At 40.6% G+C, this 115,343-nt stretch carries 112 protein-coding genes and 1 pseudogene (1 of these 113 only partly in view); 81 read left to right on the top strand and 32 right to left on the bottom strand.

The window, feature by feature from the left end; all coding sequences use genetic code 11:
• A protein-coding gene (locus ABE41_RS03500; RefSeq protein ID WP_066286547.1) for a hypothetical protein crosses the window boundary here: on the top strand, positions 1-52 show its end. Its footprint begins 197 nt before the window's first position; 52 of the gene's 249 nt are visible here — the last part of the coding sequence; the start codon falls outside the window, past its left edge; it ends in the stop codon at positions 50-52.
• Between the two features lie 34 nt (positions 53-86).
• On the opposite strand, the gene ABE41_RS03505 is transcribed toward ABE41_RS03500, so the two are convergent.
• From ABE41_RS03505 to ABE41_RS03530, 6 genes are all read right to left on the bottom strand, one after another.
• A complete protein-coding gene (locus ABE41_RS03505; protein WP_066286550.1) occupies positions 87-740 on the bottom strand; it encodes an amino acid ABC transporter permease in 654 nt (217 codons plus the stop codon).
• Entirely contained in the window at positions 733-1,515 is a 783-nt protein-coding gene (locus ABE41_RS03510; protein ID WP_066286552.1) for a transporter substrate-binding domain-containing protein, read from the bottom strand. The genes ABE41_RS03505 and ABE41_RS03510 overlap by 8 nt, the downstream gene beginning before the upstream one ends.
• A gap of 325 nt (positions 1,516-1,840) precedes the next feature.
• Positions 1,841-2,938 carry an ABC transporter ATP-binding protein gene (locus ABE41_RS03515; protein ID WP_066286554.1) on the bottom strand — a complete coding sequence of 366 codons (1,098 nt, stop codon included), beginning with the start codon at positions 2,936-2,938 and terminating at the stop codon, positions 1,841-1,843.
• Between the two features lie 134 nt (positions 2,939-3,072).
• Complete coding sequence (locus ABE41_RS03520; RefSeq protein ID WP_066286555.1) at positions 3,073-4,005, bottom strand: ABC transporter permease subunit; 933 nt, start codon at positions 4,003-4,005, stop codon at positions 3,073-3,075.
• A complete protein-coding gene (locus tag ABE41_RS03525; RefSeq protein WP_066286556.1) occupies positions 4,002-5,024 on the bottom strand; it encodes a hypothetical protein in 1,023 nt (340 codons plus the stop codon). The genes ABE41_RS03520 and ABE41_RS03525 overlap by 4 nt, the downstream gene beginning before the upstream one ends.
• Before the next feature lie 129 nt (positions 5,025-5,153).
• The gene (locus tag ABE41_RS03530; RefSeq protein WP_066286558.1) at positions 5,154-6,035 is read right to left on the bottom strand and encodes a PucR family transcriptional regulator; all 882 of its coding nucleotides are present in this window, start codon (positions 6,033-6,035) and stop codon (positions 5,154-5,156) included.
• Between the two features lie 129 nt (positions 6,036-6,164).
• Between ABE41_RS03530 and ABE41_RS03535 the strand changes: the two genes are divergently transcribed.
• The 6 genes from ABE41_RS03535 (at position 6,165) to ABE41_RS03565 (ending at position 11,904) form a co-directional block, all read left to right on the top strand.
• A complete protein-coding gene (locus ABE41_RS03535; protein WP_253805427.1) occupies positions 6,165-6,770 on the top strand; it encodes a polysaccharide deacetylase family protein in 606 nt (201 codons plus the stop codon).
• 24 nt (positions 6,771-6,794) lie between these two features.
• Positions 6,795-7,496 (top strand): Dph6-related ATP pyrophosphatase, encoded by a 702-nt coding sequence (locus tag ABE41_RS03540; protein ID WP_066286561.1) that lies wholly within the window; start codon positions 6,795-6,797, stop codon positions 7,494-7,496.
• Positions 7,497-7,577: 81 nt separating this feature from the next.
• Entirely contained in the window at positions 7,578-8,714 is a 1,137-nt protein-coding gene (locus ABE41_RS03545) for a DUF445 domain-containing protein (protein ID WP_066286565.1), read from the top strand.
• A gap of 50 nt (positions 8,715-8,764) precedes the next feature.
• Complete coding sequence (locus tag ABE41_RS03550; protein ID WP_066286567.1) at positions 8,765-9,133, top strand: YlbF/YmcA family competence regulator; 369 nt, start codon at positions 8,765-8,767, stop codon at positions 9,131-9,133.
• Between the two features lie 153 nt (positions 9,134-9,286).
• Positions 9,287-10,135: a Cof-type HAD-IIB family hydrolase gene (locus ABE41_RS03555; RefSeq protein ID WP_066286568.1), complete on the top strand. Its 849-nt coding sequence runs from the start codon at positions 9,287-9,289 to the stop codon at positions 10,133-10,135.
• A 284-nt stretch (positions 10,136-10,419) separates the two neighbouring features.
• Positions 10,420-11,904, top strand: coding sequence for an aldehyde dehydrogenase family protein (locus ABE41_RS03565; protein WP_066286574.1), 1,485 nt, complete (start codon positions 10,420-10,422; stop codon positions 11,902-11,904).
• Positions 11,905-12,210: 306 nt separating this feature from the next.
• Here ABE41_RS03565 and ABE41_RS03570 read toward each other — a convergent pair whose 3' ends face one another.
• Together ABE41_RS03570 and ABE41_RS03575 are read right to left on the bottom strand one after the other, a co-directional pair.
• Positions 12,211-12,645, bottom strand: coding sequence for a GNAT family N-acetyltransferase (locus ABE41_RS03570; RefSeq protein ID WP_253805428.1), 435 nt, complete (start codon positions 12,643-12,645; stop codon positions 12,211-12,213).
• Between the two features lie 29 nt (positions 12,646-12,674).
• A complete protein-coding gene (locus ABE41_RS03575; protein ID WP_066286575.1) occupies positions 12,675-12,860 on the bottom strand; it encodes a YhzD family protein in 186 nt (61 codons plus the stop codon).
• Positions 12,861-13,009: 149 nt separating this feature from the next.
• On the opposite strand from ABE41_RS03575, the gene ABE41_RS03580 reads away from it, so the two are divergent.
• From ABE41_RS03580 to ABE41_RS03620, 9 genes are all read left to right on the top strand, one after another.
• The gene (locus tag ABE41_RS03580; RefSeq protein ID WP_066286578.1) at positions 13,010-13,906 is read left to right on the top strand and encodes an ABC transporter ATP-binding protein; all 897 of its coding nucleotides are present in this window, start codon (positions 13,010-13,012) and stop codon (positions 13,904-13,906) included.
• Positions 13,899-15,173, top strand: a complete 1,275-nt coding sequence (locus ABE41_RS03585) for an ABC transporter permease (RefSeq protein WP_066286580.1) — start codon at positions 13,899-13,901, stop codon at positions 15,171-15,173. The genes ABE41_RS03580 and ABE41_RS03585 overlap by 8 nt, the downstream gene beginning before the upstream one ends.
• A gap of 295 nt (positions 15,174-15,468) precedes the next feature.
• Complete coding sequence (locus ABE41_RS03590; RefSeq protein WP_066286582.1) at positions 15,469-16,683, top strand: metallophosphoesterase family protein; 1,215 nt, start codon at positions 15,469-15,471, stop codon at positions 16,681-16,683.
• An 8-nt stretch (positions 16,684-16,691) separates the two neighbouring features.
• Positions 16,692-19,553 carry an ATP-binding protein gene (locus tag ABE41_RS03595; RefSeq protein WP_066286583.1) on the top strand — a complete coding sequence of 954 codons (2,862 nt, stop codon included), beginning with the start codon at positions 16,692-16,694 and terminating at the stop codon, positions 19,551-19,553.
• A 19-nt stretch (positions 19,554-19,572) separates the two neighbouring features.
• Positions 19,573-20,250, top strand: a complete 678-nt coding sequence (locus ABE41_RS03600) for a response regulator transcription factor (RefSeq protein WP_066286584.1) — start codon at positions 19,573-19,575, stop codon at positions 20,248-20,250.
• Positions 20,247-21,611, top strand: a complete 1,365-nt coding sequence (locus tag ABE41_RS03605; RefSeq protein WP_066286586.1) for a HAMP domain-containing sensor histidine kinase — start codon at positions 20,247-20,249, stop codon at positions 21,609-21,611. Before ABE41_RS03600 ends, ABE41_RS03605 begins: the two co-directional genes overlap by 4 nt.
• Positions 21,612-21,702: 91 nt before the next feature.
• The gene (gene yhaM / locus ABE41_RS03610) at positions 21,703-22,662 is read left to right on the top strand and encodes a 3'-5' exoribonuclease YhaM (RefSeq protein WP_066286587.1); all 960 of its coding nucleotides are present in this window, start codon (positions 21,703-21,705) and stop codon (positions 22,660-22,662) included.
• A 366-nt stretch (positions 22,663-23,028) separates the two neighbouring features.
• Positions 23,029-24,336, top strand: coding sequence for an MDR family MFS transporter (locus ABE41_RS03615; RefSeq protein WP_066286588.1), 1,308 nt, complete (start codon positions 23,029-23,031; stop codon positions 24,334-24,336).
• 66 nt (positions 24,337-24,402) lie between these two features.
• Positions 24,403-24,735 (top strand): sporulation YhaL family protein, encoded by a 333-nt coding sequence (locus ABE41_RS03620; RefSeq protein WP_066286589.1) that lies wholly within the window; start codon positions 24,403-24,405, stop codon positions 24,733-24,735.
• A gap of 466 nt (positions 24,736-25,201) precedes the next feature.
• Here ABE41_RS03620 and ABE41_RS03625 read toward each other — a convergent pair whose 3' ends face one another.
• Positions 25,202-26,098 (bottom strand): peptidylprolyl isomerase, encoded by an 897-nt coding sequence (locus ABE41_RS03625; protein ID WP_066286593.1) that lies wholly within the window; start codon positions 26,096-26,098, stop codon positions 25,202-25,204.
• A 205-nt stretch (positions 26,099-26,303) separates the two neighbouring features.
• Here ABE41_RS03625 and ABE41_RS20485 point away from each other — a divergent pair, with 205 nt between their 5' ends.
• Together ABE41_RS20485 and ABE41_RS20490 are read left to right on the top strand one after the other, a co-directional pair.
• Entirely contained in the window at positions 26,304-26,429 is a 126-nt protein-coding gene (locus ABE41_RS20485; RefSeq protein WP_083207638.1) for a YjcZ family sporulation protein, read from the top strand.
• Between the two features lie 98 nt (positions 26,430-26,527).
• A complete protein-coding gene (locus tag ABE41_RS20490; RefSeq protein WP_077363456.1) occupies positions 26,528-26,620 on the top strand; it encodes a YjcZ family sporulation protein in 93 nt (30 codons plus the stop codon).
• Between the two features lie 216 nt (positions 26,621-26,836).
• On the opposite strand, the gene ABE41_RS03630 is transcribed toward ABE41_RS20490, so the two are convergent.
• The gene (locus ABE41_RS03630; protein ID WP_066286594.1) at positions 26,837-27,016 is read right to left on the bottom strand and encodes a hypothetical protein; all 180 of its coding nucleotides are present in this window, start codon (positions 27,014-27,016) and stop codon (positions 26,837-26,839) included.
• Between the two features lie 90 nt (positions 27,017-27,106).
• On the opposite strand from ABE41_RS03630, the gene ABE41_RS03635 reads away from it, so the two are divergent.
• On the top strand, positions 27,107-27,685 hold the full coding sequence (locus ABE41_RS03635; protein ID WP_066286600.1) for a YpmS family protein: 579 nt from the start codon (positions 27,107-27,109) through the stop codon (positions 27,683-27,685).
• Between the two features lie 447 nt (positions 27,686-28,132).
• A complete protein-coding gene (locus ABE41_RS03640; protein WP_066286602.1) occupies positions 28,133-28,474 on the top strand; it encodes a DUF1878 family protein in 342 nt (113 codons plus the stop codon).
• Here the strand turns inward: ABE41_RS03640 and ABE41_RS03645 are convergent.
• Both ABE41_RS03645 and ABE41_RS03650 read right to left on the bottom strand, forming a co-directional pair.
• Positions 28,465-29,046, bottom strand: a complete 582-nt coding sequence (locus ABE41_RS03645) for an HTH-type transcriptional regulator Hpr (protein ID WP_066286603.1) — start codon at positions 29,044-29,046, stop codon at positions 28,465-28,467. The two genes, ABE41_RS03640 and ABE41_RS03645, sit on opposite strands and share 10 nt — an antisense overlap.
• Positions 29,047-29,257: 211 nt before the next feature.
• Positions 29,258-29,539 carry a YtxH domain-containing protein gene (locus tag ABE41_RS03650; protein WP_066286604.1) on the bottom strand — a complete coding sequence of 94 codons (282 nt, stop codon included), beginning with the start codon at positions 29,537-29,539 and terminating at the stop codon, positions 29,258-29,260.
• A 366-nt stretch (positions 29,540-29,905) separates the two neighbouring features.
• On the opposite strand from ABE41_RS03650, the gene ABE41_RS03655 reads away from it, so the two are divergent.
• Entirely contained in the window at positions 29,906-30,325 is a 420-nt protein-coding gene (locus tag ABE41_RS03655) for a YkvA family protein (protein WP_066286608.1), read from the top strand.
• A 28-nt stretch (positions 30,326-30,353) separates the two neighbouring features.
• Here ABE41_RS03655 and ABE41_RS03660 read toward each other — a convergent pair whose 3' ends face one another.
• The 3 genes from ABE41_RS03660 to ABE41_RS03670 all read right to left on the bottom strand — a co-directional run bounded on the left by ABE41_RS03660 (position 30,354) and on the right by ABE41_RS03670 (position 32,576).
• Positions 30,354-30,866 (bottom strand): tryptophan transporter, encoded by a 513-nt coding sequence (locus ABE41_RS03660; protein ID WP_066286610.1) that lies wholly within the window; start codon positions 30,864-30,866, stop codon positions 30,354-30,356.
• 119 nt (positions 30,867-30,985) lie between these two features.
• Entirely contained in the window at positions 30,986-32,065 is a 1,080-nt protein-coding gene (serC, locus tag ABE41_RS03665) for a phosphoserine transaminase (protein WP_066286612.1), read from the bottom strand.
• An 82-nt stretch (positions 32,066-32,147) separates the two neighbouring features.
• A complete protein-coding gene (locus tag ABE41_RS03670; RefSeq protein ID WP_253805429.1) occupies positions 32,148-32,576 on the bottom strand; it encodes an HIT family protein in 429 nt (142 codons plus the stop codon).
• Positions 32,577-33,200: 624 nt separating this feature from the next.
• Here ABE41_RS03670 and ABE41_RS03675 point away from each other — a divergent pair.
• From ABE41_RS03675 to ABE41_RS03695, 5 genes are all read left to right on the top strand, one after another.
• Entirely contained in the window at positions 33,201-33,731 is a 531-nt protein-coding gene (locus ABE41_RS03675) for a PCYCGC motif-containing (lipo)protein (RefSeq protein WP_066286614.1), read from the top strand.
• A gap of 69 nt (positions 33,732-33,800) precedes the next feature.
• A complete protein-coding gene (locus tag ABE41_RS03680; protein ID WP_066286616.1) occupies positions 33,801-34,544 on the top strand; it encodes an ABC transporter ATP-binding protein in 744 nt (247 codons plus the stop codon).
• Entirely contained in the window at positions 34,541-35,758 is a 1,218-nt protein-coding gene (locus tag ABE41_RS03685) for an ABC transporter permease (RefSeq protein WP_066286618.1), read from the top strand. Before ABE41_RS03680 ends, ABE41_RS03685 begins: the two co-directional genes overlap by 4 nt.
• Before the next feature lie 87 nt (positions 35,759-35,845).
• Positions 35,846-37,210, top strand: a complete 1,365-nt coding sequence (locus tag ABE41_RS03690; RefSeq protein ID WP_066286620.1) for an FAD-binding oxidoreductase — start codon at positions 35,846-35,848, stop codon at positions 37,208-37,210.
• Between the two features lie 69 nt (positions 37,211-37,279).
• Entirely contained in the window at positions 37,280-38,026 is a 747-nt protein-coding gene (locus tag ABE41_RS03695; RefSeq protein ID WP_066286621.1) for an EcsC family protein, read from the top strand.
• Between the two features lie 45 nt (positions 38,027-38,071).
• Here ABE41_RS03695 and ABE41_RS03700 read toward each other — a convergent pair whose 3' ends face one another.
• A complete protein-coding gene (locus ABE41_RS03700) occupies positions 38,072-38,503 on the bottom strand; it encodes a ferritin-like domain-containing protein (protein WP_066286622.1) in 432 nt (143 codons plus the stop codon).
• A 204-nt stretch (positions 38,504-38,707) separates the two neighbouring features.
• Here ABE41_RS03700 and ABE41_RS03705 point away from each other — a divergent pair, with 204 nt between their 5' ends.
• Both ABE41_RS03705 and ABE41_RS03710 read left to right on the top strand, forming a co-directional pair.
• Complete coding sequence (locus tag ABE41_RS03705; RefSeq protein ID WP_066286623.1) at positions 38,708-39,040, top strand: DUF3243 domain-containing protein; 333 nt, start codon at positions 38,708-38,710, stop codon at positions 39,038-39,040.
• A gap of 286 nt (positions 39,041-39,326) precedes the next feature.
• Complete coding sequence (locus tag ABE41_RS03710; RefSeq protein WP_066286625.1) at positions 39,327-40,034, top strand: phosphatase PAP2 family protein; 708 nt, start codon at positions 39,327-39,329, stop codon at positions 40,032-40,034.
• On the opposite strand, the gene ABE41_RS03715 is transcribed toward ABE41_RS03710, so the two are convergent.
• Together ABE41_RS03715 and ABE41_RS03720 are read right to left on the bottom strand one after the other, a co-directional pair.
• Positions 40,012-40,926: a diacylglycerol/lipid kinase family protein gene (locus ABE41_RS03715; protein ID WP_083207642.1), complete on the bottom strand. Its 915-nt coding sequence runs from the start codon at positions 40,924-40,926 to the stop codon at positions 40,012-40,014. The two genes, ABE41_RS03710 and ABE41_RS03715, sit on opposite strands and share 23 nt — an antisense overlap.
• A complete protein-coding gene (locus ABE41_RS03720; protein ID WP_066286629.1) occupies positions 40,923-41,414 on the bottom strand; it encodes an antibiotic biosynthesis monooxygenase family protein in 492 nt (163 codons plus the stop codon). Before ABE41_RS03720 ends, ABE41_RS03715 begins: the two co-directional genes overlap by 4 nt.
• A gap of 157 nt (positions 41,415-41,571) precedes the next feature.
• Between ABE41_RS03720 and ABE41_RS03725 the strand changes: the two genes are divergently transcribed.
• Positions 41,572-43,794, top strand: a complete 2,223-nt coding sequence (locus tag ABE41_RS03725; protein ID WP_066286630.1) for a transglycosylase domain-containing protein — start codon at positions 41,572-41,574, stop codon at positions 43,792-43,794.
• Between the two features lie 268 nt (positions 43,795-44,062).
• Here the strand turns inward: ABE41_RS03725 and ABE41_RS03730 are convergent, their stop codons facing one another.
• Positions 44,063-47,281 carry a M36 family metallopeptidase gene (locus ABE41_RS03730; protein WP_066286631.1) on the bottom strand — a complete coding sequence of 1,073 codons (3,219 nt, stop codon included), beginning with the start codon at positions 47,279-47,281 and terminating at the stop codon, positions 44,063-44,065.
• A gap of 747 nt (positions 47,282-48,028) precedes the next feature.
• Here ABE41_RS03730 and hemE point away from each other — a divergent pair.
• The 8 genes from hemE to ABE41_RS03770 all read left to right on the top strand — a co-directional run bounded on the left by hemE (position 48,029) and on the right by ABE41_RS03770 (position 59,009).
• Positions 48,029-49,057, top strand: coding sequence for a uroporphyrinogen decarboxylase (gene hemE / locus ABE41_RS03735; protein ID WP_066294575.1), 1,029 nt, complete (start codon positions 48,029-48,031; stop codon positions 49,055-49,057).
• 5 nt (positions 49,058-49,062) lie between these two features.
• Complete coding sequence (gene hemH, locus ABE41_RS03740; protein ID WP_066286632.1) at positions 49,063-50,004, top strand: ferrochelatase; 942 nt, start codon at positions 49,063-49,065, stop codon at positions 50,002-50,004.
• Positions 50,005-50,009: 5 nt separating this feature from the next.
• Positions 50,010-51,416: a protoporphyrinogen oxidase gene (gene hemY, locus ABE41_RS03745; RefSeq protein ID WP_066286634.1), complete on the top strand. Its 1,407-nt coding sequence runs from the start codon at positions 50,010-50,012 to the stop codon at positions 51,414-51,416.
• A 117-nt stretch (positions 51,417-51,533) separates the two neighbouring features.
• Positions 51,534-52,811 (top strand): ATP-binding protein, encoded by a 1,278-nt coding sequence (locus ABE41_RS03750; RefSeq protein WP_066286636.1) that lies wholly within the window; start codon positions 51,534-51,536, stop codon positions 52,809-52,811.
• Entirely contained in the window at positions 52,811-53,383 is a 573-nt protein-coding gene (locus tag ABE41_RS03755; RefSeq protein ID WP_066286639.1) for a TetR/AcrR family transcriptional regulator, read from the top strand. Before ABE41_RS03750 ends, ABE41_RS03755 begins: the two co-directional genes overlap by 1 nt.
• A gap of 158 nt (positions 53,384-53,541) precedes the next feature.
• On the top strand, positions 53,542-55,680 hold the full coding sequence (locus ABE41_RS03760; RefSeq protein ID WP_066286641.1) for a YhgE/Pip domain-containing protein: 2,139 nt from the start codon (positions 53,542-53,544) through the stop codon (positions 55,678-55,680).
• A 640-nt stretch (positions 55,681-56,320) separates the two neighbouring features.
• Positions 56,321-57,472: an ABC transporter ATP-binding protein gene (locus ABE41_RS03765; protein WP_066286643.1), complete on the top strand. Its 1,152-nt coding sequence runs from the start codon at positions 56,321-56,323 to the stop codon at positions 57,470-57,472.
• On the top strand, positions 57,465-59,009 hold the full coding sequence (locus ABE41_RS03770; protein ID WP_066286645.1) for a glycine betaine ABC transporter substrate-binding protein: 1,545 nt from the start codon (positions 57,465-57,467) through the stop codon (positions 59,007-59,009). The genes ABE41_RS03765 and ABE41_RS03770 overlap by 8 nt, the downstream gene beginning before the upstream one ends.
• 301 nt (positions 59,010-59,310) lie before the next feature.
• Here ABE41_RS03770 and ABE41_RS03775 read toward each other — a convergent pair whose 3' ends face one another.
• Positions 59,311-60,033 (bottom strand): amino acid ABC transporter ATP-binding protein, encoded by a 723-nt coding sequence (locus ABE41_RS03775; protein WP_066286646.1) that lies wholly within the window; start codon positions 60,031-60,033, stop codon positions 59,311-59,313.
• A gap of 206 nt (positions 60,034-60,239) precedes the next feature.
• Between ABE41_RS03775 and ABE41_RS03780 the strand changes: the two genes are divergently transcribed.
• The 20 genes from ABE41_RS03780 (at position 60,240) to paaX (ending at position 79,631) form a co-directional block, all read left to right on the top strand.
• Complete coding sequence (locus tag ABE41_RS03780) at positions 60,240-61,226, top strand: LacI family DNA-binding transcriptional regulator (protein WP_066286648.1); 987 nt, start codon at positions 60,240-60,242, stop codon at positions 61,224-61,226.
• 44 nt (positions 61,227-61,270) lie between these two features.
• Positions 61,271-62,572 carry an ABC transporter substrate-binding protein gene (locus ABE41_RS03785; protein ID WP_066286650.1) on the top strand — a complete coding sequence of 434 codons (1,302 nt, stop codon included), beginning with the start codon at positions 61,271-61,273 and terminating at the stop codon, positions 62,570-62,572.
• Positions 62,573-62,732: 160 nt separating this feature from the next.
• Complete coding sequence (locus ABE41_RS03790; RefSeq protein ID WP_066294578.1) at positions 62,733-64,061, top strand: carbohydrate ABC transporter permease; 1,329 nt, start codon at positions 62,733-62,735, stop codon at positions 64,059-64,061.
• A gap of 30 nt (positions 64,062-64,091) precedes the next feature.
• On the top strand, positions 64,092-64,919 hold the full coding sequence (locus tag ABE41_RS03795; RefSeq protein ID WP_066286654.1) for a carbohydrate ABC transporter permease: 828 nt from the start codon (positions 64,092-64,094) through the stop codon (positions 64,917-64,919).
• 240 nt (positions 64,920-65,159) lie between these two features.
• Positions 65,160-65,489, top strand: a complete 330-nt coding sequence (locus ABE41_RS03800) for a YmaF family protein (protein ID WP_066294580.1) — start codon at positions 65,160-65,162, stop codon at positions 65,487-65,489.
• A 402-nt stretch (positions 65,490-65,891) separates the two neighbouring features.
• Positions 65,892-66,626 (top strand): MBL fold metallo-hydrolase, encoded by a 735-nt coding sequence (locus ABE41_RS03805; protein WP_066286655.1) that lies wholly within the window; start codon positions 65,892-65,894, stop codon positions 66,624-66,626.
• Between the two features lie 27 nt (positions 66,627-66,653).
• Entirely contained in the window at positions 66,654-67,643 is a 990-nt protein-coding gene (locus ABE41_RS03810) for a lipoate--protein ligase (RefSeq protein WP_066286656.1), read from the top strand.
• Between the two features lie 366 nt (positions 67,644-68,009).
• Entirely contained in the window at positions 68,010-69,338 is a 1,329-nt protein-coding gene (locus tag ABE41_RS03815; protein WP_066286657.1) for a phenylacetate--CoA ligase family protein, read from the top strand.
• Positions 69,339-69,408: 70 nt separating this feature from the next.
• Positions 69,409-70,374, top strand: coding sequence for a 1,2-phenylacetyl-CoA epoxidase subunit PaaA (gene paaA / locus ABE41_RS03820; protein WP_066286659.1), 966 nt, complete (start codon positions 69,409-69,411; stop codon positions 70,372-70,374).
• 24 nt (positions 70,375-70,398) lie between these two features.
• Positions 70,399-70,743, top strand: coding sequence for a 1,2-phenylacetyl-CoA epoxidase subunit PaaB (paaB, locus tag ABE41_RS03825; RefSeq protein ID WP_066286662.1), 345 nt, complete (start codon positions 70,399-70,401; stop codon positions 70,741-70,743).
• Entirely contained in the window at positions 70,743-71,549 is an 807-nt protein-coding gene (gene paaC, locus ABE41_RS03830) for a 1,2-phenylacetyl-CoA epoxidase subunit PaaC (protein WP_066286665.1), read from the top strand. The genes paaB and paaC overlap by 1 nt, the downstream gene beginning before the upstream one ends.
• Before the next feature lie 17 nt (positions 71,550-71,566).
• Complete coding sequence (gene paaD, locus ABE41_RS03835; protein ID WP_437435460.1) at positions 71,567-72,076, top strand: 1,2-phenylacetyl-CoA epoxidase subunit PaaD; 510 nt, start codon at positions 71,567-71,569, stop codon at positions 72,074-72,076.
• Positions 72,077-72,117: 41 nt separating this feature from the next.
• A complete protein-coding gene (locus ABE41_RS03840; RefSeq protein WP_066286672.1) occupies positions 72,118-72,423 on the top strand; it encodes an EthD family reductase in 306 nt (101 codons plus the stop codon).
• Positions 72,416-73,192, top strand: a complete 777-nt coding sequence (locus ABE41_RS03845) for an enoyl-CoA hydratase/isomerase family protein (protein WP_066286674.1) — start codon at positions 72,416-72,418, stop codon at positions 73,190-73,192. Before ABE41_RS03840 ends, ABE41_RS03845 begins: the two co-directional genes overlap by 8 nt.
• Before the next feature lie 10 nt (positions 73,193-73,202).
• Positions 73,203-73,976 carry an enoyl-CoA hydratase-related protein gene (locus tag ABE41_RS03850; RefSeq protein ID WP_066286676.1) on the top strand — a complete coding sequence of 258 codons (774 nt, stop codon included), beginning with the start codon at positions 73,203-73,205 and terminating at the stop codon, positions 73,974-73,976.
• 26 nt (positions 73,977-74,002) lie between these two features.
• On the top strand, positions 74,003-75,511 hold the full coding sequence (locus tag ABE41_RS03855) for an aldehyde dehydrogenase family protein (RefSeq protein WP_066286678.1): 1,509 nt from the start codon (positions 74,003-74,005) through the stop codon (positions 75,509-75,511).
• Between the two features lie 290 nt (positions 75,512-75,801).
• Positions 75,802-76,674, top strand: a complete 873-nt coding sequence (locus ABE41_RS03860; RefSeq protein WP_066286680.1) for a 3-hydroxyacyl-CoA dehydrogenase — start codon at positions 75,802-75,804, stop codon at positions 76,672-76,674.
• On the top strand, positions 76,674-77,879 hold the full coding sequence (locus ABE41_RS03865; protein ID WP_066286685.1) for a thiolase family protein: 1,206 nt from the start codon (positions 76,674-76,676) through the stop codon (positions 77,877-77,879). The genes ABE41_RS03860 and ABE41_RS03865 overlap by 1 nt, the downstream gene beginning before the upstream one ends.
• Before the next feature lie 12 nt (positions 77,880-77,891).
• A complete protein-coding gene (locus ABE41_RS03870; RefSeq protein ID WP_066286687.1) occupies positions 77,892-78,668 on the top strand; it encodes an enoyl-CoA hydratase-related protein in 777 nt (258 codons plus the stop codon).
• Positions 78,669-78,737: 69 nt separating this feature from the next.
• Positions 78,738-79,631, top strand: coding sequence for a phenylacetic acid degradation operon negative regulatory protein PaaX (gene paaX, locus ABE41_RS03875; RefSeq protein ID WP_066286689.1), 894 nt, complete (start codon positions 78,738-78,740; stop codon positions 79,629-79,631).
• A gap of 258 nt (positions 79,632-79,889) precedes the next feature.
• Here the strand turns inward: paaX and ABE41_RS03880 are convergent, their stop codons facing one another.
• Positions 79,890-80,405: a gamma carbonic anhydrase family protein gene (locus ABE41_RS03880; RefSeq protein WP_066286691.1), complete on the bottom strand. Its 516-nt coding sequence runs from the start codon at positions 80,403-80,405 to the stop codon at positions 79,890-79,892.
• Positions 80,406-80,471: 66 nt separating this feature from the next.
• Here ABE41_RS03880 and ABE41_RS03885 point away from each other — a divergent pair, with 66 nt between their 5' ends.
• The 4 genes and pseudogenes from ABE41_RS03885 to ABE41_RS03900 all read left to right on the top strand — a co-directional run.
• Entirely contained in the window at positions 80,472-81,422 is a 951-nt protein-coding gene (locus ABE41_RS03885; RefSeq protein ID WP_066286693.1) for an NAD(P)H-dependent flavin oxidoreductase, read from the top strand.
• A gap of 37 nt (positions 81,423-81,459) precedes the next feature.
• The gene (locus ABE41_RS03890; RefSeq protein WP_066286695.1) at positions 81,460-82,809 is read left to right on the top strand and encodes a sodium-dependent transporter; all 1,350 of its coding nucleotides are present in this window, start codon (positions 81,460-81,462) and stop codon (positions 82,807-82,809) included.
• Between the two features lie 87 nt (positions 82,810-82,896).
• Positions 82,897-83,616, top strand: coding sequence for an SDR family oxidoreductase (locus tag ABE41_RS03895; protein ID WP_066286697.1), 720 nt, complete (start codon positions 82,897-82,899; stop codon positions 83,614-83,616).
• 139 nt (positions 83,617-83,755) lie between these two features.
• Positions 83,756-84,196 (top strand): annotated as a pseudogene (locus tag ABE41_RS03900) (AhpC/TSA family protein); the annotation flags it as partial.
• A gap of 233 nt (positions 84,197-84,429) precedes the next feature.
• Here ABE41_RS03900 and ABE41_RS03905 read toward each other — a convergent pair.
• Positions 84,430-84,852 (bottom strand): HIT family protein, encoded by a 423-nt coding sequence (locus ABE41_RS03905; protein ID WP_066286700.1) that lies wholly within the window; start codon positions 84,850-84,852, stop codon positions 84,430-84,432.
• A 153-nt stretch (positions 84,853-85,005) separates the two neighbouring features.
• On the opposite strand from ABE41_RS03905, the gene ABE41_RS03910 reads away from it, so the two are divergent.
• The 12 genes from ABE41_RS03910 to ABE41_RS03960 all read left to right on the top strand — a co-directional run bounded on the left by ABE41_RS03910 (position 85,006) and on the right by ABE41_RS03960 (position 96,565).
• The gene (locus ABE41_RS03910) at positions 85,006-85,401 is read left to right on the top strand and encodes a thioesterase family protein (protein WP_066286704.1); all 396 of its coding nucleotides are present in this window, start codon (positions 85,006-85,008) and stop codon (positions 85,399-85,401) included.
• A gap of 93 nt (positions 85,402-85,494) precedes the next feature.
• Positions 85,495-86,595, top strand: coding sequence for a Leu/Phe/Val dehydrogenase (locus tag ABE41_RS03915; protein WP_066286707.1), 1,101 nt, complete (start codon positions 85,495-85,497; stop codon positions 86,593-86,595).
• 14 nt (positions 86,596-86,609) lie between these two features.
• Positions 86,610-87,674 carry a pyruvate dehydrogenase (acetyl-transferring) E1 component subunit alpha gene (gene pdhA / locus ABE41_RS03920; protein WP_066286710.1) on the top strand — a complete coding sequence of 355 codons (1,065 nt, stop codon included), beginning with the start codon at positions 86,610-86,612 and terminating at the stop codon, positions 87,672-87,674.
• The gene (locus tag ABE41_RS03925; protein WP_066286712.1) at positions 87,674-88,669 is read left to right on the top strand and encodes an alpha-ketoacid dehydrogenase subunit beta; all 996 of its coding nucleotides are present in this window, start codon (positions 87,674-87,676) and stop codon (positions 88,667-88,669) included. Before pdhA ends, ABE41_RS03925 begins: the two co-directional genes overlap by 1 nt.
• Before the next feature lie 12 nt (positions 88,670-88,681).
• Positions 88,682-89,959, top strand: coding sequence for a dihydrolipoamide acetyltransferase family protein (locus tag ABE41_RS03930; RefSeq protein WP_066286715.1), 1,278 nt, complete (start codon positions 88,682-88,684; stop codon positions 89,957-89,959).
• Entirely contained in the window at positions 89,960-91,393 is a 1,434-nt protein-coding gene (gene lpdA / locus ABE41_RS03935) for a dihydrolipoyl dehydrogenase (RefSeq protein WP_066286718.1), read from the top strand.
• Between the two features lie 176 nt (positions 91,394-91,569).
• Complete coding sequence (locus tag ABE41_RS03940) at positions 91,570-92,634, top strand: undecaprenyldiphospho-muramoylpentapeptide beta-N-acetylglucosaminyltransferase (protein WP_066286720.1); 1,065 nt, start codon at positions 91,570-91,572, stop codon at positions 92,632-92,634.
• 98 nt (positions 92,635-92,732) lie between these two features.
• Positions 92,733-93,458: an AzlC family ABC transporter permease gene (locus ABE41_RS03945; protein WP_066286721.1), complete on the top strand. Its 726-nt coding sequence runs from the start codon at positions 92,733-92,735 to the stop codon at positions 93,456-93,458.
• Positions 93,451-93,756, top strand: coding sequence for an AzlD domain-containing protein (locus tag ABE41_RS03950; RefSeq protein WP_066286723.1), 306 nt, complete (start codon positions 93,451-93,453; stop codon positions 93,754-93,756). The genes ABE41_RS03945 and ABE41_RS03950 overlap by 8 nt, the downstream gene beginning before the upstream one ends.
• A 97-nt stretch (positions 93,757-93,853) precedes the next feature.
• Positions 93,854-93,985, top strand: a complete 132-nt coding sequence (locus ABE41_RS21425; RefSeq protein ID WP_276531385.1) for a hypothetical protein — start codon at positions 93,854-93,856, stop codon at positions 93,983-93,985.
• A gap of 412 nt (positions 93,986-94,397) precedes the next feature.
• The gene (locus tag ABE41_RS03955) at positions 94,398-95,258 is read left to right on the top strand and encodes a Cof-type HAD-IIB family hydrolase (protein ID WP_172827327.1); all 861 of its coding nucleotides are present in this window, start codon (positions 94,398-94,400) and stop codon (positions 95,256-95,258) included.
• 461 nt (positions 95,259-95,719) lie between these two features.
• Positions 95,720-96,565: a glycerophosphodiester phosphodiesterase gene (locus ABE41_RS03960; RefSeq protein ID WP_066286728.1), complete on the top strand. Its 846-nt coding sequence runs from the start codon at positions 95,720-95,722 to the stop codon at positions 96,563-96,565.
• Positions 96,566-96,645: 80 nt separating this feature from the next.
• On the opposite strand, the gene ABE41_RS03965 is transcribed toward ABE41_RS03960, so the two are convergent.
• Genes ABE41_RS03965 through ABE41_RS03975 form a run of 3 tightly spaced genes read right to left on the bottom strand, consistent with a single transcriptional unit; the run spans position 96,646 to position 98,975 of the window.
• Positions 96,646-97,713 (bottom strand): hypothetical protein, encoded by a 1,068-nt coding sequence (locus tag ABE41_RS03965; protein WP_066286731.1) that lies wholly within the window; start codon positions 97,711-97,713, stop codon positions 96,646-96,648.
• Positions 97,703-98,587, bottom strand: coding sequence for an ABC transporter ATP-binding protein (locus tag ABE41_RS03970; protein WP_066286733.1), 885 nt, complete (start codon positions 98,585-98,587; stop codon positions 97,703-97,705). Before ABE41_RS03970 ends, ABE41_RS03965 begins: the two co-directional genes overlap by 11 nt.
• Positions 98,571-98,975 carry a GntR family transcriptional regulator gene (locus ABE41_RS03975; RefSeq protein ID WP_066286735.1) on the bottom strand — a complete coding sequence of 135 codons (405 nt, stop codon included), beginning with the start codon at positions 98,973-98,975 and terminating at the stop codon, positions 98,571-98,573. The genes ABE41_RS03970 and ABE41_RS03975 overlap by 17 nt, the downstream gene beginning before the upstream one ends.
• A gap of 141 nt (positions 98,976-99,116) precedes the next feature.
• On the opposite strand from ABE41_RS03975, the gene ABE41_RS03980 reads away from it, so the two are divergent.
• Together ABE41_RS03980 and ABE41_RS03985 are read left to right on the top strand one after the other, a co-directional pair.
• Positions 99,117-99,944, top strand: coding sequence for an HAD family hydrolase (locus tag ABE41_RS03980; RefSeq protein WP_066286737.1), 828 nt, complete (start codon positions 99,117-99,119; stop codon positions 99,942-99,944).
• Positions 99,945-100,018: 74 nt separating this feature from the next.
• Positions 100,019-101,305, top strand: a complete 1,287-nt coding sequence (locus ABE41_RS03985; protein ID WP_437435468.1) for a M48 family metallopeptidase — start codon at positions 100,019-100,021, stop codon at positions 101,303-101,305.
• Between the two features lie 199 nt (positions 101,306-101,504).
• On the opposite strand, the gene motB is transcribed toward ABE41_RS03985, so the two are convergent.
• Both motB and motA read right to left on the bottom strand, forming a co-directional pair.
• Positions 101,505-102,278, bottom strand: coding sequence for a flagellar motor protein MotB (motB, locus tag ABE41_RS03990; protein ID WP_066286738.1), 774 nt, complete (start codon positions 102,276-102,278; stop codon positions 101,505-101,507).
• Positions 102,271-103,056: a flagellar motor stator protein MotA gene (gene motA, locus ABE41_RS03995; RefSeq protein ID WP_066286740.1), complete on the bottom strand. Its 786-nt coding sequence runs from the start codon at positions 103,054-103,056 to the stop codon at positions 102,271-102,273. The genes motB and motA overlap by 8 nt, the downstream gene beginning before the upstream one ends.
• A 227-nt stretch (positions 103,057-103,283) precedes the next feature.
• Here motA and ABE41_RS04000 point away from each other — a divergent pair, with 227 nt between their 5' ends.
• Both ABE41_RS04000 and ABE41_RS04005 read left to right on the top strand, forming a co-directional pair.
• Complete coding sequence (locus ABE41_RS04000) at positions 103,284-103,832, top strand: TlpA disulfide reductase family protein (RefSeq protein ID WP_066286744.1); 549 nt, start codon at positions 103,284-103,286, stop codon at positions 103,830-103,832.
• Between the two features lie 450 nt (positions 103,833-104,282).
• A complete protein-coding gene (locus tag ABE41_RS04005) occupies positions 104,283-105,695 on the top strand; it encodes a PAS domain-containing sensor histidine kinase (RefSeq protein WP_066286749.1) in 1,413 nt (470 codons plus the stop codon).
• Positions 105,696-105,737: 42 nt separating this feature from the next.
• Here the strand turns inward: ABE41_RS04005 and ABE41_RS04010 are convergent, their stop codons facing one another.
• Positions 105,738-106,379: a CAP domain-containing protein gene (locus ABE41_RS04010; protein WP_066286751.1), complete on the bottom strand. Its 642-nt coding sequence runs from the start codon at positions 106,377-106,379 to the stop codon at positions 105,738-105,740.
• Between the two features lie 89 nt (positions 106,380-106,468).
• Positions 106,469-107,008, bottom strand: a complete 540-nt coding sequence (locus ABE41_RS04015; protein WP_066286755.1) for a histidine phosphatase family protein — start codon at positions 107,006-107,008, stop codon at positions 106,469-106,471.
• A gap of 412 nt (positions 107,009-107,420) precedes the next feature.
• Between ABE41_RS04015 and ABE41_RS04020 the strand changes: the two genes are divergently transcribed.
• The gene (locus ABE41_RS04020; RefSeq protein ID WP_066286756.1) at positions 107,421-108,059 is read left to right on the top strand and encodes a hypothetical protein; all 639 of its coding nucleotides are present in this window, start codon (positions 107,421-107,423) and stop codon (positions 108,057-108,059) included.
• Between the two features lie 232 nt (positions 108,060-108,291).
• Here the strand turns inward: ABE41_RS04020 and ABE41_RS04025 are convergent, their stop codons facing one another.
• The 3 genes from ABE41_RS04025 to ABE41_RS04035 are packed head-to-tail and all read right to left on the bottom strand — an operon-like array spanning position 108,292 to position 111,136.
• Positions 108,292-109,281 carry an NAD-dependent epimerase/dehydratase family protein gene (locus tag ABE41_RS04025; RefSeq protein WP_083207643.1) on the bottom strand — a complete coding sequence of 330 codons (990 nt, stop codon included), beginning with the start codon at positions 109,279-109,281 and terminating at the stop codon, positions 108,292-108,294.
• Positions 109,282-109,293: 12 nt separating this feature from the next.
• A complete protein-coding gene (locus tag ABE41_RS04030) occupies positions 109,294-110,538 on the bottom strand; it encodes an MFS transporter (protein WP_083207644.1) in 1,245 nt (414 codons plus the stop codon).
• Between the two features lies 1 nt (position 110,539).
• Positions 110,540-111,136, bottom strand: coding sequence for an ArsR/SmtB family transcription factor (locus tag ABE41_RS04035; protein ID WP_066286759.1), 597 nt, complete (start codon positions 111,134-111,136; stop codon positions 110,540-110,542).
• A gap of 172 nt (positions 111,137-111,308) precedes the next feature.
• Here ABE41_RS04035 and ABE41_RS04040 point away from each other — a divergent pair, with 172 nt between their 5' ends.
• From ABE41_RS04040 to cls, 3 genes are all read left to right on the top strand, one after another.
• On the top strand, positions 111,309-111,776 hold the full coding sequence (locus tag ABE41_RS04040) for a MarR family winged helix-turn-helix transcriptional regulator (protein WP_066286761.1): 468 nt from the start codon (positions 111,309-111,311) through the stop codon (positions 111,774-111,776).
• A gap of 165 nt (positions 111,777-111,941) precedes the next feature.
• Positions 111,942-113,096 carry a stage II sporulation protein P gene (gene spoIIP / locus ABE41_RS04045; RefSeq protein ID WP_253805431.1) on the top strand — a complete coding sequence of 385 codons (1,155 nt, stop codon included), beginning with the start codon at positions 111,942-111,944 and terminating at the stop codon, positions 113,094-113,096.
• Positions 113,097-113,523: 427 nt separating this feature from the next.
• A complete protein-coding gene (cls, locus tag ABE41_RS04050; RefSeq protein WP_083207645.1) occupies positions 113,524-115,035 on the top strand; it encodes a cardiolipin synthase in 1,512 nt (503 codons plus the stop codon).
• Positions 115,036-115,343 lie beyond the last annotated feature (308 nt).

The raw sequence follows: 115,343 nt of genomic DNA on the forward strand, positions 1-115,343 counted from the left end.
TTGTGATGCCTGTCATCAGGAGGTTCTTTTTTTTATTGGAGAATGGCAATAAGCAGCCTTCATATCCTTGCCTAAGGACATGAAGGCTATTCGCTTATTCTGATTCTGCGTTCCATTAAAACTCTTAAACCATCCAGTAAAGAAGTTAAAATCCAATAAATAACCGCCGCTTCTAATAACACGGGCAATACAATCAGCTGTGATGCACTGATTTGATCTGCCATAAGTGTTAACTCTGGAACCGTTATGACTGACGCTAGAGATGAAGCTTTTACAATATCGATTAAGGAGTTCCATACAGAAGGAATCGATATTCGCCACGCTTGCGGCAAAATGACTTCTTTATATGTCAGATACCGGTTCATTCCTAATGAAAAGGCAGCTTCCCATTGTCCTTTTTCAATAGATTGTATGGCGCCGCGATAGGATTCAGCGATATATGCACTGAAATGCAGGATCAAACCGGCTAGTGCAGCTTGCCAACCCTGGGGTACATAAATAAATGTAAATCCGTTATAAAGAATCAGTAATTGAATTAATAATGGCGTTCCTCTAAAAAAGGAAATGTATCCTTTAGCAAATCCCGATAGAATCTTGCTTGATGACATTCTGCATAAGGCGATGACGAGCCCGAAGATAAGAGCTCCCAAAATAGAAAATAAGCTGATGAGGATAGTAAAAACAGCTCCCTCCAGCAAATAGGGGAGGGAGTTGATCAGAATCTCTGATAGGTTATTCACTTACATCTTCTCCAAAATACTTTTCAGAGATCTCTTTTAAAGTGCCGTCTTTTTTCATTTCCTCAAGAGCTTTATTTACTTTTTCAGTAAGTTCTTTATCTTCTTTTCGGAACGCGAATGCCATTTCGTTCTTGTTGAATGGTTCACCTACAGCTTTTACTTTATAATCGGTTTTCTTTAATTCCGTTAAGATGAACAGCTGATCGTTCATTGCTGCATCAACACGATTGACATCAAGGTCGGTTAAAACTTGTGCGATACCTTTGTAATACTTTATTTTTGCTCCAGCTTTTTCAGCTTCTGCTGCATAGTTGCTTCCTTGTGTCGTTCCAACTACTTTTCCTTTTAAGTCATCAATACTTTTAATATCATTATTGTCTTTGTTTACGATTACTTGACCGCCTGAAACCGTATATGGATCTGAGAAAACATATTTTTGTTTTCTTTCATCTGTAATCGTTACTTGGTTTGCAACAAGATCGAAACGCTTTGAGTCGAGTGACGTAAACATGTTTTTCCACTCTGTCGCTACAAATTTTGGTTTCATATCAAGTCTTTTTGCTACTTCTTTCGCTACTTCAACGTCATAACCGGTAATGTCATTCGTTTTCTTATCACGGTATGAGAATGGCGGATATGTAGCTTCGGTACCAATCGTCAAAACTTTTTTATCTTTATCAGTGCCGCTATCCTTAGATTCATCAGATGTGCCGCATGCTGATAAAAGAATAGCTGAAAGGGCTATTGCCAGCATAAATTTAAGTGTGTTTTTCAATAGAAGTCCTCCTAGTCGAGAGTTAATCCCGACAATTTTTATAGAATTAATTGTAATAACCCTTTTCTTTTTCGTCAATCATTAAACATTTTCCCCGAGAAAGAAAAAAATAACAGGGAATTTTGTTCTATTTCTTGACTGGGTATACTTAATCACATAAAAACTACGGACAATCATATAAAAATAGGCATTAATCACATAAAAATGGAGAGTTATCACATAAAAACAGGACCTCACCATATATTTTTTCCATTTCATGGTAGTGAGATACTTTAGCAAATAAAAGAGCCCTGCTTCAAATAGCAGGGCTCTTTAAAAAGGTATCTTAACGAATGCGAAGTTCTGTTTCTTTATCAAAGAAATGTGCTTTGTTCATATCGAATGCAAGAGAAATGCTTTGTCCGTTGCGGATATCCGTACGAGAATCAACACGTGCAATGAAATCTTGTCCGCTTACTGTTGAGTAAAGGAAAGTTTCAGCACCCATTAATTCAGCAACATCGATTTTCGCATCAATCTTCGTGTTTGAAGAAGATTCTAAGAATACAGGCTCATCATGAATGTCTTCAGGGCGAATACCAAGTACGATTTCTTTCCCTGTATAGCCTTTATCCTGAAGGACTTTCATCTTGCCTCCTGGAACTGCGATCTTCATGTCACCGATCTTAAAGAAACCATCTTCTAAAGTTCCGTTCAAGAAGTTCATCGCAGGACTTCCGATAAATCCGCCAACGAAGATGTTTTCAGGCGTGTCATAAACTTCTTTTGGAGATCCAACTTGCTGGATGCGTCCGTCTTTCATAACAACGATACGAGTCGCCATCGTCATTGCTTCTGTTTGGTCATGCGTTACATAAATTGTAGTTGTTTGCAGACGCTGGTGAAGCTTCGTGATTTCTGCACGCATTTGAACACGTAGTTTAGCATCCAAGTTAGATAAAGGCTCATCCATTAAGAATACTTTTGCATCACGAACGATTGCACGTCCAAGTGCAACACGCTGACGCTGACCACCTGAAAGAGCTTTAGGTTTACGATCTAAGTATTGTTCAAGACCAAGAATACGAGCTGCTTCTTTAACACGCTTATCGATTTCGTCTTTGCTGAACTTACGCAGCTTAAGGCCGAATGCCATATTGTCATATACGTTCATGTGAGGATATAGTGCATAGTTTTGGAATACCATCGCGATGTCACGGTCTTTTGGTGCAACATCGTTTACAACGCGCTCGTCGATTACTAGCTCACCTTCAGAAATTTCTTCAAGACCAGCGATCATACGAAGAGTCGTAGATTTACCGCAGCCAGATGGACCTACGAATACGATAAATTCTTTATCAGAAATATCAAGGTTGAAGTCATGTACAGCTGTTACTTTGTTGTCATATCGTTTAACGATGTTATTTAACTTAATTTCTGCCATTTTCAAAAATCCCCTTCCGATGTAAACGTTTTCTTGATGTTTTAAGTTTACGCTTTCATTACCCGAGCGTAAATGGACGACTTGCCCAAAATAAAAAAGCCTCTTTATGCAAACTGCACAAAGAGGGAGAAGGGCTATCTGGGATCGAGCCTCCTAATTAATAGGCTTCCAGCAGCAAAGAGAACAAAGAATGGCAGGAATATAGCGATTAAACAGATTGCAGCAAGGTGGGGGTTTTCCACACCATAATCCGCTACGAATCGGGTAATGCCGTAAATATTAAAGATAATTTCAAGCATCAGCAAATTAGAAAGAAGAATCCAGAATATATTCTTTAGCTGGCCAAACAACTGTGCTGCCGTATTTTTCAACACATAAGCAAGTAATATGTATATATTCTTTAATCCTTTTCCTTTTGCGAATTCCACATATATCTTAGTTGATTCTTCCTCCATCGTTAAGATTAGGTACTTAATTACATACAGTGTCGGGAGGATAGATATTGCAAGAGTGGGAAGAAAATAAGCTTTTGTCTTGTACACATTTACAATATTGAACATAAGCAGTCCTGTATTTTTATAAACCCATATAACTGCCAATTGCACGAGAATGATGACGAAAACGTCAGGCAAGGTCTCTATAGCCAGAATACACTTTTTAATAAAATTTCTGACGAAAATAGGGAAAATCATATACAGAATTGTAAATGAAATGCCAAATAATAAACTTAAGAAAAGTCCTCCTATTAAAAAGGTAATCGATTGTGGATATACTTCCATTAACATGGGCAGCAGAGGCTTATTAATTCCACCATTGTAAAAAGTGGTGTTCGTTATATCAATGAGTTGAATCACTGTAGTTTTGATCTGATCCCAATAAGCTAAAGGCTGAAAAACAATAGAGTTGACTAAAAAAGAGTTATTTGTCATTTGGCCAGTATCAATTAATCTAGTGTTGTTCATCAAAATAGAATAATCGAAAATTAAAACAGGCAATGATGTAAATAAAATGATTCCGGTTAAAGACAGCAGTAAAAAGAGAACCAGTTTCCATAGCAGGCTCATCATGATGCATTCACTCCTCTATCTTTTAATGGAACAAAAGAAGGAGATTCTGCTTCTGGCACGATTAATGTTTTTGTTCTTTTTATCTTTTTGTAAGAATTTTGATCAGCTCTTGCAATCCCGGAAACCATTAGGTTAATAGCTATAATACAAATGACAAAGCAGCAAACAGGGGCTATTACTAAAACGGGGGCTGCATAATAAGCAGGCCAGTTTTGAACAATTAATCCGCCCCATTCATGTGAATCTGAAAAAGTTCTCATATAAGTAATTTCAGTGTTGGAAGGACCTGTTGCAGTATAGGTAATCTCATGAAACCCTCCGATGAAAATTTTCAAAAACGCTAGATGGGCGATAATAGACAGAGTCTGCCCAGCTTGTTGTACTGTAAGAAGCAGCAGTTTAGGAGAAAGACAAGGAAGGATATGTCTATAAAAAATATGTACCATCCCGCCTCCTAAGAGGTGTGCGTTTTGAATATATTCCTCCTTCGCTAAAATAGAAATCTCATTAGCGATTTGTAAAGACAAAATAGGGAGAGTTAGGCAAATTAATACGATCATGGTCACAGTAAATTGTGTGAGATCAGAGTAGCTCCAGCTAAATACAATGAGAACTGGTGCTATTAATAAATAAGCAAAGATAGATAGTGGAGCAAAGTAAAAAATATTATATAAATGGCTCAATACTTTTTTAAAAAAATCTGGGACGGCTAGAAGAATAAATGCACCAATGACAGACAATAGCATCCTTCCTAAAGTAACTAGTATGACAAGCCCTAATGTGTATTTCGCTCCTTCTACCAAGACGTGCAGATAATTATTTCCGTCTTGATCTGAACCAAGCGGGTATTTATCATTCGGTTTAAAAGGTGCTTTATCGATAATATTGCCGCTATCATCGTATAAAATTTGAGATGGGGTACTAGGTTCTTTTATAGCAGAAAGAATAAAGCTTCCGATTAGGATGGTCAGTAATATCAAAAAACCGCATAAAAAATAGGGCTGTTTTACATATTTCATAAAATTTTTATCCCCCTAATTCTTCTATCTCTTTAATGTTTTAAGAATTCTAGAAAGATATAAATATTCCTTTTTTTTGTAAAAAAATGACCGCTTCTTTTATTAGAAGCGGTCACGTTCCAAAATTATTTATAACTGTTCCAGTGACAATATGGCCATGTATACAGAAAGAGCATTCTTAAACTGTTTTACATCGATCCCTGTTCGATCAAAGAACTTATCCACTCGATACTGCAGGCTGTTGCGGTGAATGTATAGCTTCTTTGCTGCAAGTGATATGTTCATGTTGCATTCAACAAAAACTTTAATTGTATTAACAGTTTCTTTGTCTTCTTCCGTCCATTCGGCCAGCAGCCCTGTCAATGTTTTGTGTGTGTTGGGACTCGCTGTCTGAAGCAGCATCAGGGGTAAAAGATCGGCAATGGTATAAACCGCTTTGGGCTGCAAAAAACCTTTAACGCTTAAAAAGTCATTTTTTTCACGATCATATATTTCTTTTGCCAAAGCTAGATCTGATTGAAATAAACCAATATAGATTGACAAATCCATGTAGAAATCAGTAGACAGCGTATCTTTCAAAGCTTCGTAAGGTGTGTCATTAAACTCTTGTTTAGATGTTTCAATAATTACTCCGCTCTTGTTGCCTTCATTTAAAAGCAGAACAGCTTCTTCAGGAAAAAGTCCACTGACAGCCTCTGAGAAAGAGGTGTAATCAAGAATGGGCTGTTTGCTGAAGAAATGAATAAAACGATAGAATCCTTGATCGTTAACTTTGTTTTCACCTGAAAGGATTTTCTTCCACTTTAACTGAACAGGTGTATACTGAAGAACTGACTCATTCTCATATGTATCAAACATACTTTGCAGCAGCTGTACTTCTGATTCTGAAAGTGCAGATTGCTTTATGCCAAATGGTTCTCCAGTATGTGTAGTGAACCACATGTACCCCGATTGATTTGAAAGGTCAGTAGTTAACGCCTCTCTATAGTGATTCTTTAATTTATTGAGCATCCTATTTCATATCCTTTCAAGGAAAAGCTTGTTATTATTATAGCAATGTTATGCTGTATTAAAAAACGGAATTGAAGGAACAGGAGGAGAGAGATGAAAAAATGCCCTTGAGTAACTTCATCAACGGTCGTGTACGACTGGGAGAATAAAGAAATATGGACGAATAAACGAGACTGGGATCATCATTCATCAAAATCTCTGATTCTGACTTTCGATGATGGACCTTCTTCGGTTTTGGTTCCGATTTTAGATATTTTAAAGAAGCATGAAGTAAAAGCGATGTTCTTTTGGCAGTCCCGATTGCTGCATAAACACCGACCGTGGAAGAGGTTGTTAGATGATGACCACTTAATAGGCGGCCATTCACTGCGGCATAGAGATTTGACTAGACTTAGCCATGAGGAACAGCTCCACGATATTACATCAAATAAACGGCATATTGAACAATTAACCGGTCAGCAGATGAAGTATTTCCGTCCGCCATATGGCCAGTTTAATGAAGATACACTTGAAGTTTTAAAAATGTTAGGTGTTACACCGTTTTTATGGGAAGTAGCGGGACTGGATTGGGAGCATAAAGAAAGTCCGGTTCATATTGTTCATAATATCCTTAATTATGCTGAGGACGGTTCAGTGATTCTGCTTCATGAACTAAAGCAAACTGTGACCATTCTAGATGAACTGATAACAGATCTGAAAGCGGAAGGCTATTCGTTCGAACTGCCTCCTTTATAAAATAAATTAAAGACAGAGGATTATATGAAGAAAAAAATTACAGTATCATTCAGCGGGGGAAAAGACTCTGTTTTAGCTTTGCATAAATTACAAAAATCGGGTGAGTGGGAGATTGATTCTTTATTAACCACATTAACGGAAGACTACGACAGAACAACCATGCATGGAGTCAGGAATGATTTGTTGGAGGAGCAGGCAAAAGCTTTAGGCATTCCCCTTCGAAAGGTTTGGATTCCGCGTGAATGTCCAAATGAAGTCTATCGGCAGCGAATGGAAGAAGCGGTTGAAGGGATAATAGCTGATGGGATTTCTTACATCATGTTTGGTGACATTTTTTTAGAGGATGTTAAAGCCTATCGTGAGAAGATGCTAGAAGGAACAGGACTAACCCCTGTTTTTCCTATTTGGGGAGAAGACTCGAAAAAGCTGATAAATGAATTTGTGGAAAATGGTTTTAAAACGGTAGTTTGCTGCGTAGATACATTTAAAATAGATTTGTCCTTTTCTGGAAGAGTGATAGATGAACATTTTATAATGGATTATCCGCCAGAACATGATATATGCGGAGAAAATGGAGAGTTTCATACATATGTGTTTAACGGACCGAACTTTTCTTTTCCTATTGCGTATAAGCTAGGTGAGTACAGGCTCGCAAAAGATATGTATACCGGTGAGGACCGCTTTTATTATGTAGATTTGCTTTTGGACAATGGTGATAAAAAGTAAGGCTTAGGTCCAAATTGCTTGCAGCTTTTATAATGGCGTATACTTAGAAAATAGATTAAGCAGTAATGGAGAGAATGATATATGAATATGTGGCTTACATTGACGATCATGATCGTTGTCGGAGCATTTATTGGCGGTTTGACAAATTTAATTGCTATAAAGATGCTTTTCCGGCCATTTAATACGTTATATATTGGTAAATTCAAAGTGCCTTTTACTCCTGGACTCATTCCGAAACGAAGGCATCAGTTAGCTGTTCAGTTAGGAGAAACGGTTACAAAGCATCTTCTGACAGCTGAGGGAGTGCAGACGAAAATCAATGACTCCGGTTTTCGCTCAGAGATGACTGAACTGGTTCAAGGTGAGGTTAAACGCTTTTTAAAAAGCGACATTACGATACAAGAATTGTTGAAAAAAGACTTTGGTGTTGAAGATGTTCAAAGCCGTATCCAAACAACGACTGAAACCTGGCTTGCGAACAGAATGAATAAAATGCTCGAAGAATCAAACAGCAAAGAAATGAAAGATGTTCTGCCTGAAAAATTTGTAGCCGCCGGTGAGGAAAAGCTTCCGGAAGTTGTGGACTGGCTATTAAACAGAGGTGTGCTCTATTTAGAGAGTACAGAAGGCAGAAAGGCTTTAGCAAGCGGAATAGATGCATTTCTGATGGATAAAGGAATGCTTGTAAATATGGTTTCCATGTTCTTCGGAAACGTAAGTATTGCTGAAAAAGTACAGCCAGAACTTATGAAGTTCTTAAAACATGAAAATACCCGTGAGACATTGCTTAAACTACTTCAGCAAGAATATCGGGGTTTTATGGAAAAAAGAATGGGAGAAGCCGTTGCTCTTTTGAACATGCCTGACATTACAGCAGGTCTTGCAAAAGAAATCGCGCAAAGGCTGCCGATCGAAGAATATTTAAACACACCTGTCAGGACTCTGGCAGAAACGTTTGAAAACTGGCTGATTGATGAACTAACACCAAAAGCCGTTGCTGCAGGGCTGGATCTATTTGCAGCAAGGCTTGACGTACTTCTTGAAAAGATGCATCTGGCCAAAATTGTGGAAGAGCAAGTTGAAACATTTTCACTTGAGCGATTAGAGGAAATCATTATATCGATCGCTAAAAGTGAACTGAAAATGATTACGTGGCTCGGAGCCCTTTTAGGCGGAATTATCGGTCTGTTTCAGGGTATTCTTGTACTATTTTTATAGAGTCTGTTATAGTGGGTACCGTACTTTAATTCATGGGAGGTATTTTACCAATGGCAAACGTATATGATGTTGCATACGATCTAGAAAAAGCATTAAGAAACAGTGAAGACTTCCAAGCTTTAAAAAATAGCTATGATGAAGTTAATAGTAATCCGGAAACAAAAGAACTATTTGGCAAATTCCGCGATATTCAAGTAAATCTTCAGCAGAAGCAAATGAGCGGCCAAGAAGTTACGCAAGAAGAGATTGAAGAAGCTCAAAAGCTATTTGCTGACGTTCAGCAAAACGAGACAATCTCAAAGCTTATGGCTGCTGAACAGCGCATGAGCATGATCATTAATGATCTGAATAAAGTTATTACAAAACCGCTGGAAGAGCTTTATGGTCCAATGGTTGAAGAAGATGGACAACAGCAATAATTGTTCGCAGACTGACCCCTGTTTCTTAAATAGAAACAGGGGTTTTTGTATGTGTATAAGTTTATAGGCTTGTCAGCGTTCTAAAGCATGTTTAAAGGTCATAGACTTAACTCGAGTTCTTATACTTTATTTTCGCGAAATGGGGGGAGCAACATGGTATACCGTTTACTGGCGATTGACATCGACGGAACCCTACTGCGAAGCAATTTCCGCATCGATAAAGAAACGAAAGAAGCCATTGATTATGTGCAGCAAAAAGGGGTCTATGTCACACTCGCTTCGGGAAGGAGCTTTCCATCTACACAAAAGATAGCCAAGGCACTAAAGATCAACAATTATCTCATCAGCCATAATGGCGGTTTCATTGCTTCATCTCTTGACGAACCGCTCCAGGAAAGCCGGCTGTCCGTGGAGGATACCTACAGAATTGTAGATATTCTTGAGAACTATGAATGTCATATGCGAGTTGTTCATGAACGTTTTTCAATCGGAAATCAGCTGAAACAAAAAAGCCAGCTTGTTGCAAAGTTAACATTAAGCACTGGCGATCCACTGTTTTATCCTGTTTCTTTTACAGAGAACCTCGGAGATTACGTATTATCACAAGAAGTTTCACCGCCTAAGATGGATGTTCAGTTTTTTGATGAAAAAGAATGTGAATCAGCTATTAAGTATTTGAAAGAACAAATCCCAGACTTTGAGTACTCCTCTTCAACGAAATGCAATTTGGAAATCACAGCGAAAAAAGTTACAAAAGGGAATGCACTGCGTTTCTTAGGTGAAAAGCTTGGAATTGCGCCGAATGAAATGGTGGCAATCGGCGATTCTTACAATGATCTGGATATGATCGAATTCGCGGGACTTGGCGTTGCGATGGCGAATGCACCTGATGAAGTAAAAAAGAAGGCGAAGTGGATCACACGCACGAACGATCAGCTAGGCGTTCCGTACATGGTAAAAGAAGTATTCCGAAAGCAAATGCGTTTCCAAACGATGAAATAAGGTTAGATGAGAGCTCTTTCTGGATGTATATTGTCCAGGAAGAGTTTTTTTGTTGTGAAAATGGCGGTTCACGGGAGTATGGGAAGGATTTATGCTCGTTCGGAGAGATTTATGCGCTCCGGAAGAGTTCATAACTCAACAATATCCCCCATATTCCGACACTCTCTTGCCGAAATTAGTCAAAAACGTTTCATTTTTATTACAATTGTAGAAAATGAAAGGGTTTTCATGAATCGTGACGAATATTATTTACGTAAGATTCACTTTGTAAAGGGAGGATTCAAATGGAAAAAACATTAGACCTACAATTAAAACCAAAGGTGGCCGAGTTCCTGAACGGAACAAAAAAACATTTTATCAATGGAGAATGGGTCTCCTCAGCAAGCGGAAAAACATTTGAAACATTAAACCCTTCAACTGGCGATGTACTTGCAGTGGTTTCAGAAGGTGGACCAGAAGACATTGATAAGGCAGTAAAAGCTGCTAGAGCAGCATTCGAAACTGGATACTGGTCAAAGATGCCTGCATCAAAGCGCAGTTACTTAATTTACAAACTAGCTGACTTAATGGAAGAGAATAAAGAAGAATTAGCACAGCTTGATACATTGGACAACGGTAAGCCGATCGGAGAAACAATGAACGCTGACGTTCCGTTGGCAATTGAGCATTTCCGTTACTATGCAGGATGGTCAACAAAAATTGTTGGACAGACTATCCCTGTTGCAGGAAGCTTTTTCAACTATACACGTCACGAAGCACTAGGTGTTGTTGGACAAATCATTCCTTGGAATTTCCCATTATTAATGGCGGCTTGGAAGCTTGGAGCAGCACTAGCGACTGGATGTACAGTTGTATTAAAGCCTGCAGAGCAAACACCGCTTTCTGCTTTATACCTTGCTAAATTAGCTCAAGAAGCTGGTTTCCCTGAAGGCGTGCTTAACGTTGTAACAGGTGCTGGTGAAACTGGAGCGGCTCTAGTTGACCATCCAAATGTGGACAAGATCGCATTTACTGGATCAACTGAAGTTGGAAAGCTGATTATGCGTAATGCTTCTAACTCATTGAAGCGTGTTACATTAGAGCTTGGCGGGAAGTCACCGAACATTATCTTGCCAGATGCTGATATGAGCCGTGCAGTTCCTGGTGCGTTAAGCGGTATCATGTTCAACCAGGGACAAGTTTGCTGTGCGGGATCACGTTTATATATCCAGAAGAAATCGTTTGATAACGTAGTAGCCGACCTTGTGTCACACGCTAAAAAGATCAAACAGGGACCTGGACTTGATCCGGAAACTACAATGGGACCTCTAGTATCTCAAGAACAGCATAATCGCGTTCTAAGCTATATCCAAAAAGGTAAAGATGAGGGTGCTGAGCTTCTTTCAGGAGGATCTGTTCCTTTTGATAAAGGATATTTCGTAGAGCCTACGATTTTTGCTGACGTTGATGATAAGATGACGATCGCAAAAGAAGAGATCTTTGGACCAGTTGTAGCTGCAATGCCGTTTGATGACTTAGATGATGTTATCGCTCGTGCGAACGATTCTGAGTATGGTCTTGCCGCAGGACTATGGACAGAGAATTTAAAAACAGCTCACTATGTTTCAAACAAGCTTCGTGCAGGTACAGTTTGGGTGAACTGCTATAATGCGTTTGATGCTGCGTCTCCATTCGGAGGATACAAGCAATCTGGTATCGGCCGTGAAATGGGATCTTATGCTTTGAACAACTACACTGAAGTTAAGAGCGTTTGGGTTAATCTTAAATAGACAACATAGACATGACGGGGTCAATAAAATGATCGGAAAATAGGAGAAACCGGGTGCCAAGATCCAGCACCCGGTTTTTCATTTGGCTCTTTTCAAAAAAATTGTTGCTTTTAAGTATTTTTTCTTTCTATTCAATGATAAGTTGATCGGAGTGTAAGGTGCGAGACTCCTGCGGGACGAGCGATCAGGTGAGACCCTTAATGGCGCAAAGCGGCAAGGGGCTCACCGCACGCCCCGAGGAAAGCGAAGTAACCTGGAACGGAAATCAACCACCTTCTAATAGCTCTAAAATTTACGAAAACAGTTTTAAAGCATTACTTTTATAAATCGCAGCCCTGTATCATCATAATCTAAACTCCGGTAAAACTCATGAGTATCAGTACGATGTTTTCCGCTATTCAGCAAGATTGCCGTTGCTCCTTGTTCTTTGGCCCATTCTTCTCCATAGTAAACAAGCTGTTTGCCGATGCCGTTGCCTCTGAATTCTTCACTCACGACAAGCGCTGAGATCCTTGCATAGCATCCATTTTTTTCGAAGTAGATACCTTTTGTCAGACCGATCATGCCAATAACTTGATCGTTTATGCAGGCAACAAAACAAGCATATGCTTCGTTAGGAAGAAGCGTTTCTAATCGCTCTGTCATTTCTTCAGGTGCAGTGGGATAACCAAGCTCACCCATTAATAAAGAAAGTTCGTAACTGTCCTCATAGCGTGCTTCGCGAATTATAACTTCACTCACTGTTTTTCCCCTCGTTTCCATGATTTTCATTAGCGATGGAAAAGAAGCAGCTGTCCCTTTGGTGAAGTCAGACGATGCGTTTTTTCTTGCATGTTTAATTCAGCCAGACGGGCTTCTCCACGTTGTTTTGCTTCAGAATCATTTGATGCCGTAATGGCTTCATCTAATATCTTTTCACCGTTCTTTTCGTAGGCAGTTAATGCATATGTATTCATGAAAAGTCTAACTCCTTTCGTATCTAAAAAGTGATTTCAACATTCGACGGATTTTTCCTGCAAAATCATCAATAAATTGTGTGAAACTTATGGTTTTATGCCACGTACAAGGTAGAATATGGTATATTTTACAACGGGGAGGGAAGTTGATGTTAACGATTAAAGACGTCCGTAAACAGTTTGGTTCTTTTACAGCAGTAGAAGGGTTGAATTTAGAAATTCCTAAAGGTGAAATATTCGGTTTGTTAGGTGCAAACGGTGCTGGTAAAACAACTACATTCAGAATGATTCTCGGTTTATTGACTCCTACTCAAGGTACGATTACTTGGAATCATAAAGAAATATCTTATCAAACTAGTGATCTTGTTGGTTATTTACCCGAAGAAAGAGGACTTTATCCCAAACTTACCGTAAGGGAGCAGTTAATCTATTTAGGACAGCTTCGGGGAATGTCTCGTTCGCTCATTCAAGAACAAACGAATAAATGGTTAAAGCGCTTTGGAGCGGAAGAATACTTGAATAAAAAAGTAGAATCTCTTTCAAAAGGAAATCAGCAAAAAATACAGTTTATTGCGGCAGTTATTCATCGTCCGGAACTATTAATCTTGGATGAACCGTTCAGCGGACTGGATCCGGTAAATGTTGAACTCCTAAAAAATGCTGTTCATGAATTGAAAAAAGAAGGTACGACTATTGTGTTCTCTAGTCACAGAATGGAGCATGTAGAGGAACTGTGTCAGCACTTGTGCATTATGCATAGAGGGAAATCAGTCGTACAGGGCAACTTAAAAGAGATTAAGAGATCTTTTGGGAAGAAAAATGTATCGGTAAAAGCAGATTTTGACCTTTCTTATTTAAAAGAAACAAGCGGCGTTTTGAAGCACCGCATGACTGCAGATGGCATTACCTTGCAAGTTGAACGGGAAGAAGTTGCACATGACTTGTTCCAAGCGATCCAGTCCAAAGGATTTGTTAGAAAGTTTGAACTCGAAGAACCATCATTAAACGATATTTTCATTGAAAAGGTAGGTGTGGTTCATGAGTAAATTCATTACGGTAATGATGCATACATACCGCTCTAAGATTAAATCAAAACCGTTCTTGATCACGACTCTTATTACCATCGCCTTGTTATTTGTAGTAACGAACATGAATGAGATTACAAAAATGTTCGGTGGAGATGAAGAATCAAAGGTAGGAGTGATCGATAAAACAGGCAATACACTCCCTGCTCTTCAAGCTCAGTTAGAACAGGCAGGAGATGATCTGAAAGCTGAAGCATACACGAAATCGGAAAGTGATGCTGAAAAAGCAGTTATTGAAGGTGATCTGGATGGTCTTTTGATTTTAGATAAAGATGCTTCAGGTATCATAACAGGTACGTATAAAGCTGAAGACGTAACACAGCAGAGTCTGATTACTGATATAGAGATGGCATTGCAGCAGATTAAAAATAAATCAGCAGCTGAGTCAATCGGATTAAATCAGGAACAGCTGGCAGCAATCTATCTGCCTGTGGCATTTGAAAAAGAGTCACTGTCTACAACGGCGAAAAGTGAAGAAGAAGCAGCACAAGTCTACATTCTTGTTTATGTTGTTCTGTTTTTCATGTATATGTCTGTCATGATGTACGGCAGTATGATCGCGGTTGAAGTGGCAACGGAGAAGTCCTCAAGGGTAATGGAGATTTTGATTTCATCTGTATCACCCGTAACACAGATGTTTGGCAAAATCTTTGGGATCGTCCTTATCGCGCTTACACAGCTTGTCCTATTTGTAGCTGGAGGATTTGCAGCGGTAAAAGTAAACGAAAATCTCAGCGGGAGCGAAAGTATTATCCAAGAGCTGAAGCTGAACGAAATACCAATCTCGCTAATCGTTTATGCTCTCGTTTTCTTTATTTTAGGATTCTTCCTTTATGCTACTCTCTTTGCCATGATGGGCTCATTGATCAGCAGAGTAGAAGAGGTAAACAATTTAATGACACCGGTGGTTATCGTGATAGTGGCTGCCTTTATGATAGCGATGTACGGCAGAGAGAATCCAGAGTCTGGATTTGTAGCAGCAGCTTCCTACTTCCCGCTGTTTACACCGATGCTTATGCTGCTTCGTGTAGGTATGCTTTCATTGCCCGTCTGGGAAACAGCACTTGGGATCAGCGTCTTAATCGGTGCAATTTTGCTATTTGCTGTAATTGGGGCACGTGTTTATCGCGGAGGAGTTCTTATGTACGGCAACGCGCCGTCATTGAAACTATTCAAACAAGCGCTTCTTTTATCAAAAGAAGAGAAAAAGGATACTTCTGGACTGTAAAAAAGGAGAAAGCTGACCCGAAAGGTAGAAATAATACCTTTTGGCGTCAGTTTTTTATTTTTGTTTAAGATATTCTAATGAAGAGGAGAGGGTATGAAGCGAAACTGAAGGGACACTGGGTGAAACGAGCACTCCAACGGGTGAAAGTTCATCTCTAAGGGGCGAACATGTAATACATATAAGAACACGTACCGTAAAAAAGTAATGCTCTCTAATTGATGTTTAAAATAGCGAACGTGCTTTCGTATATATGTTAAAATGAGGGGAAGAATGATAGAAAAAGAGGATGAGTGAAATGATAAAGTTTTTACATTGTGCAGACCTTCATTTAGACAGTCCGTTCAAAGGGCTTTCCTCATTGCCGGAAGCGATGCTGAAGCGCCTTTTTGAAAGTACATTTTTGTCGTTTAATAGGCTGGTTGATATAGCCATTCAGGAAGAAGTAGATTTTGTAATCATCGCGGGTGACCTTTATGACAGCGGTCAGCGGAGCTTAAAGGCACAATCCTTTCTGAAAAATTGTTTTGCAAAACTAGATTCTCATCATATAGATGTTTACATCGTTCATGGCAACCATGATCCGCTCGATGGCCAATGGGTTTCACTTGAGTGGCCGAAGAATGTTCATTTTTTTCAAGGGAGCAGCACTCAAACTTTTTGCTATGAAAGAGATGGGAAAACAGTTGCTTGTCTACATGGCTTCAGTTACGAAACATCGGCTGTAACCGATAACCGAACGATTCATTTTCCAGAAAAAAGAGACGAAATTTACCATATCGGTATTTTGCACGGACAAGCGGACGGATATAGCGGACACAGCCGTTATGCACCATTTTTATTATCTGAGCTTTTGAAGAAAGGCTATGATTACTGGGCTCTTGGTCATATTCATAAAAAAATGGATCTTCATGATGATCCTCCTGTCCGTTATTCGGGAAACATCCAAGGAAGACATAGCGGTGAAACAGGTGAAAAAGGCGGTTATGTCGTTACTCTTAACGGCAACCATGCTTCAAGCGTTTTTCATGCAACTTCAGATATTGAGTGGCATGAAGCCATAATCGAATGTGAAGAGGCAGAAAATCTGCAGGAAGTTATTACACTTTGTGAAAAAATAAAAGATACATACAGGCATCCACACAAAGGAATATTCCTTACGATTCGCTTAACTGGGCATACACCCCTTTATGGAGAACTATTGGATGGTGTTTTCTTAGAAGATCTTGAGGAGATATTGCGAGAAGAGGATGCAGAGGTTTCATTCGTACATACTGTTTCATTAAAAAACGATGTTCGTCCTGCTATCCAAGATGAGTTATCTATTAAGCAATCTCAATTCTTTCGAGATATAGTGAGCGTTCTGCAAGATGAACGAGAGTTGGAAACTGCTTTGACTGAATTGAAGACACATAGAACGGCAAGGAAATTTCTTTCACTCGATGAAGAGGATTGGGAAGATGTGAAGAAGCAGGCTGAGCAGCTATTATTATCAGAACTGTATAAGGGATAGGTGAGGTTATGAAAATAGTATCTTTGCATATCTATCATTTTGGAGCATTAAAGGACTGTAAACTTACTTTGGAACGTTCAGGTTTTCAATTGCTGTTTGGTGAAAATGAAGCAGGGAAAACAACATTGATGGATTTTATTAAATGTATGTTGTTCGGTTTTCCTTTGAAGAACCAGTCAAAGCGGCAGTATGATCTTAAAAACGGCATCAGGGCAGGCGGAAAGATGACCGTTGATCATACACAGCTCGGCAGATGGACGATTGAAAGAGTTGCAGGGACAAAAGCTGCTGGAGATGTAACGATCTATGATGAAACTGGCCAGCAAAAAGATGAATCTTTTTTGATTCAATTATTAGACGGAATGGACCAGTCTTTGTTTTCGGGAGCGTATTGCTTTGGAATTGATGGGCTGCAGAAGCTCGATAAGTTAACATCAGAAGAACTTGGAAACTTTTTGCTCAGCACGGCCATCTCAGGTGATCGTGACATCTTGGAAATTGAACAGACTTTTGAAAAGAAACAATCCGGTCTGTTTAAAAAAGCGGGAAAAAAGCCTGTTATTAATGAAAAATTAGAGCAGTTAAAGGTTGCAGACAAATCCCTGCAAAAGCTCAGGGAAAAAAATGAAAACTATAAAATGATTGAAAAGCAAAAAGAATCACTCGAGACTACGATACAGGAAACAAGCCTAGAGCTGGATCATATTCAGAAAGAACTAAGATCTCTTAAACGCTTGTTTGAGCTGCGTCCTGTCTTAGAAAAGTACAAACAGCTGAATCACGAACTAAAGTCGTTTAAAAAGATACAGCTGACTTTTCCGGAAAACGGTATTCAACGATATGAGCAATGGAAAAAGGAAGTATCTCTATTAAATGGAGAATTGCAATACATCGAAGACCGATTGATCAAAATAGATAAGGATCAGCAAATGCTAAAATCAGATGAACGAATGCTGTCTTATCAAAAAGAAATTAAACAATTGTTTAATAAACTTCCTCAGTATGAACATTTACAAGAGCATCTCATACAGCTTATTACCCTAATAGATGAGTGGCGTGATGAAGAATCAGGATTATTTGAAGCAATCGGAGAAACATGGAGCCAGGAGGAACTTAAGGGATTGTCGCTTTCTTTATCTTCACTCCAAGAGCAAGAGGAGCTCCTGAAACAATATAATGGGGTTCTGGAGAAAAAGAAAAGATTAGAAGATGATTTAGAAGATTCCAGGGTGAAGCTTGAGAACCTGGAAAAAGAGGAAGCAGAACGAAAAGCACTGCTTTTACCAGAAGAAGAATATGCTCGCTATGAACAAGAAAAAAATAAAAAGAATCAAATGACAGCTTTTCCTGTATACACTTGGATGCTGCCTGTTATTTCGGCAGTTGTTCTAATTTGGTCTGGCTGGTCTTCTGAAAACACAGCGGTGATGTACGCTGGGATCTTGCTGCTGGTTTTATCGGGTGTTCTTGCATTCATCAGTGGTAAAAAAGCTGTTTCTCCACAAGATATGAAGCCTCGAACTAATCAGCTTTTCCTTGAAGACGATGAAAACCGAAAGCTTTGGATTCAGCTAACAGCTGCACTTCAGCACGAGAATAATGTTTACCTGCAGCTTGCTAAACAGCTTGATTATCTAGAGATAGAAGAAGCGAAAGTGTATGAAAAAGCAGAACAGTGGGCTGAAAAGTATAGATATACTGGCAATAAAGAGAAGTTGATGTTATCAGGTTATATGAACAGTCTTATGAAAATTAAAGAGGTCATGAAACAAAAAGAAAATGCGATACAGAAACTCGAAAATACAAAAGCAGAGCTCGCTCGTTTAAATCACGAAGCTAGTAAGCTGGCCCTTCATTTAGAAATTGACGCTGCTGAAGACTTCTCAAAGCTTATCGAAGTGATGTATACAAAACTTGAAAATCAGTTGAAAAATGAAGCTGAAAGTGAGCATTTAAGAAAAAGCTTCAGTGAGTTATCAGAACGAAAAGACTCTCTTTTAAAGCAGATTCAGAACATTAACGATCGGATAGCAGAACTATGGAATGAAGCTGATGCTGATACAGAAGAAGCATATTACGATATAGGCAAAAGAACAGCTGCTTATAAGAAGGTATCTATTGAGCGGGATTCACTGAACAATCAGCTGCAGTCATTAGGATTTGAACCGCAAGAAATTGAAACCATGGCCGAAAAGATGACAGAGAAATACGAAGAAACGGTTCAGATTTTTGAAGGTCTTGAAACAAAAGAGGAACTTCAGAAAAATGAGCACACCGCTGCAACAGAAGACAGAGCGAAACTGCATTGGGAATTGAAAAATCTTTTAGAGGATGGCACTTACTCGGAAAATTTGCATCGTTATGAACTATTAAAGGATGAGTGGAATCTTCTTGTTAAGAAGTGGGCCAGCCTGCGACTTGCTCAGCATGCATTGCAGAAGGTGAAAGAAGATTACCAGAAAACGAAGCTTCCAGCAGTTTTAGAGACTTCGAGTGGTTATTTTAGTAAAATAACAGAAGGCGAATATCAATCTATTTTATTTACGGATGCAAATGAACTAGTAGTGTTAAAAGGGGATGGAACCCGTTTTTATCCGCATGAATTAAGCCGGGGGACCGCAGAGCAAGTTTATTTAGCGATCAGACTCGCCGTGGCAGCGAATGCCGGTCCAGCTGGATTCCCGATACTAATGGATGATATCGCAGTGAATTTCGATCAAAACAGGACTCGTCGCACGCTGTCATTGATTCAAGAAATCGCACGGGACAGGCAGGTTCTATTTTTTACTTGCCACTCGCATTTAGAGCCGCTTGTGCCAAATGTTCCTTTTATTCACTGGCCAGAGGGTACTGTTTTGGCTGAAAAATAATTGAAGGAGGGGAATGCCCATGTCAAATGAGTATACGATTTACTTAGTAGAGGATGAGCAAGATCTTTCGCATGTCTTAAAAGCCTATATGGAAAAAGAGGGATGGAATGTTTCTGTTTATCACAATGGAGAAGAAGCATTAAAGAATTCTGAAGGATCCCCTCCACATCTTTGGATTTTAGATATTATGCTTCCTGGTATGGACGGCTATGAAATTATTAAAGAAATTAAAAAGAATTCGGATATACCCGTCATTTTCATTTCAGCAAGAGATCAGGATCTAGACCGGATAGTGGGTCTTGAGCTTGGAAGTGATGATTATCTGGCTAAACCTTTTATGCCAAGGGAGCTTGTAATCCGTGTTAAGAAACTCTTAACAAGAGTCTATGAAACAGGCAACAGAATGCCGCAGATCATTGAGATAACAGGGTATACGATAGACCCGATCTCCAGAAGGATCACACGGGATGGAGATATTATTAATTTAACAGGAAAAGAAATAGACGTTCTGCTCTATCTAATTGAAAACAAAGGCAAATCAAGAAAAAGAGAAGAGATTCTGGAGTATGTTTGGGGAGACGATTACTTTGGGTCTGAACGGGCTGTAGATGATGTGATCAGACGTGTGCGCAAAAAAATGCCCCGGCTGAACTTGGAAACCGTCTATGGTTCTGGATATAGGATTATTCCATCATGATCCGGCTAAACCTTACACAGCGTATCTGGCTTTCATTTGGGTTACTGCTGTTTACGATCGGATTGTTAACCGCAATTATCTATCCGCTGTCCATTAAAGATACGCTGACAGAGGAAACATACAGAATCATTGAAAACGAGCAACAGAAAGTGCGTGATCCACAAAAGCAGTTTCCTCAAAAAGGGGAGTCATCGGTTGATTTTATTGAAAGACGAAACGCTGAACGATCTGTCGGCCATGTTTTAATTGTAGATCAGTATGCAAATTCCCAAGGTGATCCCGTTCCGGAAGAAGTCTTAGTGGAGATGGCTGAAAAGGCGTATGAGCAAAAAGAAAATAAAGGCCGATATGAGTTAACATATGAAGGCGCTACTCTTTTTTATGTGATCTCGACAGGAACAAATGCACAAGGTGAAGTCGTCTATTTGATTTCTTATATGTGGGACACGTATCGTGATCAGATGGTAAACAGGCTTTGGCTGAGACTGGTTTTAATCCTGCTGTTTACAGGTATCTTTTCGATCATTCCAGCGATCTGGCTGGCAAGATATCTCCGCTCCCCTCTAACGATCTTAGGGAAGCGGTTTGAGCAGATTGCGAAAAGAAACTGGCAGGAACCGTTTCATTGGAAGGGAGATGACGAGTTTTATGTTCTCTCAAAACAGTTCGAGGATATGAGGCAGAATCTCTTAAGACATGATCATGCACAAAAAACATTTATTCAGCATGCATCTCATGAGCTGAAAACACCGATCATGACAATTAAAAGCTATGCACAGTCTGTAAAAGATGGCATCATGCCAAAGGGAACGACTGAAGACATGATGGACGTTATTTTAAAAGAGACACACAGAATGGAAAAGCGTGTTCAAAATATGCTGTATTATACAAAGCTCGATGCGATGAAGCTTAATGTTCTCTCTAAAGAAACATTTGAGTTTGGTGATCTGGCTGAAGATATCATTGAGCGGTTCAGATATCAGCGTGAGGATATAAACTTTGAAATTACAGGCAATCATTACAAGATTAATGGTGATCATGAACAGTGGAGTATTCTGCTTGATAATCTTGTTCAAAACGCACTAAGGTATGCAAGTGAAACGATAAGGCTTTCTGCTTTCTATAAGGGAAGCTACTTCATCGTCGAAGTTTTTAACGATGGAGAGCAGCTGACAGGTGTAACAGGAGAAGAAATCTTTCAGCCGTTCCGAAAAGGAAACAAGGGGCAGTTTGGGCTTGGCCTCGCTATTGTAAAAAGGATCGCTGAACTGCACGGCGGCAAAGCAACAGCTCTTAATACGAAAAATGGTGTGGCTTTCCAGATCAAAATACTAATAAACGACATGCAGAATAAAGAATAACAAGCTGCTGCAAATGTTTTTTTTAGTGTTCCCAACAGTAGTTAAATAGACTGATATGCTATACTAAAAACAAAGAAAGGCGGGGTGGAATATGAAAAAAGGACTTGCTTTTTATAAGGTAGGAGAGATGGTAGACGGATTCTTTCTCGTCAAATCATCTGTAAAAGGAACAGCCAGCAACGGAAAGCCGTTTTTAACGCTGATCCTCCAAGATCAGTCGGGTGATGTAGAAGCAAAATTGTGGGATAGCTCTCCTGAAGATGAGGAGCTTTATGCGGCACAAGCCATTGTGAAGCTTTCTGGTGAAATGGGCAATTACAGAGGAAAAATGCAGCTGAAGCTTAAAGCGATCCGCCCTGCAACGGAACTTGACGGCGTAAAAATAAGCGATTTTCTTGAAACAGCACCCCTCACACAAGAGGCAATGGTCGAGACGATCACACAATACATATTTGAGATGAAAAATCCGAATATACAGCGAATCACGAGGCACCTGCTTAAAAAATATCAAACGGATTTTCTGGAATATCCAGCTGCTGTAAAGAATCATCATGAATTCGTTTCAGGCCTTGCTTACCATGTTGTATCCATGCTCAATATGGCCAAGGCATTCAGCAAACTATATCCTTCCTTGGACACAGATCTTCTTTATTCCGGGATTATTCTGCACGACCTTGGAAAAGTGATTGAACTGTCAGGACCAGTCGCAGCGACGTACACATTAGAAGGTAAATTGCTGGGGCATATTTCGATCATGGTAAATGAGATCGGAATGGCAGCAAAAGAGTTAGAGATTGAAGGAGAAGAAGTTACTGTCCTTCAGCATCTTGTGCTTAGCCATCACAGCAAGCCAGAATGGGGAAGCCCGAAACAGCCATTGATCAGGGAAGCAGAGATTCTTCATATGATTGATAATTTTGATGCACGAATGAATATGATGGATCGTGCGCTGGAAAAGGTACAGCCAGGAGAGTTTACTGAGAAACAGTTCGCTCTGGAAAACCGTTCCTTGTATAAGCCTCAGTTTCAAGCAGAGTTTGCCAAAAATTAATTTAGAAGAAAACGATTGTGAATTATTTGAAATTATGTTAAATTTGGAATTGGAATTATAAGAAAACATTCAGGAGGCAATGACTCATGAAAAGCATTGTTCGAATTAAGGCAGGAAAGCAAGCTAAATAACGTCCAATCCTTCTAGGAAAGGCTTATTTTGCTATGCATTCTACCTTCTTTTGAGCGATCTTTCTTGTGTCATCTTCAGCCTTTTTATGAAAAGTCTGTGGTATGCACATGTAAGGGTGCTTATCCATGGGCTTTTTCTGTTTTATTAGAAATCCCGTTGTTTACTCCATATAGCGCTCAAAAGACAGGTATAAGTGATTAAATGAATTAATATTACAAGAAAAGAGTGAGCAACATGAAATGGAAAGACTGGGATACAAATATTAAAGTGCGTTTAGTCGGAGAGTTTTTTGTAAGTTTATTATTTTGGATGTTCTTCCCGTTTATGGCCATCTATTTTTCAGATGAACTGGGTAAGGAAACAGCCGGAATTCTGCTTGTACTTTCACAAGTAGTGGGGGTAGTCACGAACCTTGTCGGTGGATATTGTGCCGACAGGTATGGACGCAAAAAGATGATGGTTATTTCCGCCTGGGGGCAGGCAGCTACGTTTATAGTCTTTGTTTTGGCTAACTCCCCATGGCTTGATTCACCTATTTTAACTTTCATCGCGTTTTCGGTTCTTGGGCTGTTTGGCTCTCTATATTGGCCGGCAAGCCACGCAATGATCGCGGACGTGGTGGAAGAAAAGGATCGTACGGAAGTATTCGCGGTTTTCTATACGTCTATGAACTTATCGGTAGTATTTGGACCAGTGCTGGGAAGTATCTTCTTCTTTTCATATAGGTTCGAACTAATGATTGCCTGTTTGATTTTTAGTGCTATTTTGGCTGTGGTTCTGGCGAAGTACACGAGAGAAACGGTTCCCCTTAAGAAAGAAATACTAGAGCAAGTAGGTGCCGATAAAAAATGGCATGAAGCGGTTTGGGAACAATTGAAGGATTATAGGGTTATTGCAAGCGATAAGTTATTTTTGCTGTTTATCCTGGCAGGAATTCTCGTAGCTCAAACATTCATGCAGATGGATTTATTATTGGCTGTTTATCTGACAGAAAAGGTACCAGAACAAACGCTGATTGCAATCGGAAACTGGGATCTCAAATTAACAGGTGAAAAAGTTTTCGGATATTTAATTTCTTTAAACGGATTGATGGTTGCACTCTGTACAGTTTGGATGGCTAAATGGATGAACCGATTTAAAGAAGGAAGAGTATTTATTCTTTCTGCGCTTCTATACGGTGTATCTATGCTCGTTTTCGGCGGAACAACGATGATGTGGGTTCTGTTTGCGGCGATGGTTATCTTTACGACGGCTGAACTGATGGTAGTAGGGATTCAGGAAAGTTTTATTTCCAAGCTGGCACCAGAGGATATGCGAGGTCAATATTTTGCGGCAGCAGGCCTTCGTTTTACAATCGGCCGCACGATTGCTCCGATTTCTATTCCATTAACAATGTGGATCGGATTTGATAATACGTTTTATCTGCTCTTTATTTTAGCTGTAATAAGTGCAGGAATTTACTACGTAATGTTCCGGGCATTTGATAAAAAAGTGAAGACAAATTCTACGGCTGAAACGAAAGCAAAACCCGCACTTTCGTGACATATCTTTTATAGCTTCCTCATAGACTTGAATAAAAGCTTGTCTAACAAAAGGGGGAGTTTATCGATGAAAGGATACGCTGCTTTATTTTTTGGTGCGATACTCATTGCTGCATTTGTGCTGAAAGAATATTCGGGAGGGGTAAGTGAATTCTTTGTAATGACTCCATGGTGGATGTATTTTGTACTTTGCGGCATTATTTATAGCGGATACAGGGCAACAACACTTTTTCAGGAAGACCGTGCTATAGAGCAAAAGGTGATTGAAGAAGAAGGAAAAGTGTACATGAAACGCTTAGAATTGGCGAGAGCTCATGAAGAAGCTAAGGAAATGAATGAGCATTTCGAACTGGCTGCTGAAGAAGAGCTAGAGCCAGAACAGAAAGCTTCAGGGGAATGAAAAGGAAGACCTGCTGATTTCAGCAGGTCTTTTGTTATGGCTGTTTTTCTAACCCTTGTTGCTTTTGTAAGTTGTTGATCTCCGTTCCAGAATGCTCGCTTTCCGCGGGGCGTGCGGTGAGCCTCCTCGACGCTTTGCGTCCTTAGGAGTCTCACCTGACACCCTGATCCCGCAGGAGTCTCGCACCTTGCACTCCTATCAACTTGTCAATGAAGTGAAAGAAAATACTGGTCATAAGCAACAATCTTTTAGAAAAGAGCGTGTGTTATTTATAAGAGTGTGTCTTCCTGGTACGAACAACTTTTGTATGAAAAGGCATTTTTGTTCAGTGGGAACGATTTTTTGTACGGTTGGAGCAAATTTTTGTTCGGTTCAAGCCCATTTTTGTTCGGTCGTGTTTTTTTCAGGAAAATGAGGCTCGAAAAAAGAAAAACCAGGCCCTTCAAAAGGCCTGGGTCCATCATAATTATTGTTGTTGCTGTGGCATTGCTGGTTGCTGCGGCTGTTCAGCTTTCTTTTCAATCTTTTCTTTTAGTTCTTTGTCTTTGATCTTAACGTCAGCTTTTTTGCGAAGGTTTTCTAGAATTTCAGTGATAGGTTTAGCTTTTTGCTGTTTTAATTCTTGTTCAACTTGTTCTTTCTTGTCTTCGAACTTGTTTTCACGCTTGTCCGTTACTTTGATGATGTGGACACCATAATCAGACTTAACAAGGTCACTTGTTTCACCTTTATCGAGAGTGAACGCTACTTTTTCAAATTCAGGAACCATAGCACCTTTACCGAAGAAGCCAAGGTCTCCGCCTTTTGATTTAGAACCAGGGTCTTTAGAATATTCTTCTGCTAGTTTAGCAAAGTCTCCGCCCTCGTTAAGTTTCTTTTGAACTTCTTTAGCTGTTTTTTCATCATCAACTAAGATGTGGCTAGCTTTTACTTCTGTTTTGTATTTTTCTTCGAATGCTTTCTTCATTTCATCTTCAGAAATCTTAACGCCTTCAGTTGCAGCTTTTTCATTTAAAAGCATAGACTTTACACGTTCTTTTAGCTGTTTCTCATCAGATAAGCCGTTTTGCTCAAGTGCTTGTTTAAATGCATCTTCTCCGCCAAGCTCTTCCTTGATCTTATCGATTTCTTTATCAATTTCTTTGTCTGTTACTTTGTATTTATCTTCAAGTACCATTTCATCGATCATTTGGTTAAGTACTTGATCACCATATTGTTCTTTCATTTTATTGTAAAACTGTTCTTTTGTAATATCTCCAGCTTTAGATTCAACAATTGCTTCTGAGTCAGCACCAGCGTTATTACAAGCGGATAGAGAAATTAGTCCCGCTGTGAGCCCTAAAGATAACATCCATTTTTTCATTTCAAACACTCCTACTGTGAAGTAATAATTTAACAACTCTAACTATAGCATAAACGTTGTGGATATTCCTATTCAATAAACGAAATATGAGAAAATTTACACATTATATTTTGAGTATTTACCTATAAAAACAAGCTTTTAAATAAAAAAAATTTTAAAACCCGGGACATTCGTCTAATCAAATCAGGGCGCATCACTATATGATATGGAGAAAGAAAAGGGAGGTATGATGATGAGTTACGGTTATGGTTACGGGTGTGGGGGAGGATTCGCATTAATTCTTGTTCTTTTTATCCTTCTCATCATTATTGGAGCATCTCACTGTAAATGATGAAAGTATGAAAATTCAGCGATATGAGGGCAGATGCCTATGCGTATCTTACTCGTGATGCATAGGATAGTGTACTGATTGATGAAGGAGGTGGCAACATGGGCTCAGGACACGGACATGGAAGAGGCTTTGCGTTGATTGTAGTGTTGTTTATCTTATTGATTATTGTAGGTGCTGCTTGTTTCTGCTAATATAAACGCTAGTCTTGCAGCCTTTTCTTTTGAAATGGACTGTATGGCTTGAACTATTTAAGCAGATTCGTTATTGTTGTTTTTACTACTCTTGATCAATAGGTGCAGCGCATATGTATGTTAAGGTTACACAAGGGGGAATGCAGTCTGGTTCCCCCTTTTACTATTTGCATTTTTAGGTTTGATTAAATAATCAAGCCGTAAGCAAAGTTTTCTCTAAAAGACGTTTGAAATATAAGAAGAAATGAGAAGAATGGTAATAGATACATTTATCGTGCGGTAAACAGAATCTTCCTGTTTTGAGGACAAGTTTTTTTTATCACAGAGCTTGTATGTGAGTGAATTAAATACAAATAAAAATACAGGTGCTAAAAAAACGAATAAATAGCCAGCCATTCAAAAACCTCCAACATGAACTACTTGTTTAACTTTACCAAAATATGTGGAATATGAATAGGAAAAATACTTTCGACAAGGGGAGAGAAGATGCGAAATAAATGGAAAGCAGCATTCTTTATATTATTACTTATAACAGTAGCAATTCCAGCAACGGTCATCATTTTACTTTTTACAGATCCTAAAGGCGGTCATTTGGATAGAAGTACACTAGATTCAGATATTCGGGCTAATCAAAAATTGTTAAGCATACATACCGAGAAGGAACAGGTGGAAGATTTGCTGAACAAAGAGCTGAAGAAAAGAGCTCCAAATGTAAATGTATACGTTAATTTACGGGATGAAGCTGTTCTGAATGGTTCGTTTGTGGCTTTTAACCAGGAACTTCCTTATCAGATTACCTTTGAGCCCGAAGTTATGGACAATGGTGATCTGTTATTAAAAGAGAAGGATATACAGGTCGGGCGTTTTCCTCTGCCCGGTGACGAGGTATTTAAGCTATTGAAAAATACGGTTAAATTTCCTGAATGGGTGGACGTATATCCTGCAGATGAAAGCATACTGATGAGGGTAACAGAAATGCCAACAAAACCAGGATATGCTGTAAAAGCAGAAGAATTTAATTTAAAGAAGAATTCTATTAAGTTTGGTGTTTATACGAAAGAATAACACGAAACACTCTGGTTCGCAGATTATTGCGGGCTAGGGTGTTTTTTTTAAAGGGCTGTTTTTGTAGAGCATTATTGAACTTGAAAGTAGTTGATCTCCGTTCCAGGTGCTCGCTTTCCGCAGGGCAGGCGGTGAGCCACATTCGTACGTTCCACTTATAAGTGTCTCACCTGCTCGCCAGTCCTGCAGGAGTCTCGCACCTTACACTCCTATCAACTAGTCGATGAAGAATAAAGCAAAGGACTTTTAGCAACACTCTATCAGTAAAAAATCTTACGTTAACATTCTTGTTTTTGTTTAATCTCCGTTCCATGGTGCTGAATTTCCACGGGGTGCGTGTGGTTGTCTTTCACAAAAACATCATGCTTTTAGAAAATTAAAACCATATCCAAATGGAGAAAGTTGGATTATAATATAGACAGAGTATGACTAGAAAGCAGGGTATGTATGGAGACGGTTGAAGAGAGGCTAGAAAGACTGGAATTTTATAATCAGCTTACGATTGAAAGTGTCGATCTTACTTCATATCCATTCTTCAGGCTAGTCATGGAAAAAAAGCTCACCGAATCAGAAGTGAATGATATCATTCAGCTTTGCGATGAGCTTGAAAAAATATTTTTTATGCAAAAAGAAGCAGGTTTCGTGCATTACACGCCGCTGTTAATCCACTTTGCAGGCATGCTGACACCAAAGCTTAATCCTAGAGAAACAATCCTGGCATTACTTCATCAGGAAAAATATATTTCATTGATGGAAAAGCTATATGAACTTTCTGTTCGTTATGAATGAGAAGAAGCAATTTCTTCAGCTGCGATAACAGGTGAAGCAGATTGTTCTTCGATCGTAGCTTCGATTTTTTCTTCCAGTTTGTTGAAGATAGACATAAAATCTTCACCATATAAATTGCGGATGATTGACATCAGTTCTGGAAACTCAGGAAATCTTCCAAAGAGTTCTTTAATTGGCATAGATGCGCTGAATACACCGAATTTGGCTGGATCATATGTATTTAATGTTTGTAATAGAAGTTCTTCACCTTTATCTGTTAAACAGATGTATGTATTTCGCTTGTCGTCTTCTTTTTTAGAAAATGTAAGGTAACCCTGTTCTTCAAGTTTTTTTGAAAAGTTAAAGGCTGTTGATACATGCATTACACCGAATTTCGCGATATCCGAAATTGAAGCACCTTCTAGATGATGAGCAATCCAAAGGATATGGTGTTCGTTAATGTTTAATCCATAATCTTTAATCCAGTTTTGCCAGTCTTTTTCTACACTTTTCCATAAAGCTTTACTTATTTGTGAAAGTTTGTGACTATAGATCATGGCTTCTTGAAAACTATATAGTTGATCTTTGTTCATTTTTAAAATGCCCCTCCATCTTATAAAACACATCCTATTCCTCATTATGCCAGTATTTCCTATAATAAGAAAGTAAAATTTTTCAATTTCTGCTTATTTTTTAGTAAATTTGAATTATAACTTTTAGCAGATATAGTGATAAAGTCAGAGAATCTATATGTTTGAATATAAAGAAAAAAAATTCCCCAATGATGGAGAATTTTTTTGTTGGTTATTTCGTTTCCTGCTCGATATCGTCTTCCATATTTTCAATATTAGAAGCAGCTGTTTCTTGCATCGCTTCCTCTTTTTCTTTATTAGCAAATTTAATCTTTGCTCTAAGCTGAATACCGTCGCGCTTGATGCTGGAGAATGTAGATTTCATTTTATCCATATTTTCTTTCAGATCTTTTCTTACCTCTTTGCCTGCCTTAGGAGTTGAAAGCAAAGTAGCTGCTGCAGTTACCACTGTTCCTAATGCGAAACCTACTACCATGGATTTTGATTTAGACATCTTAAAATTCCTCCTCATTCTTTTATTATCTAATAAATTCGTGAATTTCTCTTATAATCCTATGAAAAATAATGACGAATATAAAAATATTTCCCGATAGATTTCGTCATGTTTGGACATGATACACGTTGTAGAATATAAGCTTATGCATATGCTCTTAGCCCATGGAATAACATGTCTATGGGTGCTTCCATAGGATTTTGCTGGGCTTGCTTAATAACTCGCTGTTTGTCTGATTTAGTAGATTGCTGGCATACTTTGACGATTAGAAAAGCAAAAATTTAAAAAGGGAATTCGTGATAATATTTGACGAAGAATATAAAAAGAGGGTATACATATAAAAAACGGGCAAGGAGGGGAATGAGTTTGAAGCAAAATACAATCGGCAATTATTTTAATAAGATGAAAGAAAAGGCGAATGCTGTTTTAGAAAGTTCGACACAAACTGGTGAGCTTGTTACAAAAGCCGAAGACAAAACTTCTCAATCAGATAAGCAAGGTTTGAGGGATTTAGGAGCACAGGTAAAAGCGCTTGTCCGCTTAGTAAGATCCTATAAAAAAGGTGATTACCGAGACGTCTCTAAAAAGTCAATGGTTCTGATCGTTGCTGGTCTTCTTTATTTTGTGAGTCCGATTGATGCTGTTCCTGATTTTTTGTTAGGGGCAGGTTTATTGGATGATGCTACAGTTTTGGCGTTTTTGTTTAAGACATTATCGAGTGAAATTTCAGCGTTTCAAACTTGGGAAGAGACGGAAGAAGACACATATATAAAGCCAGCTCCTTAATATAGGGAACTGGCTTTTTATTTTGCTTTTATGCAGTTAAACTTGATCGTTTTGAGAAGCGGTTTGCCACCGGATAAATAAAGAACATGATTATTCCGCTAATTATACTGGTAGGAAGTACGATCATTCCAATAAAGCTGAACAATGATCCTGGCAGACCAGCGACCATCATGGCTACGAGCAAGAATAATGTTCCGCTGACAATCGTTCCGATAACGGTTAATAGAACAGCACTGTAAGTATTTACTTTCACTTTACGTGCTAATAAGAACATTCCTAAAAATATAAAGGCTGTAATTGGTTTTTCCACGATGTTTGCAATTTGTCCTCCAGCCATTCCTGTTGTAAGTGCTGAAATGACGCCTGCTGCCATACTTGCGATCAAAACATTCTGTTTCGTTGGTGCAAGCATGATGGCTAAGAACATCATTACCAGAAGCAAGTCAGGTTTCATCCCGAAGAATAATGGCGGCACAACCGTATGAAAAACATACCCTAATGCAATAAGTACAGATGTTAACGCTAATGATTTTGTTTTCATTTCTCATCTCTCCTCAGCTATTCTAATAGCCTAAATTTCTTTCCAATAGTGCCCTCGTGGCCCATTGCGAAAGTACCTCTACTGTACCAAAGATATTGAAATTATTAAAGATAATATACTTATTTACCGTATTTTCCCTGAAAGTGAAGCATGAATTCGGCAAGTTTTTGGCATGATTTTTCTGGTACAGCGTTATAGATCGAAGCTCTGAAACCACCGACTGAACGATGGCCCTTTAATCCGAAAATACCGCTTTCTTCACTTTCTTTTATAAAACGTTTTTCTAGTTCGGGATCACTTAATGTGAAGGTGATATTCATATGTGAGCGTGACTCTGGCGTCGCATAACCCTTATAAAAGCCATCGCTGCTGTCAATCGCATTATAGATTATCTCTGCTTTCTTTTTATTCTTAACTTCCAATTCTTTCACACCGCCTTGTTCTTCGATCCATTGCAGAACAAGATTAAGCAGGTAAATTGAGTATACTGGCGGTGTGTTATAAAGAGACCTGTTTTTAGCATGTACCTGATACGACAGGATAGAAGGGAGCGATTCGTTTTCTTTCAATAGATCTTTTCGGATAATAACAGCTGTAACACCAGCTGGACCGAGGTTTTTTTGGGCGCCTGCATATATCAGAGCATAGTTAGAAACATTAAAAGGCTTGCTCATTATGTCACTCGACATGTCGGCAACGAGATTCGGATGAGAAAATGCATCCAAGTCAGGCCATTGAGTACCAAAGATCGTGTTGTTAGAGGTGATGTGCAGATAAGCGTCTTGATCGCTTGGTTCATAATTCATTTCTGGGAGCGTCCGGTATTTTGTGTCTTTCCCTGAGACGACTGCTTCACTTGGACCGATTTTAGCTGCTTCTTTAAACGCTTTTTCTGACCATGATCCTGTTAATACGTATTTAGCGGTTTTACCGGGACTGAGTAAATTCATTGGGAGCATGGCAAACTGGAGACTTGCTCCGCCTTGTAAAAATAAAACATCATGTGTTTGTGGGATATCTAACAATTTTCGCATAAGGGTCTTAGCCTGTTCATGAATTTCTTCATAAGTTGTCCCTCTATGGCTGTGTTCCATGATATTTAACCCTGTTTCCTTAAAGTCATCCCACTCTGACTTGGCACGATTCATAACCTCTTTAGGCAAAGTAGTAGGTCCTGCTTGAAAATAAATGCGTTCCATTTCTTCTCCTCCTCTGATGATGTGCTGCTCTTGAATATGAAAAAACTGCCCGAATAAAGATAGGCAGTTTTACTATGTAGTGTTAGTTCTTGACGTTTTCTTTAATGTTTTGAGCGATCTCAGCCATTTCATCGGCAGGGAGCTCCTGCGTTTTCCAGACTGCACCAAAACCGTCGCCAGAACCATATCGCGGTATAAAATGCATGTGGTAATGGAAGACAGACTGGCCGGCAGCTTCGCCGTTGTTGTTTAAAAGATTCAATCCGATCGGGTTAAACGTTTGTTTAATGCTTGAAGCGATTTTTGGCACAGCAGAAAAAAGCTTAGCTGCTGTTTCTTCAGACAGCTCAAAAACATCTTTCGAATGTTCCTTTGGAATGATCAGAGTATGTCCTTTTGTAACCTGGCTGATGTCTAAAAAGGCAAGAACATTTTCATCTTCATACACTTTGTAGGAAGGAATTTCACCTGAAACAATTTTACAAAAAATGCAGTTTGAATCGTGGGACAAGCGGCTCACCTCATTTTTTTTACTTATCATAACACACATTAACGACGATAAAAATAAGGCTGTTTTCTAAATGTTTTGTGTTTTTTGATTGTTTTTTGTGAAGAGACTTCATTGACAAGTTGATTGGAGTGCAAGGTGCGAGACTCCTGCGGGATCAGCGGGACAGGTGAGACCCCGACAGCGCGAAGCGATAGGGAGGCTCACCGCACGCCCCGCGGAAAGCGAGCATCCTGGAACGGAAATCAACAGCTTCTAATAGCATAAAATTTAAACACCAAAAATAAAGAAGAAGAGTCCTATTAAAAAATAGAACTCTCCTTCTTATAGAGGTTAGAGAAGAAAGGAGAACATGAAAACAAAGCAATAAGATTTTTTAGCCATACACCTCAATAATAAGAATCTGCAATTGCTCAAGCACTGAATAGTCCAAGAGAACCATCTCCTTAAATGAAAAGCATAAAACATAAAAATCTGAACCGTTGTATCTTTCTCCCTGAAGAAGGGGGGATACCTTCTTCACTACTATTTTGTCCATACTGTCTTACTTGTTATACATATAAAATTGGAAAAAAGGGCTTGAATTGAGCTATTATTAGGTAAGAAAGAACAAGAGGAGGGTCCTCTGTGAAAAGAAGACAACTAGTAATGACGATGACTCTTGCTGCTGGTGTACTCATCTCAGGGTGCGGAAATGAGAAAGAAGAAGAGCATAAGAATCATCAAGGACAATCACAGCAAAAACATGAAGAAAGCGGACATGAAAAGCATCTTGCTAATGGTGATATTCAACAATTAACAGCTTCCATTGACATTATGCCTGCATTTTTAGATAAACAGCCAAAAGAGATTTCAGCGATTTATGCTGCTGCACCGAAGTTTAAAGAAGTGCTGGAATCAATGCCTTGTTATTGCGGCTGCGGGGATTCTGCGGGGCATAAAAACAATTATGATTGCTTTGTAGCTGATAATAAAGAAGATGGAAAAATCGTATGGGATGATCATGGAACAAAATGCGGTACTTGCCTTGAAATTGCAGCGATCAGTATGAGTGAGTCTGCAGAAGGCAAAAGCACGCTTGAAATCAGGAAAATGATTGATGAGAAGTATAAAGAAGGTTATGCGGAGCCTACACCAACACCAATGCCTGCTTCATAAAGGGTAAAACTAAAAATATGGTAAATAATAGGTGGGTAAAGATAAACCAAAGAAAAAGGAGGGTAATAAATGAAACCTATCCTAGAAGTCAGTGACTTATCGGGCGGTTATATGCCGAACCAGCCTGTCATCCATAACCTGGATTTTTCTGTAAAAGAAAGTGAAATTGTAGGGCTGATCGGATTAAACGGGGCTGGGAAAAGTACGACGATTAAACATGTTCTCGGACTGATGGAACCTATGTCTGGCAACTCGAAGATTTCAGGGCAAACCTTCCGGGATGAACCGGAAATTTACCGCAGCCAGTTTACTTATATCCCAGAGATTCCTATCCTTTATGAAGAGCTTACATTATGGGAGCATCTTGAGTTAACGGCTATGGCTTATGGTCTCGAAGAACAGACGTTTTTAGCAAGAGTAAGGCCTTTGCTTGAAGAATTTCGTATGGATAATAAGATTAAATGGTTTCCGAACCAATTTTCCAAAGGGATGAAGCAAAAGGTTATGATCCTTTGCGCCCTTTTAGTAGAACCAAAGCTGTATATTGTAGACGAGCCATTCGTAGGGCTGGATCCACTAGGTATACAATCTTTCCTCGAATACATGGTTACGTTTAAAAATAGCGGTGCGGGAGTGTTAATGTCCACGCATATTTTGTCTACTGCTGAGAGGTACTGTGACCGTTTCTTGATCATGCATGAGGGCAGGTTAGTATTAAGCGGGACTTTAGAGGAATTGAGAGAAAGAAGCGGTTTGATCGATGCTACCCTTGATGAGATTTACCTATATGTAGCTCGAGGTAAAGTAACATGATCGATGTTGAAAAATTATGGCGCAAACGACGCAACGCTCATTTAACTCAAACGTTAAAATATTTCAGTTTAATGGCAAACAGCGGACTCATTGTTTCATTAATTTTACTTATCATTGTGGGCAGTATTTATTATGCAAAGCTTCTTAAAGCACTACCACAGGATTTTCCTGCCGTGCTTATTTTGACGTTGCTGTTTTCGTTCTTGCTGACGAAAAGTGCGATCAGGACTTTGTTAAAAGAGGGAGATCTTGTTTTTTTACTGCCAGTTGAATCTGGGATGAAGCATTATTTTTCGAAGAGTTTATCTTCTGCGATTGCGAGCGGTTCGTTTATAACTCTTTTTGTATTTACACTAACGTGGCCGATTGTCCAGGTATTCATTACAGATGGCTGGAAAATGTATATCACATTTGCTTTCTTTTTAATAGCTGCGAAAGTATTTAATTTATATGTTGCGTGGGAAGAAAGAAGGCTGCCGTATAAAAGCCATCAATTAAACTATAAGATCATGAGATTTATCGTGAATTTTGTTTATGTATATCTTCTGTTTAACGAAGCTTATGTCTTCTTGATTGCCATGTTTGCTATTATGTATGTTTTAAAGAACTTTGTGTTCGAAGTATTTAAGAAGATGCACGGTTATCAATGGGAAATGCTTTTAGCGGAAGAACAGACGCTTAAGATGAAGGGATACCGTTTAGTAAATTACTTTACAGATGTTCCTGCACTGAAACAAACTGTTCATAAAAGACCTTTGCTGAATAAGCTTAGTACTTTTTCATTTGAAAAGAAAAATATGATGCCGGCACTTTTTATGAAAACATTTACTCGTTCTGGTGATTACTTAGGCTTGTACATAAGGCTGGTCTTAATCGGCTTTCTCTTTCTTTATCTGGTTCCCCCTGGATGGTGGCAGCTGGCGATCGTTCTATTGTTTTTTCAGATGCTCGCACTGCAATTGTTTACACTCTACACACAGTATAAATGGAATGTAATATATAACATCTACCCGATCGAGCCTCGTGTGAAAATCACGGCATTTATTAAATGGCTGCGAGGTCTATTGATCCTGCAAGGAGTATTGTATGGTGTGTTTTACGGAATTCTAACAGGAGACTGGGTGATTGCACTATTGATGCCTGCAACGGCAATCGTGTACAGCCTGTTTCGTCTGCCATCCCTGACAAAGAAACATATAACACTATCTTCCTAACCATAAAGGTTAGGAAGATTTTTTTTAACAACAATTGGGCTTCTTTCATATGTTACGTTAAGCAGTATTATGGAGGGAGACCTAGTGATGGGGAAATGCAGGCTGACAGGTAGAATCGTTATACCTGATGATCCGGAATACGATCTTGCAAGGGAAGAATTTAATACGCACTATGACCTTTTTCCGAGCGTTATTAATTTTTGCAAAACAGCTGAAGATGTATCAAATGCGGTATGCTGGGCCAGGAAGAATAATGTAAAATTTAGGATTCGTACTGGCAGGCACAGCTATGAAGCATATTCATCATTAAATAATGGACTGGTTATTGATATCAGTGAGATCAACAAGATAAAAGTGAATCATAACACGAGAACCGCTAGGCTGGGAGCTGGATCTCTTTTATTTCCGCTGTATGAAAAATTGTATGAAAAAGGTTATACGATTCCAGGAGGAACTTGTCCTTCTGTAGGCTTGTCCGGTCTGACACTTGGCGGAGGATGGGGAATGCTTACACGTCCATTTGGTATGCTCATTGACCAGTTAATAGAATTAGAGATGGTAGACGCTAAAGGGAATATCATCGTTGCAAACAGTGAACAGAACGCGGATTTGTTTTGGGCTTCAAGAGGAGGTGGAGGGGGTAATTTTGGTGTAGTTACATCCTTTTTGTTTAACGTGATTCCTGTAGACCGAGTGGCTACTTTTAACATTGTATGGGACTGGAAGGGATTCGATCGGGTTGTAGAAGCTTGGCAGAAATGGGCTCCTTTTACCGATATAAGATTAACTTCAATCCTGGATCTACTAACGAAAGAAAAAGGGGAAATAAGAGCTCTCGGTGAATTTTATGGAAAGGCTTCTGAACTATGGCGGCTTATAACAACTTTAATCAAGGCTTATCCTCCGAAAAAAATAGAAGTTAACAATGTTCCGTATATTGATGCTGTCAAAATGTTTGGCGGCATGATACCGGGCATGGAGGAATATTCAGTAAGCCATGGTGATCCAGATGCCCATCCATTTAAGAATACTGGTGCTTTTGCCAGAGAATTACTGCCGCCAAAAGCCATTAAAATATTAAAAAATTTTTTATCTAACGCTCCAAGTTCTGAGAATTTAGTAGAGCTTCAGGCATTATCTGGTAGAGTCAGTGAAGTTAGATCGCGTGAGACTGCCTATGTACACCGAAAAGCACTGTTCAATTTGCAATATATCACAAAATGGGAAAATGAGTGGGAGGCTTGTGCCAATACAAGATGGGTAGAAGGGCTAAGGGATTGCTTATTGCCACACGCAGATGGAGCTTATGTGAACTTTCATGACAACTGTATAGATAATTGGCTGGAACAATGCTATTTTAAAAATCTGCCAAGACTGATTGAAGTAAAAACAAAATATGATCCTGAAAACCTTTTTCGTTTTCCATTAGGTATTCCGACGGCGAGAAGATAGTGTTTCTGAACGCCTCTTTTTGAAACATAAGGAGTTATTAAACGTATTGTTTTGGAGAGGAGGAGTAAGATGAACACGTATGAAAAAATGATTTTTGAAGAACTCAAGAATTGGGAGATTGAAATGACGAAGCGACCTTCGCTTTGGAACAAAGCAACGAAATCCATACAAACTAAAATTAATGAGAAGATTCCTCAAAAGGTGCATGATGTTATTACAGCAAGTATGAAACACATGATAAAAGCCACTTTAGTCGGCTCAGAATATACGACAAAACGGACGACTCAGCTCGAAGCAGAACTTCGTGAAAGAGACGAAAAGCTTAAGGAACGTCTCGCATTTTATAAAAAAACAGCTGCTGTAGAAGGTGCAGGAACAGGAGCAGGGGGAATATTGCTGGGTCTTGCGGATTTTCCTTTGCTGTTGGGAATAAAAATGAAGTTTCTTTTTGAAGCCGCAAGCATTTATGGATTGGATGTAAAAGATTACAAAGAACGAATTTTCATACTTCATGTGTTCCGTCTTGCTTTTTCTGATCCTCATAAAAGGAAAGAAGCGTTTGAAAAGGTGGTCTTTTGGAAAGAAACGATTCACGAATTTCCTGAACATCCGGGAGCGATTGAAAATATGAACTGGCAAGAATTGCAGCAAGACTATCGGGACCATATTGATCTAATTAAGATGCTTCAGATGGTGCCAGGTCTTGGAGCGATCGTTGGAGCATATGCCAATTATCATTTCTTAGAGGATCTCGGGGAAGTAGCTCAAAATTGTTTTAGATGGCGTGTTTTAATGGAACAAAATAGAGAAAGTTAAAGGCCAGCTAAAATTTTTAGCTGGCCCTTTTAATTTTTAGTTTGTTTAGAAGCGGCTATCGCTTAAGAGACGATCCATTTCTTCCTTATGTTTTGTTTCATCAGCAATCATATCTTCCAGCTGAACTACTAGCTCAGTCAGCTTAAGGTTAGAAGCTTGTTCTTTGCGCTCTTCATAACGTCTGATTGTATCTTCCTCGGCATTACGTGCTTCTTCCAGCATTTCACGAACACTTTCTACTTGTTTAACAGGTTTCGGCTGAGTAGTAGGTGTTCCACCTAATGTCTTAATCTTTTCTGCTAAATAAAGTGCATGTCCCTGCTCATCAGTAATTTCACCTTGGAAGAAAGGTTTTAAGATCTGACGGTACAATCCGGATACAGTAGCTGCATTATGGTTGTACATAATGATTGCTGAGTACTCGTTTGCAAGATCCTCGTTTAGTCCATCAATTAGTGCTTGTAAGTCTTTTTCCATTTGTATAACCTCCTGAATCTTGTTCTATAAAAGTATCCTTCCCTTTTTCTAACTATAGTAAACCGGAAGTATGGATAGAAAAACTCAAATAAAACAAACTGTATAAATAAGTTTAAGTTGTGGAAAAAAAGGTAAAAGGATAACTGGCCTAGCACAATCGTTAAACAAAGGTCATACACATACACTTTTAAGGAGGTAACAAAAATGGAAAGCAAACACATGGTGGACAAAGAACGTGATGTAGACGTGAGCAAGGTTGAGGACACAGCAAACCGTATGAGCGAAAGCAAAAAAGACGAAATCTTGTCTAACTTTGAAGAGTTCAAAAGCTATCTTCACAGCAAAGTTGAAGTCGGCGAGAAGATGGGGATGAGTGAGGAAACACTTGCAAAAACGGCAGAAAAAGTTGCTGATTACCTCGCTGCACACGAGGAGCCTCGCAACTCTGAAGAAAACCTCTTAAAAGAATTATGGAAAGTTGGAGAACAAGAAGAGCGCCATAAGCTGGCTCATATGCTAGTGAAACTTGTTAAATAGAATGTATGACCAAGGGGCTGTCCCAAAAGCAAGGTAAACTTGCTTTTAGCAGCCCCTAATTTTTTATTTTCACAAAATAAAAAATAAATAAATATCGTCCAAATTTAGCTATTTAATAGAGTTTATTTAATAACCTACTATTTTATAATAATGGACGTTATCTAAATTGGATTAAATAAAAAGAGGCATAACCTCAATAGTGTACAGTCTGCTGATTAAAGGTGTTTAACACTTGTTCAAAAAGTGAAAACTTGAGGTATATATTTATTACAAATGAGGAGATTTTATGTTACGCGACTTAGCAGCAAAATTACCTTTTCCAATACTACCTGTCATCTATATATTAGCTGGTTTAATGCTCTCATTTTTCTCGTTAAATATATTCTTTGAGCTGTCTGAAGATCTGATGGAACAGGAACGTTTTCGGTTTGACCAAGTTATCATACAATATGTATCGAATATTCGAACCGAATCGTTAACAGACATCATGAAATTTATTACCTTTTTAGGTGGTACAACGGTTCTTACACTTCTATTGATAGGGAGTCTGGTTTGGCTGATCGTGAAACGCAAAAATTATTGGGGAGCAATTTTTTATATCATTGCAGTTGCAGGAGGCGGTCTTTTAAATCTTGGTCTTAAACATTGGTTTGGAAGGGTTCGACCGGAAAACAGCCTAATAGTTGAACAGGGATTTAGCTACCCTAGCGGTCATTCAATGGGAAGTTTAATTTATTATGGATTCTTAGGCTACTTAGTAATAAGAAGCCAGAGGGGAAGATCACTCAAACTGTTGTTGGGGATAGGTTTTATCACTTTGATCTTGCTGATCGGATTCAGCCGTATCTACTTAGGAGTCCACTATCCATCTGATGTGCTGGCTGGCTTTTCTGCAGGTACTGTCTGGCTGCTTTTATGTATCGGCGGCCGTGAGTCTATTAGGGCATACAAAAAAAAGACGCTTCCTTTTTTTAAAAGGAAACATCCCCAGTAAGTGCTGATAGATACTGCTTCATGCATGTAACGACAGAAGGTGTTTTTTGTTCCCGTTCTCCATCACAGTCAATTAACTGTTGGGGAGCGGTTTTTATTTGGATTTCTGAACTTTGGAAATAGTGATAGCCCTGTCCCTCATAGGATGTGTCGGTAAGCCGGTTCTGCAGAACATTCCAAATAAACGAAATAGATGGTTCTTCGATGAGCAAACAATCCAGTTTGCCATCTTGAATATCAGTATCTGGAAAGAAAGGTCTGATCCCGCCTGTGAAAGGTCCGTTTACGGCTAAAAACATGGCTGCTTTCCCTTCGAACTGAAACTCCTCAGATTGAACCGAGATCTCAAAAGGTTCCCACGTTTGCATTGATTTTGCCGCAGATAAATAATACGACAGTCTTCCGAATCTTTCTTTAGTATCAGGGTCTATTGATTCTGAAACATGTGTAATTAATCCGACTCCCCAAAAATTCGTGAAGAAATGTCCGTCGAATTCTCCTATATCAATATGCCGGATATTTTTCTGGCTCAGCTGTTCGGCTGCTTTCACAGGATTTTGGTTCATGCCTAGAGCCCTGGAAAAATCATTGCAGGTTCCTCCAGGCAAAATACCGAATGCAGGTTTTCTTTCTTTTATTGATAATAATGCCTCTGCAATTTCATGTACCGTTCCGTCTCCGCCTGCTGCAAGGATCACATCTGAATTTGAATGGAGCTGCTCTACAAAAGATGCGCCTTCCCCAGGGGCTGTTGTTTCGTATACTTGTACATCATTAAAACCATTCTTCAATTCTGTAATGACTTCGTTCCAATTGTTGAGAAGGCGTCCCTGTCCCGCTTTAGGATTTAAGATAACAGAAACACGTTTTAGTTCTGATGCATTCATACTCATTGAACGACCATGTATTCTTTGACAAATGACTTACCAGAGAAAAGAGTTTCAGGAAGTCCTTTAGACGTGCCTCTGTCCTTATGAGCTTCTTCATATGCTTTAGATTGCTGCCAATTAATGAAATCAGCATGCGAATTCCATAGAGTCATAATAATATATGGGTCTTGGTGAAGCGGGCGAAGTACACGAATTCCAATGAATCCAGGTTCACTCTCAACAAGCCCTGCACGATTTTGAAAGCGCTCTTCAAAAAGACTCCGGCCATCTTCTGTAACAGGAACGTGATTCATAACGACAAAGCCTGCACCTGATAAAGAACCTCTCTGGTTGATCACATCATATTCATGTTTTTCAGTAAAAGGATTCTCTCCATCTGTTTCATAAACGAGTGCGGAGTTTGAATCACCTTCTAGCAGGAGCGCCTGGTTGTATTTTTCTTGATGGCTGGATAAATAGTCAGTAGTTCCGTACGTGATATATGTCTTCATTTGCTAATCCCTGCCTTTTAATCGATTTATCTTTGTTTTACCCAACCCACATGCGGGTTAAACAGTGTAAGAATCTTACTGCTTGTAATATACTTTCCATCTGAGGGAAAATTATATAAAATGTACTTTTCGACCTAGAAAGAAATGAGGTTTGATTATGGTGAAGAAAAGTCTTGTCGCACTTGGTATTTTAGTTGGTTCGTTGATCATCGGATTTTTTGCCTATCTTTTTATCATTATGGCGGGAGACTATGTGATTGATGAAAAAGACCTTGTGATGGATTCGGCGACGTTTTTGGTGAACGAAAAAGGTGAAAGAATCACAAAAATATATGATGAGAACAGGGAAATTGTTGATATTACAGATATTCCTGACCATGTTCAGGAAGCTTTTGTAGCAGTAGAGGACTCTCGTTTTTATAAACATAACGGAATTGATGCAAAAGCGATTTCACGTGCCGTTTATAAAGATATTCTAGCTGGAAGCAAGGTGGAAGGCGGAAGCACGATCACGCAGCAGCTGGCTAAGAATGTTTTCTTATCACATGAAAAATCCTGGCTCCGCAAGACGAAAGAAGCGGTTATCGCTATTAATCTTGAACGAAGATATTCAAAAAACAAGATTTTGGAGATGTACCTGAACCAAATTTATTTTGGACATGGGGCATACGGCATTCAGCTTGCTGCAAAAACGTATTTTAATAAAGATGTAAGTGAGCTTACTGTTGCAGAGGGTGCAATGCTTGCGGGTCTTCCGAAAGCTCCAGGCCATTACTCGCCGATTAAACATCCGGAGGCTGCAAAGGAACGCCGTGATCTAGTGCTGACGCTTATGGAGAAGCAAAACTATTTATCTCCGAATGAAACGGTAAGAGCACAGGGCCAGACGATCGCCGTAAACTTTACTCAGGAAGAACGAAATCCGGCTTATTCTACTTATATTGACATGGTTATTAAAGAAGCGAGAGAGAAGTACCATATATCGAGAGAAGAATTGAGGCAGGGCGGATATAAGATAGTCGTGCCAATGGATCCTGCGGCACAAAATTCTGTTTATAAAAGCTTTCAAGAAGGAAAGTATTTTATCGGGACCGGAAAGGAAAAACCTGAAGGAGCAATGGTTCTCATGGACAGCCAGACAGGGGGACTGCTCGCTGTTCAGGGCGGACGGAACTATGTGACAGAAGGGCTGAACCGTGTTGAGGTAAACCGGCAGCCAGGGTCCACCTTTAAACCATTATCCGTGTATGGTCCTGCTTTGGAATCGGAAAAATATAAGCCGTATTCCATGCTGCTGGATGAGGAAATGAGCTATAACGGATATGAGCCGAAGAACTATAACGGCAGATACGAAGGGAAAGTATCGATGGTGGATGCGATCACACACTCTATTAATTCATCAGCTGTATGGCTTTTGAATGAGATAGGTATTACCTATTCCAAAGAGTATTTAGAAGATCTCGGGATGCCGATTGAAGATAAAGGACTCGGCATTGCGCTTGGCGGAATCGATCATGGTGTAAGTCCTTTGCAGATGGTTAAGGGCTATAGAAGTTTCCTTCATGAAGGAAAGACCGTCGAACCTTTTGTGATCAGCAAAATCTACAATCATGAAGGCGAGCTGATCGGCAAGGCAAAACGTGAGGAAAAGAAAGTCTGGACGAAGCAGAATGCATGGAATATGACACGCATGCTGCAGCTGGTTGTAAAGAACGGAACAGGTTCAGATGGTCCGGAAAATATGGAGATTGCGGGGAAAACTGGAACGACCAATTATCCGAACGTGGATAAAGGAAATAAAGATACTTGGTTTGTTGGGTTTACCCCTCAAGTGGTCGGTGCAGTTTGGGTGGGATATGATAAAACGACAAAAGAATCCTATTTAAACAGCGGAAGTGCACAGCCAACCCTTCTTTTTAAACAAGTGATTAACGAGATGCCTTCACAACAGGGTTTAGCGTTTAAAAAGCCTGATGGAGTGAAGGATTTAGAACCTCCGATCGAAATGATAGTGATTGGTGATCTTTCTGCAGATTTTGGTATGGGTGACTATGGTATGCCATCAGTCAAGCTAAAATGGACACCTTCTAAGGACAAGCGTCTTCAATATAAAATATATGCTGTAAATGATGGGGAATCCACAAAATTGGAAACGGTAAAAGGAAAGGGAGAATATGTTGCTTCAGGCAAGCATTTGTTCACACTGCCTGACTTTTATGTCGTTCCATATAACCCTCTTACAAAAGAAGAGGGACACCCTTCAAATACAGTTTCGATCTCATTTTTTCCGAGCTTTGGTGATGATGACGATGATAAAAAAGAGAGCCGCGGAAATAATGGAAAGAAGAAAGACAAGAAGAAAAAGAAGAATGATGATTGAGTTAAGGGAGATGGCTTTTGTGCCATCTTCTTTTTTTGCAGTTTTTATTAAGGGGACGTTTGTCGAAAGTTGACGGAAATCGTTTTTAATTAAAATACCGTGCGATTCTATCACGCTAACGTGCGATTTTTAAAAATAATGTACGATTAATGAAAATAACGTGCGATTAAGCTTACTACGTATTAATCAGGGACCGTGTGATGCTCATAAACTGTTAAACGAACAAAAAAGATGGGTACGAAGCCCATCTTTCACACTGTATTTTCATTTAATTCGCAAATGGACTTTTCACATCTAGTGTAAATGGAACATTTGCACCGGAATACAGACCTACATAGATATAAGATGTACCACCAGGGACAATTCCTGTCTCATTCGCCCCCGCTGTTGCGATGCTGCCGATCAGATTGAATGATGAATCATAGAAATAAACATCAAGATCATGTGCCCCATCATCAGGACCTGTGACAGATAAGTTATGCAATCCATCACGATATTGTTCAGGAAGACTTACTACATATCCATCTACACCTTGTGATGCCGGTTCAGGGTTTTGGGTCGAAACGAATTCGTTCTGTGTTACACTTCCTGTCGCGTCCAAGTCAGCTAAGCTTCCGATTCCTGTTGCCGGGTTGCCTGCCTGGATTACCCCTTCACTTTTAAATGGTTCTGTAACAACAGGAGGCAATGCCTTAACTTTTGATGACCGTTCTGCAAAAACTTGAACTTCGGCAACCTGAACATGGCCGAGAGAATTATCTTGAGCATTATTAGCAATGAACTTAATAAAGTTTGCTTTTACCGGTTCAGCCAAATCGAACGTTTTATAATGCAGGTCAGGTGTTGCAGGACGAGGCTTTCCAGCGTTGAATGCACCGTCTTTAACAGCAGTCCAGTTTTCACCGTCAAGCGATGTTTGGACGGTAAAGTCTTTTAATGCTGAAAAACGTGCTTTTGCAATGTCTTTAAATGCACTTACTTGGACACTTGAAACGGTGGCTGGTTTGTCTCCTGCAAGATCTACAACAAACTCAGATCCCGTAAAACCTTCTTCTTTTGTTTGTGAAGCATACACGGTGGCTTCTGTATCATCCAGAGCATTTTTCACAGGATGTGTTTCTGTTTCATCAGATACCGATACTACTTCAGCTCCGTTTGCTGCAGAAGCAAGGTTAGGTGATAGTTTCACATCTAATGACTCAATCTCACCAGCTGTAATAGCTACATTTTTAAATGTTGTTGAACCGAAGCCGCGAGCCTGAATGGTAATGTCATAGGTTCCCGAGACGATAGGCATGCTGAACCCGCCTGTATCACTTGATAAAGCTACAGGACTAGTACGGGCTTCATATTGTCCAATAATAATCTTTGCATCTTTTACTGGTTTTTTTGTTGAAGAATTTATAATCTTTCCGGCAAGCATACCATTTTGTCCTGAAACAGGGTGGTCATACGATGGTACGGGATCAGTATCATCACCAGATAAAGATTTAGCTGAAGCTCCAAGACCTCTTTGGGCAAAAGCTTTCCATAAAAGATCATAATGATCTCCGCCGTATCTGTCTTGGTCAGCTGCAAGGATGGCTGTTCGCATATCATCCATTGACGGATCAGGAGCAGAGATTGGCATTGCATCCATGACGATATGTTCTGCGACAGATTCACCTTCTTCTTTTCCTAGCTCAGCTATTAAACTTTCTCTAACATGCCAAAGAATAGCCGCCCAAATCTCACCATCAGCGTGGACTTCAGGACCAACGATATCAAACCCAACGTCACCAAACTGTAGAGGAGCGTCATCGAGTGCCCAGCTTCGGATCCCACGTTCCTGATTCCCCGTTACATATGCCCCGACAACAGGGTTTTTTTGTAGACCCTTTTTAACAAGATAGTGCATGCCGAACCAGTCCCCCCAAGCTTCACCCATGGATCCTGCTTGATGGCTGTTCAGAGATTCGCCTCCTGCTACATAACGGTTGGAGAGAGCATGGCTGTATTCGTGATATATAATTCCGGCATCAAAATCACCGTCTGTATATTCGCCTTCAAAAGCCCCTTTAATCGGCTCCCATAAAAACATACCGCTCCACGCAGGAATACCATCGGGAAGTGTAAGCATATAGGCGTTGTCACGGCCCGTATATGTCGGTTCTCCTCCTGATGTTGCGCCTGCTTGAACAAGACCGAGGATAGGGTCACCTTCCATACCGCCTTTTCCGAAATTCGCCGCTTGAAGATTACCTGCAGATTCTGTCCATCCCAGCTTATAAAAATAATCGTGAAACAAGTTGTGATGATAGAACAAATTCGTTGCTGCACTGTTTACATCTTCTGCATAAGATGGGGGAACGGTTTGTCCTTCAGTTTTGTTCCAGGCGTTTTTAAACGGATATTTAAATTGCCCGAGGGGGTTTACTGGTCTGACAAGCCCAGCTCCTTCTGGGACGAGGAAATTACTCCAGTTTGCATACGTGTCCGCATTATTTCCAAGTGTTGTAACGCCAGCATCATTTGCAGGCAGCAGCCATCCTTGCGGAGAAGCTTCTGGGTCACCTTTTAAGGATTTCACAACCTGTGTGCCGCCTGTCGGGGAACCGGGATAATTTTCAAAAATTAAGCCTTCAGGATCAAGGTTTTGAACAAGTGATCGTTCAAAAAGAGTTTTACCTGTTACTCCGTCAACAACAACTTCTTTACCTTTGTTCAGTTTTTCAATAAAAAGTACACGGTAGGCAGGTCTTACACCATCGGATGTGACAAACGCTGATTTTTTAACGCGCTGAACAGTTGGAAGGGTATCGCCGCCAGCATATTCTTCCCAGCCTTTATTTGACCCGTTTAAAACAGGCGTATAATTTAATTCAGGAAGATGTTCCTTAACTACAGACAGAAGTGCATCTTTGCTTGAGAGTGTATGTGCTTCATCCATTTCTGACGCATTTGAAGCATTTGATGCAACAGAAAGAATACGTCCATCTTTATTGACAGAAATTATGATCCGTCCGCCGTTTGCGGATTCAATCCCAGAGAAAGTTTGCTGAAAAACAACCGTTTGAAGACCGCTGCCAGGAATAGAATGGTTCTTTATAACTGAAAGGGAGTCTGCTTGATTGGAAGAGAGTCCGAACATTTGTGAATTCTCTTTGAGCCAGTTTCGAGCAATAGTCTCACTGTTATAACTGGATGGAGGAGTTAAGTATCCTTTGTTTTTTGAGATAAAAGAAGGTGTGCCAAAAGTTGAATTCCAGGAGATTTTTGTTCCGGTGCCTGTTTCTTGAATAAATGAATTTGCTGCTTCTATTTGTGAATGATCAGGAAGTACTGCAGATAAATTTTTACGGATATCAAAATTCTCGTGATTATGTTCGTTGGTCAGTTCATTTGATGAAAGAGCATTCACGGGGAGATCACTGGCTGGGAATAACTGTGATAAAAGTAAAGCAGAACATACGGCTGAGCCGGTAATTGTTTTTTTGTTGATAGACATTGTACACACCCCTTAACGGAATTTTCTGACTTTTATTACAGTCATTAAACAATTGTCCTCAAAATGAGTCAATGGAATTCCTGAAAGATAGTGCTTTATCTTAAAATTTTTAGCCTGAAGTAATAGTGCTGGCATACAACTAAGGTAATAGAGGAAGAGGATAGACAGCGGGTGTGAGATTTTGTGAAAGGGTCTTTTCTAAAAGTTTGTTGCTTTCGTATGTCCAATCTCTTCATTTGACAAGTTGATTGGAGTTCAAGGTGCGAGACTCCTGCGTGCCAGCCACCTGAATATACTTCTTGCAAGGCATGCGACGAGGAACATCCTTCGTCGAATTTGCTTGTAGACGTAGGAGCACATAAGCTCCTTTGAATGTGAGACTCCTAAATGCGCATAGCGTCGAGAAGGCTCACCGCACGCCCCGCGGAAAGCGAAGCAACCTGGAGCGGAAATCAACTACTTACAAGAGCAACAAAGTTTGCGAAAACAACCTTGTGAAAAGAGCTGAATTTTTTAATTATGCCTAGTTCACAGGTTAAGAGGTTCCTTTATCAAGGATAAACCACCGGGTGACAATGGCAATTTGCCAAAATGATGACAATTGAGCTTTCAGCCTATACTTTTATTATGAATTCCCTTACAATGTGTATGGATATTGACGTTTAAAGGTTTTAAGTTTCAGCAGCTAGGAGATAACAATAGTGCTGCAGCTTTTGGTCTTGATAGAAAGGTGTGTACGTTTTGACAATGAATGAAGAGTTTTTAAAGGCGTGTCGTAAGGAGAAAAATTCACATATTCCTGTATGGTACATGAGACAGGCGGGCCGTTCTCAGCCTGAGTACCGTAAATTGAAGGAGAAGTATTCACTGTTTGATATCACTCACAGACCTGAGATGTGCGCAGGCGTTACAAAGCTGCCGGTTGATCAGCACGGTGTTGATGCAGCGATTCTTTACAAAGATATTATGTCGCCAGTTCCTGCAATCGGGGTAGATGTAGAGATCAAGCCAGGTGTTGGACCTGTTATTGATAATCCTGTAAGAACACGCGAGGCTGTTGAAAGACTTGGAACGATCAACCCTGAGAAGGATGTTCCATATGTACTTGAAACGATTAAAATTTTGCGTCAGCAATTGGAAGTTCCCCTCATAACTTTTGCAGGTGCTCCATTTACGCTTGCAAGCTATATGGTTGAAGGGGGTCCTTCACGTGATTACCATAAAACAAAGCAGCTTATGTTCTCTGATCCAGAGAGCTGGTTCATGCTGATGGACAAGCTTGGAGACATGACGATCGCTTATGCAAAAGCTCAGATTAAAGCCGGAGCTCAAGCTTTTCAAATTTTTGATTCTTGGGTGGGAGCTTTAAATCAACAGGATTACGCAAAGTATATTATGCCTGTTATGGAGCGAATCTTCTCAGAACTTCGCAGAGAAGGTGTTCCATTGATCCTTTACGGAACAGGCGCACGGCATCTCGTGATGGAGTGGAACGAACTTCCTATCGATGTTATTGGACTTGACTGGAGATTGTCACCAAGAGAAGCGCGTCAGATGGGTGTTACGAAGGCGCTGCAAGGAAACTTGGATCCTTCACTTCTGCTTGCTCCTTGGGAAGTTATCGAAGCAAGAACGAAAGAAATTTTGGATGAAGGTATGGAAGAGCCAGGATTTATCTTTAATGTAGGTAAAGGTATTTTCCCTGAGGTCAACATCGCAACATTGAAACAATTAACCACCTTTGTCCATGAATACACGTCTAAAAAACTAGGGTGATTAAAGTGACAAAGAAGAAAACCGGAATACTCGTAATGGCATATGGAACCCCAAGAAGCCTGGATGAAGTTGAGAGCTATTACACACACATTAGACGAGGCCGCAAACCTTCCCCTGAACAGCTTCAGGAACTGACGGAAAGATACGAGCAGATCGGCGGAATATCTCCATTAGCAAAAATTACGGAAGATCAGGCACAAAAACTAGAAGAAGAAATGAATCGCCGTTATCCAGACCAGGAGTTTAAAAGCTACCTAGGTTTGAAGCATATCGATCCTTTCATTGAAGATGCTGTTCAGCAGATGAAAGAAAATGGTATCGAGGAGGCTGTAACTCTTGTACTTGCTCCGCATTATTCTACGTTCAGTGTTAAATCTTACAACGGACGTGCAGTAGAAGAGTCAGCGAAAATCGGCGGTCCTGATTTTGTTACAATTGACAGCTGGTATGACGAGCCTAAGTATATTCAATACTGGGCAGAAGGAATTAAACGAACGTTTAATAACATTCCTGAAGGCGAACATGACAAAACGGTTGTTATCTTTTCTGCACACAGTCTTCCAGAGAAAATTTTACAAATGGGAGATCCCTACCCGGTTCAATTGCAGGAAACAGCTGATTTGATCGCGAAAGAAGCCAGCGTTCCCCATTATACAATCGGATGGCAAAGTGCAGGAAATACGCCGGAGCCATGGATTGGACCAGATGTTCAGGATCTTACACGTGACCTTTACAATGAACAAGGCTACAAGCATTTCATCTATTGCCCTGTAGGATTTGTTGCAGATCACTTAGAGGTTCTGTATGACAATGACTATGAGTGCAAAGTAGTAACGGACGAATTAGGCGTTAACTATTACCGACCTGAAATGCCAAATGCAAAACCTGAATTTATTGACTGTCTGGCAACAACAGTTGAAAAAGCACTAGCAAAAGAAAGAATGTGAATCAGATGAGCGAGCGAAAGCACGTGATCATTTTAGGCGGCGGCATTACAGGTTTAGCCGCTGCCTTTTATGTGCAAAAGTATGCAAAAGAAACAGGGAAGCTTGTAACATTTACATTGCTTGAAAGCAGCAGCAGGCTTGGCGGAAAGATTGAAACGATCAAGGAAAATGGATTTGTAATCGAGCGGGGGCCGGATTCCTATCTGGCTCGAAAAACGGTAATGACCGAACTGGCTAAAGAGGTTGGTCTTGAAAAAGAACTGGTTTCCAATGAAACAGGACAAGCTTATATTTTGCATAATATGAGATTGCATCCTATTCCGGAGGGAGCGGTAATGGGTGTTCCGACAAAAGTAATGCCGTTTGTATTCACTCCGCTCTTTTCAATTTTTGGAAAAACGAGAGCAGTTTTTGACCTTGTCCTTCCTAAGCGTTCAGATTCTAGTAAAGATATATCGGTGGGGCACTTTTTTAGAAGACGTCTTGGTGATGAAGTAGTAGACCGTCTGATCGAACCATTGCTGTCAGGAATCTATGCTGGTAAGATCGATCAATTAAGCTTGCAGTCTACTTTTCCTCAATTTGTTGAAACAGAAAAAAAGCATAGAAGTTTAATTGTTGGCATGAAAAAATCACAGCCAAAGCTTGTGAAAACTCAGAAAACGGAAAAGAAAAAAGGCGCATTCTTAACATTTAAAAACGGGCTGTCCTCTTTTGTATCAGCTCTTAAAGCATCTCTCCCTGAAGAACATATAAAAACAGGTGTGAAAGCTGAATCTGTAGAGCGTTTAGAAGACGGGACTTACTCTGTTAAAATGGAAGATGGGTCAATTTTAGCTGCTGACCACGTGATCGTAACCACGCCTTATGCAGTCACGAAAAAATTATTTAACGAAAAGCTGTTTCCGGCAGATTTTCATAAAACGAAACCTACATCTGTTGCAACAGTTGCGATGGAATTTAATGAAGATGAAGTATCATTTTCATTAGATGGTACCGGATTTGTTATCGCAAAAAGCGAGAAAACTTCTATCACAGCATGTACTTGGACAAGCCGCAAATGGCCGCATACGACACCTAAAGGTAAGGTACTTCTAAGATGCTATGTTGGCCGGGCTGATGACCAGGGAATCGTTCATGAGTCAGATGAAGTGATTTTGAACAAAGTTTTGGATGATCTTAAAAAGATAATGGGTGTAGTTGAAAAGCCTGAAAAATATTATGTTTCCCGTATGATCGATTCGATGCCGCAGTACGAAGTGGGGCATAAAGAATACGTGAAACAGCTTAGAGGGACATTTGAAAAAGAGCTCCCAGGTGTACTTCTTGCAGGTGCTCCGTATGATGGTGTGGGACTTCCGGATTGTGTGAATTCAGCAAAAAGAGCTGTTGAATCTCTTTTTACCAAATAAAAGAACAAATTCTATAATCTTTGTTAAACGGCAAATGGATAAGTTTGTCGTTTTTCTTATTTTCTTGTAGAATGATTCTGCTATACTGAAGAAAGAAAAAAGGGAAGGGGGAGCATCATGCAAGCATTTATTGAACCATTATTCGTTAATATTGCAATCGTTTTCTCGTTTACTCACCTCTTGAATATGTTCTTCCCTCTTCACCCAGGTGTAATACCAAGCTTGAAAAACAAGGTTATTTTTGGGGTAATAAGCGGAATAGGCGCTCTCGTTTGTATGATGTTCCCGATTGAAACGCTTAAAGATTCTTTTTTTGACCTCAGAAATGTACCTATTATGATAGTGACCCTTTATGCTGGCTGGCTGCCCGGAGCCATCTGTTCTTTGTTTGTTATAGTTGCAAGAAGCGGTATGGGCGGGGACTTTGCATGGCTCGGTGTCGTATTAACTTTGCTAGCTTATGTGGTTGCATTAATTTATCAAGGATTCTTTGACGAAGATAAACGCAGGTGGGTTTCAGCGATCTATATAGCTGTTATCTATACTTTATTTTATATCTTGTTCATCCACTCGTATCTGGAATTTTTAACAATCGATTTTTATCTTGTTTATTTTTCAAGTTTTCTTATCGCTTTCTTTTCTTGTATTTTTCTTATCGAGAGGCTTGTTAAGATCAATATGCAATTAAAAGAAACGGTTTATCTGGATAAATTAGCGGTTGCTGGCCAAATGGCAGCAGCGATCGCACATGAAGTCAGAAATCCGATGACAACCATCCGAGGTATGATTCAGTTTTTGGGAAGTACAACAAGTGATGAAAAATTGAAAGAGCATTCCCCGTTACTAATTGAGGAGCTGGACCGGACGAATAAAATCATTACAGATTACTTATCAATGGTGAAACCCGATATTCCCAAACTGGAAAGTATCGATGTCGAAACCATTTTAATTGATGTAGTTTCAATTACCGCTCCGTATGGATCAATACACAATGTGGAAGTGTCTTTAAGAGAGATTGGATCATACTTGATCTGTACAGACGAACCGAAACTCAAACAAGGACTCATAAACATTATTAAGAACGGAATTGAAGCAATTGATCATGCAGGTACTATCAATATCTATAAATATAAAGTTACCAAAAAATATATAACTATTGCGATTGAGGATAATGGAAAAGGAATGACTGAAAAAGAGCTTGAGCAGATTGGTCTTCCGTTTTATACAACGAAAGCAAAAGGGACAGGTTTAGGTATGATGGTAACCTTTAAACTGATTAAAGATATGAGCGGGAAACTCCGCTATGAAAGTGAGTTGAATGAAGGTACTAGAGTGCTTTTAACTCTGCCGTTAAGTACGAATTCTGATCAGCTGCAAAAAGAGGTGGTAATGTAATGGATCGGAGACAAAGCATATTAGAAGCAGCTGAACGTTCCTTTTCAATGTTTGGCTATAAGGCGAGTACGGTTGACCAGATCGCGAAAATTGCGAATGTAGGCAAAGGGACCATCTACACTTTTTTCGCAAATAAAGAAGAGCTGTTTTCTGAGATTATTACGAACCTAGTAAAAGAAACAAAGATTGCAGCTTCAAAGGCGATTAAAGAAGACCGGCCATTTTATGAAAATCTGCATTATGCCTTATATGAAGTGATTGAGTTCCGAAAAACGCATCAATTAGCTGTAAAACTTTCACAGGAAGTAAAAGAAATGAATACATCACCTGTAACGGATGCCCTGCAAAGAATCGAAAAAGCGGTACTGAGTTTTGTTCAAAGGGAACTGGATAAAGCGATTGAAAAAGGTGAAATCAAGGACTGTCCTACAGATATCGTGGCATTTATGATGGTCAAACTGTACCTGGCTCTTATTTTTGATTGGGAAAGGGATAATCCCGCGATCCAAAAAGAAAAGATGCTCGAAGTTCTTGAAATGTTCGTTATGGATGGGCTTCGAAAAGAAGTATGATGTTGCAGAAATAAATAAAACGTGATAGATTTATTTGTGACCAGAATTCGATTTTGGTCATTTTCAGAAGAAAGAAGGCTGAACGAGGTCTTTTTTTTATAGCAAATTGACCGAATGACTAAAATGGTCAACCGGTATTTAATAAGGAGTGAAATCATTTGTTAAAGAGTATAGGTGCTCAGTTTAAAGCGGTATTTTCGAACAAGAAGATAGCGATACCAGTCTTTGCGGTTCTTTTTATACCCGTGCTGTATACCGGAATGTTCTTATGGGCGTTTTGGGATCCATATGACCAGATGGAGGATCTGCCGGTTGCAGTCGTTAACCTTGATGAAGGTTATGAATATAACGGAGACAACCTTGATGTAGGGGATGAGTTTGTAAGAAAGCTGAAAGAAAAGCCGCAGTTTGAGTGGAAGTTCGTCGGCGAGAATGAAGCTAGGCAAGGGCTTGAAAATAATGATTATTACATGATGATCGAGATCCCTGAGAATTTTTCCGAGAAAGCGACATCGTTATCAGGAAATGAAAAAGATAAGCCGGAACTCATCTACACACCAAATGCCGGTTTCAACTTTCTTGCTGCGCAAATCGGAGGTACAGCTGTTGATAAGATGAAGGAAAGTCTCTCAAATGAGCTGACAAAAACGTATGCTGAAGTGATGTTTGGTCAGGTTGAGCAGCTTGCTGGAGGTTTGGAACAAGCGGCTGATGGATCAAATCAAGTGACAGTCGGCTTAAAAAAGGCGTCTTCTGGAAGTGGTGAGCTTGCAGCGGGAATGACTGAAAAAACTCCTCAGATTAAAGAATTAGAAAGCGGGGCAGCTTTATTTAATTCTAAAATGACGGAGTTTGAGAGCGGCATGGATCAATTGCTTGCTGCACATAAAAAGTTAGCTGCTGGTACAGGAGAGCTCAACACAGGAGCACAATCATTAAAAAGCGGACTCAGTCAAGCGACAGCGGGTTCTGAGAAGATTAAGGAAGGAAGTTTTGCTTTAAAAGGCGGAGCTGAAAAGCTTTCAGCGGGTGCTGGCAGTTTAGCAAGTTCTGTGAACGAATGGAACGCAGGAGCTCAAAAGGCTGCTGCAGGTTCAAAACAGGTTGAACAACAGATCAACAACTTAATTCAAAATCAAAGCAGCATGTCTGATGAAGAAATAGCATCTGCATTAAAACAACTTGCCGCTATTAGCGGTGGTGTGAATAATGGGCTGGACGGCTTAACGGCTGCATCCGGCAAAATTGCAGGGGGAGCCAATGAACTATCAGCTGGTGCCAAAAAATTAAGCGATTCACAAACCGCTGTGGCACAAGGGGCAGAACAGCTGCATAATGGACAGTCGAAATTGGAGGATGGCGTTGACCAGCTTGCGAGAGGCCAGGCTAGAGTAAACGCAGGAACGGAAACATTTCAATCCAAACTAGGTGAAGCGGCGGCTGGCTCACAACAATTACTTGCAGCTAGCGGCAAGATTGTAGATGGAACGGCAACTGTATCTTCAGGCTGGCAAGAGGTAACAGGTCATGTAAACGAAATTCATGAGGGGGAACAAAAACTCCTTGAAGGCAGCGGGCAATTATCTTCTAAATTGAGTGAAGCAACAGACAAAACAGGCGAGCTTGATCCAGATAGTGAAATGTTTGAACGAATCGCCAACCCTGTTTCGGTAAAAACAAAAAGCTTCTCTGATGTACCGAACTACGGGACTGGTTTTGCTCCTTATTTCTTATCGTTAGGTTTATTTGTCGGTGCATTATTGATGTCGATTGTGTTCCCATTGCGTGATAAAGCAGGAGAACCGCGTTCAGGTTTTGGATGGTTTGCGAGCAAGTTTTCATTTTTAGCTGCAGTTGGTGTTGTTCAAGCATTGATTGCTGATGCAGTGCTGCTATTCGGTTTGAATATCGAAGTAAGCGATCTGTCTGCGTTTATCGGACTTAGCGTAATCACAAGTCTTACGTTTTTAGCACTTGTTCAATTGCTCGTAACCGTTTTAGGGGATCCTGGACGATTTGCTGCGATTATTATTTTGATTCTTCAGCTGACTACGAGTGCAGGTACATTCCCGCTGGAACTTATCCCAGACGGACTGCAAATCTTCAACACATGGCTTCCGATGACTTACTCTGTATCAGGCTTTAAAGCAGTAATCTCAAGCGGAGACATGAACAGTTTTATTTTCAACGTATGGGTATTAGCAGGATTTATGGTTCTATGCATGGTGGGAACATGGGCTTATTTTTCAGCTCATATTAGAAAAAAGAATAGACAAACAGATGAGCTTGCAGCTTAGGTTTGTAAGAAAAACACTTGGAGACGTAAATCCAAGTGTTTTTTTGTACGAATACATGTGTAGGTAGGTTGTTAGGAATGGGAAGGACATTAGGATTTAAACGGTTATTTAAATGGAGTGATTTCTGTCCACAATTAGGCCTTCTGCAAAGAAAAACTGAATGATCGTCTCTAGTTTTAAAAGTTTCATTGAAATTATGTAAGAGAATAAGGGTTGTATCTTTGGAAAAAAGGTTTGGTTGAAGAAGTAAAACCTTGTTTTGAGCGCAGGTGGGAAAAGTTGAGCGGTCAGGAACTTTTTTGAGCGGAACTAGTACTGATTTGAGCGTAACTCAGACATTTTGAGCGAAAAACGAGAATTTTGAGCGAACGTGTAATAAATAAAAGAACACGTACCGTAAAACCTAGGAAATGGGTTTTATTGGAAGTCTGATTGAAGTGCAAGGTCGAGAATCACGCGGACACACCGCACCACTCGCAGAAAGTGAGCAGCCTGGAAAGGAAATCAACCACTTCCAATTTGCAGCGAATTTTTACGAACAGCCTTAAAAAAGTGGTTTTTAAGCAAGCAAGCAAGGGAAAGATAATAATTGGACATTCTAATGGATGCAGCTTATTTTACGTAAAGGAGAGAACCGCACTTGATTACTTTCAAAAACGTAGGGAAAACGTTCCCTGACGGTTTTGAGGCTTTGAAGAACATTGACTTTCAGGTAAAACAAGGGGAGTTAGTCGCGTTAATCGGGCCTAGTGGTTGTGGTAAAACAACAACCATGCGAATGATAAACCGTTTGATAGAACCATCAAAGGGAACAATTTTAATTGATGATGAGGACATTGCAAACCAAAACCCCGTTGAGCTGAGAAGGAATATCGGATACGTGATTCAGCAGATCGGACTTCTGCCTCACATGACGATTGAAGACAATATTTCTCTCGTTCCGCGCTTAAAAGGCTGGGAGAAAGAAAAATATGATGGCAGAGTAGATGAATTGCTTGATTTAGTAGGTTTAGATCCTAAAACCTTCAGAAAACGCTATCCTTCTGAGCTAAGCGGCGGTCAGCAGCAGCGTATAGGAGTTATTCGTGCCCTGGCAGCCGAGCCTCCTATCATCTTGATGGATGAACCGTTCTCAGCACTTGATCCTATCAGCAGAGAACAGCTTCAAGATGAACTTGTTAAATTGCAGGATACGATTAAGAAAACGATCGTATTTGTAACGCATGATATGGATGAAGCGATTAAGATTGCAGACCGGATCGCAATTTTAAATAAAGGGGAAATCATTCAGTTCGATACGCCTGAACGAATTCTTCGTCATCCTGCTAATGATTTTGTTAAAGGGTTTATTGGAGAGAACAGGCTCTCTTCAGAGGCTGCCATGCCTGAAGCGATTGATCTGATGAGAAAGCACCCTATTACATCGAAACATTCGAGAGGGCTTGCTGAAGCTTTGAAAATGATGAAACGTTATGGGGTAGACAGCCTTCTTATTACCGACCAGCAAAATAAGCTGCTTGGCATTATTACACTTGAAAGCATCGAAAGACATTATGCGGAAGAAGATAAGACAGTTGGAGATCTAATGGAGAAAGAAATTACCACGCTCACACCAGATGCATCGTATACAGAAGTGGCAGAAATTTTTGCGACCAATCATGTAAACATGATTCCTGTATTAGAAGATGGGAAACTTTTAGGAATCATCACGCGTGCGACAATGATGAGGGGACTTGCTGGATTAAACATCACCGCACAAAAACCTCTTGAAGGGGGTAAGGGTGATGAATAATTTACTTGAAACTCTAGTTAACCGGTGGCCTGAAATTTTAATAGGATTGCAGCAGCATTTATTCTTATCTCTTGTTTCAATTCTAATTGCTACTGTCATTGCAATTCCGCTTGGGATTTTTATTTCTAGACAAAAAAGAGTTGCAGAACCAATTATTGGGATAACAGCTATTTTTCAAACGATACCGAGTTTGGCTTTGTTTGGATTCTTGCTCCCTGTCTTTGGGATCGGAAGCACTACGGCTATCATCGCACTGACGGTTTATGCCCTATTGCCGATTTTACGCAATACTTACACAGGTATTACGGGAGTAGACAAATCAGTCGTTGAAGCAGGTAAAGGAATGGGAATGACCAATTCTCAAATTTTAAGAATGATCGAACTGCCATTAGCACTGCCTATCATTATGGCAGGTCTGAGAACCGCAACAGTTTTAACCATTGGTGTGGCTACGTTAGCAGCATTCATTGGTGCAGGCGGACTTGGAGATCTGATCTACCGCGGTCTATCGACAACACGTAACGAACTTGTTTTAGCAGGAGCCATTCCAGCGGCATTATTAGCAATCCTTTTTGATTTTATATTGCGCAGAATTGAAATGGCTACAGAGCCTAAAACATCAGCAAAAAAGCGTGGTTCGTGGAAACTTCCGCTATTTATCGGTATTCCTATTGCAGCTCTCGTTCTATTCTTTGCATTGCGCGGAGGCGGAGACGAAGATGCCATTGTAATTACAGGTAAGAAATGGACAGAGCAATATATACTTCCATACATCATTTCAGAATATATAAAAGATAAAACGGATTATCCCGTAACCGTTAAAGAAGCGATTGGGGAGACGCCTATCTTAACAGAAGCAATTAAAAAGGGCGACATTGATATGTATGTTGAGTACACCGGAACAGGGTATTTAACCATCTTAAAAGAAAAGTATGATCCAGGCATGAGTCCTGAAGAAATCTACGACACTGTTAAAAAAGGCTATGCGAAAAAATATAACCTGAAGTGGACAAAGCCATTAGGATTTGAGAACACCTATGCATTAGCTTTAAATCCTGACAAAGCAAAACAAATAAATGTAAAGACGATCTCAGAATTAGCACCTATTTCAAATGAAGTATCTTTTGGCGGACCAACAGAGTTTTTTGAACGTGAAGACGGATACAAACCGTTTGTAAAAACGTATGGCTTAAACTTTAAAGTGAAAAGAAGCCTCGATCCGAACTTAATGTATACTGCAGTAAAAGAAGGAAAAGTAGACGCGGTTCCAGCGTTTACAACGGACGGAAGGATTGTCCGCTTTAATTTAGAGACATTAAAAGATGACAAGAAGTTCTTCCCGCCTTATTTCGCTGCACCGATCGTTAGAGAGGATACATTGAAAGAATATCCGAAGCTTGAAGGCGTGTTAAATGAACTTGAAGGAAAGATTACTGAGAAAGAAATAGCTGAAATGAACGCGAAGGTTGACTTGGATAAAGAAGATCCGCGGAAAGTAGCTAAAGATTTCTTAGAGAGTAAAGGTTTAATTAACTAAATAATGAAGATGAAAAACTGGATTCCTGTTGGGATCCAGTTTTTTGTTAAGGAAAATTCAGGACTGGTGTGAGGGGTGTTTTTAAATATGACCAGCGCCTAGTTTGTCAAAAAGTCTATAAATGGTGAATTACAGCTTATAATATTTTTTTACGGTTTAGAAAAATGTTTTACGGCTTATAAATGTTCAATTACAGTCTATAAACTTCATTTTATACCAACGCAGGTATTCAACAGCGAATCTCTAGAATTCAAAAAAAACCAGCTCCCATAATGCAGAAAGCTGGTTTCACCTCGATTTTTTATAACACCTTACTTAAAAACAGCTTCGTACGTTCATGCTGAGGGTCTCCAAACAATTCAGAAGGAACATTTTCCTCAACAATGTACCCGCCGTCCATGAAAATCACTCGGTCGCCAACTTCGCGAGCAAAGCCCATTTCGTGAGTCACAACGATCATCGTCATTCCTTCCCGTGCGAGATCCTTCATTACTTCTAAAACTTCACCGACCATTTCTGGATCAAGTGCGGAAGTTGGTTCATCAAAAAGCATGATTTTTGGGTCCATTGCCAGTGCGCGTGCAATCGCGACACGCTGTTTTTGCCCTCCGCTCAATTGGGAAGGATAGGCGTTCGCTTTATCCTGCAAACCTACCTTTGCGAGCAGTTTCAATGCTTTGTCCCTAGCTTCTTCTTTGTTTGCATTCCTTACTTTGAGTGGAGCAAGTGTAACGTTCTCTAGTACTGTTTTATGCGGAAAGAGGTTGAACTGCTGGAATACCATGCCAACATCTTCCCTTATCTTATTAATGTTTGTTTTGGGATCAGTAATATCTGCTCCATCTACTAAAACTTGACCGCCTGTAATTTCCTCCAGCTTATTGATGCAGCGGAGAAAGGTACTCTTTCCTGAGCCAGAGGGACCGATTACACATACTACTTCTTGTGGTTTTATTTCAGCGTTGATGTCCTTGAGTACTTCGAGATCGCCGAAGGACTTTTTTAAGTTTTTTACTTTAATCATTGTCCGGCTCCTTTCATGTAACTAATCGTTTATGTATTTTATCATAAGTTCGTTTGTTTCGATTAAACTCCTGCTTTAAATCAAATCTTTAAATACAAAACTTTCTGAAAAAAGGCATTGACCTGCAGTTAATAGTTGAACTATACTCTGAATATGAAAACGATTTCATGATTTCGATTCCAGAAAGTTCTAAAGAGGAGAATCTGATGGCAACCATTCAAGATGTGGCGAAATTGGCAGGGCTGTCCCGCACAACTGTTTCAAGGGTGATCAACCAGCATCCGTATGTAACAGAAGAAAAAAAGCGGCTTGTGTCAAATGCTATGCAAGAACTCAACTATGTTCCGAATTCATCAGCAAGAAGATTGCGAAGACAGCAAACAGAAACGATTGCCGTCTATGTTCCTCGCATCACGAATCCCTTTTTCAGTCATTTAGTTGAAGTGATGGAAAAAGAGGCTGCCAAAAAAGGCTATCAGCTGATTTTGTGTCAAACACGTTATAAAAAGGAACAAGAGCGCAACTTTTTGGAGCTTTTAAAAACAAAACAGGTAGATGGTTTGATTCTGACGTCAATCGAAAATGACTGGAGTAAGATTGAACCATATTTGGCTTACGGTCCTATTGTTGTATGCAACGAATACTCTGACTCGGCACAAGTTCCCCTTGTTTTTTTAGACCAGATCAAAGGCGGCTATATAGGAACGAAGCACTTGATCGAACAGGGATATACAAAGCTTGGGTATTGTACGGGTGACCATAAGAGTTCAAGAGTGGCGCATGACAGAAGAATCGGATTTTTGAAGGCACTGAATGAAGCTGGGCTTCAGATGAAGGATGAATGGTATTTCGGTGGTGCTTACAGTGTGCAAGACGGTAAAAGGACGTTCGAGGCCCTGAAGAAACTGTCAGATCCGCCACAAGCCCTTTTTACTGGAAGTGATGAGGTAGCTGCAGGAATTGTTAAGGCTGCATCAGATGCGGGGTGGAAGGTGCCTGAAGATCTAGCCGTTATTGGATTTGATAATCAGCCTCTGGCAGAACTCATGGAATTGACTACTATTGAGCAGCCGATTGAGACAATTGCACGGCAGGCGATGGAATTAATGATTGAATCAATTAAATCAAAGAGGACATCGGTTAGAAAAGAAGTCATTTTGCCTTTAAAACTGATTCAACGTTGTTCCACATAACAAAATGAAATCGTTTACAAAACAGGAGAGTAGGGGGATAAAACATGAAAAAGCTTAAGAAGATTTCAAAAGTGATTTCGACTTCGCTTGCGCTTTCACTTGTGCTTGCAGCTTGCTCAGACAAAGAGGAAGGCAGCAGCAATTCTGGCGGCGGGGATAAAGACGAAAAAGTAAAAATCGTTTATGCGCGTGGTAAGGATGATACACAAGGGACTACAGCAATGGTGGAAGCTTTTGAAAAAAAATACCCTAACATTGATGTAGAGTTTAAAGAAATGCCTGCAGATACTGGAAAACAGCATGATGCTTACGTAACTGCATTTAATGCAAATTCCGATGAGATCGATGTTATTGACCTGGATGTTATCTGGCCTGCTGAATTCGCACAAGCTGGATTCTTGATGCCGCTTGATCGTTTTATCGAAAAAGATGGTGTTGACGTAGGAGCCTATAACGAAGGTGCGATCAGCGCTGCCAAGTTTAAGGGCAAGCAGTGGGCACTTCCTAAGTTCATTGATGCAGGAATGCTTTTCTACCGTACAGATCTAGTTCCAGAAGGTGAAGTTCCAAAAACGTGGGACGAGCTTTTAGCGAAAGCGAAAGAAACAAAAGGTCAAGGCGGAACACAGTTCGGTTACTTGATGCAAGCGAAGCAGTATGAAGGACTTGTATGTAACGCTGTTGAATTCATCGCTTCTTACGGCGGAGAAATCATCGACGAAAATGGTGAAGTAAAAGTAGATTCTCCAGAAGCGATCAAAGGGATCTCTAAGCTAGTAGAGATCGTAAACTCTGATGTTGTACCGCAAAACATCACAACATTTGCTGAGCCAGAATCTCATACAGCATTCATCAACGGTCAAGCTGGTTTGATTCGTAACTGGCCATATCAATATGCGTTAGCAAACGATGAGTCGCAATCTAAAATCGCAGGTAAAGTAGCAGCTGCTCCACTTCCAGCTGGAGATGCAGGATCTGCGGCAACACTTGGCGGATGGATGGCTGGTATTAACAAGAACACGAAGCATCCTGAAGAAGCATGGAAGTTCTTAAGCTTTATGGCTGGTGAAGAAGGACAGAAGATCGACGCGATCAAAGGCGGACATGCACCAACGATTCTTTCTCTTTACGAAGATGAAGAAATTCTAAAAGCAAACCCTTACTACAAGGATGAAGGATTTGTAAAAGCTCTTGAAGCTGCGGTATCTCGTCCGGTAGCACCGAACTACCCTGAGATTTCTGACATCATCCAAGTTCAGGTATCTCAAGCTATCGCTAAAAAGATTACACCTGAAGAAGCTGCAAAGAATATGCAAAAAGAAATTTCAGAGAAACTTGAAAAATAATCAATAATTTTGGAAATAGGGGCTGGCCTTCTGTGGTGAAGGCTCCCCTTTCTCTATAGCTGGTATCGATTCCATAAGAGTGAAATGGATGGACGTTTCAACGCCCGTCCGTCGATTGCATTCGAAAAGCAAGGAGCTGACCCTTTTGAAACCTAACTTAATGCCTAATAACCCAAAACCTATTGAGGCAAAGACGAAATCAAAGAGCAAAAAGAAGCTGTCTGAACGTTCAATCGGCTATCTGCTTATTGCCCCTGCCATGATTCTTATTTTTGTCATTGCGATTTGGCCGGTTTTTCAATCTTTTTACTACAGCATGTTTGACTTAAGGCTGAACAACCCAGGGAAATCTGAAGCTCATACTTCATACAGTGTGAATCTCCATACTTACCTGGATAACTATCCTTTTTTAATGAATTCTCTTGATGAAGAAATAGGAGAGGCTTCTGGAAAAACAAAAGAAGAACTAGAGGCGATTCAGGCTAATCTTGAAAAAATAGATTCAGAATTAAAGAAAGACGGTGAGCTGAAGGATCAATATGATCAGGTTGATGAAAAGCTGATGGTCATGAAGCCTGTCAGTGAGGATCTTGCAGTTGCAGAGTTAGATAAAGAAGTAGCTCTTGATCTTGAAAAGACAGTAGACGAAACGACAGTTCAAGTACGGGAACTGAAGGATGAACTGAAAAATCCAGATGATGTGATCGGATTATCCTCATCGTTAAGCGACTCTGTCATCACACCGAACTTTATCGGGCTTAAACATTATAAAGAGAATCTATCTGACGGACGTATGTGGAAGGCGATCTCAAATACTACGGTCTTTACTGTAATCTCTGTTTTCGCTGAGCTTGTAATTGGCCTAGCAATTGCGATCCTGATTAACAAGGCGTTCTTCGGAAGAGGGCTTGTCCGTGCGACAATCCTCATACCATGGGCGATTCCGACAGCTGTTTCGGCGTTCATGTGGAAATACTTATACGATGGTCAAAACGGGATCGTAGCGAAAGCATTTGAAAGTGTTGGTCTTTTTGACCGAATGACAGATCTATTAACAAGCAGCAATGGTGCGATGTTCTCGGTAATTTTTGCGGATGTTTGGAAAACAACACCTTATATGGCATTGCTCTTGTTGGCTGGATTACAGACGATTCCGAGTTCTCTGTATGAAGCAGCAGCCATTGATGGAGCGAGTAAGTGGAAGCAATTTTTGAAAATCACATTGCCTTTATTAAAATCTAGCATTCTTGTAGCATTATTGTTCCGTACACTGGATGCGTTCCGTGTGTTTGATTTGATCTACGTTTTAACAGGCGGAGGCCCAGCAAACTCTACTGAAACAATCTCAATACTTGCTTATAAAGTTATGTTTGCACAAACCAATTTCGGTGAAGGTTCGGCGTTGTCCGTCATTGTGTTTATCTGTGTGGCGATCATCTCGATGATCTATATTAAGTTTTTAGGTCGAGATCTTTTAAATGATAAGTAAAAAACGGAAAACATAAGGAGTGAATAGGAAATGAACAAAAAAGCGGGTCCAATGTTTTACGTATTTCTAACATTGTTTGTCTTCCTTGTCATGTTTCCGTTTTTATGGGTACTGGCAAGTTCAATTAAACCGGTTGCCGAGCTGTTTGGCGATCGTGCGTTCATACCGTTTACGGATAATATGACTCTTGAAAATTACGAATCTGTATTTGTGAACTATCCCTTTTTAAAATATCTGTGGAACAGCTTGGTGGTTTCAACGATTACAACGGTCTATGCCGTACTTGTTGCGAGCTTTGCGGCTTATGCGATCGCACGCTTAAAGTTTAAAGGAAAAACATTTATCTTAGGTTTGGTGCTTTCGGTATCGATGTTTCCGCAGATCGCAACGATCTCGCCTATCTATATTGTATTGAAGAACCTTGGATTGACGAACAGTTATCTTGGTTTGATCATTCCTTATACGACTTTTACCTTGCCGCTTTCAATCTGGCTGCTTGTAACTTTCTTCCGTAAGATACCGTTTGATTTAGAAGAAGCGGCGAAGATCGACGGAGCGTCCTTGATGCAAACCTATTGGAGAGTTATCCTGCCGCTTGCAATCCCAGGGATTTTCACAACAGCGATCCTTGTGTTCATCTCGGCATGGAACGAGTTCCTGTTTGCGTTAACGATCAACACAGATGATGCTTATAAAACCGTTCCTGTAGGTATCGCGATGTTTGAAGGACAATTCACGATTCCGTGGGGTGAAGTTACGGCTGCAACAGTTATCGTAACAGTGCCTCTTGTAATAATGGTTCTAGCGTTCCAGCGTAAGATTGTATCTGGTCTGACATCTGGTGCGGTAAAAGAATAGAAGTCTTATTTTTGGAATCCCTGCAGCTTAAATTAGCTGCAGGGATTTTTGTTTCACTTTTAAAAATCATAACTTGGTAAGCGGATGATGATCGACGCAGCGGAACAAGTTTATGAACAAAGTATAAGGGCAACTAAGGCTGACCGAAAGGCTTGGCGTCAATCAAGTTTTCTTTATGTATTTTTTGAAAACACGTACATAGAAATAGGAGAGATAATATGTAAGGAAGGAGGAAGTATTGTGCACGATCATGAGATTGAACAAATGAAATGGATGGGCAGAAACGTACATGTTCACCAATATTCTACGCAGACTTCAGTTAATGATGGGCATTCGCATACTGTCCAAGGGACGACAAGTCCAGTCAAAAACACAATGGGGCATGTTCATAACTATGAAGGAACAACCACCTTTGATGACGGGCATGTTCATCGTTTCTCTGGAACCACCGGACCTCCCATCTATTCTGCGGATGGAACACATTATCATATGCTAACAGGAACAACTACTTTTAATGATGGGCATACACATCAATATACAGGTTGGACTGGGAAAAATGTTTCTGGTTGATAATTAAATTTTTTTAAAAGGCTGTTTTTGTAAACTTAGTAGCTTTTGTAAGAGGTTAATTTCCGCTACAGAACTCGCTTTCCGCAGGGTGTGCGGTGAGCCCACTCGTCGCCCAGCGACATTGAGTGGTCTCGCCTGTCCCACTCATCCTGCAGGACAAGGAAGGCTGCGACAGCGTTATATCGCACGAAGAAAATGTGATTTTCATTTTCGAGGAGTCTCGTCCTTTCGCTCCAATTAACTATTCAATGAAGAATTTAAAAAACTCTCAGTTGCAACAATTTTTTAGAAAAGAGCGTAATAAACACCGATTCTTTACGGTGTTTTTTATTTTGTAAAATGGAAGACTAAACTTGATTCTGATACTCTGAAGATATCCAAATAAAATCGGAGGAATTTTACATGAAACTTACTGTTTTAGGCTACTGGGGCGGATATCCTGGTGCAGGGGAAGCAACATCAGGCTATCTTTTACAAAGTGAAGGTTTTAACCTTCTTGTGGATTGCGGAAGCGGCGTGCTTTCCCAGTTGCAAAAGTACATAAAACCAGAAGAGTTGGATGCAGTGGTTATTTCTCATTATCATGCTGACCATGTGGCGGATATTGGAGTACTTCAATATAGCAGGCTCATTCAGTCTTTTTTGCAAGAAGGGATTAAGACGCTTCCGATCTATGGCCATAACGAAGATGAAGCTGGATTGCTTTCTTTGACTCATCTTCAGCATACAAAAGGAATCGCTTATGATCCTTCTGGTGAATTAAAAGTGGGTCCGTTTACGATTACATTTCAGCTGACGAAGCATGCAGCCGTTTGTTATGCGATGCGTATAACAGATGGGAAAGATACGATAGTCTATACAGCGGATACTGCACTTATTCCTGAACTGGTACCTTTCAGCCATAATGCTGATCTTCTTATTGCTGAATGCAACTTTTATAAGGGAATGGATGGAAGCGGTCCTGGTCATATGACTTCTGAAGATTGCGGTAAGCTTGCTCATCAATCAGAAGCCCGACAGCTGCTGCTCACACATCTTCCTCATTTTGGTCAGTTATCACAGCTTGTCACAGAGGCAAAAGAGGTGTATAACAATAAAGTGGAGCTTGCCTCATCCGGCTGGACGTGGGGAGCTTAAAGATAGGGACTGAAAGAGGAGAAAACTATGCTTTTTATTGATAATGAAAATATTACAGACCCAAGAGTGAATTTGGCGATAGAAGAATTCGCTTTGAAGCATTTGGACATCAATGAAACGTATTTGCTTTTTTATATAAATGAACCATCCATCATCATCGGCAAGAACCAGAATACGGTTGAAGAGATAAACGCAGAGTACGTGCGTGATCAGGGGATTCATGTAGTACGCCGTTTATCTGGAGGCGGAGCTGTGTATCACGACCTTGGTAACTTGAACTTCAGCTTCATCACAAAGGATGATGGAAACTCTTTTCATGATTTTAAAAAGTTCACTGATCCAGTAGTAAAAGCCTTGAAAAAGCTTGGTGTGAACGCTGAATTAAGCGGACGGAACGATATCTTGGCTGAAGGCAAGAAGATATCGGGCAATGCGCAGTTCTCAACAAAAGGGCGTATGTTCAGCCATGGAACTTTATTGTTTGATTCTGAGATTGAAAATGTAGTATCAGCTTTAAACGTCCGCATGGACAAGATTGAATCTAAAGGGATCAAGTCCATCCGAAGCCGTGTTACGAATATTCGTGAGCACTTGAATGAAGACATGACAATGAAAGAATTTAAAGAAATACTTCTTACTTACTTGTTTGAAGAGTTCGATTCGATTCCAAAATACGAGTTAACAGAAAGTGACTGGGCTGAGATCCGCAAAATCTCCAGAGAGCGTTATGCGAACTGGGATTGGAACTACGGTAAGTCGCCAAAGTTTAACGTTGAATTATCTAATCGTTTTGCAGCAGGCTCAATTGATATCCGCCTTCACATCGTAAAAGGAATTATCCAAGAAAGTAAGATTTTTGGAGACTTCTTCGGTGTAGGAGATGTATCAGATATCGAGAATAAGCTGAACGGTGTGCGTTACGATCGCGAAGAAATTGAAAAAGTTCTGGAAGATATCGATTTGAAACACTATTTTGGTAATGTTTCCCGTCAGGAATTTCTGGATCTTCTGTATTAATAGATAAATTGATGGAAAACCGCCTTCTTGTGAGGGCGGTTTTTTGTAATTTGGAGCCGATGAAGCATGTCGGTAGTGGAAATTAGGCACTAAATTTGTTTTATCAGCAAAAATTTCATTTTATCAGCGAATATCAAATTTTATCAGCAAAAAAATAAATATATCAGCGAATTTGGAAATATATCAATAATTAGCCTTATTGGCTTGCATGTCCAGCACCCAAATCTATTTGACAGAAAATTAATATAAATGATAAGCTTAAATCAAATTACATTACACTAATATTCAATAACGCTATAAAAACGTCATATTTTTTTATTTCTAAATGTAATCGCTTACATAATCGTAAAAGGAGATGAACAATGAATGATTCTTCATCCTAATGTGGAGTGCATGAATGGAGATGAGAAACAAGAGTTTCAGCTTCACCGTTTAAAGCAGACAGTACAAACAGTTTACGAAAATGTGCCCTTTTACAAAAATGCATTTGACGAAAAAGAAATTCATCCATCATCAATAAACTCACTGGAAGATTTGCAAAAGCTCCCGTTCACTGTAAAAAAGAATCTCCGTGATCACTATCCATTCGGACTTTTTGCGGTTCCGCAAGACCATCTAGTCCGGCTTCACGCATCCTCTGGTACAAGCGGGAAACCTACCGTTGTCGGTTATACAGAAGGTGACATTGAAAGATGGAGTGACATGGTAGCGCGGTCTATAGCAATAGCGGGCGGTGAGCCGGGCAATGTCCTGCACAACGCTTATGGATATGGACTTTTTACTGGCGGACTAGGTCTTCATAACGGATCAGAACGGCTGGGGATGGTTACGGTTCCTGTATCTGGAGGTAACACAGAGCGTCAGATTTTACTTATTGAAGATTTCAAACCGCAAGTGATTTGCGGAACACCATCCTACATTTTAACCATTGCGGAAAAGATGGAAGAGCTCGGAAAAGATCCAAGAGAAACTTCACTTCAATACGGTATATTTGGTGCGGAGCCTTGGTCGGAAGAGATGCGGGCAACGCTCGAAGAAAAGCTCGGAATCAAGGCTATGGATATTTACGGGCTCAGCGAAGTGATGGGGCCTGGAGTAGCGATGGAGTGTCACGAAGCACAGAACGGATTGCATATTATGGATGACCACTTTATAGCTGAAATTATTAATCCGGATACGCTCGAACCAATGCCGGACGGAGAATATGGGGAACTTGTTTTTACGAGCTTAACGAAAGAAGCTTTTCCGATCATCCGCTATCGTACAGGTGATATCGCTTCGCTTGACCGTACACCTTGCAGCTGTGGCAGGACTTCGGTCCGGATGAGCAGGGTGAAGGGGCGGATCGACGATATGATCATTGTCAGAGGGGTTAATGTTTTCCCTTCAGAGATCGAGAATTGCCTGCTTGCCAATGAGGATATCGTCCCTCATTACCAGGTGCATATACAGACAGAAGGATTCAGGGAGCACATCGAACTTCATGTGGAGATGAGTGAAAAACTTTATGCAATAACGAACGGTGATGAAGCACATTCCGCAACAGAGCTGCTTAAACAAACCATCTCTAAAAAAATTAAAGATACTTGCCTTGTAACAATGAAGATAAAAGTGTTTCCGCCAAAAACTATTCCGCGTTCAGAAGGAAAGGCGATCAGAGTTGTGAGGCACTCTCAGAAAAAAATGGGTGTTTAACCATTGTTTAAAAGTATGACGTTATTTTATAATTACGGTAATAAAACGTAATACAACAGGAGGGAATAACATGACAGTTGGTGTGAGCTTTAATCAACTTAGTGAAGAAGAAAAGATGCAGCATTTCTTAGATCGTATCAATGCTGGCGAAAAGATTGAACCCGATGACTGGATGCCCGATGATTATCGTCTGCAGCTGATTCGTTTGATTTCAATGCATGGGATTTCGGAAATTATGGGAGCGCTTCCAGAGAAAGAATGGGTACCTAAAGCACCTTCCTTGCACCGCAAGCTTGCAATCATGGCTAAGGTACAGGACGAAATGGGTCATGGCCAATTGCTGCTTCGTGTAGCAGAAGACTTGATGGCTCCGCTAGGAAAGACACGCCATGATATCATGGAAGACCTTTTTTCAGGGAAACTGAAGTTCCATAACGTTTTCCATATGGATGCTCCTACTTGGGGAGACGCTGGAATCATTGCATGGCTTGTAGATGGAGCTGCAATCATCTCTCAAAGTATGATGCTTGATTCTTCTTATGGTCCGTACGCTCGAGCGCTAAAGCGTATTTGTGCAGAAGAAGTATTCCACGCACAGCATGGAGAGAGCATTATTTTAGCGATGGCAGAAGGTTCTCCTGAACAGCGCCAGATGCTGCAGGATGCTCTTAACCGCTGGTGGGAATCACTTATCATGTTCTTCGGACCGAAATCGGCTAAAGAAACGGGCAACTCTAATGCGGATAAGAACATTATGTACAAAATCCGTACAAAAACGAATGAAGATCTAAGGCAAGAATTCTTTATAAAATACATTCCGCGTATTTGGTCGCTCGGACTAACGATTCCGGATGATACGATCCGTTTTGATGAAGAAACACAAATGTGGATCTATAAGGATGCTGATTGGAGCAAGTTTAAGCAGATCGTTTCCGGAAACGGGCCACAATCTCAAAATCGCTTAGACCTTCGCCGCCGCTCATACAAAAATAACGAGTGGGTACGCGAGGCATTGGCTGCTAAAAAAGCGATCTAACAGCGGAAGGGAGAGACAACCAACGTGAACGAAACGAAAAATGAGTTTTACAACGTATATGAAGTATTTAGCAAAAAAACAGATAAATCACCGTTTCAGCACAGCTTCAGCCTTTTAGCTCCTAACGCTGATATGGCACTCATCATGGCAAAAGAGAACTTTTTCAGAAGAGAGACGGTTGCTGACATCTGGGTTGTAAAAAGAGAGAACATCCGCGGTCTGAATCAGGATGAGAGAGAGATGCTCAAAAGGCTTGATAAGGAGTATAGAGAAACAAAAGGATACGGTTATTTAAAGAAGAAATGGCGTGACTACAACCAGGAGCAGTTTACAGAACAGCACATCCTTGGCGGAAGGGGAGACAATTAATGACACAGGAAACATTGAAGCCACAAGAGAAAGCCGCATTGATCGAGCTTCTCTATCAGATGGGAGACGATGATTTTATTCTTTCGTTCCGTGGATCTGAATGGCTCGGACTTGCGCCGCATATTGAAGAGGATGTTGCGTTCTCATCCATCTCTCAGGACATGATGGGTCATGCAAACCTTTACTATCGTCTATTAGAGGATCTTGGAGAAGGGGAAGCAGATAGAATTGCTCATTTGCGTACACCTGATCAATTCCGCAATGCCATCATTTTAGAAGAAGTGAACGGACCTGGCACGTATTTAAAAGAACCTGATTATGACTGGGCATTTGCTGTAGTCCGCAATTACTTTTATGCGGTGCATAAACAGATTCGTTTAGATTCGCTTCGCCATTCTTCTTATGAGCCATTAGCTGAGGCAGCAAGAAAAATCATGACCGAACAATACTATCACCTCATGCACTGGGAAGTTTGGTTTAAGCAGCTGATGACGAGTACAGATGAAGCGATCGAGCGTATGAACGCAGCTATTGAAAAAGTCTGGAAGGATTTCGGCGGTGTTCTTACACTTGTTCCTTCATACGCAGAGATCGTGAAAGCGAACTTGATCGATGATGAAGCAGTCATGAAAAAACGCTGGACGAACAAGATGGAAGCAGTGTTTAAAGAAGTGGGAGCAGAATATCCTGGCGAGCCTCGAATGGAAAGAGGCAACGGGAGAAACGGTGTTCACACAGATGATTTAAAACAAGCATTATCTACACTTTCAGAAGTGTATGCTACAAATCCTGCAACTGGCTGGTAAGACGATCTAGAAAGGAGATGAACCACGTGTCCGAAATAAAAAACAGCATGACCGATACCGTTATGGACGCGCTTGGGGATGTTAAAGATCCTGAAATCGCCTCCGTCAGCATATTGGACCTGGGTATGATACACGAAGTAGAAGTGACAGATGGAAATGTGAAAGTTTCCGTACTGCCTACCTTTTCGGGGTGTCCTGCCTTGCATATCATCGAAAGAGATATTAAAAAAGCCTTAGAAACAGTAGAAGGAATTGAATCGGCAGAAGTGAATTTTGTATTTACACCCTCATGGACAACAGACCGAATCACACCAGAGGGACGTGAGAGATTAAAAGAATTCGGAATCTCTCCGCCGCCGGCGAACCATGTAATGGGTGAGCCATGGGAGATCGACTGTCCATATTGCGGGTCAACCTATGTGACGATGGAAAACATTTTTGGTCCGACAGCATGCCGAAGCATCCTGTATTGCAAGTCGTGCAAAAACCCGTTTGAAGCAATGAAACCAGTTGCTGATATGGGGTAGCCACAAAAAAATATGAGGTTAAAAATAGGGAGGAAACACACATGGTAAAATTAATCGCACTTTACAAAACACCGGAAAACATTGATCAATTCGACGAGCACTATTTTGGACATCATACAGAGATTACAAAAAAGATTCCTGGACTTCGCAAAATGGAAGTAACTAAGATTGTTGGTTCTCCAATGGGGAAAAGCGAGTACCATATTCTTTGTGAAATGTACTACGATGATCATGACGCACTAAAAGCAGCGATGAAGTCAGACGAAGGTAAAGCTTCTGGTAAAGACTTAATGAGCTTTGCAGCAGAACTTGTAACGCTCATGATCGGTGAGGAAATCAATGAGTAATTACGAAACAATCATAACCTCAGTTGAAGATGGGATTGCCTTAATTCAATTAAACAGGCCGCGTGTTCTAAACGCGATCAACCGGCCGATGGTTACGGAGCTTTTAGATGCTTTTGAAGGATTTGACCGTAATGATGAGGTGAAAGCAATTGTTTTAACAGGTAACCAGCGTGCATTTGCTGCTGGTGCAGACATTGATGAAATGAAAGAAGACGACAGCGTTTCTCTTGAACTATTAAACCAGTTCAAAGAATGGGATCGTCTCGCAACGATAAAGAAACCGATTATCGGTGCTGTTAACGGCTATTGTTTCGGCGGGGGGTTTGAGCTTGCTCTTTGTGCAGATATTCTTTTTGCGGCAGAGAACGCACAGTTCGGATTCCCTGAAATCAAACTTGGGGTAATGCCAGGTGCTGGAGGAACAGTAAAGCTCACTAAGCTTATGGGACAGAAGAAAGCACTGGAATGGCTGTGGCTCGGTGATCCGATGACAGCAGATGAAGCGCTCCAATATGGAGTGATCAACCGCGTTATCGCACCTGAACTTGTTTTAGAAGAAGCGAAAAAGTATGCAAGAATTGTAGCTTCAAGAGCTCCATTATCGACTCGTTTAATTAAAGAAACCGTCTATAAATCTATCGATTATTCAACATATGAAGGCATGCAGTTTGAAAGAAAAAACTTTTACCTATTATTCTCATCGCAGGACCAAAAAGAAGGCATGAAAGCATTTGTTGAAAAACGTCCTGCAGAGTTTAAAGGGAAGTAGGGGGATAACCATGTTTGAAACGATTAGCTACGAAACAAGAGGAAAGACAGCATGGATTACACTGAACCGTCCGGATAAACTAAATGCTTTTACATCACTCATGCATAAGGAAATGGTGTCGGCGGTTAAAGAGGCGAACAAAGACAGCAAGGTAAGAGCAGTAGTCATTACTGGAGCTGGGCGTGCATTCTGTTCCGGACAGGACTTAACTGGTTCGACAGATTCTACGGATTATGGTGAAGTTCTCCGCAAAGGGTATAACCCGATGGTGCAAGCACTTGTGGCGATGGAAAAGCCAGTGATCGCAGCGGTAAACGGTGTGGCAGCAGGTGCAGGGATGAGCTTGGCATTGGCGTGCGATTTCCGTATCGCGAGCGAGAAAGCGAGTTTTATTGAGGCGTTCATTCACGTGGGCTTAGTTCCAGACTCAGGGAACCTATACTTCTTGCCGCGTTTAGTCGGGCATGCGAAAGCGATGGAGCTTGCAGTACTCGGTGAAAAGATTACAGCACAGCAAGCTAAAGAGTTCGGTCTCGTTACAAAAACAGTGAGCGAAGAAGAGTTCATGCTTGAAGTTGAAACGTTCGCGGAAAAATTGGCAAACATGCCTACGAAAGCAATCGGGCTTATTAAACGTTATTTAAATAAAACCTGGGAAAGCGATCTGAACGAAGTGCTCGAATATGAAGCACAAGCACAGAAGATCGCAGGAGAGTCTGAAGATCATCAAGAAGGACTGCATGCATTTTTAGAAAAGAGAAAACCTGCATTCACAGGAAAATAGACATCTAAGAAAAGGGAGTGGAGAGTATGAGTACAGCAAAAATGGAAGTTAAAGCAGTGAAGCGTGATCAATACGATATGATTATTGGCGGTCAAAGTACGGCCGGTTCGGAAGGGGAGTATTTTGTTACGTACAACCCAGCGACTGGTGAACCGTTAGCGAAGGTAGCTAAAGCGACGAAGGCTGATGTTGACCGTGCAGTACAAGCCGCACGAACTGCATTCGAAACAGGTAAATGGAAGCGCTCTCCTGTAAATAAGCGTTCACGCACGATGAACAAAATCGCGAGCATCATGCGTTCTCGTTTCAATGAACTTGTTGAGCTTGAAATCCTTAACAGCGGGAAATCGTTAAGCGCTGCACAAGGACAAGTAATGCAGGCAATCGAAGACTTCGAATTCTATGCAGGTGCAATCGTAAGCCATCGCGGTGCAGTGAACCCGATGCCAGGGCCGTTTATGAACTATACGTTAAAAGAGCCTCTTGGTGTTTGTGCACAGATCATTCCTTGGAACTATCCGATGATGATGGCAGCGTGGAAGATTGCTCCGGCTATCGCAACAGGATGCTCTGTGATCTTAAAGCCTGCGAGCTTAACACCATTAACAGCGATTGTTATGACAGAGATCTGCCACGAAGCTGGAGTTCCTGAAGGTGTTGTAAACATCATTACAGGTGATGGAGCTACTGTTGGTTCGTACCTTGCTGAGCATGAAGGTGTTGATAAAGTCGCGTTCACAGGTGAAACAGGAACAGGAAAAGACATCATGGCGAAAGCATCACAGACGATTAAACGTGTGACGCTTGAGCTTGGCGGAAAATCCCCTAACCTTGTTTTTGAAGATACAGATATCGATGCTGCTGTAGATGGCTCATTGTTCGGTATTTTCTATAACACGGGTCAATCATGTGAAGCACGCTCTCGTCTTTACATTCAGGAAAGTGTTTATGAAGCATTTATGGAAAAGTTCGTTGAAAAAGCGAAGAAACTTGTTCTTGGAAATCCGCTAGATCAAGGAACGCATGTTGGTGCGATCATCTCTGAGCGCCAGCTTGAAGTAATCGACGGTTATGTGAAATCTGCTGAAGAAGAAGGAGCAACCATTGCTTTAGGAGGCGGCCGTGCTAAAGTGGATGGTTTTGAAAATGGCCACTGGTACTTGCCGACGATCATTACGGATGTAAACGAAGAAATGAAAGTGGTTAAGGAAGAAATCTTTGGTCCTGTTGTCGTTGTATCCACATTTAAGGATGAAAAAGAAGCGGTTCGTTTAGCAAATAATACAGACTTCGGTTTAGCTGCTGCGATCTGGACTAAGGATCATGCAAAAGCAACTCGTGTAGCGGGCATGATTCAAGCTGGAACGATCATGATCAATTCTCCGTTCTCAGCATTCCCAGGTACGCCGTTCGGGGGCTACAAGCAATCTGGATTCGGCCGCGAGCTTTGTATTGAAACGCTAGACCTTTATACAGAAACAAAGAGTGTAGTGTCATATACAGGATCTCGTCCATTGAATCCTTTTAATCTGTAAAACTTATAGTTTAAGCTTTGTTGCTCATGGGAGTAGTTGATTTCCGTTTCAGGATGCTCGCTTTCCGCGGGGCGTGCGGTGAGCCTCCTGCCGCTTTGCGCCGTTAGGAGTCTCCACCTGACCGCTCGTCCCGCAGGAGTCTCGCACCTTGCGCTCCAATCAACTTGCAACGAAGATCCAATAGCAACAACCTTATAGAAAAGTGTCATACAAAACAAAAGCGGGCATTCGTGCTCGCTTTTTACACACAAAAGTTAAACACTTGTTTAAAAAGAAAGGCAGGAGAGACCATGTTGCAAAATGCAGTAGTCATCGGATCTGGTGTAATGGGGAGAGGAATTGCTTACGTTTGTGCGGTTGGAGGATTTGATGTTCAGCTTGTTGATGTAAAGCAAGATCAGCTGGAAAACGCAAAAAAAGAAATCGATTCTATTTTTTCAAAAGCGGTATCTCGCGGAAAGCTGTCACAAGAAGATGCAAGCGCAGCTCAAGGAAGACTTTCTTATACTGTGCATCTAACAGCAGCTGCCAGCGGTGCAGACATAGTAATTGAAGCTGTTCCAGAAAATATAGAGATCAAGCGTGCTGTTTTTGAAGAATTAGACCATTCGGCACCAAGTCATTGCGTGCTTGCTACAAATACGTCGACGATGAGCCCTACAGAAATTGGGTCATTTACTAAGCGGCCAGAAAAAGTAATTGCGATGCATTTCTTTAACCCTGTGCATAGAATGCCGCTTGTAGAAATCGTGCGCGGCCATGAAACGGATGACGAAACGGTTGAGCTTGCAAAAGAAGCTGCTGTAAAAATGGGCAAGGAAACGGTTACGGTAAACGAGTTTCCTGGTTTCGTAACGAGCCGTATCTCTGCCATGATCGGTAACGAAGCGTTTTACATGCTTCAAGAAGGTGTGGGTACACCTGAAGATATCGATAAAGCTATTAAGCTAGGATTGAACTTCCCGATGGGACCTTTCGAACTTGGTGACCTGGTAGGACTCGACACACGATTGAATAACTTAAACTATCTTCATAAAACATTAGGTGAAAAATACCGCCCTGCTCCTCTTCTTGTCAAGTATGTCAAAGCAGGAAGACTTGGACGTAAATCAGGCAAAGGGGTTTATGATTACACCAATGAAGGCAGCGGGGTGAAGAAGTAATGAAAGAGGTTGTTATTGTTGACGCTGTCCGAACACCGATCGGCCGCTATAAAGGTGTTCTAAAGTCAGTAAGACCGGACGATCTTGGTGCAGTCGTTATTTCAGCTCTATTAGAAAGAAATTCAGCATTGCCTCCATCGGACATTGAAGAAGTTATTTTTGGGAATGCAAACGGAGCTGGTGAAGACAATCGAAACGTAGCCCGTATGTCTGCGCTTTTGGCAGGACTGCCTGTTGAGGTTGGCGGAACAACGATCAATCGCCTTTGCGGATCAGGAATGGATGCGGTAATCTATGCTGCGCGTGCCATCATGGCAGGTGAAGGCGATGTATTTATTGCTGGAGGAACAGAGAGCATGACGAGGGCACCTTTAGTTATGGGTAAACCGGAAGTCGAATATCCGCGCGGCGATATGAAGATGTTCGATACGACGATCGGCTGGCGTTTTGTTAATCCGCTTATGCATGAAAAATTCGGAACAGATTCTATGCCTGAAACGGCAGAGAATGTAGCGAAGAAATATGACATCTCAAGAGAAGCACAAGATCAGTTCGCATTCAGTTCTCAGCAAAAAGCTAAAAAAGCGATGGAACAAGACCGATTTAAAGATGAGATCGTACCCGTGAGATTAGTTGACCGAAAAGGAAATGAAACGTGGGTGACAGAAGATGAGCATCCTCGTCCAGAAACTTCACTGGAGAAGCTCGGGACACTTAAACCGTTGTTTAAAGACGGAACTGTGACGGCAGGAAACGCTTCAGGGGTAAATGATGGAGCATCCGCACTTTTATTAATGAGCCGTGAAAAAGCGGATGAGCTAGGTCTTAAACCGTTAGCAAGGTATGTATCTTCAGGTGTGGCTGGATTAGAACCTGCGATCATGGGTGTTGGACCGATCGAAGCATCACGTAAAGCATTAAAACGTGCAGGCTTATCTGTGACTGATTTGGACTTGATCGAATTGAATGAGGCATTTGCTTCACAATCATTGGCATGCATGTACGAACTTGGACTAGATTCAGAAAAAGTAAACGTAAACGGCGGTGCCATTGCATTCGGTCATCCGCTTGGAGCAAGCGGTGCAAGGATTTTGACGACGCTGATCCATGAAATGAAAAAGCAAGGTTCGCGCTACGGTCTTGCGACAATGTGTATTGGTGTAGGGCAGGGAATCGCTTCTGTTGTTGAAGCCATTAATGAGTAGGAGGATTATCCGATGAGTGCCATTTTATATGAAGTAAAAGACCATGTTGCCTATGTAACATTGAACCGTCCTGAGGTATTGAACTGTTTTAACTATGCAACGCTAAAAGAACTAGAAGAGACAGTCGAAGACATTCATCACAACAATGACGTCCGTGTTGTTATTTTTACAGGAGCAGGAGAGAAAGCATTCAGTGCAGGGGCTGATTTAAAAGAGCGCCGTACACTGACAGAATCTGAAGTTCGACGCAACGTACGTAAGATCCGTGATGTGTTTTCTGCGGTAGAAGCTTTGCCTCAGCCTACAATCTGTGCGATCAACGGCCACGCGTTTGGCGGAGGATTTGAGCTTGCGCTAGCTTGTGATCTTCGCGTTTCTGTAAGAGAAGCTTCCATGGGGTTAACAGAACTTAGCTGGGCAATCATTCCAGGAGCTGGTGGAACGCAGCGCTTGCCAAGACTGATCGGTCAGGCAAAAGCGATGGAGCTAATTTTAACAGCGAAAAAGATGATGGCAGAAGAGGCATTTTCTTATGGTATCTTAAACCAGGTAACATCCAGAGAAGAATTGAAGGCTGTCTGTGAGAACTATGCGTCGCTTATTATGAAGAATGGACCTGTTGCGGTACAGCAAGCAAAATATGCGATCAAATATGGAAGCGAAGTTGATCTTCAGACAGGCTTGGCTATCGAGGCTAAAGCGTATGAAGTGACGATTCCTACAAAAGACCGAATGGAAGCACTTGTTGCTTTTGGAGAAAAAAGACCACCTGTATTCAAAGGAGAGTAACTTGTTTTCGCTCATATTGTTCTGGTAGGATTATACAGACAATTACAGGTACAAATGAGGTTAAATACAATGCAAAACAGTTTAAACACACGTTCCATGATTTTTACCCTTTATGGGGATTATATAAGGCATTATGGAAGTGAAATATGGATCGGCAGCCTGATTCGTCTTTTAGAAGAGTTTGGCCATAATGAACAAGCTGTAAGGGCAGCTATTTCAAGAATGAACAAACAGGGATGGATCGCTGCCAGAAAGCAAGGAAACAAAAGTTATTATTACTTAACCGAACGCGGTAAAAAGCGGATGGATGAGGCTGCAAAAAGAATATTTAAAGTGCAGCAGGAACCATGGAACGGGGAATGGCTGATGTTCACCTACACCATTCCTGAAGAAAAAAGAAGCATTAGGGATGAACTTCGTAAAGAGCTTGTATGGAGCGGCTTCGGGCTCCTCGCAAACAGCTTTTGGATTTCGCCTCATCAGTCTTCTGAACAGGTTCAGTTGATGATCGATAAATATCAGATCGAAGACTACGTTCATTCATTTACGGCCGTTTATAATGGTCCTAATGAGAATGAAAAGCTCGTTTCTGAGTGCTGGGATCTCAATGATATCAACACGAAATACAATGAGTTTATCGTGACTTATTCACAAAAATATGTGATCGATAAGAACAAGATCGAAAAAGGCGAAATGACGGACGGGGAATGCTTTGTTGAACGGACGAAGCTTGTTCATGAATACCGGAAGTTCCTTTTTATCGATCCAGGTTTGCCACAGGAACTTCTGCCTGCTGAATGGCTCGGCGATCATGCGGCATCTTTGTTCAGTGATTATTATCGCGCACTTGCAGGACCTGCAAGCCGTTTCTTTGAAAGTATCTATTCAGATGGAAATGCCCTAAAAAAGAATTCGGAATTTGATGCACTGAATCATCCGTTGATTCAGGAGAATCGGTCTTAGTAAATTCATTTTCAAAAGAGTAATTGCCTACAAAACTTTTAAAAGTCATCATTGATAAGTTGATTGGAGCGCAAGGTGCGAGACTCCTGCGGGATCAGTGGGACAGGTGAGACTCCTAAGGGCGCAAAGCGCCTTGGAGGCTCACCGCACACCCCGCGGAAAGCGAGTACCTGGAGCGGAAATCAACCACTTTCAATAGCAACAAAGGTTAACTAAAAAGCACTTTCGCATCTATGAACGAAAGTGCTTGCTAGTGGACTACTTTTTAAGTTCAGCGGCAAATTGCTTTCCTTTTTCGTAATACGTGTCGATTGTAAGCTGGATTAGCTTTAAGTCCTCATCGTTCAGTTCACGGATGACTTTGCCGGGTGAACCCATAACCATGACCCGCGGCGGAATTTTTTTGCCTGGGGGAATCAATGTGTTTGCACCGATAAAGGCTTGTTCACCGATTTCGACACCATCGAGGATCGTGGAGCCCATGCCTACGAGCGCACCTTTTTTTATCGTACATCCATGGAGGATGACGTTATGCCCGATTGAAACTTCATCTTCAAGAACAAGCGGGTATCCTTCATAAAGGTGAAGTGTACAGTTATCTTGAACGTTTGTTTTTTTACCGATTGAGATAGGACCTTCATCACCGCGAAGGACGCTGTTAAACCAGATGCTTGCCCCTTCACCGATTGTTACGTCACCAATGACGTGAGCACCTGGAGCTATAAAAGCGCTTTCATGAACTTCTGGCGTTTTTCCGTTAAATGAATATTTCATATGAGCCTCCCTGGAAATAGGTTGATAGGTTCAGTATAACAAAGGAACAAAAGGGAGGTGGAAAATTTGAATCCGGTTTGTGAAAAGTTAAATATCGAGTTCCCAATTATTCAAGGCGGGATGGGAAATGTGAGCAATGCTGAACTTGCTTCAGCTATCTCGAACGCTGGGGGATTAGGGACGATCGGTGCCGGAACAATGCCGGCAGATGAGGTTGAAAAGCTGATTGTTGCAACAAAAGGGATGACAGAGCGCCCATTTGCTGTTAATGTACCTTTAACTGTAGCATCAGACGTAAAGGAAATTCTTAAGCTTCTCATAAAACACAACGTTCAAGTCGTTTCCCTTTCAGCAGGCAATCCAGCGCCTTACATACCGAAATTAAAGGAACACGGAATTAAAGTGATTACGGTGATCGCTTCAGTCTATCATGCGAAAAAAGCAGAAGCAGCAGGTGCAGATCTGCTGGTTGCAGAAGGTTATGAAGCGGCAGGGTTAAACTCGCCGTATGAAACGACAACGATGGTTCTGCTTCCGCAAGTCAGCAGAAGTGTTTCCATTCCTGTCATAGCAGCAGGAGGAATAGCTGATGGAAGCGGGTTAGCAGCAGCTTTTGCTCTTGGTGCTCAAGGTGTACAGATGGGAACTCGTTTTATTGCGACAAAAGAAGCTCCGTTTCATGAAGTCTATAAGACATCTCTCTTGCAGGCCGATGATACGAAAACGATGATCGTCGGACGTTCAATAGGAAAGATCCGGAGAATTTACGATACGCCTTATGCCCAGAAGCTGATACAGCTTGAAAAAAACGGCGTTACATCAGAAGAGTTTCTTGAACATACAACGGAAGACCGTCATATTTTAGGGGCAGTAAAAGGTGATCTTGAGAATGGTTTTATTAACAGCGGGCAGGTTGCGGGTGCGATTACAGACATTCCAACCGTGAAAGAACTGCTTGAAACTATGATGAAAGAAGCGAAAGAAACAGTTAGTTTATTAAACAAACGTTTAATATAGGCTAGTTGTATTTGTAATAGAGGGGGAAGTTTAGATTATGAATCAGCAAGATCAGTGGACGTCGAAGTTAGCCTTTATTTTAGCAGCAGCAGGATCCGCAATCGGACTCGGAGCAATTTGGAAGTTTCCTTATGTAGTCGGGACAAGCGGTGGAGGAGCGTTTTTCCTTATCTTTTTATTGTTTACTTTTTTAGTAGGTTTTCCGCTTTTAATGGCTGAATTTGTAATCGGCCGCGGAGCGCAGAAAGAAGCTGTCTCTGCTTACCGAACACTTGCGCCTGGATCTGCATGGCCATGGCTTGGACGCATGGGTGTAGCAACTGCATTTATTCTATTATCCTTTTACAGTGTAATCGGCGGATGGATCGTCCTTTATCTAGGTAAGAGTTTTTCAGGTGATTTTTTCAAAAATGATTTTGGGGCAATGTTCGGAGAGTCGATCTCAAGCCCTTGGCCGGTACTGATTTCACAGTTTATCTTTATGATCATAACTATCTATGTCGTTAGCCGCGGAATCAAAAACGGTATCGAGAAAGCAAACCAGATTATGATGCCTGCTCTTTTCGTTTTGTTTGTTGTGCTGATTGTGCGTTCATTGACTTTGGACAATGCGATGGAAGGTGTAAAATTCTTCTTGCTTCCTGACTTTTCAGAGATCGGCGGAGACGATATTCTATTCGCGCTTGGCCAGTCATTCTTCTCTTTAAGTGTCGGTATTTCAGTAATGGTAACGTACAGCTCGTATTTAGGTAAGAATGAAAGCTTAACGAAATCAGCTACAACCATCGTTTTGCTTAACGTATTAATTTCATTGCTTGCTGGATTGGCAATCTTCCCAGGAGTATTCTCGCTAGGACTTGAGCCTGCAGAAGGACCGGGATTATTGTTCGTAGTACTGCCGGCAGTGTTTGATCAGATCGTATTTGGACAATTTTTCTTTATCATTTTCTTAGCTCTTTTCTTGTTCGCAACATTAACATCAGCGTTCTCTATGCTTGAAATCATTGTTGCATCGATCACAAAAGGGACTTTAACGAACCGTGCAAAATGGTCTTGGATCATCGGATTGCTTATCTTTGCTGCAGGTATTCCTTCAGCGCTATCAATGGGTGTGCTGTCTGATGTGACTCTGTTCGGCAAGACGATCTTTGATCTATTAGACTACTTGGTTAGTAATATCTTGCTTCCGCTTGGTGCTCTATTTATCGCACTATTCGTTGGATATCGATATCCAAAGGATCTATTGCTTCAAGAGTTTAAAGCAGGGTCATCCGTTACGGTTAAAGGATTTGCATTATGGCTCATGTTAGTCCGTTATATTGTTCCAGTTATTATTTTCATTGTTTTCCTTAACACGCTTGGCGTATTTAAAATGATCACAGGCTGATCTAATTGACGCAGACCATATTTGGTTCTGCGTCTTTTTTATGCTTATAATAGAGCAGAGTACTAAAGTGAAAGGATGATTTTTAAGATGCTACAAAATAAAGTTGCTGTTATAACAGGCGCTACCCGCGGATGCGGTAAGGCCATTGCAGAAAAATTAGGAACTCTTGGTGCAAAATTAACGTTAGTAGGTTCATCTGAGGGTATTTATGAAACAGCGGACGAACTGAAAAATAGAGGTTATGATGTTCTTGCAGTAAAAGCTGACGTATCAAATGAAACAGATGTAGCTGATCTTTTTAAACAAACGTTTGATCATTTCGGAAAAATAGATATTTTGGTAAACAACGCAGGTGTTGGACAGTTTAAATTGGCCGAGGAGCACTCTTTAGCAGACTTTCAAAAGATGTTTGAAGTAAACGTTCAAGGTGTTTTCCTTTGCAGCACAGCAGTAGTTCCGCACATGAAAGAGCGCAAGGAAGGAACGATCATTACGATTTCTTCTGATGTTGGACGAAGAACAATTGCAAACGGTTCTGTATACACCGCTACAAAATATGCTGTACAAGGTTTCTCTGGTTCGCTAGCTCAAGAGCTTCGCGAGTTTGGTGTACGAGTAGGTACGGTAAATCCAGGGGCAATTGATACGTATTTTGCAGATAGTGAACCGGGCCTTGATTTTAAAGAAGACTGGCTGAAGGTGACAGACATCGCAGAAGCAGTTGCATATATGGCAAGTGCACCAAAGCATATGGTCGTTGACGAGATCATGCTTCATCCACTTTCACAGGAATATCCAAACGTATAAAAAGGAGGCTGTTCCCATGGACTTGAATCAAAAATTGATTTCAATTGATCGTTCTGAGGCTGTAGTCCTGCGTGATTTGTTAGGTAAAGATAAGACATTCGTGGCTTTAGTCAGACACCTTGGCTGACCGTTCTGTCAGCATTTCCTTGCGCAGTTGCGCAAGTCATTCGATGAGTTTGAAGCGCGTTCGGTTAAGGTAGTCATTGTTTCACCTGCCGATCGGGAACAGATTGAAAAGTTTTTAGAAGTTCATGGTCCGTACCCTTTTAACATTTATGGAGATCCACAAATGAATGTATATAAGGAGATGGGAAATCACCGGTTCTCTACTTTGAAGAGCCTGGCCTATGTAGGCGCTGGGATTTTGAGCGGTAAAGCGAAGATAAGCGACATTATTCCGAAAGAAGAGAAGAAAAGAAAGCTTTTCTTTAGTGCAGTCAAGAATCAGGACGTAAATGTTCAAGGAAGTTCATGGCTGTTTGACCGCGACGGTGAAGTCTTGTGGAAGCACATGGATGATTCACCGAAAGATCATGCACGAGTGAAGGAGATTTTGAAGCAGGTCAGCGAAAACAAATAAGGTTTGAAGTTGAAAGGACCCTGTCACATGGAAAGTGGCAGGGTTCTTGGCTTATTTTAGGCAAATGGAAAGTAATTTAAGCTGTTAAAGTTCGCTTGAATGAGTTTATTACATAAAAAGTTGTATCCATCACATAAAAAACCAGCTTCATCACATAAAAAACTGCTGTAATTACATAAAAAAGGAGTGTCATCACATAATTTAACATAATATGTAAAATGACATAGATCGGATTACTTCACTTCAGCCTCAATCTCAATCTTCCTGCTTGGCCGGCGGTTCGCTTCCGATTTAATCCACGCACGGATACCTTTACCGGCAAACGGCTCATCTGCAAAACGAGGAATGATATGAAAGTGGGCGTGAGGTATGCTCTGTCCGCCAACGGGCTTAACGTTCCAACCGGTACTGTAACCATCAGGTCCGTACGTTTCATCCAGCAGTTTCTTCGCTTTTTGCATTAATTCATATGTATCCATCCACTCTTTTTCACTTAAATCAAATACGGTTTCAACATGGGCTTTTGAGATGACTAAGCCCGCACCTTCCAAAATATCCTGTGCTTTCGGACTTTGGATAAAATAACAGCTTTCATTCTCAAAGACTATTTTCTGTTCTGGAAAATTCATAGGATTGCAAAATAAACATTCTTTCATTGAAAAAACACCTCCGCCTTTATTTTTGCATATTTTCCACATTTCTTACAAATGGAACAATTCGGGCGATTCATTGACCGCTTATCACACAAAATGCTATGATATCGTTAAGAAAACGTTATATAAATTAGATGAAAGATATGAGGTGTATGCATGAAACCAGGCATGGAGGTTGGTCAAAAAGCCACCATTACAGCTACAGTGACACCCGATATGTTTGCTCAATTTGAAGGTAAGCTGGTTCACCCGGCATATTCAACGGTCAGCATGGTCTACCATATGGAATGGGCAGCAAGACAGATCATATTGCCATATCTTGAAGATCATGAAGAAGGTATTGGCGGAGGTGTAGCCGCAAAACATATGTCGCCGACACCTGAAGGCGCAGAACTAATTGTCACAGCTACATTACGCGAAATAAAAGGTAAAGCAGTTATATGCGATGTTACCGTTCATAATGGAAAAGCACTTGCAGGTGAAGGTGAAGTTACTCAATATATCCTGCCAAGAACAGCGATCTCACAAAAAATTGAAGAAATGAAAGTTTAAATTTTTTTAACTGAAAATGAAAGCGCTTTCACTTTAAAGCAGCAAAGCAAAAAAGAATCAAAGCGAAATAGAGACACACTAGGGGGATTCAGCATGTTTGAAAAAATATCACAGCACGAGCAAGTCGTATTTTGTAATGATCCATCCACAGGTCTTAATGCGATTATCGCAATACATAATACAACCCTTGGACCAGCTCTTGGCGGATGCAGAATGAGACCTTATTCATCTGTTGATGAGGCACTTGAAGATGTACTGCGCCTTTCAAAGGGCATGACGTACAAATGTGCAGGAGCGGATGTTGACTTTGGAGGAGGGAAGTCCGTTATTATTGGCGACCCTACATCAGAAAGAACTCCAGAATTGTTCCGTGCATTCGGCCAGTTCGTTGATTCATTAAACGGACGTTTTTATACGGGTACTGACATGGGAACGACGCCAGACGATTTTGTTCATGCTCTAAAAGAAACAAACTGCATCGTTGGTGTTCCTGAAGAATATGGCGGCAGCGGTGACTCTTCGGTACCTACAGCACAAGGGGTTATCTATGGACTGCAAGCTACGATTCAAACCCTTGAAGGAACTGACGAGCTCGCAGGAAAATCTTACTCCATTCAAGGCTTAGGAAAAGTTGGATTTAAAGTAGCAGAGCAGCTATTGGCAGCTGGTGCACAAATTTACGTAACAGACATTAACGAAAAAGCACTGAAACAGATTCAAGAAAGAGCTGAACTGCTTCCAGGCAATGCAGAAGTGGTTGATGGCAGTGACATCTACGGAGTAGACGCAGATATTTTCATTCCTTGCGCACTTGGCGGAATCATCCATGACGAGACGATTGAACAGCTTAAGGTTAAAGCGATTGTTGGGAGTGCGAACAACCAGCTTCTAGAAGATAAGCATGGCTTATACCTGCAGCAAAAAGGAATTCTATATGGTCCTGACTATATCGTAAATGCAGGCGGATTGATCCAGGTTGCAGATGAACTTTACGGACCAAACAAAGCTCGTGTACTGACAAAGACGAGAGCGATTTATGACAGCTTGATCCAGATTTACAGCGAAAGCACGAAGAACAGTATTTCGACTATGGAAGCGGCTAACCGTTTTTGTGAAGAAAAATTAGCAGCCCGTTCAAAACGAAACAGCTTCTTTGCTCATAACAGAAGACCTAAATGGCAGGTTCGAAACTAAGGAGGGATTCATTCATGGAAAAGCTATTTCCGAAATTGCAGATTATTAATGAAAACGGGGAATGGAACGACGAAACATACCGAAGTGAAATAACAGAAGAACTGACAAAAGAACTTTATAAAAAAATGCTTCGTTCCCGTCTGTTTGACCGTAAAGGTGTTAACCTGCAGCGTCAAGGGCGAATCGGGACATATGTACCTTTTGAAGGACAGGAAGCTTCACAGATTGGCAGTGCTTTGGCGATGGGAGAAGGCGACTGGATGTTCCCGACTTATCGTGATCATGCGGCGACGATGACATTTGGCCACTCATTAAAAACACTTTTTCTTTATTGGAAAGGCCGTCAAGAAGGCTGTATCCCTCCTGAAGGAAAGAACATATTCCCGCCGGCGGTCCCGATCGCATCTCAGCTTTTACATGCGACGGGTACTGCGTGGGCTGAAAAGCTTAAAGGAACGGACCGGGCTTCCATCGTTTATTTTGGAGACGGTGCAACATCAGAAGGAGATTTTCATGAAGGATTGAACTTTGCGAGTGTATTCAATGCTCCTGTTGTTTTCTTTAATCAAAACAACGGTTTTGCGATTTCAGTTCCGATCGAAAAACAGATGAAAAGTAAAACGATCGCTCAAAAAGCGGTTGCTTATGAGATGGAAGGAGTACGTTTGGATGGCAACGATGTGTTTGCGGTCTACTTCCACACACGCACAGCGGTTGAACGTGCAAGAAAAGGCGAAGGCCCGACATTGATCGAGTCTGTTACTTGGCGTTATGGAGCGCATACGACAGCTGATGACCCCTCGAAGTATAGAGACCAGAACGAGTCAGCGACAAGGCGTGAAAAGACAGATCCTATTCTTCGACTTGAGCGCTTTATGAAAAATGAAAACATTTGGGATGAAAAATGGGCAGAAGAGCTGCACGAGTCTTTAACAGCTGAGATTGAAGCAGCAGTAAAAGAGATGGAAGAGACTCCGGCACCACATTATAACGATGTATTTGATCATGTGTTTGCGGAGAATCCTTGGCCGATTGAAAGCCAAAAAGAAGCATATGCACATTCAAGAGGTGATCGCTAATGACAACGGCAGTAGATACGAAAAAGTTAACGATGGTTCAAGCCGTGACAGACGGCATGCGCGTCATGATGAAAGAACATGAAAATGTAATTGTGCTTGGAGAAGACGTTGGGCAGAATGGCGGCGTATTCCGGGCAACTGACGGACTGGTTAGTGAGTTCGGCGAGAAAAGAGTAATAGATACACCGCTTGCAGAGTCTGGAATTATTGGTACGTCGATCGGTCTTGCGATGAACGGGTTTAAACCAATCGCTGAAATGCAGTTCTTAGGGTTCATCTATCCAGCCTTTAACCAGATCATGACACACGCTTCGAGAATCCGTGCAAGAACGCTAGGTCATTTTACAGTACCTATGGTTATCCGTGCACCGTTTGGAGCAGGAGTGCGTGCACCTGAAATCCACTCTGATTCTGTTGAAGCACTTTTTACCGGAATGCCTGGAATGAAAGTTGTTGTTCCATCTAATCCTTATGATGCAAAAGGAATGCTGATCTCTGCAATCGAAGATCCTGATCCAGTGCTATTCCTGGAGCCGATGCGTTGCTACAGAAGCACGAAGATGGATGTGCCTGAAGGAAAGTACAATGTTCCTCTAGGGAAAGCTGCTCGTCTGCAAGAGGGAAGCGACGTTTCCGTTTTTGCATATGGAGCCATGATTGACGTTGTGACAAAAGCAGCAAAATCCGCAGAAGAAAAGGGGATCAAGTGTGATGTGATCGATCTTCGCACGCTTTATCCGCTTGATAAAGACATGATTGCAGAGAGTGTCCAGAAGACTGGCCGCGCTGTTATCGTTCACGAAGCACCGGGAACTGGCGGACTTGGTGAGACGATCATGTCACTGATTAACGATACTTCATTCTTATACATGAAAGCACCTGTTGAGCGTGTGACTGGTTTTGATACACCAGTACCGATGTTCGCTCTTGAAGACCACTACCTGCCGAGTGCAGATCGTGTAGTTCAGGCAATCGAGAAAGTCACTCAATTTTAGGAGGTGGAACAAATGGTAGAAGTGAAACTGCATGATATTGGAGAAGGCATGCATGAAGGGGAAGTCATCCACTTTTTCGTAAAAGCGGGGGATACGGTTAAGATCGACCAGCCGCTTGTCGAAGTGCAAACGGACAAAGTGACCGCTGAACTTCCTTCACCTGCAGCAGGCACCATTAAGGACATCAAAGTAAAAGAAGGAGACGTTGTGACAGTAGGTTCTGTTATATTAACGATCGAAGCGTCTTCATCAGCACCATCTGAGAAAAGAGCAGAAGAACCTGCGAACGTTCAGGAACAGCCTGTAGTAGATAAGATCGTAGCTGTACCTAAGAATACAGTATTTGCAGGTGGAATCGCTACGCTTAACAAACGTGTTCTCGCTGCGCCTTTTACAAGAAAGATCGCACGTGAAAACGGTGTTGATATCGAACAGATCCTCGGCACTGGACCTGGAGGACGCGTTACGGATCAGGACGTTAATAACTTTATTGAGAATGGTTCTGCCTCTACAGTTAAAGAGGAAGCTGGAAACCATACTGCAGACGACAGTAAGACTGAAGCACCTTCTTATACTGCAAAAGATGCAGAGGAGATTCCGTTTAAAGGACGCAGAAAACAGATTGCGAAAAAGATGGTTCAATCTCTTGCGACAATTCCGCATGTTACACACTTTGAAGAAATCGATGTAACAGCTGTAATGGATCTGAAGAAGCAGCTGAAAGCGATGGACCCAGAGAATAAGCGGGGAATGAACGTTTCTGTTGCGGCATTTTTCGTAAAAGCGATTCAGATTGCTCTGAAGGACTTCCCGATTTTCAATGCGAAGCTTGATGAAGAAAAAGAAGTGATCCGACTTGAGAAGAACGTGAATATCGGAATCGCAACAGATTCTGATGAAGGCTTGATCGTACCGGTTATATCACATGTGGAGCAGCGCAACGTAAGAGACATTGCAGTGGATATGAAAGATAAGATCACAAGAGCGAAAACAAACAAGTTAAAAGGATCAGATATGACTGGCGGAACATTTACGATTTCGAACGTTGGGCCTCTTGGATCAATCGCAGCAACACCGATTATTAACCATCCGGAAGTTGCGCTGATGGCTTTCCATAAAACGAAGAAAACGCCTGTTGTGCTTGGAAACGAGATTGTGATTCGTTCGATGATGAATGTATCTATGTCGTTTGACCACCGTGTAGCAGATGGGGCGACTGCTGTTATGTTCACGAACCGTGTAAAAGAACTCATCGAGAACCCTTACTTCATGACACTGGAGCTGATATAAATGGTTGTAGGTGACTTTGCAACAAAACGACAGCTGGTTATTATCGGAGGAGGACCTGGCGGCTATCATGCTGCGATCCGTGCGGCTCAGCTGGGACTCGAAGTAACGCTGATCGAAAAAGAAAAGCTTGGCGGCGTTTGTCTTCATAAAGGATGCATCCCTTCAAAGAGCTTAACTCAAACAGCGGCTAATTTTTCCGGGCTGTCTCATTATAAACTAATGGGCATATCGGTACCTGAAGCGACTTTCGAATATGGAACCTTTACAAACTACTATTCTTCTGTTGTAACGGGACTGCAAAAAGGTGTTGAAGCACTTATTAAAGCTAATAAGATTGAACACTTAACAGGTTCAGCTTCCTTCATGTCAGGTGAGAGAATCGGCATCGATTCCGGTCACCATTTTGAGATGTATGAATTTGAACATGCATTGATCGCAACGGGAAGCAGTCCGTTATTGCCGAAACAGACAAAACTATCAAACCGGGTAATGACGCCTCATACTTTATGGGAGTTGAATGAGCTGCCAGCGAGTCTTGTCGTTTACGGTGAAGATTATTTCGCATTGGAAGCGGCAATGGCTTATAAACAGCTCGGAAGTGAAGTTACCTTGATTACTCCGGCTGATGGATTCAGCTTAGACAGCGGGATCGAAAAAGAACTGCTGCGAGTTTTAAAGAAAAGTAAGGTTAAAGTGTTCAAGAATCATCAGTGGGAAAGTGCAGAGGAAACGGCTGATACTGTTGCAGTGACATTGACAAAGGATGCTGAAGAAAAAGTTTCTATAGATGCTTCTCATGTGCTTTATGCAGCCGGTTATTCACCAAATGTTGAGGGACTTGGGCTCGAAGCAATCAATGTGGAACGTGATGAGAACGGATTTATCGTCGTAAATGAGCACAGCCAGACGAGTGTATCCAATATCTATGCAGCAGGTGATTGTACGATTGGCATGAAGCTCGCTTCAAAAGCAATCAAACAAGGAAAAACAGCAGCTGAACATATGTCAGGTCTATCTTCGGCATTCAATTTGAGTTTAGTACCTTATGTGGTTCATACAAATCCGCCGATCGCAACAGTAGGTCTGACGGAAGAACAAGCAAAGAGTGAAGGATATGAAGTTAAAACCGGTCAGTTCTCAATGAGCGGAAACGGATTTGCTTCTATTCTAGGTCAAAAAGAAGGTCTTGCGAAGATGATAATCGACGCAAAGACAGATGTAATTCTCGGAATTCACATGATGGGTGCAGGTGCTGTTGATATGATTCAAGCAGGAACTTACGCACTGGAGATGGTTGCGCGTGAGGAAGATCTTGCTTATCCGGTCTATGCGCATCCAGCTTTAAATGAAGCATGGCTTGAGGCTATTGAAAGTGTGAGCGGAAAAGCAATTCATGTTCCGCCAGCACGGAAAAAAGAGAAAAGTACAGTCTAAGAAAAGCGGTCTTATAGGCCGCTTTTTTATATGTTGTTTCGAAAGATATTAAACAGCTGTTTAACAGTAAAGAATCATACAGCTGCTATTTTCTTTTTTCGGCAACATATATTAAAATGGCGATAAGATTAAATCCGCTGCAGCTTGCGGATAAACAAAGAAGTGAGGAATGCAGTTTGAAGAAACTAGTTTTAACCGGCGGTGGTTCTGCTGGACACGTAACCCCGCATTTAGCATTAATACCTAAATTAAAAAAAATGGGATGGGACCTTCATTACATCGGTTCTGTTGATGGAATAGAGAAAAGTTTAATAGAAGAAGGAACGAATGTACCGTATTACGGAATTTCAAGCGGTAAATTAAGGCGTTATTTTGATTTGAAAAATATAAAAGATCCGTTTAAAGTAGCCGCAGGTGTGGCCCAGGCTTATTTGAAACTTGGAAAGATCAAACCTGATGCAGTATTTTCTAAAGGAGGATTCGTTGCAGTGCCTGTAGTTATTGCGGCATGGCTGCGAAAGATTCCTGTGTACATTCATGAATCGGATATTACCCCAGGACTTGCTAACAAGATCTCATCTAAATTTGCTTCTAAGATTTTTGTGACATTTGATGAAGCGAAAAAGCATTTTGCTGCAGGGCAAGCCATAGTAACGGGTTCACCTATTCGTGATGAGCTTCTGCAAGGATCAAATGAGAAAGGTCTATCTTTCTTAGGGTTTAGAAGCCACTTGCCAGTATTAACGATAATGGGAGGAAGCTTAGGTGCCCGCAAGATCAATGAAGCAGTAAGAGAATCTCTCCCTGAGCTGCTTCGTTCTTATCAGATCGTGCATATATGCGGAAAAGGAAACTTGGATCAGAATCTAAATCATACAGAAGGATACCGCCAGTTTGAGTACATTCAAAAAGAATTGCCGGATGTAGTGGCGGCAACAGATTTTGTGATTTCACGTGCGGGTTCAAATAGTATTTTTGAATGGCTCACACTAAAAATTCCAATGCTGTTAATCCCTTTGACAAGAGCCGCGAGCCGCGGTGACCAGATTTTAAATGCACAATCTTTTGAAAAACAAGGATTTTGCCACGTGCTGTACGAAGAAGATTTAACAAAAGAAACGCTCCTGCAGTCTTTAAAGCAGCTTAAAGCTGATAAAGACAACATGCAGCGAAACATGGAGAGCTTCAAAGCCTCTGATAGCGTAGACCTTATTTTGCGAACAATCACTAGCGGTAAATAAATTGTTTGAGAATTGAAGGGGGTCTGTCCCCGGGACAGACCCCCTTCAATTTATACACAATTCCTGCACAAATCACACAGAATACGGAGATGAAGATTATGTTGCCTAGTCCTGCAATTTCTAGCGAACAAACCCATGGTCTTTGGAAAAAGGGTATTCAAGCTGGACTGCCAATAGCAATCGGCTATATGCCCGTTGCTTTTACATTCGGTTTGCTTGCCAAAGCCGCGGGTTTAAGCCTTTTTGAAACGGTTGGCATGAGTATTATTGTATTTGCTGGTGCTTCACAATATATCGCTTTATCTATGATCGCGGCCGCAAGCGGGGCTGCTGAACTAATTCTAACGACTTTTATTATGAACATCCGTCATTTGCTGATGAGTGCTTCTCTGAAAGAGCGTGCGGAAGATGAGCCAAAATGGCTTAAAGCAATATACGCTTTTTTTATAACCGACGAAACCTTTTCAGTAGCGGCAACGTCTCAAGAAAAAAAATTAACGGGAAGCTATTTATTAGGACTCGGTCTAGCAGCATACAGCTCCTGGGTAGTATTTTCAGGTGCAGGGTATGTGATGGGCTCGGGACTGCCGGAATCACTTCAGGCCAGCATGGGTATTGCTCTGTATGCGATGTTCATCGCTCTGCTTGTACCTGCAGCTAAAAAAAGCCGTAAAGTCATTGCTCTAGCAGGAACAGCTGCAGTTCTGAACTCTTTATTTTCATTTATCCCTTTTCTTAGCGGCGGCTGGGGAATTATTTTATCTACATTGATTGCAGCCGTTTCAATTGAGTTTTTTGTGAAGGGGGATGAGAGGAATGAATGATAATCTGATTTGGGTAATTATAGGTATGGGCCTTGTTACGTACATTCCAAGAATGCTTCCACTCGTCCTGTTTCACACAAATAACTTGCATCCAAGAGTACAGGGGATATTGAAAAATGTTCCGTTTGCTATCTTAGGAGCGCTCATATTTCCAGGGGTGCTGACGATTAATCCGGATTCTGTGTTGTATGGTGTCATAGGGGCAGCAGCTGCCTTTATTGCAGCATGGCTGAACCTAAATGTTATTATCGTGGTGTTAGCCTCGATCTTAGTTTTATACGGTTATACATTTTTGTAGACAATTGTCATAATTTACTTTATAAATAATTAACCTTATTAATTGATTTTCGGAAAACAGTGGGCGTATAATCACAAGTAAAAGGAGGAGATTACTGATGCCTCATTTACTTAGATTTGTACTTATAGGTTTATTTTCTATCTCAGCGCTTTCTGTATTATCATTTCAAGCCGTTGAAATTTTCCACGCTGTAACGGATATGGTACAATCATTTATCTACAAAGATTAATGCTAAAATTGTTTTTAAAGGGAGCTTCTAAAGCTCTTTTTTTATTTTAAAATCTATTGAAAGTAGTTGATTTCCGCTCCAGGATGCTCGCTTTCCGGGCGGCGTGCGGTGAGCCTCCTCTGCGCTTTGCGCCGGTAGGAGTCTCACCTGTCCCGCTTCATGGAAGTATCCTTGCTCCTGCGTCTACAAGTAAAAACTACCGATGTGAGCTTCCTCGTCGCATGCCCAACAAGAAGCTTCTCAGGTGGTAGGCACGCACCTTACGCTCCAATCAACTAGTCAACGAAGGCAAAAACGACTCAAAAGCAACAATCTTTTAGAAAAGTACTTTTTAATAACACATAAGTTAATTTTGAATTATTGTACTTATGGGTAAACTTACTAATGGACTAAGCAATAAAGGATGATATTAATGAAACTGATCGCAATAGATATGGATGGAACACTAGTTAATAAACAGTTAAAAGTTACGAAAGAGAACAGTAAGGTCATTTCACAAGCAGTAAAAGATGGACATCATGTTGTCATTGCAACCGGGCGTTCTTATGATGAAGCAAGGCATACATTAGAAGAAGCAGAATTGCATCTGCCTCTTATCTGTGTAAACGGAGCTGAAATCAGGTCTGCTGAATGGGAGATTCTTTCTTCAACACCTCTAGAGTTCTCACAATATGAAGAAATCAAAAGTATTCTAGATAAAGAGGACATCTATTACGAATTGTATACAAGTAAGGGAACGTATACGGATAATCGTGAAAAAGCCTATGAGGTTATGAAGGATATTGTTATTACTTCAAATCCTGAAGCAACGGATGATGATGTTCAAAAGGCAGCTTTACGCCGTTTTCGTTTAGGACTTGTAAGTGTAGTAGGAGATTTTGAAAAACTTTTGGATCAAAAAGATATAGAGGTCTATAAGTTCCTTGCTTTTTCAAGTGATACAGAAAAACTTAAGCGTGCGTTTCAGCATCTGCAAGCGGTTGATGATCTAGCAGTCAGCTCGTCAGCTGATAATAACTTGGAGATTACAAATAGTGAAGCGCAAAAAGGTGTGGCTTTAAAAAGGTTTGCAGAAATAAAAGGAATCCCTATGGATAACACGATGGCAATCGGAGATAACTACAATGATGTTTCGATGCTCGAAATTGCGGGTTTTCCTGTAGCCATGGGAAATGCGGTGGACGAGGTAATAGATATGGCTGCTTTCGTAACAAAAGAGAATGACCAAAGCGGAGTAGCGTTTGCTATTCAAAGATTTTTAGAAACAAAATAACGTTTACAGAAGCTAGTTCGAAAATGTCGAGCTGGCTTTTTTATTTTAGCTGATTGGAAAACTTGTAGCTCTTGAAAGGAGTTAATTTCCGTTCCAGGATGCTCGCTTTCCGCGGGGCGTGCGGTGAGCCTCCTCGCGCTTTTGTGCCATTAGGAGTCTCAATGGAGTTAGTGTGCTCCTGCGTCTACATGTAAATTCTGACGAAGTGTATTCCTCGTCGCATGCCTTGCGAGAAGAATACTCAGGTAGCTGGCACGCTGATCCCGCCGGAGTCTCGCACCTTGCACTCCAATCAACTTGCCAAAGAAGAGAATGAAAAAAATCAAGGCAACAATTTTTTAGAGAAGAGCCCTTATTAATAATTTCTTTACTTCAGATTTACGCAGGTGTAAACAATTCTTCAAACTCCCTTGTTAATGTGAGAGAGTACTTCACTGACAACAAAGGGAGAGTGTAATATCATGTTCAAAGCTACTATTGGTGCTCTTGCGTTAAGCCTTACAGTTATGGGATCAGGACTTACAGCAGATGCAGCTGAAAAAGAGAAAGAGATATTGAATGTAGCACATCGGGGTGCTTCTGGTTATGCACCGGAACATACTTTAATGTCATACAAGATGGGTGAACAAATGCACGGGGACTACATAGAGGTAGATCTTCAGATGACAAAAGACGGTGAGCTTATCGCCATGCATGATGAAACACTTGATCGTACTACGAATGGAACAGGACAGGTTAAAGATTACACGCTAGAAGAAATTAAAGAGCTTGATGCAGGCAGCTGGTTCAATGAGAAATATCCGGAAAAAGCAAAAACTGAGTATGAAGGTCTTAAAGTGCCAACATTAGAAGAAGTGTTTCAAACGTTCGGAAAGAATGCGAACTATTATATCGAAACAAAATCACCTGAGGTCTACCCTGGGATGGAAGAAAAACTCGCAGAGATGGTTGATGAATATGGAATTAACAAAGATACATTACTAGTGCAGTCGTTCAGCTCTGCAAGTTTATTGAAAATGAACGAGATCGACCCCTCTATGAAACTAGTACAGCTAATGTGGTATACATCACCAGCTGCCATTTCTGATGCAGAAGTTGAAGCTATTAAACAATATGCAGTCGGAATCGGACCAAACAGTGCTATGATCGACAAGGCGTATGTTCAGAAAACGGTTCAAAACGGACTTGAGATACATCCTTATACAGTGAATGAAAAAGAAGAAATGCAAAAGCTAATCGAATGGGGCGTAACCGGAATATTCACAAACTTTCCAGACCTGTTGAATGAAGTGAAAAAAGGACGATAAAAAAAAGCAGCTGGCATATATGCGTCAGCTGCTTTTTTCTGTTTCAACAAAAAAAGAGCGGAAGTTGATCCGCTCTAAGTTTATTTGCTTAACCCTAATCGAATATTCATGATCTTTCTTAACACGAAGTAACTAAGGACTGCGCCGATCGAAGCTGAAAAATAATAGCTGATTAAAGACGTGTTATTATAAGAACCAAATAGATTTCCGCCCGCCATACCAAACGCAAGAGCAAAGCAAAGTATTACACCAAAGCTGAAGAAACGCTTTCCTTTTTCAAAAACAAGTAATCTTCCATTATTTTCGTTCTTCGTAGAGCTGAAAAACCAAATCCCGAGTGGAAATGTTACTGCAAAATAAATAAGCGGAGAGAGCAGTGTAAGATAATTTGGCATTCTTGTATGATCTGCAACAGAACCATAAATATTATCAACGACATCCGTATAATAGGCGAATTCGAAAACAGTCACAGGGAGTGTAGCTGTTGCAATAAAATCTCCAAATGTATTTAAGGATCCGCCGTTCAGACCAGTCATCATATCTAATTGAACCCCGTGAAACATCAGAAATGTTCCTATTAGAGAAAAGAAACCAACCGGGAAGAACAAGAAAATAAAACTTAGAATAAACTGTGATATTATGCTGCCGGCGATCGTTCCTATAAACATACTAAAAGTGAATATGGCGATAGAAAAAGGGATTACTAAACTCATGAATTCCAGTAAAAATGATGCATCGGCAATTTCATTAAGAATCGTAAACCTTACAATGAGCATACATAATAATAGATTAACTAAAAGTCCAGTAGTGATATGTACTGCACCAAACATCCATTTTGAAAGAAAAATATCTTTTCTTTTAAAAGGAAGCGAAAATGTCAGATCAGTAGAATGTGTTGTTCTCTCCGGCCCGATGAGCAAAGAGGCAAACCCTACCAGAATCAGCGTCATAAACAAGGCGATTTGAACACCATGAAAACTAAAGTTTAATTGTGATGTTTTTAAATGAAATTCGTCTACCTGTGTTTGAAGATTTTGTGCTTCCCCAAAAAAGAAAAAAGGAAGAAAAAAGAATAAAGAAAGATAAACGGCCCAAACAGCCGGCGCCGCTAATTTTTGATTTCTCATCCATAATGCTTTATGAAACATGTGATTCCCCTCCAAGCGATGAAATAAATATATCTTCAAGTGTCATCGGAAGCTCTTCTAACAATAAAGGCTGCTCTTGCTGCATCTTTTCCATTGTTGCCTCAATATTGCCTTTGATCATCAGCGTATACACTCTTCCGGTCTGAGAAAGTATGCTTACGTTGTTTAAGTTTGCAATTTTCTCAGGAAGAGAATGCTTGTAAACGGCTTGAACTTTCCTGAATGATGATTTAGCATCTTCAATCGAAGTAGTTGACTCGATCTGACCATCCTTCATCATAATAAGTACGTCAGCTATCTTTTCAACTTCCTCAAGGTGATGGGTGGAAATAAGAACACTTAATTGACGTTCACTTACTTCTTCAATAATAAATTGAAGAATATTTCGTTTTACGATCGGATCCAGCCCGTTTGTTGGTTCATCCAAAATAATAAAATCAGCTTTTGTAGAGAATGAAAGAATCATAAGAAATAAAGCTTTCATCCCTTTGGAATAGGTTCTAAGCTTTCTGTTTTTTGGGAGCTTAAAACGATCCATTAAAGAGTAAAAATACATAACATCAAAATCTTCATAGATCGCATCATACAGTTTCACAATCTCTTTTACGTTGTAGGATTTTAAAATTTCAGTAGAATCAGGAACATAAGTAAGCTTTTGCTTAACTTCAGGCTGGCGGTGGATATTGATTTCATTAAATGTTACTTCGCCTTCGTCTGGGTCGAGAATCCCGGCAAGTGTTCTGAGCAAAGTAGATTTACCGACACCGTTTCGGCCAACAATACCTGCAATCATACCGGGCTCAAGAGTAATATTGACATGTTCTAAAACCTGGCGTCCATCTATCTTTTTACTAACATTAATCATTTTTAACATGGTCGTTATGCCCTCCAAGCTCATCAGAAAACTTTTTTATCCATAGTGTCAACGTTTGCTGGTCGATTCCTAAATAAGAAGCATCAATGACAAGCTGTTTGATTTGCTGCTTCATCTCGGCAATCTTCTGCTCATCGGCTCTGGGGGTTATGGAAGCAGAAACGAAAGTGCCTTTTCCCCGCAGAGTCTCGATGATTCCTTGCCGCTCTAGTTCTTGGTACGCTTTACTTACTGTGTTTGGATTTATCAATAATGTTCCTGATAGTTCTCTTACCGAAGGCAACTTATCTTCGGGCTGCAGGATCTCCTTCAAAATCAGCTCTTTAATTTGATGGACGACTTGCTCCCATATTGGCGTATTGCTTCGGGGATCTAAATTTAAAATCATATTATCCCACCTTTAAATACTATGTGTGTATTACTCTATATAGTACACTTATAACATACAGGATTAGTAAATTCCTGTCAATGTACTTTTCTTTACTTTTTATAATGCAGGAACCTACAATAATTGCAGGAGGTGTTCAGCATGAAACAATTGATTGATGAAGCAAAACTGCTGATTTTTGATCTGGACGGAACTCTTTATGAAGACACGGATCATTTTGATTATTATTGCAGGCTGATGCAGCAGCGTGTTGCAGATGATAAGAAACAGGCATTTTGGGATACATATGAGAACATGAAAAAGGGGACACATCCTGTTGCGATCGGGAAGGTATATGATATTAAAAATGATACGAGTGTAACAGTGGATCCTATGACACTGCAAGTAACAAAGGTCACATCATTTGATGGGGAAGACTGGCAAGAAGAAAGGATAAAACAGGAATATGCCGGCGAACTTGTATATGATTTTGAACGCCTGATTGCAATTGGTGATGGCTGGTGGCTGCCCTATGCGACAGCTATGCATTTTGGGCTGAAGCAAAGCGATACATGGGAATGTTATAACGCTACGAAAGAATATATGGTTACGGATCAATTTAATTTAACAAAAACACCTGGGCTGAAAGATGGTTTGATTCGTCTAAAAGAGGAAAAGAAGCTTGTCCTGCTCACGAACAGCGAAAGAGAAGATGTAAAAAGACTGCTAAACGAACTTGAGCTTGAGGGGATATTTCATGCCCTTTTTACAGAAGGACACAAGCCCTTAAAAACAAAAGAAAAGATGCAAACTATCCTGGACGAATTTGGTGTGCAGCCTCATGAGGCCGTTTCAATCGGCGATAATTTTATTAATGAAATTGCACCGGCTCTGTTAATGGGATTAAAAGCTATCTACATACAGCCTAACCGTATAGAAGTTGATCACGAAAATCTTATTATTATCCCTACCTTGACGAACGCTTTATAAAAAATAATCTCATGACTTGTTCTAAATAGGACAAATCCCCTTACAATTTATAGTAGGTATAAAAGGGGGCATGTATTTTGAAAAAATCCATGTGGTTTATGCTGGGCTTTGGCATATACGGTGCATTGATGTGGTATTACTTGTTTCACGGAGCCGATTCGGCACTGCCAGTAGACCTTAAGGGATCCGCGGCGGACCCGGCAATGTTTATGACGGACAGAGAGCTGGAGTTGAGTACTGATTTCTCAAGGATAAAGGACTTTTTGTACTTTATTTCTGTACCGCTCGAATGGATGATCTACTTATTTGTTCTAGGTTTTGGACTGTCAAAATGGTTTCGAAAAGCATCAAGCGGGCTAACAAGATTTTCTATCGTTCATACGGCGGTCTATGTTTTGCTACTGTCGTTTGCGAGCTGGGTGTTAACATTTCCCCTCCGCTATTACAGCTTTACAGTATCAAAAAGCTATAACATATCCGTCCAATCCTTTCATAGCTGGATGAGGGACGGTCTTGTGGATTTCTGGATCAGCTGGGCACTGACAACGCTCATGGTTGGAGTCATGTATTGGCTGATCAAAAAATATGAAAAAAGATGGTGGCTGTTTGCATGGCTGCTCTCCATTCCTTTTACTGTGTTTTTATACTTTATTCAGCCTGTCGTGATTGATCCGTTGTACAACAAGTTCTACCCGCTGCAGGATGAAGCTTTAAAAGAAAAGATCCTTAACATTGCCGAAAAAGCGGAAATACCGGCTGAAAATGTGTATGAAGTGAACATGTCTGAAAAGACGAATGCATTAAACGCATATGTTAACGGAATCGGTTCTAACTTGAGAATTGTCTTATGGGATACAACGTTAAATAAATTGAGTGATAACCAAGTGTTGTTTGTCATGGCTCATGAGATCGGACATTATGTGATGAATCACCTGTATTGGAACTTGATTTCTTCGATTGTTCTTTCATTCTTGGGCTTGTGGCTTGGTAATATCATCTATCGCAAGTGGATTGTGAAATACGGTAAGACGTGGGGTATTAAAGGAGTGGGGGACCTCGCCGCTCTTCCTGCTTTGCTTCTGATATTCTCGCTCCTAAGCTTCGTGGTTTCTCCAGTGGAAAATGCTGTTTCTAGAAAAGCGGAACGTGATGCTGATCAGTACGCGATTCAGATGACAAAGAATCCTGAAGCAGCAGTTGGCGCTTTTCAGCAGCTGGCAACCGTGTCTTTGAGTGAAGTGAATCCGCCTAAAATTGTAAAGTGGTTCTTGTATGGCCATCCGACAATGCTTGAGCGTATCCACTTTTTAGACAGCTATAATACAGGGAAAACATTGGATAAGGAGCAGTTACCTTATTAATTTTAAAAAAAGCTGGCCGAGAGTGGTTGAAATCCACTTTCACGGACCAGCTTTTTCGTGTTTATGAGCGTTTCTCGAGATTTATGAGCGGTTCTCAAGATTTACGAGCGGTTCTCAGGATTTATGAGCGTTTCTCGAGATTTATGAGCGGTTCTCGAAATTTACGAGCGAAACTCAGATTTACAAGTTAACCTGAGTATTATTTCACTGCCTGCAAGCTTACGTTCGGAAGAATCAAAACTTCTACTCGGCGGTTCTTCGCTCTGCCTTCAGCCGTTTTATTATCAGCTTTCGGCCGGTATTCGCCATAGCCGCTTGCACTTACTTGATTTGGTTTTAACGCGGGATTCTCAAGCAGAACTCGCATAAAATTAATTCCGCGGAATGCGCTCAGTTCCCAGTTGGACTGGAAATTAGCTGTACTGATCGGTACATTGTCAGTATGTCCTGCAATTACAATATTGCGCGGAGGGTTCGTAACAAGGAGATCAGAAAGCTTCTTGCCGATTTCTCTAGACCCAGGCTTAACTGTTGCACTTCCGGAATCAAACAGGGCATTATCTAGAATGGTGATCAAAAGACCGTTTTCCGTTAGCTGCGTTTGGAGGCTTGTTGTAAGATTGTTAGCCTGAATGAATGCATTAATTCTTTTTTCTAAGTTTTCTAGAGCTTCAAGTTCTTTTTTAGCTTCCTCGAGACGTTCTTTTTCTTCCTTAGATATGATTTCTTTTTGCGTTTCAGGAATCGGCGTTGAATCTGGAGTAGGGATTGGCGCCTGTTCCTCCATTACACCCGTACCGCTTGTGAATTCATTTCGGAATGCACTTGCCATTTGCTTAAACTTTTGGGCATCAATCTCACTCATTGCAAATAGAACAATAAATAGAGCTAAAAGCAGTGTGAGCATGTCAGCATAGGGTATGAGCCATGACTCATCTACATGATCTTCATGATGCTTCTTCTTTTTAGCCAACTGTACCACCCGCTTTATATTGGTCGCGTTCACTAGTCGGAATATACGTTAACAGCTTTTCTTCTAAAATCTTTGGTGATGTGCCATCTTGAATGGATAATAATCCTTCAATCATAATTTCTTTAATCATGACTTCTTTCTTTGATTTGCGTTTTAATTTATTGGCGAATGGATGCCAAAGTACATAACCGGTAAAGATCCCGAACAATGTTGCGATGAATGCTGCTGAAATCGCGGAGCCTAGTGCAACGATGTCTGCCATATTGCTTAATGCAGCAACAAGTCCAACAACTGCTCCCAATACACCAAGAGTAGGAGCATAAGTACCAGCTTGTGTGAAGATTGTGGCGTTAGATGCATGACGTTCTTCCATTGTTTCCAAGTCTTTTAATAGCACATCTTTTATAAATTCAGGAGGCTGGCCGTCAACAATCATTTTGATTCCTTGCTGTAAAAATGGATCATCTACTTCTTCTGCTTTAGGTTCAAGGGCAAGAAGACCTTCTTTTCTGGCGATTGTAGCCCATTCGATAAAGATCGTCACAAGGTCCTTCATATCAATGAGTTTCTGTTCTTGAAAAAGCACTTTAAACAATGCTGGTATTTTTTTTATTTCACTCATAGGAAATGCAATTAGAATGGCTGCAGCAGTACCAGCAAAAATAATTAACAGTGCTGCAGGATTGAGTAAAGAAACCGGACTGACACCTTTTAATACCATCCCGACTCCGATTGCAATAATTCCAAGAATAACCCCTATTAAACTTGAGCGATCCATAAGATGTTCCCCACTTTATCTTTTATTTCTGTAGCTAATTTCGTGTATGCCAGATATTCTTTTATATCGGAAAGATAAGGGGAAACTTAATGATAAATGATGGAAAAAACACAATCAGGCAATAAATTTTAAACAAATGTTTAGTAAAGCGGCACCTGCAAAAGACAACTGCTGCCTATCTTTGATATGATGAAAGTTGATAAAATGATGTGAAAAGAGGAATTTAGTTGAAGCTCAAGCCTGTTATTCTCACACTTATATTTGCAGGTTTAATTGGTCTTGCATTATATACATCACAAAAAGAAAATGAAGAGGCGAAAAAGCAGACACCAGCTGCACAAAATACCGGTTTAAAACCAGGAAGTATGGCGCCTGATTTTACCCTTCATTCACTCGATGGAAAACAAATCTCACTTAAAGAATATAGGGGAAAAAAAGTAATATTAAATTTCTGGGCAACGTGGTGTCCGCCATGCCGTGAAGAAATGCCTGAGATGCAGAAGTTTTATCAAGATTATAAACAGAAGGATGTAGAGATCCTCGCGGTTAACCTGGAATACTCTGAGACAAAACCGGAGAAAGTCAGGGATTTTGTAAAAGAATATGAACTTGCTTTTCCGGTTCCGCTCGATGAAAAAAACACAACTGGAAAACAGTTCAGAGCGGTCTCAATTCCGACTAGCTATTTTATTGACAAAGAAGGAACCATCACGAAAATGCATATAGGACCGATGGACTATGAACTAATGGAGAATGAAATAAAGAAGATGAATTAAATGAAGTGATGTTTAAAACCTTTGTCGAATAGTGACATAGGTTTTTTATTTGATTTTAGGAGTTGTTGATTTCCGCTCCAGGATGCTCGCTTTCCGCGGGGCGTGCGGTGAGCCACCTAGGCTCTATAAGCCTGCCGGGGTCTCACCTGTCCCGCTAATCCCCAGGAGTCTCGCACCTTGCGCTCCAATCACCTAGTCAGAGAAGCGTACTCCACAAAAAATATTCCAAAGCAACAATCTTTTAGAAATAAGCCATTTTAATTGTTAAAGTTTCAATTAAAAAAGTAATTCTAAAGACCCGTATCCTCTTTCTGAAAAAATGGGAAAGTTGACCAATAGGGAAGATGTTCTTTTTGTCGAATTTAGGTATTAGTGGAACTTACTGATTGTCAGGACTATTGATTGCAATTAAAGCCCGTAACAGATTATGTAAGAGAAGGGGACTGCTTAATGAACAAGCAATATGAAGAAATTGATATAAAACGTATTGCAGATTTTCAAAGTACACTTTCACATTGCCCCATCCATCTATTTGGACTGAAAAGAGAAGACAAAGGTGATTATATATTTACTCATTCTTCTGGTGCGATGTATGATGCTCTTGGAGTTTCCGATAAACCAGTACCCGGGACCAAGCTTTATGAACTGCATTCAAAAGAACTAGTATCAAGCTGGACGCCTCAAATAGAAAAAGCTTTCTCAGGAGAAACGCAGACAGCAGATATAGAAGTAGCAGCTCATACAGTCCGCACTACATTGTATCCTGTTTCAGGTGAGAATCGAGTTATTGGCACTTCTTACATGGTATCTTTAAGAGATCAGTCTGAGAGTATTCGTGATAATAAATTTAAACAGTTGTTTAATCATGCACTTGAGGCAATTATTTTATGCCGTTCAAATATGGAAATCGCAGAAGTAAACGAAAGAGCTTGTGAGTTATTGGAACTATCCAGAGAAGAATTGATAGGAAAGAATGCCGAGACCTTTTTTATGGAGAATGGCAGAGATGTTATCCAAAAAAAATGGGGAGAGGTTATGCACGGCAAAAAAATCTCAGGGGAGTTTCGGTATAGAACGCCTGGAGGTTATTTTAAAGAGATAGAATACTCTTGTGAAAAAGATATGGTCGATTTTTTGCATGTGACGATTCTTAAAGACGTTACAGATCAAAAATTAACAGAACAAAAACTCTTGAAAGCAGAAACACTAAATGTTGTGGGAGAACTTGCGGCAGGGGTGGCTCATGAGATTCGTAATCCATTAACTTCCTTAAAGGGATTTGTTCAGCTTATCCAAAATCAAACGGATGATTTTAATCAGTATTTATCCATTATTTTATCTGAGGTTGATAGGATTGAACATATCATCAAGGAATTTTTGGTTTTATCCAAAAGCAATTCACAAAACTTTGAATTGACTTGTATTAAGGCGATTATAAAAGATACAGTTGATCTATTGAACACACAGGCCATAATGAAGAACATCGAGATCTTAACTGAATTCGAAGATGGAATCCCGCTTTTATTTTGTGATTCAATGCAATTAAAACAAGTTTTTATCAACTTTATTAAAAACGCAATTGAAGCTTCTTCGATAGGGAATAAAGTAGATGTGACAATAAAGATGTGCCCGGATTCAGAATATGTTCAGATAAAAATATGTGATTACGGATGCGGTATGGAAGAATCGGTTTTAAAAAAGATCGGAAAACCCTTTTTCACAACTAAGGATGAAGGAACAGGGCTAGGTTTAATGGTCAGCAATAACATTATTAAACATCATAACGGCAAGCTTGATGTGCAGAGCGAAAAAGGGATCGGAACAAAATTTATTATCTCTTTGCCTATAAATCAGCAAAATTAAAAAGCTTTCCCGAATCGGGAAAGCTTTTTGTATCAGAGTATATTACCCTTTGAATAATTGAACGAACATTTTACCATATTGTCCACCGTCAACTACACCGATACCAACGTTTGTGTAGTCAGATTTTAAGATGTTTTCACGGTGACCTTGAGAGTTCATTAAGCTAGTGTGAGCACCATCAACAGAAGAGTTTCCTGCTAGGTTTTCGCCAGCTGTCTTATATTCCACACCAAACTGCTTCAACATATCAAATGGAGAACCATAAGTAGGTGAGTTGTGATCGAAATAGTTGTTGTCGATCATGTCTTTTGCTTTAACACGAGCTACTTTTGTTAATTCTGGATCAGCTTTTAATGCTGGTAAACCTTGCTTTTCACGTTCTTGGTTTACAAGATTAAGCATTTGCTGCTCATCTGCAGTAAGTTCTGCACTTGTTTCAGCTTTTGGTGCTTCTTCAGCTGGAGCTTTAGTCTGCTCTTGCTGAGGTGCTGGAGCCGGAGCTGGAGCCGGTGCCGGAGCCGGTGCAGCTTGTTGCTCTTGTTGTTGTGGAGCTGGTGCAGCTTGTGCTTGCTGCTGATTATTATTTAAAGAAGCAAATGGGCATGTAGATGCCGCTTCTGAGATTCCTGCGTTTGCGCCGAATAGGGAAGCGCCCAATACTGATGCTACTACTAATTTTTTCATAAGATGTTTCCCCTCCTAATAAATTATCTTACGTGTACATGTTTCGGGACTTTTGTAGGAGGGCTGGGGGTCTGGAATTATGTACCAGTTTATTTGACCCACAAGTTGGTTACATCATTATTTTGAACATCAATCATGAATACATCAGGGTTATTTAAGAGTTCCCATTCTTTAAATCCAAAGGACGGCTCGTATAAATTAATTAATAAACTCATTAAGTTTCCATGTGTTACAAGCAATACAGAATTATGGCCGGCATCCTTTAGTTCATGTATGAGTGACTGAATTCTCTGTTTTGCTTCAAATGTAGATTCTCCGCCAGGAAACTTTAAATGTTCTTCATTATATGTCCGTTTTAAATGAGATCTCCAATCCCAATCTGGATCTGTTTGAGTGGAAAGGATACGCTCGGATAACCGGTCATCCGTTTTAATTTTGGTATGAGTTAATTCGGCGTATGGTTTTATGGTATCTGCAGCTCTCTTGAAAGGACTCGATATTACACAGTCGAATTGATATCCTTTAAGAAAACGTGCAAGTTCCTTTGCTTGCTGCAAGCCTTCTTCCGTTAATGGCGCTTCAATTTCTTGTCCTGTTGCCTTACAATGTCTAACAGCTATAATTTTCATTACATATCCTCACTTATATAGATGTTGTTTTTTTGGGGGGCTGTTTGGCAATCTTTGTTGCTCTTGTAAGTGGTTGATTTCCGCTGCAGGATGAAAAAAGCCACAATCTTTTGGATAGGCTCATTTCAACATTTTTTGTTGAGTAGGATTCTTTGACTAGTTGATGAGAGAGCAAGGTGCGAGACTCCTACGGGATTAGCGGGACAGGTGAGACTCCTAATGGCGCAAAGCGCGAGGTGGCTCACCGCACGCCCCGTGGAAAGCGAGCATCCTGGAGCGGAAATCAACATCTACAAAGGGCAACATTGATTACGAAAACAGCCTTTGGATAAGACCCTTATTTTTTCATTCGAGACGTTAAACCTGATTCCTTCCCGAATACTATAATGGTGAAAGACGAAGGGAGATTGTTATGTATCCTGAATTAAATCATTTTAAACAAATGAAAAAAGAATACGATGATGCTATAGCCCGTGCACAAGAAAAGTGGCAGCAGCTGAATAAACAGAAAGAATGGGCTTCTACTGAATATGAAGGTTTATTGAATGAGTATGGTGCAAGGAATACAAAAGTTACGATGGAACATTTAACGGAAGCAAAAAAAAGTTATCTTGCAGCGATGGAAAAAGAACGTGAGGCCATGGATCATTTAGATGAGTTAAAAGAGAATAGAGATGACAGGCTTTCAGAATACATAAAAACGGTTTACACATCCCGAGATCGTGAGCTCGATGCTGCGAAAGGCAGTATGGAGAAAAAAATCGATCAATTAGAACGGCTGAAGGCGGAGTACTTAATGATGGTTCAGCAGATTCAAGAAATCCATGCATATCGAATTTCAGTTGAGAAGGAAACAAATGAGGCGGTCAACAGCTATCATCATTCCTATGAACCAAAAGAAATCTTGCCGCTATACCCTGCACTGGCACGTTTGGAGATTCCTTTATCAGATATTCAGTATGTATTCCAAAAAGGAGAGCTTCCCGGCCACTTAAATAAATATCTGCAATTTAACGAAACACGCTCTCCATTTTCAATAAAAAAGCCATAATCCTAAAAAAGGATTATGGTAAAGAAAACCGAACGCATGATGAAGAAATGGGGGTAGGGAATTGCTCTGCTGACTTCTTGTCAGCAGGAGAGATTTGTATCTCACAATCCTACTATATGTCCTGAAGATACAAATGGTATGGACAAGTGCCATGGGCATTCATGTATTTTTTACTTCATTAAAAAAAGCCGGCTCATTTAGGATGGAAATCCTCCTGTGCCAGCTTATTTTTTTACTCCACTTTTTGCTTCCACTTCTTCAGTAAGGTGGCCTCTTTATCAGGATGTAACCCGGCTTTCCATTGGTCAGAATCTATATCTCTTGATCGTGACCAAGCAGCTGTATCCTGAATAGTTTCTTCCATTGGACGAAAAACGAGTCCTTTATTTATGGCTTTAGAGTCATCAGCGTAATCAAGTCCCCGATATTCCTCACTTGCGATCCAAAGGGGCATCTCAACCCATTCTCCTACTTTTTCTTCCAATAAAAAAGATTCTGGAACAGGCACAATGCTTGCATCGTTTTGATCAGTGATACACTTTTGAACGAAATGATTAAAGTTATAACAACCGCCAACCGCTTGATACACACCATTTTCCTGATTTTCTGCCATACGTACTGTCCAATCCGCCAAATCTCGTGCATCTATAAAACGAATTGTCGGATCTTTCATTTCTGGTACAAGAATTTCTCCGCCGCGCGTCCCCCTGTGTGGCCAATAGGTAAAGCGGTCGGTATAATCATGAGGACCAACAATCAATCCAGGACGAATGATCAATGCATTTTCGCCAAATACGTTTAGGACTTCTTTTTCGCAAGCAGCTTTCAATGCCCCATAATTTTCACCCATTTCAGTTGTGTCCGGATCTTTTAGGACAGCTGTTTTAGCTTCTTCTGTTAAATAACGGACAGATTGATCTTCATATACGGATACAGATGACACAAATATATAAGAAGAAACATTGTGATGAAGTGCTTCTGCAGTTTTCCTTACTTGTCTCGGAAAATACCCGCAAGTATCTAGTACTGCGTCCCAGTTTTTATTTTCTAGAAGGGAAAGATCGTGTTCACGGTCTCCGATAATTTCTTCTACTCCTTGAAAAAAACCAGGGGCTGCGGTTTTTCCTCTATGAAACAAAGTGACTTCATGTTTATTTTTTAAAAAAGATTCCGCCAAGTGCCTGCCTAAAAAACGTGTTCCGCCAATGATCAATACTTTCATCAAGTACACCGCCTATTCCATTTTTCTTAATGCAGGAAGTTTCCACATGATTATCGTGTTAACAATAATTAAAGAGAGTGCTCCGCCAGCCATAATGTTATCAATTGTAAAACCGTATGAGATCAGCATGGAAGTAACAGCTAGAGATAAGGGGGCAAGCCCCATGCTTGCCATAGTTAAAAGTCCCATCAGCCTTCCAAGCAGCTTTTTATCTACAGAAGACTGAACCGCTGAGATGAGAGGAATATTGGTCGCAGGGAAGGTAACCCCGATAAAAAAGATCGCCATCATACAAACATATAGTGAAGAGCTCTGGCTAAACCAGAAAAAGAAAATGTTCATTGTAAACAAAGAGAAGGTAACCATTAAGCCTCTTCTTTTTTTGATGTTAAGAATACCGATAATAACTGAACTGATGAGCATCCCTGCAGCCATAGAGCCTTCAATGAAACTAAAATCAAGTGCACTGCCGTCGAGGATATTCTTAACGAAAATAGGAAGCCCCATCATTAACGGACCTACAACAAAAACGTTAAGAAAGATGGTGCTTAAAAATAAAGCTTTTAGAAAAGAAGACTGTTTTACAACATCGATTCCTTCCATAATGGACTGCCACATACCTGGCTTCTTTGTTCCTGAACTTTCAGAAGCGGGAATATTTAATAAATAGGCAAGGATCGCTGAGATCAGTAACATGACTGCTGGTACACCAAAGGAGAGCATATAGCCGCCGCTTGAGGCAACGAGCAATCCGCCGATCATCGGTCCAAGTATAAGCGAGCTTTGCTGTGTAGTTTGGATTACCGAATTAGCACGTGTTAACTGAGAGTTATCAACGACATTTGGCAGCAGGGAGCCATTTGCCGGCCATACAAAAGCATCCAAGGCACCGAATAGAAAACCGAAAATGATAAAAGACAAGAGGGATAGATGCCCTGTTGCCAGCATGACGAGCAGACTGCACAGCACAATCGTTCTTAGAAAATTTGCTGCGTATAAGATTTTTGTCCTGCTGATCCTATCTGCTAAAACACCTCCGATCGCCATAAATAAAATACGAGGTACGTTTGCAGCTATAAAAACGATTCCCAATGATGCTTCTTTATCAAGAGTTTTAACTACGTACCAGCTTTGTGAAAATTGAAAAATTGCGATAGAGAAAGAAGAACAAATGGTTATTGCCCAAATAAACAAAAAGGAACGCTGTTTAAAAAGCGATTCTAATTTATGTTCAGCTAATGCAGTGGCTTGTGCCATCTCAATCAATCTCCTCTTCTGGGTAAGGTGTATCTTTTAATGGAAACGAAAGCATGAAGTAGTGGTACATTTCACCTTCTTCCTGTTCATTCTTTTTAAATTCCGAAATTAGCTCTGAAATTTCTTTTGCTTTTTCATGAAGCTGTTTTACTTGATCCGGAGAGAGCTTAACGTGCCTATATCCAAATTTGAGTGGAGAATCGGTGTACGCTAGAACTTCAGGATCCAGCTTTCTAATCATAGATTTTGTTTTATCCAATGAAACGAGAATATTCTCCTTTAATGCATCAGAAAGTTCATCTTTTACAGCATTACGCTGATCAGGCAGGATTTCCGTAATTGAAAAAGATTGAGCGACAGGTCTGTAGAACTTTTGTATAATTCCATTCTTTTCTTCGGTTCTTTCCACAATTAATAAGCCAACGCGTTCCATCTCTTTCAGATGATAATGAATCTTTGGAGCAGGTATTTCCAGGATATCGGCAAGCATTTTGCCGGTCTTTGCCTCGTCAAGTATCTCCCAAAGAATTTTAATGCGCAGCGGATCACTGATTACCTTTAATTGTTCGATCTCACGAATGTGATATATTTCTTGCATGTTTAACACTCCTAAAACGTTCAAATATATTTGAATGTATCATAATGTAATAATATGCCAAACGTCAATTGTTTTGCACATTATTTGTAAAAAATAGTTCAAATGTTATGAAAATTCTTGTATAATCTTAGTATAATATTCGCATTACAACTAGAGGCTGGAGGTTCACAGTATGGGGGATAAGGATCTAAAATCCTATGTGGAGAGGTTAGAAAGAGTACATTACATTGTTTCAAAGCGGCTGCACCCGGAAATTGCGATTGAAAAAGAATTAACGAAGACACAATTTGTTCTTTTGAAAACATTATGTGTAAGAAATAAGTGGACAGTTTCAAAATTAGCCGAATATATGGGTGTTAAGCCAAGTGCAATTACTGTGGGGGCAGATCGATTGTACAAGCGTGGTTTTGTACGCCGATACCGAAGTGAACTGGACCGTCGAATTGTATATCTTGAAATCACAGACGAAGGACATGAAATTTTGAGAGAAGCTGAAAATGAGAGAGTGAACTCTATCAGTGACTACCTTAATCATTTGTCATCAGAAGAACTAGGAACTTTTATAGATATTTATGAAAAGCTTGCTAACGGTACACAGCCAGCCACAGATGATTATGTGCTTTCCTCGAAGACCAGCTGATCAGGGCTGGTTTTTTTGTGTAGATTTATAAGCGGCAAACCTTTTCTATAAGCGGCAAACCTCTTCGTCATTTTTTCTCTATTATTTTTTCATAGATTTCATTCTATTTGAAATTTTTCGTGCATAGGATGTGATAGAAACGAATTAAGAAGTGGAGGACGACAAATGTTTACCCCGCAATTAAATATGAAACGTTTACCGCTTTTATTAGTTGGAGCCATGCTTTTTATTGTCATTGCCACTAGTTTCATCACATCCTTTGAGCACAAGTACAGGCTGAGCTCGTCCACCATGCATAAGTGGTTAACCGAGTTTTCAGGGGAAGCACTCGTATATTTTATAGGCTGGGAAAATCGATATTTCACACAGGAACTGCCGAAAGAGAGTGAACCTCCAGCCTTATCCAGTATCTTGCTTGAGCTTTCTACAAGTATTAAGCCTGGTGATATTAGAAGCTTGCTTGGAAATGAGCTGCCCGGGTTTGCACTTTATGATTCAACGATCATTGTTGCAGGGGAAGGGACAGACTATACAAACATCGGTTATGAATCACCGCCGCCGATGGAGCTGCTCTTGAGCGGTGAAGATGCGGAAGTAAAGGATATCGAAAGGCTCGAGGATCCGGAACCATCTGAACCTCAAAATCCTCCAGGACAAACAACGGATGGGAAAAAAGTAGCCTACATTTATCATTCTCACAGCTGGGAATCATTCTTGCCGCATCTAAAGGGAGTGACAAACCCTGATCATGCCATTCATTCTAAGGTGAACATCACGATGGTAGGGAAGAAGCTCGGTGAAGAGCTTGAATCCAGAGGAATCGGAGCAGCAGTTGATATGACAGACATGACTGAGTTCCTAAGAAAGAACAATGCGGATTACCGCAAGAGCTATCCGATGTCGAGGACTCTTGTGGAAAGTGCGATGGCAAACAATAACGATTTGGAATTAATCTTTGACCTGCATCGGGATTCTTCACGCAGGAAGACCACCACAGCCACGATAGATGGGAAATCTTATGCAAAAGTGCTGTTTGTCATCGGTAAAGGGAATCCGAATTACGAGAAGAACCAAGCAGCAGCTCAAGAGATTCACAAAATACTAAATGAAAAGTACCCCAGCCTAAGCAGGGGAGTCATCGGAAAAAATAAATCTGAGGGAACTAATGGGGTGTACAACCAAGACATGCATGAAAATGCGCTATTGATCGAATTTGGCGGAGTCGATAATAACATGGATGAATTGTACAGAAGTGCTGAAGCGATCGCGGAAGCAGTCGCAGAATACTATTGGAAGCAAAAAGATGTGAAAGCTGAATAAACTTGCAGGCTCTAGAGGGTGTTGAATTCTCTGGAGTCTTTTTATATGGCGGGTATTTGAGCGAGAGGGCCTGTCGACGTATGTCGACTCGTGGATACATGACTAAATCTCATGGATTGGAGCTTGAAATTTTTGGATTGACGGCCAAAACTCGTGGATAAATCTCCTGAATTTGTGGATTCCCACTGCAGGATGTCTCTAATACCCAGTAAGGTATAATTAGGGAACAGTTTCGATCCTTCGAAACTGAACGAAATTTAAGAAAGAAGTACTTAGAACTCGTTAGAGGGAGTTTTCTTGTTCATAACAGGCATGAATTCTGCAAATCCTAATTAAAAATGGTATAAAAAGAGAGAAACGCTTGTTTTAATTACCAGTGGAGGGGAATAAAAAGAGAAAGAGAAGAATGTGAAAAAGGAGCTATTGCATGAAGCGAATGAAACGAATCTGGGAATTCTTCCTTACTGTACTATTGCTTATCTGTTTATACATCGTGTTCTTTGCAGAAGGATATGTCATCATTAAAACGGTATTCGGGCTCCTGTATATTGCGGTGATTTTGTATACGATCTATTCGTTAATGCTGGAAAACAGAACCGCACAGCACACACTCTTATGGATTTACGTACTTATATTATTTCCTTTTATCGGATATATGTTTTATCTGTATTCAGGACAGCTTTATCTAAAAGGACATCTGTTCAAGTCTAAACGTAAAAATGATCGTGATGAATGGATCAGGGTTTCGAAACAAGATGAAAAGCCTGATTTCAGTGATTTGAAAAGACATCAGCAATGCTTTGCCACGCATGCGCATCACATCACATTAACAAAAATTAATCGTCATACCGGAACTAAGATACTGAAGAACGGGCAAGAAACTTTTCCCGAAATTATTAGAAGACTGCAAGAGGCGAAAGAGTACATACATATTCAATATTATATCTTTCGCTCTGACCGTCTCGGGAAGGATATCATCGATCTTTTAATCAAAAAAGCAAATGAGGGTGTTAAGGTAAGATTCCTATTTGATGGAGTAGGCAGTTTGTCGCTGCAGCAGTATGATATGGACCGTATGAAAAAAGCAGGAATTCTCGTAGAAGCCTTCCTGCCGGTAAGGTACGGATTTTTTAACCAGAAGCTAAACTTTAGAAATCACAGAAAAATTATCGTGATTGACGGCAAGGTTGGATTTGTTGGTGGTTTGAACGTTGGAGTTGAGTATTTAGGAGAAGACCCTGATATCGGATTTTGGCGCGATACTCACATGGTGATGGAAGGGGAAGCTGTCCAAGTTCTGCATGCGATATTCCTGTTGGACTGGGAATATGTATGTGGAGAAGATCTTCTGGAAGATTCCCATTTAACGGAAGCCTATCCTGCAGATGGGGATGGGGTCGTACATGTTGTTGCGAGTGGTCCAGATACCCAGTTGGGAATCATGAGTGATTTGTATTATTCATTGATCTCATGTGCGGAAAAATCAATTTGGATCGCCACACCGTATTTTGTTCCGAATGAAGCTATTCGGACTGCATTAAGGGTAGCTGCAAAAAAAGGAGTACAGGTCCGATTGATGGTACCAGAAATCAATGATGGATTTTTAACTCAATATGCAACGCGTTCTTATTTCCCTGAGCTGCTCCGTTCAGGTATAGAGATCTATTCGTATCAAAAAGGGTTTTTGCATCAGAAAGTTATCATCATTGACGGAGATACTGCATCGATCGGAACAGCGAATATGGATATGAGAAGCTTCCATCTGAATTTCGAAGTAAACGTATTTTTGCTTAACACAAAGTCAGTTAACGACCTCGTTGAACAATATGAAGAAGACATAGAAGAATCAACAAAGGTCCGTCCTGTAGAATTTTATAAAAGAGGGTTATGGGAAAGGACAAAAGAATCATTCGCCCGCCTTTTCTCTGGTGTTCTCTAATAAGGAAAGTGGCAGATAACTAGTCAATGAAGGGCTTTAAAAACAACAATCTTTTAGTAAGGCTGCTTTTCGCAAACATTGTTGCTCTTGAAAGGGTTGATTTCCTTTCCAGGATGCTCGCTTTCCGTGGGGTGTGCGGCGAGCCTCCTAGCGCTCTGCGCTGTTAGGAGTCTCACCTGTCCCACTCGTCCCACAGGAGTCTCGCCCCTTGCACTCCAATCAACTTGTCCAAGAAGAGAATCGAACAAAATTCCTCTAAAGCAACAATCTTTTAGATAAGAGCCTTTAGTAAATAGCTAAAAAAAAGA

The organism is Fictibacillus arsenicus (assembly GCF_001642935.1).
Taxonomy (GTDB): Bacteria; Bacillota; Bacilli; order Bacillales; family Fictibacillaceae; genus Fictibacillus; species Fictibacillus arsenicus_B.

What these genes read in the sequence shown, in the direction of transcription:
- hemY (WP_066286634.1), top strand. Translation starts at nt 50,010, where the DNA reads ATGAGCGAGCGAAAGCACGTGATCATTTTAGGCGGCGGCATTACAGGT.
- ABE41_RS03770 (WP_066286645.1), top strand. Translation starts at nt 57,465, where the DNA reads ATGAATAATTTACTTGAAACTCTAGTTAACCGGTGGCCTGAAATTTTA.
- ABE41_RS03785 (WP_066286650.1), top strand. Translation starts at nt 61,271, where the DNA reads ATGAAAAAGCTTAAGAAGATTTCAAAAGTGATTTCGACTTCGCTTGCG.
- ABE41_RS03955 (WP_172827327.1), top strand. Translation starts at nt 94,398, where the DNA reads ATGAAACTGATCGCAATAGATATGGATGGAACACTAGTTAATAAACAG.
- ABE41_RS03540 (WP_066286561.1), top strand. Translation starts at nt 6,795, where the DNA reads ATGAAGAAAAAAATTACAGTATCATTCAGCGGGGGAAAAGACTCTGTT.
- ABE41_RS04010 (WP_066286751.1), bottom strand. Translation starts at nt 106,379, where the DNA reads ATGAAAAAATTAGTAGTAGCATCAGTATTGGGCGCTTCCCTATTCGGC.
- ABE41_RS03585 (WP_066286580.1), top strand. Translation starts at nt 13,899, where the DNA reads ATGAGTAAATTCATTACGGTAATGATGCATACATACCGCTCTAAGATT.
- ABE41_RS03905 (WP_066286700.1), bottom strand. Translation starts at nt 84,852, where the DNA reads ATGAAAGAATGTTTATTTTGCAATCCTATGAATTTTCCAGAACAGAAA.
- ABE41_RS03590 (WP_066286582.1), top strand. Translation starts at nt 15,469, where the DNA reads ATGATAAAGTTTTTACATTGTGCAGACCTTCATTTAGACAGTCCGTTC.
- ABE41_RS03595 (WP_066286583.1), top strand. Translation starts at nt 16,692, where the DNA reads ATGAAAATAGTATCTTTGCATATCTATCATTTTGGAGCATTAAAGGAC.
- ABE41_RS03725 (WP_066286630.1), top strand. Translation starts at nt 41,572, where the DNA reads ATGGTGAAGAAAAGTCTTGTCGCACTTGGTATTTTAGTTGGTTCGTTG.
- ABE41_RS03600 (WP_066286584.1), top strand. Translation starts at nt 19,573, where the DNA reads ATGTCAAATGAGTATACGATTTACTTAGTAGAGGATGAGCAAGATCTT.
- cls (WP_083207645.1), top strand. Translation starts at nt 113,524, where the DNA reads ATGAAGCGAATGAAACGAATCTGGGAATTCTTCCTTACTGTACTATTG.
- ABE41_RS04035 (WP_066286759.1), bottom strand. Translation starts at nt 111,136, where the DNA reads ATGCAAGAAATATATCACATTCGTGAGATCGAACAATTAAAGGTAATC.
- ABE41_RS03980 (WP_066286737.1), top strand. Translation starts at nt 99,117, where the DNA reads ATGAAACAATTGATTGATGAAGCAAAACTGCTGATTTTTGATCTGGAC.
- motA (WP_066286740.1), bottom strand. Translation starts at nt 103,056, where the DNA reads ATGGATCGCTCAAGTTTAATAGGGGTTATTCTTGGAATTATTGCAATC.
- ABE41_RS03550 (WP_066286567.1), top strand. Translation starts at nt 8,765, where the DNA reads ATGGCAAACGTATATGATGTTGCATACGATCTAGAAAAAGCATTAAGA.
- paaD (WP_437435460.1), top strand. Translation starts at nt 71,567, where the DNA reads ATGAACCACGTGTCCGAAATAAAAAACAGCATGACCGATACCGTTATG.
- ABE41_RS03660 (WP_066286610.1), bottom strand. Translation starts at nt 30,866, where the DNA reads ATGAAAACAAAATCATTAGCGTTAACATCTGTACTTATTGCATTAGGG.
- ABE41_RS03880 (WP_066286691.1), bottom strand. Translation starts at nt 80,405, where the DNA reads ATGAAATATTCATTTAACGGAAAAACGCCAGAAGTTCATGAAAGCGCT.
- ABE41_RS03650 (WP_066286604.1), bottom strand. Translation starts at nt 29,539, where the DNA reads ATGTCTAAATCAAAATCCATGGTAGTAGGTTTCGCATTAGGAACAGTG.
- ABE41_RS03640 (WP_066286602.1), top strand. Translation starts at nt 28,133, where the DNA reads ATGGAGACGGTTGAAGAGAGGCTAGAAAGACTGGAATTTTATAATCAG.
- ABE41_RS03805 (WP_066286655.1), top strand. Translation starts at nt 65,892, where the DNA reads ATGAAACTTACTGTTTTAGGCTACTGGGGCGGATATCCTGGTGCAGGG.
- paaA (WP_066286659.1), top strand. Translation starts at nt 69,409, where the DNA reads ATGACAGTTGGTGTGAGCTTTAATCAACTTAGTGAAGAAGAAAAGATG.
- ABE41_RS03630 (WP_066286594.1), bottom strand. Translation starts at nt 27,016, where the DNA reads ATGGCTGGCTATTTATTCGTTTTTTTAGCACCTGTATTTTTATTTGTA.
- ABE41_RS03815 (WP_066286657.1), top strand. Translation starts at nt 68,010, where the DNA reads ATGATTCTTCATCCTAATGTGGAGTGCATGAATGGAGATGAGAAACAA.
- ABE41_RS03605 (WP_066286586.1), top strand. Translation starts at nt 20,247, where the DNA reads ATGATCCGGCTAAACCTTACACAGCGTATCTGGCTTTCATTTGGGTTA.
- hemE (WP_066294575.1), top strand. Translation starts at nt 48,029, where the DNA reads ATGAATGAAGAGTTTTTAAAGGCGTGTCGTAAGGAGAAAAATTCACAT.
- ABE41_RS03645 (WP_066286603.1), bottom strand. Translation starts at nt 29,046, where the DNA reads ATGAACAAAGATCAACTATATAGTTTTCAAGAAGCCATGATCTATAGT.
- ABE41_RS03545 (WP_066286565.1), top strand. Translation starts at nt 7,578, where the DNA reads ATGAATATGTGGCTTACATTGACGATCATGATCGTTGTCGGAGCATTT.
- ABE41_RS03930 (WP_066286715.1), top strand. Translation starts at nt 88,682, where the DNA reads ATGGTAGAAGTGAAACTGCATGATATTGGAGAAGGCATGCATGAAGGG.
- ABE41_RS04020 (WP_066286756.1), top strand. Translation starts at nt 107,421, where the DNA reads ATGTATCCTGAATTAAATCATTTTAAACAAATGAAAAAAGAATACGAT.
- ABE41_RS03755 (WP_066286639.1), top strand. Translation starts at nt 52,811, where the DNA reads ATGGATCGGAGACAAAGCATATTAGAAGCAGCTGAACGTTCCTTTTCA.
- ABE41_RS03855 (WP_066286678.1), top strand. Translation starts at nt 74,003, where the DNA reads ATGAGTACAGCAAAAATGGAAGTTAAAGCAGTGAAGCGTGATCAATAC.
- lpdA (WP_066286718.1), top strand. Translation starts at nt 89,960, where the DNA reads ATGGTTGTAGGTGACTTTGCAACAAAACGACAGCTGGTTATTATCGGA.
- ABE41_RS03950 (WP_066286723.1), top strand. Translation starts at nt 93,451, where the DNA reads ATGAATGATAATCTGATTTGGGTAATTATAGGTATGGGCCTTGTTACG.
- spoIIP (WP_253805431.1), top strand. Translation starts at nt 111,942, where the DNA reads ATGTTTACCCCGCAATTAAATATGAAACGTTTACCGCTTTTATTAGTT.
- ABE41_RS03860 (WP_066286680.1), top strand. Translation starts at nt 75,802, where the DNA reads ATGTTGCAAAATGCAGTAGTCATCGGATCTGGTGTAATGGGGAGAGGA.
- ABE41_RS03965 (WP_066286731.1), bottom strand. Translation starts at nt 97,713, where the DNA reads ATGTTTCATAAAGCATTATGGATGAGAAATCAAAAATTAGCGGCGCCG.
- ABE41_RS03685 (WP_066286618.1), top strand. Translation starts at nt 34,541, where the DNA reads ATGATCGATGTTGAAAAATTATGGCGCAAACGACGCAACGCTCATTTA.
- ABE41_RS03810 (WP_066286656.1), top strand. Translation starts at nt 66,654, where the DNA reads ATGCTTTTTATTGATAATGAAAATATTACAGACCCAAGAGTGAATTTG.
- ABE41_RS03915 (WP_066286707.1), top strand. Translation starts at nt 85,495, where the DNA reads ATGTTTGAAAAAATATCACAGCACGAGCAAGTCGTATTTTGTAATGAT.
- ABE41_RS03840 (WP_066286672.1), top strand. Translation starts at nt 72,118, where the DNA reads ATGGTAAAATTAATCGCACTTTACAAAACACCGGAAAACATTGATCAA.
- ABE41_RS03695 (WP_066286621.1), top strand. Translation starts at nt 37,280, where the DNA reads ATGAACACGTATGAAAAAATGATTTTTGAAGAACTCAAGAATTGGGAG.
- ABE41_RS20485 (WP_083207638.1), top strand. Translation starts at nt 26,304, where the DNA reads ATGGAGAAAGAAAAGGGAGGTATGATGATGAGTTACGGTTATGGTTAC.
- ABE41_RS03850 (WP_066286676.1), top strand. Translation starts at nt 73,203, where the DNA reads ATGTTTGAAACGATTAGCTACGAAACAAGAGGAAAGACAGCATGGATT.
- ABE41_RS03705 (WP_066286623.1), top strand. Translation starts at nt 38,708, where the DNA reads ATGGAAAGCAAACACATGGTGGACAAAGAACGTGATGTAGACGTGAGC.
- ABE41_RS03515 (WP_066286554.1), bottom strand. Translation starts at nt 2,938, where the DNA reads ATGGCAGAAATTAAGTTAAATAACATCGTTAAACGATATGACAACAAA.
- ABE41_RS03580 (WP_066286578.1), top strand. Translation starts at nt 13,010, where the DNA reads ATGTTAACGATTAAAGACGTCCGTAAACAGTTTGGTTCTTTTACAGCA.
- ABE41_RS03865 (WP_066286685.1), top strand. Translation starts at nt 76,674, where the DNA reads ATGAAAGAGGTTGTTATTGTTGACGCTGTCCGAACACCGATCGGCCGC.
- ABE41_RS03795 (WP_066286654.1), top strand. Translation starts at nt 64,092, where the DNA reads ATGAACAAAAAAGCGGGTCCAATGTTTTACGTATTTCTAACATTGTTT.
- ABE41_RS03625 (WP_066286593.1), bottom strand. Translation starts at nt 26,098, where the DNA reads ATGAAAAAATGGATGTTATCTTTAGGGCTCACAGCGGGACTAATTTCT.
- ABE41_RS03730 (WP_066286631.1), bottom strand. Translation starts at nt 47,281, where the DNA reads ATGTCTATCAACAAAAAAACAATTACCGGCTCAGCCGTATGTTCTGCT.
- ABE41_RS03775 (WP_066286646.1), bottom strand. Translation starts at nt 60,033, where the DNA reads ATGATTAAAGTAAAAAACTTAAAAAAGTCCTTCGGCGATCTCGAAGTA.
- ABE41_RS03895 (WP_066286697.1), top strand. Translation starts at nt 82,897, where the DNA reads ATGCTACAAAATAAAGTTGCTGTTATAACAGGCGCTACCCGCGGATGC.
- ABE41_RS03680 (WP_066286616.1), top strand. Translation starts at nt 33,801, where the DNA reads ATGAAACCTATCCTAGAAGTCAGTGACTTATCGGGCGGTTATATGCCG.
- ABE41_RS03870 (WP_066286687.1), top strand. Translation starts at nt 77,892, where the DNA reads ATGAGTGCCATTTTATATGAAGTAAAAGACCATGTTGCCTATGTAACA.
- ABE41_RS03960 (WP_066286728.1), top strand. Translation starts at nt 95,720, where the DNA reads ATGTTCAAAGCTACTATTGGTGCTCTTGCGTTAAGCCTTACAGTTATG.
- ABE41_RS20490 (WP_077363456.1), top strand. Translation starts at nt 26,528, where the DNA reads ATGGGCTCAGGACACGGACATGGAAGAGGCTTTGCGTTGATTGTAGTG.
- ABE41_RS03750 (WP_066286636.1), top strand. Translation starts at nt 51,534, where the DNA reads ATGCAAGCATTTATTGAACCATTATTCGTTAATATTGCAATCGTTTTC.
- ABE41_RS03845 (WP_066286674.1), top strand. Translation starts at nt 72,416, where the DNA reads ATGAGTAATTACGAAACAATCATAACCTCAGTTGAAGATGGGATTGCC.
- ABE41_RS04040 (WP_066286761.1), top strand. Translation starts at nt 111,309, where the DNA reads ATGGGGGATAAGGATCTAAAATCCTATGTGGAGAGGTTAGAAAGAGTA.
- ABE41_RS03710 (WP_066286625.1), top strand. Translation starts at nt 39,327, where the DNA reads ATGTTACGCGACTTAGCAGCAAAATTACCTTTTCCAATACTACCTGTC.
- pdhA (WP_066286710.1), top strand. Translation starts at nt 86,610, where the DNA reads ATGGAAAAGCTATTTCCGAAATTGCAGATTATTAATGAAAACGGGGAA.
- ABE41_RS03890 (WP_066286695.1), top strand. Translation starts at nt 81,460, where the DNA reads ATGAATCAGCAAGATCAGTGGACGTCGAAGTTAGCCTTTATTTTAGCA.
- ABE41_RS03565 (WP_066286574.1), top strand. Translation starts at nt 10,420, where the DNA reads ATGGAAAAAACATTAGACCTACAATTAAAACCAAAGGTGGCCGAGTTC.
- ABE41_RS03530 (WP_066286558.1), bottom strand. Translation starts at nt 6,035, where the DNA reads ATGCTCAATAAATTAAAGAATCACTATAGAGAGGCGTTAACTACTGAC.
- ABE41_RS04030 (WP_083207644.1), bottom strand. Translation starts at nt 110,538, where the DNA reads ATGGCACAAGCCACTGCATTAGCTGAACATAAATTAGAATCGCTTTTT.
- paaX (WP_066286689.1), top strand. Translation starts at nt 78,738, where the DNA reads ATGCAAAACAGTTTAAACACACGTTCCATGATTTTTACCCTTTATGGG.
- ABE41_RS03575 (WP_066286575.1), bottom strand. Translation starts at nt 12,860, where the DNA reads ATGAATACATATGCATTAACTGCCTACGAAAAGAACGGTGAAAAGATA.
- ABE41_RS04015 (WP_066286755.1), bottom strand. Translation starts at nt 107,008, where the DNA reads ATGAAAATTATAGCTGTTAGACATTGTAAGGCAACAGGACAAGAAATT.
- ABE41_RS03975 (WP_066286735.1), bottom strand. Translation starts at nt 98,975, where the DNA reads ATGATTTTAAATTTAGATCCCCGAAGCAATACGCCAATATGGGAGCAA.
- ABE41_RS03635 (WP_066286600.1), top strand. Translation starts at nt 27,107, where the DNA reads ATGCGAAATAAATGGAAAGCAGCATTCTTTATATTATTACTTATAACA.
- ABE41_RS04025 (WP_083207643.1), bottom strand. Translation starts at nt 109,281, where the DNA reads ATGAAAGTATTGATCATTGGCGGAACACGTTTTTTAGGCAGGCACTTG.
- ABE41_RS03945 (WP_066286721.1), top strand. Translation starts at nt 92,733, where the DNA reads ATGTTGCCTAGTCCTGCAATTTCTAGCGAACAAACCCATGGTCTTTGG.
- ABE41_RS03715 (WP_083207642.1), bottom strand. Translation starts at nt 40,926, where the DNA reads ATGAGTATGAATGCATCAGAACTAAAACGTGTTTCTGTTATCTTAAAT.
- serC (WP_066286612.1), bottom strand. Translation starts at nt 32,065, where the DNA reads ATGGAACGCATTTATTTTCAAGCAGGACCTACTACTTTGCCTAAAGAG.
- ABE41_RS03525 (WP_066286556.1), bottom strand. Translation starts at nt 5,024, where the DNA reads ATGAAATATGTAAAACAGCCCTATTTTTTATGCGGTTTTTTGATATTA.
- ABE41_RS03780 (WP_066286648.1), top strand. Translation starts at nt 60,240, where the DNA reads ATGGCAACCATTCAAGATGTGGCGAAATTGGCAGGGCTGTCCCGCACA.
- ABE41_RS03720 (WP_066286629.1), bottom strand. Translation starts at nt 41,414, where the DNA reads ATGAAGACATATATCACGTACGGAACTACTGACTATTTATCCAGCCAT.
- ABE41_RS03520 (WP_066286555.1), bottom strand. Translation starts at nt 4,005, where the DNA reads ATGATGAGCCTGCTATGGAAACTGGTTCTCTTTTTACTGCTGTCTTTA.
- yhaM (WP_066286587.1), top strand. Translation starts at nt 21,703, where the DNA reads ATGAAAAAAGGACTTGCTTTTTATAAGGTAGGAGAGATGGTAGACGGA.
- ABE41_RS03700 (WP_066286622.1), bottom strand. Translation starts at nt 38,503, where the DNA reads ATGGAAAAAGACTTACAAGCACTAATTGATGGACTAAACGAGGATCTT.
- paaC (WP_066286665.1), top strand. Translation starts at nt 70,743, where the DNA reads ATGACACAGGAAACATTGAAGCCACAAGAGAAAGCCGCATTGATCGAG.
- ABE41_RS03615 (WP_066286588.1), top strand. Translation starts at nt 23,029, where the DNA reads ATGAAATGGAAAGACTGGGATACAAATATTAAAGTGCGTTTAGTCGGA.
- ABE41_RS03690 (WP_066286620.1), top strand. Translation starts at nt 35,846, where the DNA reads ATGGGGAAATGCAGGCTGACAGGTAGAATCGTTATACCTGATGATCCG.
- ABE41_RS03925 (WP_066286712.1), top strand. Translation starts at nt 87,674, where the DNA reads ATGACAACGGCAGTAGATACGAAAAAGTTAACGATGGTTCAAGCCGTG.
- ABE41_RS04005 (WP_066286749.1), top strand. Translation starts at nt 104,283, where the DNA reads ATGAACAAGCAATATGAAGAAATTGATATAAAACGTATTGCAGATTTT.
- ABE41_RS21425 (WP_276531385.1), top strand. Translation starts at nt 93,854, where the DNA reads ATGCCTCATTTACTTAGATTTGTACTTATAGGTTTATTTTCTATCTCA.
- ABE41_RS03555 (WP_066286568.1), top strand. Translation starts at nt 9,287, where the DNA reads ATGGTATACCGTTTACTGGCGATTGACATCGACGGAACCCTACTGCGA.
- ABE41_RS03910 (WP_066286704.1), top strand. Translation starts at nt 85,006, where the DNA reads ATGAAACCAGGCATGGAGGTTGGTCAAAAAGCCACCATTACAGCTACA.
- ABE41_RS03620 (WP_066286589.1), top strand. Translation starts at nt 24,403, where the DNA reads ATGAAAGGATACGCTGCTTTATTTTTTGGTGCGATACTCATTGCTGCA.
- ABE41_RS03970 (WP_066286733.1), bottom strand. Translation starts at nt 98,587, where the DNA reads ATGTTAAAAATGATTAATGTTAGTAAAAAGATAGATGGACGCCAGGTT.
- ABE41_RS03790 (WP_066294578.1), top strand. Translation starts at nt 62,733, where the DNA reads ATGCCTAATAACCCAAAACCTATTGAGGCAAAGACGAAATCAAAGAGC.